At 67.6% G+C, this 115,343-nt stretch carries 101 protein-coding genes and 3 pseudogenes (1 of these 104 running past the window's edge); 43 read left to right on the top strand and 61 right to left on the bottom strand.

All coding sequences use genetic code 11. The annotated features are described in order from the left end of the window. The 7 genes from carB to A5784_RS33405 all read right to left on the bottom strand — a co-directional run. Positions 1 to 2,013, bottom strand: partial view of a carbamoyl-phosphate synthase large subunit gene (gene carB, locus A5784_RS33435; RefSeq protein WP_064949154.1) — the 5' portion only. 1,329 nt of this gene lie to the left of the window's left edge; 2,013 of the gene's 3,342 nt are visible here — the first part of the coding sequence; its start codon is at positions 2,011 to 2,013; the stop codon falls past the left edge of the window. A gap of 97 nt (positions 2,014 to 2,110) precedes the next feature. Next, positions 2,111 to 3,265, bottom strand: coding sequence for a glutamine-hydrolyzing carbamoyl-phosphate synthase small subunit (carA, locus tag A5784_RS33430; protein WP_064949153.1), 1,155 nt, complete (start codon positions 3,263 to 3,265; stop codon positions 2,111 to 2,113). Beyond that, entirely contained in the window at positions 3,262 to 3,762 is a 501-nt protein-coding gene (locus A5784_RS33425; RefSeq protein ID WP_064949152.1) for a PH-like domain-containing protein, read from the bottom strand. The genes carA and A5784_RS33425 overlap by 4 nt, the downstream gene beginning before the upstream one ends. Beyond that, entirely contained in the window at positions 3,759 to 5,111 is a 1,353-nt protein-coding gene (locus A5784_RS33420) for a dihydroorotase (RefSeq protein WP_064949151.1), read from the bottom strand. The genes A5784_RS33425 and A5784_RS33420 overlap by 4 nt, the downstream gene beginning before the upstream one ends. Beyond that, positions 5,108 to 6,064, bottom strand: coding sequence for an aspartate carbamoyltransferase catalytic subunit (locus tag A5784_RS33415; protein WP_064949150.1), 957 nt, complete (start codon positions 6,062 to 6,064; stop codon positions 5,108 to 5,110). The genes A5784_RS33420 and A5784_RS33415 overlap by 4 nt, the downstream gene beginning before the upstream one ends. 28 nt (positions 6,065 to 6,092) lie before the next feature. Continuing rightward, positions 6,093 to 6,650 carry a bifunctional pyr operon transcriptional regulator/uracil phosphoribosyltransferase PyrR gene (pyrR, locus tag A5784_RS33410; RefSeq protein WP_064949149.1) on the bottom strand — a complete coding sequence of 186 codons (558 nt, stop codon included), beginning with the start codon at positions 6,648 to 6,650 and terminating at the stop codon, positions 6,093 to 6,095. 94 nt (positions 6,651 to 6,744) lie between these two features. Beyond that, positions 6,745 to 8,088: an MFS transporter gene (locus A5784_RS33405; protein ID WP_064949148.1), complete on the bottom strand. Its 1,344-nt coding sequence runs from the start codon at positions 8,086 to 8,088 to the stop codon at positions 6,745 to 6,747. Between the two features lie 110 nt (positions 8,089 to 8,198). On the opposite strand from A5784_RS33405, the gene A5784_RS33400 reads away from it, so the two are divergent. Then, positions 8,199 to 9,413, top strand: a complete 1,215-nt coding sequence (locus A5784_RS33400) for a serine hydrolase domain-containing protein (protein WP_064949147.1) — start codon at positions 8,199 to 8,201, stop codon at positions 9,411 to 9,413. A gap of 75 nt (positions 9,414 to 9,488) precedes the next feature. Here A5784_RS33400 and A5784_RS33395 read toward each other — a convergent pair whose 3' ends face one another. From A5784_RS33395 to A5784_RS33370, 6 genes and pseudogenes are all read right to left on the bottom strand, one after another. After that, positions 9,489 to 12,188 (bottom strand): fumarate reductase/succinate dehydrogenase flavoprotein subunit, encoded by a 2,700-nt coding sequence (locus tag A5784_RS33395; RefSeq protein WP_064949146.1) that lies wholly within the window; start codon positions 12,186 to 12,188, stop codon positions 9,489 to 9,491. Next, positions 12,185 to 12,928 (bottom strand): ABC transporter ATP-binding protein, encoded by a 744-nt coding sequence (locus A5784_RS33390; protein ID WP_064949145.1) that lies wholly within the window; start codon positions 12,926 to 12,928, stop codon positions 12,185 to 12,187. Before A5784_RS33390 ends, A5784_RS33395 begins: the two co-directional genes overlap by 4 nt. 23 nt (positions 12,929 to 12,951) lie before the next feature. Beyond that, complete coding sequence (locus A5784_RS33385) at positions 12,952 to 13,815, bottom strand: ABC transporter permease (RefSeq protein WP_064949144.1); 864 nt, start codon at positions 13,813 to 13,815, stop codon at positions 12,952 to 12,954. Beyond that, positions 13,812 to 15,229, bottom strand: a pseudogene (locus A5784_RS33380) (ABC transporter substrate-binding protein). Before A5784_RS33380 ends, A5784_RS33385 begins: the two are co-directional and overlap by 4 nt. A gap of 10 nt (positions 15,230 to 15,239) precedes the next feature. Next, positions 15,240 to 15,467, bottom strand: coding sequence for a 4Fe-4S dicluster domain-containing protein (locus A5784_RS33375; protein ID WP_029372888.1), 228 nt, complete (start codon positions 15,465 to 15,467; stop codon positions 15,240 to 15,242). Then, positions 15,464 to 16,219 (bottom strand): GntR family transcriptional regulator, encoded by a 756-nt coding sequence (locus A5784_RS33370; RefSeq protein WP_064949179.1) that lies wholly within the window; start codon positions 16,217 to 16,219, stop codon positions 15,464 to 15,466. The genes A5784_RS33375 and A5784_RS33370 overlap by 4 nt, the downstream gene beginning before the upstream one ends. A gap of 282 nt (positions 16,220 to 16,501) precedes the next feature. Between A5784_RS33370 and A5784_RS33365 the strand changes: the two genes are divergently transcribed. Further along, positions 16,502 to 16,747 (top strand): hypothetical protein, encoded by a 246-nt coding sequence (locus tag A5784_RS33365; RefSeq protein WP_197514971.1) that lies wholly within the window; start codon positions 16,502 to 16,504, stop codon positions 16,745 to 16,747. 210 nt (positions 16,748 to 16,957) lie between these two features. Here A5784_RS33365 and nusB read toward each other — a convergent pair whose 3' ends face one another. From nusB to A5784_RS33350, 3 genes are read right to left on the bottom strand one after another with little or no spacing between them, the layout of a single operon-like run. After that, entirely contained in the window at positions 16,958 to 17,437 is a 480-nt protein-coding gene (nusB, locus tag A5784_RS33360; protein WP_064949142.1) for a transcription antitermination factor NusB, read from the bottom strand. Between the two features lie 53 nt (positions 17,438 to 17,490). Further along, a complete protein-coding gene (gene efp, locus A5784_RS33355; protein WP_064949141.1) occupies positions 17,491 to 18,054 on the bottom strand; it encodes an elongation factor P in 564 nt (187 codons plus the stop codon). Between the two features lie 26 nt (positions 18,055 to 18,080). After that, on the bottom strand, positions 18,081 to 19,166 hold the full coding sequence (locus tag A5784_RS33350; protein ID WP_064949140.1) for a M24 family metallopeptidase: 1,086 nt from the start codon (positions 19,164 to 19,166) through the stop codon (positions 18,081 to 18,083). Positions 19,167 to 19,199: 33 nt separating this feature from the next. Between A5784_RS33350 and A5784_RS33345 the strand changes: the two genes are divergently transcribed. Continuing rightward, positions 19,200 to 19,757: a B-4DMT family transporter gene (locus A5784_RS33345; protein WP_064949139.1), complete on the top strand. Its 558-nt coding sequence runs from the start codon at positions 19,200 to 19,202 to the stop codon at positions 19,755 to 19,757. A gap of 27 nt (positions 19,758 to 19,784) precedes the next feature. Here the strand turns inward: A5784_RS33345 and aroB are convergent, their stop codons facing one another. The 3 genes and pseudogenes from aroB to aroC all read right to left on the bottom strand — a co-directional run bounded on the left by aroB (position 19,785) and on the right by aroC (position 22,781). Then, complete coding sequence (gene aroB, locus A5784_RS33340) at positions 19,785 to 20,873, bottom strand: 3-dehydroquinate synthase (RefSeq protein ID WP_064949138.1); 1,089 nt, start codon at positions 20,871 to 20,873, stop codon at positions 19,785 to 19,787. Between the two features lie 157 nt (positions 20,874 to 21,030). Next, a pseudogene (locus A5784_RS33335) lies at positions 21,031 to 21,555 on the bottom strand (shikimate kinase); the annotation flags it as partial. After that, positions 21,555 to 22,781 carry a chorismate synthase gene (gene aroC, locus A5784_RS33330; RefSeq protein ID WP_064949136.1) on the bottom strand — a complete coding sequence of 409 codons (1,227 nt, stop codon included), beginning with the start codon at positions 22,779 to 22,781 and terminating at the stop codon, positions 21,555 to 21,557. The pseudogene A5784_RS33335 and the gene aroC, both read right to left, overlap by 1 nt. A 125-nt stretch (positions 22,782 to 22,906) precedes the next feature. On the opposite strand from aroC, the gene A5784_RS39490 reads away from it, so the two are divergent. The 4 genes from A5784_RS39490 to A5784_RS33310 are packed head-to-tail and all read left to right on the top strand — an operon-like array spanning position 22,907 to position 25,357. Continuing rightward, the gene (locus A5784_RS39490; protein ID WP_064949135.1) at positions 22,907 to 23,257 is read left to right on the top strand and encodes a YciI family protein; all 351 of its coding nucleotides are present in this window, start codon (positions 22,907 to 22,909) and stop codon (positions 23,255 to 23,257) included. After that, a complete protein-coding gene (locus tag A5784_RS33320) occupies positions 23,254 to 24,468 on the top strand; it encodes an RNA polymerase sigma factor (RefSeq protein WP_064949134.1) in 1,215 nt (404 codons plus the stop codon). Before A5784_RS39490 ends, A5784_RS33320 begins: the two co-directional genes overlap by 4 nt. Continuing rightward, positions 24,465 to 24,785 carry a carboxymuconolactone decarboxylase family protein gene (locus A5784_RS33315; RefSeq protein WP_064949133.1) on the top strand — a complete coding sequence of 107 codons (321 nt, stop codon included), beginning with the start codon at positions 24,465 to 24,467 and terminating at the stop codon, positions 24,783 to 24,785. Before A5784_RS33320 ends, A5784_RS33315 begins: the two co-directional genes overlap by 4 nt. Further along, positions 24,782 to 25,357: a carboxymuconolactone decarboxylase family protein gene (locus tag A5784_RS33310; protein WP_064949132.1), complete on the top strand. Its 576-nt coding sequence runs from the start codon at positions 24,782 to 24,784 to the stop codon at positions 25,355 to 25,357. Before A5784_RS33315 ends, A5784_RS33310 begins: the two co-directional genes overlap by 4 nt. 75 nt (positions 25,358 to 25,432) lie before the next feature. Here the strand turns inward: A5784_RS33310 and A5784_RS33305 are convergent, their stop codons facing one another. Continuing rightward, positions 25,433 to 25,849 (bottom strand): A24 family peptidase, encoded by a 417-nt coding sequence (locus A5784_RS33305; RefSeq protein WP_502687561.1) that lies wholly within the window; start codon positions 25,847 to 25,849, stop codon positions 25,433 to 25,435. Between the two features lie 103 nt (positions 25,850 to 25,952). On the opposite strand from A5784_RS33305, the gene A5784_RS33300 reads away from it, so the two are divergent. Then, positions 25,953 to 26,933 carry an NAD-dependent epimerase/dehydratase family protein gene (locus A5784_RS33300; protein WP_064949130.1) on the top strand — a complete coding sequence of 327 codons (981 nt, stop codon included), beginning with the start codon at positions 25,953 to 25,955 and terminating at the stop codon, positions 26,931 to 26,933. Positions 26,934 to 26,935: 2 nt separating this feature from the next. Here the strand turns inward: A5784_RS33300 and A5784_RS33295 are convergent, their stop codons facing one another. The 5 genes from A5784_RS33295 to A5784_RS33275 form a co-directional block, all read right to left on the bottom strand. Further along, positions 26,936 to 27,775 (bottom strand): shikimate dehydrogenase, encoded by an 840-nt coding sequence (locus tag A5784_RS33295; protein WP_064949178.1) that lies wholly within the window; start codon positions 27,773 to 27,775, stop codon positions 26,936 to 26,938. 13 nt (positions 27,776 to 27,788) lie between these two features. Beyond that, positions 27,789 to 29,036 carry an endolytic transglycosylase MltG gene (locus tag A5784_RS33290; protein ID WP_064949129.1) on the bottom strand — a complete coding sequence of 416 codons (1,248 nt, stop codon included), beginning with the start codon at positions 29,034 to 29,036 and terminating at the stop codon, positions 27,789 to 27,791. Then, on the bottom strand, positions 29,029 to 29,559 hold the full coding sequence (gene ruvX, locus A5784_RS33285; RefSeq protein WP_064949128.1) for a Holliday junction resolvase RuvX: 531 nt from the start codon (positions 29,557 to 29,559) through the stop codon (positions 29,029 to 29,031). The genes A5784_RS33290 and ruvX overlap by 8 nt, the downstream gene beginning before the upstream one ends. Positions 29,560 to 29,563: 4 nt before the next feature. Next, entirely contained in the window at positions 29,564 to 32,254 is a 2,691-nt protein-coding gene (gene alaS / locus A5784_RS33280) for an alanine--tRNA ligase (RefSeq protein WP_064949127.1), read from the bottom strand. Between the two features lie 115 nt (positions 32,255 to 32,369). Beyond that, on the bottom strand, positions 32,370 to 32,759 hold the full coding sequence (locus tag A5784_RS33275; RefSeq protein WP_197514970.1) for a secondary thiamine-phosphate synthase enzyme YjbQ: 390 nt from the start codon (positions 32,757 to 32,759) through the stop codon (positions 32,370 to 32,372). Between the two features lie 128 nt (positions 32,760 to 32,887). Between A5784_RS33275 and A5784_RS33270 the strand changes: the two genes are divergently transcribed. Further along, entirely contained in the window at positions 32,888 to 33,508 is a 621-nt protein-coding gene (locus A5784_RS33270; RefSeq protein WP_064949177.1) for an antibiotic biosynthesis monooxygenase, read from the top strand. 81 nt (positions 33,509 to 33,589) lie between these two features. Continuing rightward, entirely contained in the window at positions 33,590 to 33,895 is a 306-nt protein-coding gene (locus tag A5784_RS33265) for a GlsB/YeaQ/YmgE family stress response membrane protein (protein WP_064949125.1), read from the top strand. An 8-nt stretch (positions 33,896 to 33,903) separates the two neighbouring features. Here A5784_RS33265 and A5784_RS33260 read toward each other — a convergent pair whose 3' ends face one another. The 8 genes from A5784_RS33260 to A5784_RS33225 all read right to left on the bottom strand — a co-directional run bounded on the left by A5784_RS33260 (position 33,904) and on the right by A5784_RS33225 (position 45,188). Continuing rightward, positions 33,904 to 34,377: an SRPBCC family protein gene (locus tag A5784_RS33260; RefSeq protein ID WP_064949124.1), complete on the bottom strand. Its 474-nt coding sequence runs from the start codon at positions 34,375 to 34,377 to the stop codon at positions 33,904 to 33,906. Further along, entirely contained in the window at positions 34,374 to 34,724 is a 351-nt protein-coding gene (locus A5784_RS33255) for an ArsR/SmtB family transcription factor (RefSeq protein ID WP_064949123.1), read from the bottom strand. The genes A5784_RS33260 and A5784_RS33255 overlap by 4 nt, the downstream gene beginning before the upstream one ends. 76 nt (positions 34,725 to 34,800) lie before the next feature. After that, positions 34,801 to 36,111, bottom strand: a complete 1,311-nt coding sequence (locus tag A5784_RS33250) for a replication-associated recombination protein A (RefSeq protein ID WP_232006346.1) — start codon at positions 36,109 to 36,111, stop codon at positions 34,801 to 34,803. A 103-nt stretch (positions 36,112 to 36,214) separates the two neighbouring features. Continuing rightward, positions 36,215 to 37,054: a DUF3097 domain-containing protein gene (locus A5784_RS33245; RefSeq protein ID WP_064949121.1), complete on the bottom strand. Its 840-nt coding sequence runs from the start codon at positions 37,052 to 37,054 to the stop codon at positions 36,215 to 36,217. A 167-nt stretch (positions 37,055 to 37,221) separates the two neighbouring features. Further along, entirely contained in the window at positions 37,222 to 38,244 is a 1,023-nt protein-coding gene (locus A5784_RS33240) for a zinc-binding metallopeptidase family protein (RefSeq protein ID WP_064949120.1), read from the bottom strand. Then, on the bottom strand, positions 38,237 to 39,151 hold the full coding sequence (locus A5784_RS33235) for a transglutaminase family protein (protein ID WP_064949119.1): 915 nt from the start codon (positions 39,149 to 39,151) through the stop codon (positions 38,237 to 38,239). The genes A5784_RS33240 and A5784_RS33235 overlap by 8 nt, the downstream gene beginning before the upstream one ends. Continuing rightward, positions 39,148 to 41,826 carry a circularly permuted type 2 ATP-grasp protein gene (locus A5784_RS33230; RefSeq protein WP_064949118.1) on the bottom strand — a complete coding sequence of 893 codons (2,679 nt, stop codon included), beginning with the start codon at positions 41,824 to 41,826 and terminating at the stop codon, positions 39,148 to 39,150. Before A5784_RS33230 ends, A5784_RS33235 begins: the two co-directional genes overlap by 4 nt. After that, entirely contained in the window at positions 41,826 to 45,188 is a 3,363-nt protein-coding gene (locus A5784_RS33225) for a transglutaminase family protein (protein ID WP_064949176.1), read from the bottom strand. Before A5784_RS33225 ends, A5784_RS33230 begins: the two co-directional genes overlap by 1 nt. 160 nt (positions 45,189 to 45,348) lie before the next feature. On the opposite strand from A5784_RS33225, the gene A5784_RS33220 reads away from it, so the two are divergent. Continuing rightward, entirely contained in the window at positions 45,349 to 46,113 is a 765-nt protein-coding gene (locus tag A5784_RS33220; RefSeq protein ID WP_064949117.1) for a GAP family protein, read from the top strand. On the opposite strand, the gene A5784_RS33215 is transcribed toward A5784_RS33220, so the two are convergent. Both A5784_RS33215 and A5784_RS33210 read right to left on the bottom strand, forming a co-directional pair. Beyond that, the gene (locus A5784_RS33215) at positions 46,114 to 47,058 is read right to left on the bottom strand and encodes a DUF389 domain-containing protein (protein ID WP_064949175.1); all 945 of its coding nucleotides are present in this window, start codon (positions 47,056 to 47,058) and stop codon (positions 46,114 to 46,116) included. 148 nt (positions 47,059 to 47,206) lie between these two features. Then, positions 47,207 to 47,680 (bottom strand): winged helix-turn-helix transcriptional regulator, encoded by a 474-nt coding sequence (locus tag A5784_RS33210; RefSeq protein WP_064949116.1) that lies wholly within the window; start codon positions 47,678 to 47,680, stop codon positions 47,207 to 47,209. A gap of 95 nt (positions 47,681 to 47,775) precedes the next feature. Here A5784_RS33210 and A5784_RS33205 point away from each other — a divergent pair, with 95 nt between their 5' ends. After that, entirely contained in the window at positions 47,776 to 48,960 is a 1,185-nt protein-coding gene (locus tag A5784_RS33205; protein WP_064949115.1) for a thiolase family protein, read from the top strand. Between the two features lie 223 nt (positions 48,961 to 49,183). Further along, a complete protein-coding gene (locus A5784_RS33200; RefSeq protein WP_064949114.1) occupies positions 49,184 to 49,822 on the top strand; it encodes an HD domain-containing protein in 639 nt (212 codons plus the stop codon). A gap of 37 nt (positions 49,823 to 49,859) precedes the next feature. On the opposite strand, the gene A5784_RS33195 is transcribed toward A5784_RS33200, so the two are convergent. The 3 genes from A5784_RS33195 to A5784_RS33185 all read right to left on the bottom strand — a co-directional run bounded on the left by A5784_RS33195 (position 49,860) and on the right by A5784_RS33185 (position 53,520). Beyond that, positions 49,860 to 50,861 carry a GlxA family transcriptional regulator gene (locus tag A5784_RS33195; RefSeq protein WP_064949113.1) on the bottom strand — a complete coding sequence of 334 codons (1,002 nt, stop codon included), beginning with the start codon at positions 50,859 to 50,861 and terminating at the stop codon, positions 49,860 to 49,862. Between the two features lie 92 nt (positions 50,862 to 50,953). Next, entirely contained in the window at positions 50,954 to 52,576 is a 1,623-nt protein-coding gene (locus A5784_RS33190; RefSeq protein WP_064949112.1) for a flavin-containing monooxygenase, read from the bottom strand. A gap of 26 nt (positions 52,577 to 52,602) precedes the next feature. Further along, positions 52,603 to 53,520, bottom strand: a complete 918-nt coding sequence (locus A5784_RS33185) for an alpha/beta hydrolase (RefSeq protein ID WP_232006342.1) — start codon at positions 53,518 to 53,520, stop codon at positions 52,603 to 52,605. A 144-nt stretch (positions 53,521 to 53,664) separates the two neighbouring features. Between A5784_RS33185 and A5784_RS33180 the strand changes: the two genes are divergently transcribed. Further along, positions 53,665 to 54,396, top strand: a complete 732-nt coding sequence (locus A5784_RS33180; protein WP_064949110.1) for an SDR family NAD(P)-dependent oxidoreductase — start codon at positions 53,665 to 53,667, stop codon at positions 54,394 to 54,396. Between the two features lie 9 nt (positions 54,397 to 54,405). Here A5784_RS33180 and A5784_RS33175 read toward each other — a convergent pair whose 3' ends face one another. Then, positions 54,406 to 56,130, bottom strand: a complete 1,725-nt coding sequence (locus tag A5784_RS33175) for a sigma-54-dependent Fis family transcriptional regulator (protein WP_064949174.1) — start codon at positions 56,128 to 56,130, stop codon at positions 54,406 to 54,408. Positions 56,131 to 56,308: 178 nt separating this feature from the next. On the opposite strand from A5784_RS33175, the gene A5784_RS33170 reads away from it, so the two are divergent. From A5784_RS33170 to A5784_RS33160, 3 genes are read left to right on the top strand one after another with little or no spacing between them, the layout of a single operon-like run. Then, positions 56,309 to 57,805, top strand: a complete 1,497-nt coding sequence (locus A5784_RS33170) for an NAD-dependent succinate-semialdehyde dehydrogenase (RefSeq protein ID WP_064949109.1) — start codon at positions 56,309 to 56,311, stop codon at positions 57,803 to 57,805. After that, positions 57,802 to 59,070, top strand: coding sequence for an iron-containing alcohol dehydrogenase (locus A5784_RS33165; protein ID WP_064949108.1), 1,269 nt, complete (start codon positions 57,802 to 57,804; stop codon positions 59,068 to 59,070). Before A5784_RS33170 ends, A5784_RS33165 begins: the two co-directional genes overlap by 4 nt. Beyond that, positions 59,070 to 60,014, top strand: coding sequence for a 3-hydroxyacyl-CoA dehydrogenase (locus A5784_RS33160; protein ID WP_156750921.1), 945 nt, complete (start codon positions 59,070 to 59,072; stop codon positions 60,012 to 60,014). Before A5784_RS33165 ends, A5784_RS33160 begins: the two co-directional genes overlap by 1 nt. On the opposite strand, the gene A5784_RS33155 is transcribed toward A5784_RS33160, so the two are convergent. Both A5784_RS33155 and aspS read right to left on the bottom strand, forming a co-directional pair. Next, on the bottom strand, positions 60,011 to 60,460 hold the full coding sequence (locus A5784_RS33155; protein ID WP_064949106.1) for a nitroreductase family deazaflavin-dependent oxidoreductase: 450 nt from the start codon (positions 60,458 to 60,460) through the stop codon (positions 60,011 to 60,013). The two genes, A5784_RS33160 and A5784_RS33155, sit on opposite strands and share 4 nt — an antisense overlap. After that, positions 60,457 to 62,232, bottom strand: a complete 1,776-nt coding sequence (aspS, locus tag A5784_RS33150; RefSeq protein WP_064949105.1) for an aspartate--tRNA ligase — start codon at positions 62,230 to 62,232, stop codon at positions 60,457 to 60,459. The genes A5784_RS33155 and aspS overlap by 4 nt, the downstream gene beginning before the upstream one ends. Positions 62,233 to 62,306: 74 nt before the next feature. On the opposite strand from aspS, the gene A5784_RS33145 reads away from it, so the two are divergent. Further along, on the top strand, positions 62,307 to 63,188 hold the full coding sequence (locus A5784_RS33145) for an oxidoreductase (RefSeq protein ID WP_064949173.1): 882 nt from the start codon (positions 62,307 to 62,309) through the stop codon (positions 63,186 to 63,188). Between the two features lie 36 nt (positions 63,189 to 63,224). Beyond that, the gene (locus A5784_RS33140; protein ID WP_064949104.1) at positions 63,225 to 63,731 is read left to right on the top strand and encodes an SRPBCC family protein; all 507 of its coding nucleotides are present in this window, start codon (positions 63,225 to 63,227) and stop codon (positions 63,729 to 63,731) included. Between the two features lie 86 nt (positions 63,732 to 63,817). On the opposite strand, the gene A5784_RS33135 is transcribed toward A5784_RS33140, so the two are convergent. Next, positions 63,818 to 65,293 (bottom strand): carboxylesterase/lipase family protein, encoded by a 1,476-nt coding sequence (locus tag A5784_RS33135; protein ID WP_064949103.1) that lies wholly within the window; start codon positions 65,291 to 65,293, stop codon positions 63,818 to 63,820. Between the two features lie 74 nt (positions 65,294 to 65,367). Between A5784_RS33135 and ypfJ the strand changes: the two genes are divergently transcribed. From ypfJ to A5784_RS33105, 6 genes and pseudogenes are all read left to right on the top strand, one after another. Continuing rightward, positions 65,368 to 66,258 carry a KPN_02809 family neutral zinc metallopeptidase gene (ypfJ, locus tag A5784_RS33130; protein ID WP_064949102.1) on the top strand — a complete coding sequence of 297 codons (891 nt, stop codon included), beginning with the start codon at positions 65,368 to 65,370 and terminating at the stop codon, positions 66,256 to 66,258. Continuing rightward, positions 66,251 to 67,894 (top strand): DUF885 domain-containing protein, encoded by a 1,644-nt coding sequence (locus A5784_RS33125; RefSeq protein WP_064949101.1) that lies wholly within the window; start codon positions 66,251 to 66,253, stop codon positions 67,892 to 67,894. Before ypfJ ends, A5784_RS33125 begins: the two co-directional genes overlap by 8 nt. Then, positions 67,891 to 68,416, top strand: a pseudogene (locus A5784_RS33120) (DinB family protein). Before A5784_RS33125 ends, A5784_RS33120 begins: the two are co-directional and overlap by 4 nt. A 32-nt stretch (positions 68,417 to 68,448) precedes the next feature. Further along, a complete protein-coding gene (locus A5784_RS33115; RefSeq protein ID WP_064949100.1) occupies positions 68,449 to 69,039 on the top strand; it encodes a TetR/AcrR family transcriptional regulator in 591 nt (196 codons plus the stop codon). Beyond that, on the top strand, positions 69,036 to 70,619 hold the full coding sequence (locus A5784_RS33110) for a flavin-containing monooxygenase (RefSeq protein ID WP_064949099.1): 1,584 nt from the start codon (positions 69,036 to 69,038) through the stop codon (positions 70,617 to 70,619). Before A5784_RS33115 ends, A5784_RS33110 begins: the two co-directional genes overlap by 4 nt. Further along, the gene (locus A5784_RS33105) at positions 70,616 to 71,437 is read left to right on the top strand and encodes a mycofactocin-coupled SDR family oxidoreductase (RefSeq protein ID WP_064949098.1); all 822 of its coding nucleotides are present in this window, start codon (positions 70,616 to 70,618) and stop codon (positions 71,435 to 71,437) included. Before A5784_RS33110 ends, A5784_RS33105 begins: the two co-directional genes overlap by 4 nt. Before the next feature lie 110 nt (positions 71,438 to 71,547). Here the strand turns inward: A5784_RS33105 and A5784_RS33100 are convergent, their stop codons facing one another. Beyond that, entirely contained in the window at positions 71,548 to 72,423 is an 876-nt protein-coding gene (locus A5784_RS33100) for an acyl-CoA thioesterase (RefSeq protein ID WP_064949097.1), read from the bottom strand. Then, positions 72,420 to 73,265 (bottom strand): LLM class flavin-dependent oxidoreductase, encoded by an 846-nt coding sequence (locus A5784_RS33095; protein ID WP_064949096.1) that lies wholly within the window; start codon positions 73,263 to 73,265, stop codon positions 72,420 to 72,422. Before A5784_RS33095 ends, A5784_RS33100 begins: the two co-directional genes overlap by 4 nt. A 256-nt stretch (positions 73,266 to 73,521) precedes the next feature. Between A5784_RS33095 and A5784_RS33090 the strand changes: the two genes are divergently transcribed. The 6 genes from A5784_RS33090 to A5784_RS33065 all read left to right on the top strand — a co-directional run bounded on the left by A5784_RS33090 (position 73,522) and on the right by A5784_RS33065 (position 79,276). After that, positions 73,522 to 74,751 (top strand): amidohydrolase family protein, encoded by a 1,230-nt coding sequence (locus A5784_RS33090; RefSeq protein WP_064949095.1) that lies wholly within the window; start codon positions 73,522 to 73,524, stop codon positions 74,749 to 74,751. Next, positions 74,751 to 75,866, top strand: coding sequence for an acyl-CoA dehydrogenase family protein (locus tag A5784_RS33085; protein ID WP_064949094.1), 1,116 nt, complete (start codon positions 74,751 to 74,753; stop codon positions 75,864 to 75,866). Before A5784_RS33090 ends, A5784_RS33085 begins: the two co-directional genes overlap by 1 nt. A 25-nt stretch (positions 75,867 to 75,891) precedes the next feature. Further along, positions 75,892 to 77,145 (top strand): acyl-CoA dehydrogenase family protein, encoded by a 1,254-nt coding sequence (locus tag A5784_RS33080; protein ID WP_064949093.1) that lies wholly within the window; start codon positions 75,892 to 75,894, stop codon positions 77,143 to 77,145. Positions 77,146 to 77,285: 140 nt separating this feature from the next. After that, entirely contained in the window at positions 77,286 to 77,720 is a 435-nt protein-coding gene (locus A5784_RS33075; protein ID WP_064949092.1) for an SRPBCC family protein, read from the top strand. 58 nt (positions 77,721 to 77,778) lie between these two features. After that, entirely contained in the window at positions 77,779 to 78,396 is a 618-nt protein-coding gene (locus A5784_RS33070) for a TetR/AcrR family transcriptional regulator (RefSeq protein ID WP_197514965.1), read from the top strand. Further along, positions 78,383 to 79,276, top strand: coding sequence for a haloalkane dehalogenase (locus A5784_RS33065; protein WP_064949090.1), 894 nt, complete (start codon positions 78,383 to 78,385; stop codon positions 79,274 to 79,276). The genes A5784_RS33070 and A5784_RS33065 overlap by 14 nt, the downstream gene beginning before the upstream one ends. On the opposite strand, the gene A5784_RS33060 is transcribed toward A5784_RS33065, so the two are convergent. After that, entirely contained in the window at positions 79,273 to 80,286 is a 1,014-nt protein-coding gene (locus tag A5784_RS33060; protein WP_064949172.1) for an Rv2578c family radical SAM protein, read from the bottom strand. The genes A5784_RS33065 and A5784_RS33060 overlap by 4 nt on opposite strands. 54 nt (positions 80,287 to 80,340) lie before the next feature. Further along, on the bottom strand, positions 80,341 to 81,375 hold the full coding sequence (locus A5784_RS33055) for a LacI family DNA-binding transcriptional regulator (RefSeq protein ID WP_064949089.1): 1,035 nt from the start codon (positions 81,373 to 81,375) through the stop codon (positions 80,341 to 80,343). 167 nt (positions 81,376 to 81,542) lie between these two features. On the opposite strand from A5784_RS33055, the gene A5784_RS33050 reads away from it, so the two are divergent. Genes A5784_RS33050 through A5784_RS33030 form a run of 5 tightly spaced genes read left to right on the top strand, consistent with a single transcriptional unit; the run spans position 81,543 to position 87,394 of the window. Further along, a complete protein-coding gene (locus A5784_RS33050) occupies positions 81,543 to 82,454 on the top strand; it encodes a nitrilase family protein (RefSeq protein ID WP_064949088.1) in 912 nt (303 codons plus the stop codon). Positions 82,455 to 82,463: 9 nt separating this feature from the next. Further along, positions 82,464 to 83,594 (top strand): hypothetical protein, encoded by a 1,131-nt coding sequence (locus A5784_RS33045; protein WP_064949087.1) that lies wholly within the window; start codon positions 82,464 to 82,466, stop codon positions 83,592 to 83,594. Between the two features lies 1 nt (position 83,595). Then, on the top strand, positions 83,596 to 84,942 hold the full coding sequence (locus A5784_RS33040) for an amidase (RefSeq protein WP_064949086.1): 1,347 nt from the start codon (positions 83,596 to 83,598) through the stop codon (positions 84,940 to 84,942). Further along, positions 84,939 to 86,579: a fumarate hydratase gene (locus A5784_RS33035; protein ID WP_064949085.1), complete on the top strand. Its 1,641-nt coding sequence runs from the start codon at positions 84,939 to 84,941 to the stop codon at positions 86,577 to 86,579. Before A5784_RS33040 ends, A5784_RS33035 begins: the two co-directional genes overlap by 4 nt. After that, positions 86,576 to 87,394 carry an alpha/beta fold hydrolase gene (locus tag A5784_RS33030; protein ID WP_064949084.1) on the top strand — a complete coding sequence of 273 codons (819 nt, stop codon included), beginning with the start codon at positions 86,576 to 86,578 and terminating at the stop codon, positions 87,392 to 87,394. Before A5784_RS33035 ends, A5784_RS33030 begins: the two co-directional genes overlap by 4 nt. A gap of 201 nt (positions 87,395 to 87,595) precedes the next feature. Here the strand turns inward: A5784_RS33030 and A5784_RS33025 are convergent, their stop codons facing one another. Then, positions 87,596 to 88,648 carry a class I SAM-dependent methyltransferase gene (locus tag A5784_RS33025; protein ID WP_064949083.1) on the bottom strand — a complete coding sequence of 351 codons (1,053 nt, stop codon included), beginning with the start codon at positions 88,646 to 88,648 and terminating at the stop codon, positions 87,596 to 87,598. A gap of 84 nt (positions 88,649 to 88,732) precedes the next feature. Next, positions 88,733 to 89,167, bottom strand: a complete 435-nt coding sequence (locus A5784_RS33020; protein ID WP_197514969.1) for an Rv2576c family protein — start codon at positions 89,165 to 89,167, stop codon at positions 88,733 to 88,735. Positions 89,168 to 89,303: 136 nt separating this feature from the next. On the opposite strand from A5784_RS33020, the gene A5784_RS33015 reads away from it, so the two are divergent. Next, positions 89,304 to 90,968 carry a purine-cytosine permease family protein gene (locus A5784_RS33015; RefSeq protein WP_064949081.1) on the top strand — a complete coding sequence of 555 codons (1,665 nt, stop codon included), beginning with the start codon at positions 89,304 to 89,306 and terminating at the stop codon, positions 90,966 to 90,968. Between the two features lie 273 nt (positions 90,969 to 91,241). Here A5784_RS33015 and hisS read toward each other — a convergent pair whose 3' ends face one another. Continuing rightward, positions 91,242 to 92,516, bottom strand: a complete 1,275-nt coding sequence (gene hisS, locus A5784_RS33010) for a histidine--tRNA ligase (RefSeq protein WP_197514968.1) — start codon at positions 92,514 to 92,516, stop codon at positions 91,242 to 91,244. 5 nt (positions 92,517 to 92,521) lie between these two features. Continuing rightward, on the bottom strand, positions 92,522 to 93,187 hold the full coding sequence (locus A5784_RS33005; protein ID WP_064949171.1) for an MBL fold metallo-hydrolase: 666 nt from the start codon (positions 93,185 to 93,187) through the stop codon (positions 92,522 to 92,524). A gap of 132 nt (positions 93,188 to 93,319) precedes the next feature. Here A5784_RS33005 and A5784_RS33000 point away from each other — a divergent pair, with 132 nt between their 5' ends. Genes A5784_RS33000 through A5784_RS32990 form a run of 3 tightly spaced genes read left to right on the top strand, consistent with a single transcriptional unit; the run spans position 93,320 to position 96,266 of the window. Continuing rightward, the gene (locus tag A5784_RS33000) at positions 93,320 to 94,186 is read left to right on the top strand and encodes a peptidylprolyl isomerase (RefSeq protein ID WP_064949079.1); all 867 of its coding nucleotides are present in this window, start codon (positions 93,320 to 93,322) and stop codon (positions 94,184 to 94,186) included. Positions 94,187 to 94,189: 3 nt separating this feature from the next. Continuing rightward, positions 94,190 to 95,206, top strand: a complete 1,017-nt coding sequence (locus A5784_RS32995) for a peptidylprolyl isomerase (protein WP_064949078.1) — start codon at positions 94,190 to 94,192, stop codon at positions 95,204 to 95,206. Positions 95,207 to 95,210: 4 nt separating this feature from the next. Further along, on the top strand, positions 95,211 to 96,266 hold the full coding sequence (locus tag A5784_RS32990; RefSeq protein WP_064949077.1) for a SecDF P1 head subdomain-containing protein: 1,056 nt from the start codon (positions 95,211 to 95,213) through the stop codon (positions 96,264 to 96,266). Here the strand turns inward: A5784_RS32990 and A5784_RS32985 are convergent. Then, on the bottom strand, positions 96,250 to 97,680 hold the full coding sequence (locus A5784_RS32985) for a cytosine permease (RefSeq protein ID WP_064949076.1): 1,431 nt from the start codon (positions 97,678 to 97,680) through the stop codon (positions 96,250 to 96,252). The genes A5784_RS32990 and A5784_RS32985 overlap by 17 nt on opposite strands. 108 nt (positions 97,681 to 97,788) lie before the next feature. Between A5784_RS32985 and A5784_RS32980 the strand changes: the two genes are divergently transcribed. Continuing rightward, positions 97,789 to 99,342 (top strand): PucR family transcriptional regulator, encoded by a 1,554-nt coding sequence (locus A5784_RS32980; protein ID WP_064949075.1) that lies wholly within the window; start codon positions 97,789 to 97,791, stop codon positions 99,340 to 99,342. Positions 99,343 to 99,346: 4 nt separating this feature from the next. On the opposite strand, the gene A5784_RS32975 is transcribed toward A5784_RS32980, so the two are convergent. The 9 genes from A5784_RS32975 to yajC all read right to left on the bottom strand — a co-directional run bounded on the left by A5784_RS32975 (position 99,347) and on the right by yajC (position 110,360). Beyond that, positions 99,347 to 100,213, bottom strand: coding sequence for a polysaccharide deacetylase family protein (locus A5784_RS32975; protein ID WP_064949074.1), 867 nt, complete (start codon positions 100,211 to 100,213; stop codon positions 99,347 to 99,349). Next, on the bottom strand, positions 100,210 to 101,337 hold the full coding sequence (locus A5784_RS32970) for an oxidoreductase (protein WP_064949073.1): 1,128 nt from the start codon (positions 101,335 to 101,337) through the stop codon (positions 100,210 to 100,212). Before A5784_RS32970 ends, A5784_RS32975 begins: the two co-directional genes overlap by 4 nt. Next, positions 101,334 to 101,918 carry a DUF1989 domain-containing protein gene (locus tag A5784_RS32965; RefSeq protein ID WP_232006340.1) on the bottom strand — a complete coding sequence of 195 codons (585 nt, stop codon included), beginning with the start codon at positions 101,916 to 101,918 and terminating at the stop codon, positions 101,334 to 101,336. Before A5784_RS32965 ends, A5784_RS32970 begins: the two co-directional genes overlap by 4 nt. A 274-nt stretch (positions 101,919 to 102,192) precedes the next feature. Then, complete coding sequence (locus tag A5784_RS32960; protein WP_064949170.1) at positions 102,193 to 104,532, bottom strand: RelA/SpoT family protein; 2,340 nt, start codon at positions 104,530 to 104,532, stop codon at positions 102,193 to 102,195. Between the two features lie 57 nt (positions 104,533 to 104,589). Continuing rightward, positions 104,590 to 105,156 (bottom strand): adenine phosphoribosyltransferase, encoded by a 567-nt coding sequence (locus tag A5784_RS32955; RefSeq protein ID WP_502687560.1) that lies wholly within the window; start codon positions 105,154 to 105,156, stop codon positions 104,590 to 104,592. Then, positions 105,138 to 106,808 carry an ABC transporter substrate-binding protein gene (locus A5784_RS32950; RefSeq protein ID WP_064949071.1) on the bottom strand — a complete coding sequence of 557 codons (1,671 nt, stop codon included), beginning with the start codon at positions 106,806 to 106,808 and terminating at the stop codon, positions 105,138 to 105,140. The genes A5784_RS32955 and A5784_RS32950 overlap by 19 nt, the downstream gene beginning before the upstream one ends. A gap of 5 nt (positions 106,809 to 106,813) precedes the next feature. Further along, positions 106,814 to 108,124: a protein translocase subunit SecF gene (secF, locus tag A5784_RS32945; protein ID WP_064949070.1), complete on the bottom strand. Its 1,311-nt coding sequence runs from the start codon at positions 108,122 to 108,124 to the stop codon at positions 106,814 to 106,816. A 4-nt stretch (positions 108,125 to 108,128) separates the two neighbouring features. Further along, the gene (gene secD / locus A5784_RS32940) at positions 108,129 to 109,922 is read right to left on the bottom strand and encodes a protein translocase subunit SecD (protein WP_064949069.1); all 1,794 of its coding nucleotides are present in this window, start codon (positions 109,920 to 109,922) and stop codon (positions 108,129 to 108,131) included. Between the two features lie 72 nt (positions 109,923 to 109,994). Beyond that, on the bottom strand, positions 109,995 to 110,360 hold the full coding sequence (gene yajC, locus A5784_RS32935; protein ID WP_064949068.1) for a preprotein translocase subunit YajC: 366 nt from the start codon (positions 110,358 to 110,360) through the stop codon (positions 109,995 to 109,997). Between the two features lie 274 nt (positions 110,361 to 110,634). Between yajC and gabT the strand changes: the two genes are divergently transcribed. Further along, positions 110,635 to 111,975, top strand: coding sequence for a 4-aminobutyrate--2-oxoglutarate transaminase (gabT, locus tag A5784_RS32930; RefSeq protein ID WP_064949168.1), 1,341 nt, complete (start codon positions 110,635 to 110,637; stop codon positions 111,973 to 111,975). Here gabT and A5784_RS32925 read toward each other — a convergent pair. Beyond that, positions 111,972 to 112,610, bottom strand: coding sequence for a hypothetical protein (locus A5784_RS32925; RefSeq protein ID WP_064949067.1), 639 nt, complete (start codon positions 112,608 to 112,610; stop codon positions 111,972 to 111,974). The two genes, gabT and A5784_RS32925, sit on opposite strands and share 4 nt — an antisense overlap. Before the next feature lie 313 nt (positions 112,611 to 112,923). Here A5784_RS32925 and car point away from each other — a divergent pair. Continuing rightward, positions 112,924 to 115,343: carboxylic acid reductase (car, locus tag A5784_RS32920; RefSeq protein WP_064949167.1), on the top strand; the 2,420-nt coding region annotated here is incomplete at its 3' end.

Genomic DNA, 115,343 nt, shown 5'->3' with positions numbered 1-115,343 from the left:
GGCCTTCTCCAGCCGTTCGGCCAACCCGAGCGGGGTCTGCCCGCCGAGCTGCACGATGACGCCGACGACGCCGGGTCCGCCTGCGCCGGAAGCCTGTTCGGCGTAGTAGACCTCCAGGACGTCCTCGAACGTGAGCGGTTCGAAGTACAGCCGGTCGGCGGTGTCGTAGTCGGTGGACACCGTCTCGGGGTTGCAGTTGACCATCACGGTCTCGAATCCGGCCGCGCTCAGCGTCGTCGCGGCATGCACACAGCTGTAGTCGAATTCGATACCCTGCCCGATCCGGTTGGGCCCCGAACCGAGGATCAGCACCTTGGGCTTGTCGGTCTGTGGCGCCACCTCGGTCTCGGCGGCGGGGTCGAGCTCATAGCTGCTGTAGTGGTACGGCGTCTTGGCGTCGAACTCGGCCGCACACGTGTCGACGGTCTTGTACACCGGGTGGATGCCGAGGCGTTCGCGCAGTGCCCGAACTCCGCTCTCGCCGGCCAATTCCGGTCGCAGCGCGGCGATCTGACGGTCCGAGAGTCCGCTGTGCTTGGCGCGCCGCAGCAGCGTCTCGTCCAGGACCGGAGCGTCGACGAGCTCGGCACGCAGCGCGACCAGCGTGGCGATCTGATCGACGAACCACGGGTCGACGCCGGAGGCCTCGGCGACGGCCTCGACACTGGCCCCCAGCCGCAACGCCTGCTCGATGTCGTAGAGCCGGCCATCGGTCGGCGTGCGCAGGTTGGTGAGCAGCTCCTCGACTGTCAGATCCGAGTCCGGTGCTGTCCAGAATCCGGCGCGGCTGGTCTCCAGTGAGCGCATCACCTTGCCGAGCGCTTCGATGAAGTTGCGGCCCAACGACATTGCCTCGCCCACCGACTTCATGGTGGTCGTCAGCGTCTGGTCGGCCCCCGGGAACTTCTCGAACGCGAACCGCGGCGCCTTGACGACGACATAATCCAGGGTGGGCTCGAAGCAGGCCGGGGTTTCCTTGGTGATGTCGTTGAGGATCTCGTCGAGGGTGTACCCGATGGCCAGCTTGGCGGCGATCTTGGCGATCGGGAAGCCCGTGGCCTTGGAAGCCAGAGCGCTGGACCGCGATACGCGCGGGTTCATCTCGATGACGATGAGCCTGCCGTCGGAAGGGTCGACCGCGAACTGGATGTTGCAGCCGCCGGTGTCGACGCCGACCTCACGCAGGATCGCGATGCCAAGATCACGCATCACCTGGTATTCGCGGTCGGTGAGCGTCATCGCCGGGGCCACGGTCACCGAGTCGCCGGTGTGCACACCCATCGGGTCGAAGTTCTCGATCGAGCACACCACCACGACGTTGTCGTGGCCGTCGCGCATCAGCTCGAGCTCGTATTCCTTCCACCCGTAGATGGATTCCTCGATCAGCACGTTGGCGCTGGGCGAGGCGGCCAGGCCGTCACCGGCCATCCGCTCGACGTCCTCGACCGTCGCGGCCATGCCCGAACCGAGGCCGCCCATCGTGAACGACGGACGCACCACGACCGGCAGGCCGAGTTCGGCGACGGTCTCGCGAACCTCGTCCATGGTGAAACACACCCGGCTGCGGGCGGATTCGCCACCGACCTTGGCGACGATGTCCTTGAACCGCTGGCGGTCCTCACCACGCTGGATCGCCTCGAAGTCCGCACCGATCAACTCGACGCCGTACTTCTCCAGCACTCCGTTCTCGTGCAGGGCGACCGCGGTGTTCAGCGCGGTCTGCCCGCCGAGAGTGGCCAGCAGCGCGTCGATCTTGTTGCCGCGCTCGGCCTGCTGGGCGATCACCTTCTCGACGAACGCCGGCGTGATCGGCTCGACGTAGGTGTGGTCGGCGTACTCGGGATCGGTCATGATCGTCGCCGGGTTCGAGTTGACCAGGCTGACCTGAAGACCCTCGGCGCGCAGCACGCGGCACGCCTGGGTTCCCGAGTAGTCGAACTCGCAGGCCTGACCGATGACGATGGGGCCGGAGCCGATCACCAGGACATGGTTGAGATCAGAGCGACGTGGCATTGAATGCACCTCCGGTCGGGCGCGACGGTGCGCATTTGCAGGTGGAAATGCGGCGTGTCGAGGGACAGACACGCACGCTCGCGGTGCAGGGGAACATTTACTTCTCCCCCGACATCAGATCGATGAACTGGTCGAACAGGTAGTTGGCATCGTGGGGGCCCGCCGCGGCCTCGGGGTGGTACTGCACCGAGAACGCCCGGCCGTTGGCGAGCCGGATGCCTTCCACCACACCGTCGTTGGCGCAGGTGTGGCTGACCTCGGCTTTGCCGAAGGGCGTGTCGAACGTCTCGCCGGCTTCGCCTTCCAATGCGAAGCCGTGGTTCTGCGCGGTGATCGCGACCCGGCCGGTCCGGTGATCGATCACCGGCACGTTGATGCCACGGTGGCCGAACACCATCTTGTAGGTGGCCCGGCCAAGTGCCCGGCCCAGGATCTGGTTGCCGAAGCAGATGCCGAACAACGGGATTCCGGCGCCGAGCACCTCACGGGTGACCCCGACGATGTGGTCGGCGGTCGCCGGGTCACCGGGTCCGTTGGACAGGAAGACGCCGTCGGGTTTGAGGTCGGCGATCGCATCGAAGGTGACCGACGACGGCAGCACATGGCTGCGGATACCGCGGCGGGCGAAGTTGCGCGGGGTGTTGGTCTTGATGCCGAGATCGACGGCCGCGACCGTGAAGCGTTGTCCGCCTTCAGGTTCCACAACATACGTCGCATCGGTGCTGACCTCGCCGGCCAGGTCGGCGCCCAGCATCGACGGCTGGCTGCGGACCCGGTCGAGCAGTTCGTCGGCGCCGGCCAGGGCATCACCGGAGAACACCCCGGCCTTCATCGATCCGCGGGTTCGCAGGTGCCGCACCACGGCGCGCGTGTCGATGCCTGCGATACCGACGATGCCCTGGCGCACCAGCTCATCGTCGAGCGTCCCGCTGGCACGCCAGTTCGACGCTCGCGGCGACGGGTCGCGCACCGCGTACCCGGCCACCCAGATCTTGTCCCCGCGGCTTTCGCCGTCCTCGGTGTTCCAGCCGGTGTTGCCGATCTGCGGCGCCGTGGCGACCACGATCTGCCCGTGGTAGCTGGGGTCGGTCAGCGTCTCCTGATAGCCGGACATGCCAGTGGAGAACACGGCCTCCCCGAGCGTCTGGCCGACGGCCCCGAACCGGGTTCCCGTGAAGACGCGCCCATCCTCCAGCACCAATACCGCGGTGCCGCCGGCTGATCCGCTGCCCTGTCCATATGTGTTCGTCATGCCTTCTCCTCAAGCCAGCGGTCCAACTCTGCGCGGTTGTCGGCGCGGAATCCGGTGTCGATCTCGGTGCCCGAAGGCAACTCCCACCGGATGGCCAGAATTCCGTCGTGGGTGAGCGCCTTGCCCGCGATGCCGCGCTCGGTGCGGATCGCGGTGATGGACTCCTGCGGGATCCAGATCGGCCCGGCGCCGACGCGCTGCAACATGATTCCCTCGGGATAGCGGGTCAGCACCGCCTTGGCCCGGAATCCCAGATCACCGGCGGCGACTTTGTCGTTCCAGTGCGGAACCAGCGTGGTGCCCACATAGAGCCCTTTGGTGGCGGCGACCGATGCCGCGCTGACCGTGTCCGGCAGCGGCGGCAGGGCTCCGATCATCTCGGCCTGCCGCTGCACCCGGTGCAGCCAGCCGCGCAACATCTGCCTGATCAGGAAAGCGATCAGCAGGACGACCAGGACCGCCATGATCAGCGAGGCGATGAGCGTGGGGGTGTTCACCGTGTTGATCCCCGGGTCGCTTCGCTCCAGCCCGCCGGCCTCGACTTCCCGTCGAGCGCCGTGATCCGGCCGCGCAGCAGGGTCGCGGTCACCGTGGCGGGCAGCTCCATCTGTTCGAACGGCGTGTTGTCCGAACGGCTGGCCAAATCGGCTCCGGCCACGGTCCACGTGGCGTCGGGGTCGACCACCGTGAGGTTCGCCGGCTCGCCGACCTCCAGCGGCCGGCCCTGATCCGGCAGGCCGACGATGGCCGCCGGCGCCTCGCTCATCACCTTGGCCACGCCGCGCCAGGTCAGCAGACCCGGGCGCAGCATGGTCTCGACCACCACCGACAGCGCGGTCTGCAGTCCGAGCATGCCGGGCCGGGCCACCGAGAATTCACAACACTTTTCGTGCTCGGCGTGCGGGGCGTGATCGGTGGCCACGCAGTCGATGACACCGTCGGCCAGGGCCTGCCGCAACGCCTGGGCGTCGGCGGCCTCCCGCAGCGGCGGGTTCACCCGGTTGCGGCCGTCGTAGCTGGCCAGCCGGGAATCGTCGAGCAGCAGGTGATGCGGCGTCACCTCGGCGGTGATCGAAATCCCCTGCGCCTTGGCCCATTTCAGCAATTCCACGGTGCCCGCCGTGGAGGCGTGGCAGATGTGCACGCGGGCCTTGGCGTCGCGGGCCAGGATGGCGTCGCGGGCCACGATGGACTCTTCGGCCGATCGCGGCCAGCCCGCCAGCCCGAGCTGGGCGGCGTTGGGCCCCTCGTGCGCGACGGCACCGACCGTCAGCCGCGGCTCCTCGGCGTGCTGGGCGATGAGCACACCAAGGCCCGACGCGTACTCCAGCGCGCGGCGCATCACCAACGGATCGTGCACGCACAGACCGTCGTCGGAGAACATCCGCACCTGGCCCGCACCCGCGGACATCAGTCCCATCTCGGTGAGTTGCTTGCCGTCCAGGCCCACCGTGACCGCCCCGACGGGGTGCACGTCGACGAGGCCGACCTGCTGCCCGCGGGCCCACACATGATCGGTGACCACCGCGGTGTCGGCCACCGGATCGGTGTTGGCCATCGCGAACACCGCGGTGTAGCCACCCAGTGCCGCTGCCGCAGAACCTGTTTCGATGTCCTCGGCGTACTCCCGGCCCGGTTCGCGCAGATGGGTGTGTAGGTCGACGAATCCGGGCAGCAGCACCTGACCGGCCGCCTCGATCACCTCGGCGTCCTCGGGAGCCTGCACCGAGGAACCAATCTCGGCGATCTGCCCGTCGGCGATCAGGACGTCGACGGGCTCGCCCTCGCCGTAGAGCCGCACGCCGCGGATCAGCACCTGCGGGTTGGCCTGCACGCTCTTGCTCATACGCTGATCGCCTCCTGGTCCGCGCCAACCAGCAGATGGAACAGCACCGCCATCCGCACGTGGACACCGTTGGAAACCTGTTGCAGGACAGCCGATTGCGACGAGTCGGCCACGGGGAAGGCGATCTCCATGCCGCGCAGCATCGGGCCCGGGTGCAGCACCACCGCGTGGCCGGGCAGCATGGCCTGACGTTTCTCGGACAGCCCGTAGCGCACCGAATACTCCCGCGCGGACGGGAAGAACCCGCCGTTCATCCGCTCGGCCTGCACGCGCAGCATCAGTACGGCGTCGGCGGCCGGCAGTTCGGCGTCCAGATCGTGCGACACCGTGACGGGCCATCCGGACACGCCGACCGGCAGCAGCGTGGGCGGTGCGACGAGCACGACCTCGGCACCGAGGGTGGCCAAGAGCGACACATTCGACCGGGCCACCCGGCTGTGCAGCACGTCGCCGACGATCACCACGCGCTTGCCCTCGATCGAGCCGAGCCGCTGGCGGATGGTCAGGGCGTCCAGCAGCGCCTGGGTTGGGTGTTCGTGGGTGCCGTCACCGGCATTGATGACGCTGGGTCCTCCCCCGCCCTCCTCGGCGGTCCACTCGGCGAGCTGCTGGGCCGCGCCGGAGGCGGGATGGCGGATGATCAACGCGTCGGCACCGGCGGCCCGCAGTGTCAGCGCGGTGTCGCGCAGCGACTCCCCTTTGGCCACAGACGATCCCGAGGAGCTGACATTGATCACGTCGGCGCTCATCCACTTGCCCGCCACCTCGAAGGAGACGCGGGTGCGGGTCGAGTTCTCGTAGAACATCGTGATGACGGTGCGGCCGCGCAGCGTCGGCAGCTTCTTGACCTCTCGGCCCAGCAGTGCCTCTCGGAACCGGTCGGCATCGTCGAGGATCGCTGTCGCGTCCTCTCGGGTCAGCTCCGCCGCTGACAGGAGGTGACGTGTCGTCATAGTCGTCGGTTCCTCACGCAAGCGTTCGTCACTTCGAAATCACTACCCCATCACGGTCGTCATGCTCGGCCAGCAGCACGTGCACGCTCTCGTTGCGTGCGGTCGGCACGTTCTTGCCGACGTAGTCGGCGCGGATGGGCAACTCGCGGTGTCCACGGTCGACCAGCACGGCGAGCTGGACCGTGCGTGGCCGGCCGATGTCGCGCAGCGCGTCGAGCGCCGAGCGCACCGAACGCCCGGAGAACAGCACGTCGTCGACGAGGATCACGACGGCGCCGTCGATGCCGCCGGCGGGGATCGACGTCGAGGCCAGGGGGCGCGGCGGTTTGAAGTTGAGGTCGTCGCGGTAGAGCGTGATGTCCAGTGCGCCGTGCGGCAGCGTCACGCCGGCGAACTCCTCGATCTTGGCGGCCAGCCGGGTGGCCAACGTCACACCGCGGGTGGGGATTCCGAGAAGTACGACGCGGCCCCGCTCAGCGGGATCGTCCAGCGCGGTCTTTTCGATGATCTGATGAGCGATCCGGGAAATGGTTCGGCCGACGTCCGCCGCAGACATCAATTCCCGGTCGGCACTTGAAGAGCCCATAAGGTGACCCTGACCTCCTTCTCCGCCTCTCGGGACGGATCGTTAAAGGACGTCGAACTGCCGTGCAGCTTAGCAGGCGACAGCGGCGGGGCCGCTATCCGGCAGCAGCACTGTCCTTTTCCAGCGCGGCCCCCTTCGTCTCGGGCAGCAGGGCCGTGCAGACGATGCTGACCACGACGAAGAAGGCGATCATCAGGCCCACCGCCCAGCTGCCGAGGCTGGCCACCAGCGCGCCCGCCACCAGCGGTGGGATGGCGCCACCGACGATGCCCGCGAGATTGAACGCCATCCCGGCGCCGGTGTAGCGGTAGCGAGTGGCGAAGATCTCAGGCAGGAAGGACCCGATGGGCCCGTAGGACAACCCGAAGATGCAGAAGATGCCCGCGATGGCGACCGCGAAGCCCACCGGGGAGTGGGAATCGATCAGCGGCATCACGACGAACGCCCACGGCAGGGCGAGCGCGAATCCCGTGAGGATGATGCGGCGGCGACCGTACCGGTCGCACAGCACCGCCGAGAGCGCCGAGAAGGCCATCAGCGCCACGCCGGCGAGCACACCGACGCCGAGGATGAGACTGCGTGGGTGCCCGATGCGGGTGCTGGCGTAACTCATCAGATAGGTGCCGCCGAGGAAGCTCATGGTGAAGATGCCGACCATGCAGCCCGCGGCGAGTGCCACCTGTCTGCTCTGCGTGCGGAACAGCTCGGTGAACGGGGCTTTCGGCACGCCGCCGGCGACCTGCTCGCGGGCGAAGACCGGTGTCTCGTCGATGCTCAGCCGCACGTAGAGCGCCACGATGAGCAGTACCGCACTGAACAGGAAGGGCAATCGCCAGCCCCAGTCGAGGAACACCGCGCTCTTCTCCCCGACCGTCACGCTGACGATGAAGACCACCAGGTTGCTCACGGCCAGGCCGGCGCCCGCGCCGAGCTGCGTGAACATCCCGTAGGTGCCCCGCTTGCCCGCGGGCGCGTATTCGGCGCTCAGCAGCGCCGAGCCCGCCCACTCCCCGCCGACGGCGAACCCCTGCAGCAGCCGCAACGTCAGCAGGATGATCGGCGCGGCGATGCCGATGCTTGCTGCGCTGGGCACCAGCCCGACGCACACCGTCGACAAGCCCATGATCAACAGCGTGGCGACGAGAGTCTTCTTGCGGCCCAGGCGATCTCCGAAATGCCCGAACACCGCGGCCCCGACCGGGCGGGACAGGAAGGCCACCGCGAAGGTGCCCAGTGACGAGATGGTCGCCATCGTGGACCCCATGTTCGGGAAGAACACGTGCGGAAAGATCAGTGCGGCGGCAGTGCCGTAGATGTAGAAGTCGTAGAACTCGATGGCCGTGCCGATGAAGCTGGCGAAGGCCACCTTGTTCATCGGGCTCGGTGTGGGGCTGGCGACGGAGTTCGGTTCGCCGCCGATCTGGTCCTGCTGGGTCATCTGCCTCTTCTTACGCCATGGTGTCCGCAAGGAAGTATCGCGCAGTCCCGCCGGGTTCTTGTCGCGAATGCCTGGCGCCCTGCCGCCCGAGTGGCGGCTAACGTGGCGGGGTGAACCTCGACGGCAATCAAGCATCCATCCGGGAGGCCATCGACGCCGGGCTGCTCGCGGGTGCGGTCACGCTGGTATGGCAGGCGGGCGAAGTCCTGCAGGTCAACGAGCTGGGCTACCGCGACGTCGACGCCCGGCTCCCGATGCAGCGCGACACCATTTTCCGGATCGCTTCGATGTCCAAGCCCGTGACCATCGCCGCCGCGATGGCTCTGGTGGAAGAGGGCAAGCTGCGCCTCGACGAGCCCGTCACCGGTTGGCTGCCCGAACTGGCCGACATGCGGGTGCTGACCGAACCGCGCGGGCCGCTGGACCGGACCGAACCGGCTCGCAGACCCATCACGTTCGACGACCTGATGACCCACCGCAGCGGCCTGGCCTATGTGTTCTCGGTGCTCGGCCCGCTCAGCCGCGAGTACGGCAAGCTGCCGATGCGTCAGGACCAGGACCGGTGGCTGGCCGCGTTGGCCGAGTTGCCGCTCGCCCATCAGCCCGGTGCTCGGCTCACCTACAGCCATGGGACCGACGTGCTGGGCATCGCCCTGTCGCGGATCGAGGGCAAGCCGCTGGCGCAGGTGCTGGCCGAGCGCATCTTCGGGCCGCTGGGCATGACCGACACCGCGTTCTCGGTGACCCCCGCCGGGCGGCGCCGGGCTGCCACGATGTATCAGCTCGACAGCACGGCCGCCGAGGGCACGTTGCTGCGCGATGACGTGATGGGGCCGCCGCCGATCATGGATCCGCCGTTCTGCACCGGCGGCTCGGGCCTGTTCTCCACCGTCGACGACTATCTGACCTTCGCCCGGATGCTGCTGGCCGGCGGGACCGTCGACGGGGTACGGGTGCTCTCCGAGCAGTCGGTCGCGGAGATGCGCACCGACCGGCTCACCGCCGAGCAGAAGCAGTACCCCTTTCTGGGATACCCGTTCTGGGTGGGCCGCGGATTCGGGCTGAACCTGTCGGTGGTGACCGATCCGGCGAAGTCCCGGCAGCTGTACGGGCCCGGCGGGCTGGGGACGTTCAGCTGGCCGGGCGCGTACGGCACGTGGTGGCAGGCGGATCCGTCGGCCGATCTGATCCTGCTGTACCTGATCCAGAATCATCCGGAGATGTCGGTCGACGCGGCCGCGGTCGCGGGCAACACGTCACTGGCCCGGCTGCAGTCCGCGCAACCCCGGTTCGTCCGACGCACCTACCAGGCCCTCGAACGGTGACGCTGATCCTGCGCTGAGGGCGACAAAGTTCGAGTAGCCATCGCCCGCAGCGCAGAGTCAACGCCCGTGAGCCGGTCAGCCTGCGCGCGAGAGGGCGTGCCGGGCATATGCCCGGACGTCGGCGTCACCGTCGTCGAGGGCACCGGTGAGCGCCTCGCGCGCTGCGTCCTCGGTACTCACCCACCGGCTCAGGCTCAGCACGGCGGCCTTGCGGACGTCAAGGTGCTGGTCGGTCAGCGCCTGCGACAGCGAGGGCACTGCGACGGCGGGCGCGGCACCGGCCAGGGCGCGCGCCGCGCCCTGACGGATCTGCCAGGCCGACTCCCCCAGTGCACGTTGCACATTGGGCACATCGACATCGTCGCAGCCGACCGCGCCCAGCGACGCCAGCGCGGCCGCGCGCACCAACGGATCCGGGTCGGCGAGCAATTCGCGCACCGCGGCCGCGCCAGACCGCAGCGTCGCCAACCCGTTGGCGGCGGCGATCCGCACTTCCCGGTTGGTGTCGCGAGTCGCCTCGGCCACCCCCGCATCGTCGTCGACGGACACCAGCGCCCGCACCGCCTCGATGCGCACCCGGTGGTCGGAATCGGCGAGCGCCGCTCGGTAGGCGCCCGCGGTACCGACGCGCCGCGCACTGAGCAGGTACACGGTGACCGCGCGCACCACCGGATCCGGGGACTGCAGCCGGTCGGCGAACTCTTCGGGCCGGGGCAGCACCTCGACGAGTTCCCTGACACCGTCGGCGGTTTCCTGCCGCACCGCGGCGTCCTGATCGGCCAGCGCGTCGACCAGTGCCGCCTGGTAGCCGTCGGGCAACTGCTCGATCAACGTCGCGACCGCGGTGCGTCGGACGCCCGAATCCTCGTCGGCCAGATAGTCTTTCAGCTCGGTCAGCGACGGTTCCTGCAACGCCAGCACCGCAGCGATTCGCGGTGAGGGCGGCTGCACCGGAGCGTCGGTGCGCACCCGTGAGCGCGGTTCGGCGGGCGCTCGTCCACCGTGCAGTTCGGGCTGTTCGACCGGGGTGACGGGATGATCGGACGGCAGATGCTCCAGCCCGGGCACCGGGACGAAATACGGTGCCACCGGCCGCTTGATGAACCGCATCGCGCCGTCGGCGTCCTTGTACAGGTTCAGGTGGTAACGCCATCCCTGGTCGTCACGCTCGGGCAGGTCAGCACGCTCGTGGTAGAGCCCCCACCGCGATTCGGTGCGGGTCAGCGACGAACGGGCCGCCATCTCCGCGCAATCGCGGATGAACGACACCTCGGCGGCACGCATCAGTTCGTGCGGGGTGCGGGCGCCGATGCCTGCCACCTCACCCGACATCCGCTCGAAGGTCTGCACCGCGATCGACAGCTTGGTCGCGGTCTTGGGCGGTGCCACATAGTCGTTGACGAACCGCCGCAGCTTGTATTCGACCTGCGGCTGGGGCGGGCCGTCAGGTTGGCGCAGCGGCCGGTAGATGAGCTCGTGCGCCTCGGCCAGCTGGTCTTGCGGAAGCTGTTGCGGCAGTTCGATATCAGCGCGGGTCGAGGCCGCGTGCTCGCCGGCCAGGTCACCGTAGACGAAGGCCCCGATCATGTAGTTGTGCGGTACGCAGGCCAGGTCGCCCGCCGCGTACAGCCCGGGCACCGTGGTGCGGGCATGCTCGTCGACCCACACCCCCGACGCGGAATGACCACTGCACAAACCGATCTCGGAGATGTGCATCTCGATGTCGTGGCTGCGGTAGTCGTGCCCGCGGTTGGCGTGGAAGGTGCCGCGAGTCGGGCGTTCGGTGGTGTGCAGGATGTTCTCGATGGCCGTCAGCGTCTCGTCGGGCAGATGACTGAGCTTGAGATAGATCGGGCCGCGTGCCGATTCGATCTCCTGCTTCACCTCGGCCATCATCTGGCCCGACCAGTAGTCGGAGTCGACGAAGCGCTCGCCGAACGCGTTGACCTGGTAGCCGCCGAACGGGTTGGCCACATATGCGCAGGCCGGCCCGTTGTAGTCCTTGATCAGCGGATTGACCTGGAAACACTCGATACCGGAGAGCTCGGCCCCGGCGTGGTAGGCCATCGCGTAGCCGTCGCCGGCATTCGTGGGGTTCTCGTAGGTGCCGTACAGGTAGCCCGACGCGGGCAGCCCCAGCCGCCCGCAGGCCCCGGTCGCCAGGATCACGGCCTTGGCCGCGACGGTGACGAATTCACCTGTGCGCGTGTTGAACGCGGCAGCGCCGATGGCGCGGCCGGTGTCCGGATCGGTCAGCACCCGCACCGGCATGAACCGGTTCTCGATGCGGATCTTCTCGCGCATCGACCGTTGCCGCAGGACGCGGTACAGCGCCTTCTTGACGTCCTTGCCCTCGGGCATCGGCAGCACGTAGGAACCCGAGCGGTGCACCCGGCGCACCGCGTACTCGCCGTGCTCGTCCTTCTCGAACTTGACCCCGTAGCGCTCGAGCCGTTGCACCATGGCGAAACCGCGTGTGGCGGTTTGATACACCGTGCGCTGGTTGACGATTCCGTCGTTGGCCCGGGTGATCTCGGCGACGTAGTCCTCAGGGACGGCCTTGCCGGGGATGACGGCGTTGTTCACCCCGTCCATGCCCATCGCCAGCGCGCCGGAGTGCCGCACGTGCGCCTTTTCCAGCAGGAGCACCTGCGCGCCGTTCTCGGCCGCCGTGAGCGCCGCCATCGTTCCGGCGGTTCCGCCACCGATCACCAGCACGTCGCACTCGAGGCGCAACGCGTCGGCGATGTCGGGGATGACGGTCGGTTCGCTCATGATTGCTCCAGTGCGGCGATGATCTCGGCGCGCAACGCCGATCGTTGAGTGTCGGTGCGGGGTTCTGGCACCTCGAGCAACGCGCGCAGCGGTTGGCCGGCGCGGCCGAGCACGGCGACCCGGTCCCCCAGCGTCAAGGCCTCGTCGACGTCGTGGGTGACGAAGACGATCGTGGTCGGGTGGGCCCGCCAGGTGTCGATCAGCAACCGCTGCATGGCGGCCCGGGTCTGGGTGTCCAGCGCGGCGAACGGTTCGTCCATCATCACCGCGCGAGGCGCGCCGGCCAGGCCGCGTGCCAGCTGGACCCGTTGGCGCATGCCGCCGGACAGGCTCTTGGGCAGGAAGTCGGCGAACCCGCCCAGCCCCACCTCGTCGATCCACCGCTCGGCGCGGGCGCGCCGCCCGGCCTTGGGCTCACCGCGGCGGCCATTGCGCGGCTCGCCGCGGAGTTGCAGCGCGAGTTCGATGTTGGACCGCACGGTGCGCCACGGCAGCAGGGCGCTGTCCTGAAACACCATGCCGCGATCCCGCGAGGTGGTGGTGACCGGCACGTCGTCGGCCAGCACCCGGCCCGCGTCGGGACGCAGCAGCCCGGTCAACGCGCGCAGCAGCGTCGACTTGCCGCAGCCCGACGGCCCGGTGAGCACCAGGATCTCGCCGGGCCGCACGGTCAGGCTCAGCCCGTCGATCACCGGGGTTCCGGTGTAGGACAACGTGATCGCGTCGAGCTCCAGGCGCATACCGGCAGTCACCGCTGGAGCACTCACCGGTTTGCCTCCTCAGCGCGGGGCAGCCAGCGGGTGGCGCGGCGACCGATCAGCTCCACCGCGGCTGCGGTACCGAAACCCAGCACGCCGATGGTGATGATGCCGACGAACACGTCGGGATAGTTCAGCACGGTGTACGCCTGCCACGTGCGGTAGCCGACACCGAGCCGGCCCGAGATCATTTCAGCCGAGATCACGCAGATCCACGCGACACCCATGCCCACCGAGAGCCCGCCGAACAGGCCGGGCAGGATGCCCGGCAGCACGACGAGACGCAGCACGTCGAGGCGCCCACCTCCGAGGGTGCGCACCGAGTCCTCCCAGATCGTCGGCAGTGCACGCACCGCGTGCCGCACGCTGACCATGATCGGGAAGTACGCCGCCAGAAACGTGATGAACACGATTCCGGCCTCGTCGCTGGGGAACAGCAGGATGGCCACCGGGACCATCGCGATGGCCGGAATCGGCCGGGCCAGTTCGGTCAGCGGGCCCAGGACATCAGCGAACAGCGTCGAGCGGCCCAGCAGGATGCCGGTGATCACCCCGACGACCGCGGCCAGCCCGAACCCGGTGAGGATCCGGATCAGCGATTGGCCGAGGTCCAGCCAGTACTCGTGGGCCGCCACCCGGTGCGCCAACGCAGCCGCGATCTCGGTGACGGTCGGCAGGGTGTCGAACCGTAGCCCGGCACGCACGTGGTTGGCCGTGAGCACCTGCCATAGCCCGATGGCGGCGAGCACCGATGCCACCCGCACCAGGCGGTGTGGCCACGGGGAAGCGGTGCGGCGAGTGGTTGCCGCGGGGCTAGCGCCCGCGGGTGCCGAAACGCCCGAGACGGGAACGGCGTCGGTGGTGGTCATACCGCACCTGCCAACGCCTGTTGGTAGTCGACGACGGTGCTGCCTGGGTGCGCATGGGCGTAACGCTGTGCGCCCGAAGCGGTCCCGAACGGCAGGTAGTTGGCGCCGTCATGGATCCACACTGCCTTGTCGGCGAACCAGCGGGTGCCCAGTTCGGCGTCCGGGACATACGCGGCGCGGACCTTCGCGCCGCGCGCCTGGGCGTCGCGGATCGCCTTGAGCAGGCAGGTCGGGCTGGCCGACGCCGTCGTGCTGTCTGCACCGTCCAGCCACAGCTCACTGGCCGTCGCCGGGTTGTCGACGGCGGTCTGGCACAGGGTGTCGGTGCCACGCAACAGCGACGGGTTCGCCGTCGACTTCACCGCAGCGTCGTAGTCCTTGCCGCGGGCGGCGTACGCGGCCCGCAGCGGTGCATCCTGTACGAAACCGGCGACGTCGAGGTCGGCGAACGTGCCGATCGATTTCAGGTACGGCACATCGCCTTTGAGCGCTTCCACGAGTGACGGTTTGAGCGTGGTGTCGAACGACGTGCCGCCCGGCCCGTTGTAGAGGTAGACCACCTCCTGCGGCAATCCGCTGCCGTCGGCCACGATCTTGGCCGCCTCCAACGGTTTTGAGTTGACGAAGTCGGTCGCGTCGAGCTGGGCTTGCAGAAACGCGTCGAGCACCTCCGGATGCTCGGTGGCGTACGCGCGTCGCACCACCACGCCGTGCAGGGTCGGGTAGTTCAACTCCGCGCCGTCGTAGAGCAATCGCGCCTTGCCCTGCTGCACCAGCAGGCCGGGCCATGCGACGAACTGCGAAAGAGCTTGGACCTGACCGGATTCCAGCGACGACGCGCCGACTTGCGGCTGCTGGTTGAGCACCTCGACCCCGGTCCGGGGATCGATACCGTCCTTGCCGAGCGCCTGCACCAGCATGCCGTGCCCGGCGGAGCCGACGCTGGCCGACACCTTCTTGCCTGCCAGGTCGGCCAGCGTCTGCGCCGGTGAATTCGGCGCCACCACAACCATGTTCAGCCCGCCCTTCGGGTTGTACCCGTGACGGAGACGATCTCGGTCTTGGCGCGTTCGTTGGCCTGCGTCTTCGAGCCGTTGATCAGCATCGGGTAGTCGCCCATCGAACCGATGTCGATCTTCTCGGCCACCATCTGCGCGGTGATGGGTGCGCCGGTGTCGTAATCCTGCCAGGTCACGTTGTACTTGGTGCCGGTGCGGGTGGTGATGTCGGCCAGTCGTCGTTCCAGGTAGCCCTGGGCGCGCAGCAGCGTTCCGGCCGTGACGGTGTTGATGGTCTTGGACTGGTAGCCGACGACGACGTCGACGGTGTTGGCCGACTTCGTCGCCGAATCCAGCGAGCAACCGGCCGAGGCGAGCGTGACGCCGACGGCAAGGGCGATCAGGGCTGTTTTCACGGGGGTCCCTCTAACGGATCAGGTAGGGCATGTTGATGTGGACGGCGCCGGTGGGACAGCGGGCGGCGCACGGCCCGCAGTACCAGCACTCGTCGACGTGCATGTACGCCTTGCCGTTGGCGGGGTTGATGGCCAGTGCGTCAAGAGGACAGACGTCGACGCACAAAGTGCAGCCCTCGATACACAGCGACTCGTCGATCGTCACCGGGACATCGGCGCGCTGATTGACCAGCGTCATGTATCGCTCCTCATAAGGTTGCCGCGCATGGTGATTCGGTCACCGCGCATCCGGATGTATTCGAGGTCGACGGGCCTGCCGTCGTCCAGGCTGGTGAGCCGTTCGGCCATGAGCAACGCCGACCCGGCAGGCACCTGCAGGGTGGCCGCCGAGTGCGGATCGGCCGAAACCGCTTCCAGCGCAAAGGTTGCCCCGCCCAGCCGCTGCCCGCTGACCTGCTCGATGAGGGAGAACACGTCGTTGGTCTCCAGCGGATAGCCGATCACCTGCTCCCCGATATCGGGGACCAGGTATGTCAGATCCAGGGATACGGGCAGTTCGCCGAGGTACCGCAGTCGTTCGATATAGACCACTTGCGCGCCGGGTTCCAATGCCAGCTTGCGCGCGACGGCGGGCGGGGCCGCCAGGTTCAGCACCGCCCGGACCTCGTTGCGGACCTCGCCGTAGTCCTTGAACGTCTCTTTGAGTCCGACGAGTGCGTCGAGGCCGTGGTCGTACTTGCGGACCGCCACATGGGTGCCGACCTTGGTGCCGCGGTCGATCAACCCCTCGTTCTTGAGCACGGAGAGCGCTTCGCGCACCGTGTTGCGGGACACGAAGAACTCCCCCGCCAGTTCCGCCTCGGTGGGCAGGCCGCCCGCGTAGGCCCCGTCGTAGATCTGATGGCGCAGCACGTCGGCCACCTGACGCGCCTGGTCGGCGCGGGGACGCCGGATGGGCACCGGGCCGGGATGTGCTTCGGGCTGCGACACGCAAACACGGTAAGGGCGCTCATCAGGCCTGTGCAGCGCGACGAATCCGGTGCTGACGCAGGTTAACTGATTGCGCCGCTGCAACGACTCCCACACCTGGTCAAACCGCGTGCGGGGACGGTATTGCGCCACCTGTCGCAAGTCGAGAATTTACAATCGCGCTGATCGAAACGCGGATGCACCGCTTATGGTGACAACAGATGCACTGAACAACGGTCCAGGGAGGGCACCGTGAAGACACTGCAGCGCGCGGCCGTGATCGCCGTGGCGGCGTTCGTTCCGATGGCATTCACCGCGGCGGTCACGCCGGCCGTAAGCCGAGCAGACTGCGACAACGGCTCGTGGTGGGATCCTGTGTCCAACAGTTGCCAGGCGCCGCTAGTGCCGAACTGCCCGGACGGCTGGTGGGATCCCGTGGCCAACACGTGCCGGCCCGCGATCGGCACCACGCCACTGGGGTGTGACAACGGCTGGTGGTGGGATCCGGTCGCGAATGTGTGCCGACCTCCGGTGTTGCCTCCGGGATAGCGTCACGCCGGATCAGACGGTTACGACGGCGTTCTCACGATCGAGGTGCGGGGCGACACTGTCCCAGTTCGCGAAAACCATTGTCCGAGAACTGGAAAGACCCGAGCAACGGCGACGCGAGCGTGCGCGGAATGCCGACGATCAACGGCGCGTTGGCCGGCAGACACGCACGCTCGCGGTGCTGGGGTGCGGTTACTCGGGAACCCCGCCCTAACCGTCCTGGGTGCCGCCACGGACAGCCTGTGCGGCGGCCCGGATCTGCGGAGTCACCAACATCACCTGGCCGAGCACGCCGTTGACGAACCCGGGTGACTCGTCGGTGGAGAGCTCCTTGGCCAGCTCCACGGCCTCGTCGACGGCGACCGGTTCCGGCACATCCTCGGCGTGGAGCAGCTCCCATACCGCCACCCGCAGGATCGAACGGTCCACGGCGGGCAGCCGTTCCAGCGTCCACCCCTGCAGGTGCGCAGAGATCAAGTCGTCGATGTGAGCCGCGTGTTCGGTCACGCCGCGCGCGACGGTCACGGTGTAGGGGTTGAGCGCCGACACCTCGGGGTCGTCCTCGGCCAGCGCGATGCGGCCGTCGGCCACCGCCTCCGGCGTCAGCCCCCGGGCCTCCGCCTCGAACAGCACGTCCACGGCGCGCTTGCGGGCCTGGTGACGGCCGCGGTCACCACGACGGTCAGCCATTCCCCGCGCTCCGCTCGCCCCGGCTAGCCATTCCCGTCGCTCCGCTCGCCGAGCTAGGCATTCACCCGGCCGAGGTAGCTGCCGTCACGGGTGTCGACCTTGAGCTTGTCGCCGGTGTTGATGAACAGCGGCACCTGGATCTCGGCGCCGGTCTCCATGGTGGCGGGCTTGGTGCCTGCGCTGGAGCGGTCGCCCTGCAGACCGGGCTCGGTGTGCGCGACGACGAGCTCGACCGACACCGGAAGCTCCAGGTACAGCGGAGCGCCGTCGTGGAAGGCGATCTGCACGGGCATGCTCTCGAGCAGGAAGCCGGCGGCACGGTCGACCAGAGCCTCGGGCAGCGGATGCTGCTCGAAATCCTCGGCGTCCATGAACACGAAGTCGTTGCCGTCGCGGTACAGATAGGTGGCGTCGCGACGGTCGACGGTGGCGGTCTCCACCTTCACGCCGGCGTTGTAGGTCTTGTCGACCACCTTGCCGGACACCACGTTCTTCAGCTTCGTCCGCACGAAGGCCGGGCCCTTACCCGGCTTGACGTGCTGGAATTCGACGATCTGCCACAGCTGGCCGTCGATCTGCAGGACGAGCCCATTCTTGAAGTCGGCAGTCGATGCCATGGTTCGGGTAGCTCCTAGCTTTCAGTTCACAGGATGGCCAGTTCTTTGGGGAACCGGCTAAGCAGTTCGGGTGCCGTTTCTCCGACGACCAGGGTGTCCTCGATACGGACCCCGCCGCGATCGGGAAGGTAGACACCTGGCTCAACGGTCACCGCAGCGCCAGCAAGCAGTGTACCGGCGGCCGTGGCGTTGATTCCGGGCGCTTCGTGGATCTGCAATCCGACGCCATGCCCGAGGCCGTGGCCGAAGTTCTCGGCGTACCCGGCGTCGGCGATCACCTGCCGCGAAGCCGCGTCGACCGCGCTGAGCGACACCCCCGGTGCCAGCGCATCACAACCGGCCTCCTGGGCGGTCGCCACCAGCTCGTAGATGTCGCGCTGCCACTGGGCGGCCTGGCCGAGCACGAAGGTGCGGGTGGTGTCGGAGTGGTAGCCCGCGACCAGCGCACCGAAGTCGATCTTGACGAAGTCACCGGAGGCCAGCACGGCGTCGGTCGGCCGGTGATGCGGTATCGCCGAATTGGCCCCGGTCGCGACGATCGTCTCGAACGACGGGCCGTCGGCGCCGTGCTCGAGCATCAGCGACTCCAGGTCGTTGCGCACCTGACGCTCGGTGCGACCGGGCCGAAGCCCGCCGCGGGTCACCAGATCGGTCAGTGCCGCGTCGGCCGCCTCGCAGGCCAGTCGCAGGATGGCGATCTCACCGGCGTCCTTGATCTCCCGCAAGGCTTCGACCGTGCCGGGCGCCCGAACCAACTCGATGCCGTCGCCGGCGGCCTTGCTCAGCGCGGTGTACGCGTCGACGGTCACCACGTGGCTCTCGAAGCCGAGTCTGCGCACGCCGTCGGAGGCCGCCCGCCGGGCCAGGCACGGCGCACACGCCCGTTCGATGATCACCTCTGCGTCCGGGCACTGCGCAGCGGCTTGCGTGCGGTAGCGGCCATCGGTGGCCAGCACCGGCGTTTCGTCGTCGACGCGCACCAGCAGAGCCGCATTGGACCCGGTGAACCCGGACAGATAATGCACATTGACCAGGTCTGTCACCAGCATGGCGGGTAGATCGGCTGCTTCCAGCCGGCGCCGCAGCCGCTCCCTGCGCTGGGAAATAGTCACGGTCTGTGACGCTACTCGCTACGCTGTGCCCTCATGAGTAAGTGGTTACTGCGCGGAGTGGTGTTCGCAACGGCGATGGTGATCGTGCGCTTGCTGCAGGGTGTACTGATCAACGCGTCGCCTCAGAACGCCATGTGGTTCAGTATCACGCTGGTCGCGGTGTTCACGATTGCTGTGTTCATCTGGGGGTATTTCGACGGCGGTGCCGACGCCCGGCGCAATCCCGACCCGGACCGTCGCGCCGATCTGGCGATGACCTGGCTGCTGGCAGGGTTGTTCGCCGGCGTCGTCAGCGGTGCCGTGGCGTGGATCATCGGCGTGTTCTACAAGAGCATCTACGTCGAAGCCCTGCTCAACGAGCTCACCACGTTCGCCGCGTTCACCGCGCTGTTGATGTTCCTGGCCGCGGTCGCCGGTGTGACGCTGGGCCGCTGGCTGGTCGACCGCAAGGCGCCGCCGGTCACCAAGCATGACCACGTCGGGGATGAGCGGGCCGACACCGACGTGTTCGCCGCGGTCAACGCCGGGGCTCCGGCGGAGGACACCGAGAAGACCGGCCCGGTCGAGATCCCCGACCAGCACAACAAGTAAAAGCCTGTGCGCCAGTGGCGCGGAGCCTCAGTTCTGGGGGTTCCGCGCCACTTCTGCGTACGCCGCCGCCAGCAGTGACGGATCCGGCCCTTCCAACCGGCCGGGCTTGCCGAGCCCGTCGAGCACGACGAACCGCAGCACACCCGAGCGGTTCTTCTTGTCGCCCGCCATGTACTCCAGCAGTTCCGGTAGCGCGTCGCCGTCGTAGCTGACCGGCAGCCCGAGCGCCGTCAGCACCGCGCGGTGCCGCTCGGCGGTCTTGTCGTCGAGCCGGCCGGCCAGCCGGCCGAGTTCGGCCGCGAACACCAGGCCAACCGACACCGCCGCGCCGTGGCGCCACTTGTACCGCTCGCGCCGTTCGATGGCATGCGCAAGCGTGTGGCCGTAGTTGAGGATCTCGCGCAGCTGCGATTCCTTTTCATCGGCCGCGACCACCTCGGCCTTGACGGCGATGGCGCGCCGGATCAATTCCGGCAGCACGCTGCCGGTCGGATCCAGTGCCGCCTCCGGATCGGCCTCGATCAGGTCGAGGATCACCGGATCGGCGATGAAGCCGGCCTTCACGATCTCGGCCATGCCAGCCACGATCTCGTTGCGGGGCAACGTTTCCAGTGTCGCCAGATCGACGAGGACGGCTGCAGGCTGATGGAACGAACCCACCAGGTTCTTGCCGGCGTCGGTGTTGATACCGGTCTTGCCGCCGACCGCGGCATCGACCATGCCGAGCAGGGTGGTGGGCACGTGCACGATGTCCACACCGCGCAACCACGTGGCCGCAGCGAAGCCCGCGACGTCGGTGGCAGCTCCCCCGCCAAGGCTGACGATGGCGTCCTTGCGGCCTATTCCGATGCGGCCCAACACTTCCCAGATGAACCCGACAACCGGCAGTTCCTTGCCGCCTTCGGCGTCCGGGATTTCGATGCGGTGCGCGTCGATTCCCTTGTCCGCGAGGTGACTTCGAATGGCTTCAGCAGTCTCGGTGAGCGTCGGCTGGTGCAGAATGGCGACCTTGTGCCGCCCCTCCAGGGTGCGGGCCAGCTCGCCGAGCAACCCGGTGCCGATGATCACCGGGTAGGGCGGGTCGGTCAGAACGTCGACGGTCACAGGCTCAGTCATGGTGTCGCTCCGCGTTGCGCGCGGCCAAAGCCGCGGGTGTGGGTATGGCAGTCGAGTCGGCGTGAACGGTGGTGGGGCCGGCCGAGTCCTTGTCGGCGCCCGAGGTGGCCGGGCCCCGCCGCCAGCGTGGACGGCGCCGGCGGCGCGGCTTGACGGGTGCCGGCTTGGCCGGCTGAGTGTTCTCCAGGCGTGCGACGACGGTGCGCACCACGGCACCGGGGTTGCGCCGATTGGTGTTGATCCGCATGGTCGACACACGCCGGTAGATGGGTACGCGCTGCGACATCAGGGCGCGGTATTTGTCGGCCCGATCACCGCCGGCCAGCAGCGGTCGGCTGCTGTTGCCGCCGGTCCGGCGGATCCCTTCAGAGGCGCTGATCTCCAAATAGATCACGGTGTGACCGGCCAGCGCGTCGCGCACCCCGGCGGTGGTGATCGCGCCACCACCCAGCGACAGCACGCCGTCATGGGTGTTCAGGGCCTCGCGGACCACTTCTTCCTCAATCCGGCGGAACTCCTGTTCGCCGTCGTTGGCGAAGATGTCGGCGATGGTGCGGCCGGTGGTCTCCTCGATCACCGCATCGGTGTCGAGCATGGTGACGCCGAGCGCCTTGGCCAATCGGCGCCCGATGGTCGATTTCCCTGAACCCGGTAGGCCGATCAGTACCGCTCGGGGCGCCATCAGCCCAGGGCCTGCGCCGCCGGTTCGCGCTCAGCGTCGTCCGGGCTTGCTCCTCGCGTGCTCACCGCACGCAGGTAGGCGTCGATGTTGGCGCGGGTCTCCGCCAGTGAATCCCCGCCGAACTTCTCCAGGGCGGCGCGGGCCAGCACCAGCGCCACCATGGTCTCCACGACCACACCGGCGGCGGGGACCGCGCACACATCGGAGCGCTGGTGGATGGCCACGGCTTCCTCGCCGGTGGCCATGTCGACGGTGGCCAGGGCCCGCGGGACCGTCGAGATGGGTTTCATCGCGGCGCGCACCCGCAGCGCCTGACCGTTGGTCATGCCGCCTTCGAGGCCACCGGCCCGGTTGGTCGACCTCAGCACCCCGTCCGGGCCCGGGTACATCTCGTCGTGGGCGACGCTGCCGCGGCGGCGCGCCGTCTCGAAGCCGTCGCCGATCTCGACGCCCTTGATCGCCTGGATGCCCATCACCGCGCCGGCCAGTTGGCTGTCGAGCCGGTTCTCCCCGCTGGTGAACGAGCCGAGGCCGATCGGCAAGCCGGTGACGACCACCTCGACGATCCCGCCGAGGGTGTCACCGTCCTTCTTGGCGGCCTCGATCTCGGCGATCATGGCCGCCTCGGCGTCCTTGTCGAACGCCCGGACCGGGCTGTCGTCGATGGCGTCGAGGTCCTGGGGCTGCGGCGGCGGGCCTGCGTACGGCGCCGATGCGCCGATGGAGATGACGTGCGAGATGACCTCGACGCCGAGCGCTTCCCGCAGGAACGCGCGGGCGATGGTGCCTGCGGCCACCCGGGCGGCGGTTTCGCGGGCACTGGCGCGTTCGAGCACCGGGCGGGCATCGTCGAAGCCGTACTTGAGCATGCCTGCGTAATCGGCATGGCCCGGCCGCGGGCGGGTCAGCGGTGCGTTGCGCGCGACGTCGAGCTGGGCTTCGTCGACCGGGTCGGGGGCCATCACGGTCTCCCACTTGGGCCACTCGGTGTTACCGATCTCGACGGCGATCGGGCCGCCCAAGGTCAACCCGTGCCGGACCCCGGCCAGCATGGTGACCTGGTCCTGCTCGAACTTCATCCGGGCGCCCCGGCCGTAGCCGAGACGACGGCGCTTGAGCTGCGCCCCGATGTCCTCGGAGGTGACCGGCACACCGGCCACCATGCCCTCGACCATGGCCACCAGGGCGCGGCCATGCGATTCACCAGCTGTGGTCCAACGCAACACGCTTGTCATTCTCCCACGTCGGGTTTTGCCCGCGGAAATCCCTGGTCGAGCGGCGACGGTGTCGTATCGCGGGCGCTGCCGATCGTCTTGATTGTAGAAACCGCAAATACCATGGAGAAGGGTTCATGAAATACGTACTGATGTTCGTCGAAACCGAGCAGTTCACCCGCGATATGGCGGCCATGAGCGACGCCGAGCGGCAACGCGCCTACGGGCGGGTCAACGCATGGTTCGCCGACAACGCCGACAAATTGCGCGGCGGCAGCAAGCTCAAGGCCGCGGAGACCGCGACGACAGTGCGTCTCGACCGCGGCGAGCCGGTCGTCGTCGACGGTCCTTTCGTCGAGGGCAAAGAGGTGGTGAGCGGTTACGTCGAGATCGAGGTAGCCGATCTCGACGAGGCGCTGCAGGCCGCCAAGACCTGGCCGGGCTGTCCCGTTGTGGAGATCCGTCCCATCGACTTCGAGCCGATGTGAGCGACGCGGTCAATGACGAGTTGGCCCACGTGGTGCGCGAGCACGCAGGCCGGCTGGCTGCGTCGCTGATCCATGTGACCGGCGATTTCGCCACCGCCGAAGATCTGGTTCAGGACGCCGTGCTGGCCGCGCTGCGGCACTGGCCCGAGAAGGGGATCCCGTCGCGTCCGGACGCCTGGTTGTTCACCGTCGCCCGCCGCCGCGCCCTCGACACGCTGCGGCGCGAGCAGAACTACCTCGCCAAGCTGGCGCAACTGCAGTGGCCCGTGCAGCCCGAGCCCGACGAGCGGCTGCAGCTGATCTTCACCTGCTGTCACCCGGCGCTGCCGCGGCAGGCGCAGATCGCGCTGACGCTGAGGGTGGTGTGCGGGCTGACGACGGCGCAGATCGCCCGGGCGTTTCTGGTGCACGAGACGACGATGGCGCAGCGGATCACCCGCGCCAAGCAGAAGATCACGCAGGCCGCGATCCCCTACCGGGTTCCCGCCGACGACGAACTGGGGCCGCGGCTGTCGGAGGTCCTCGCCGTGATCTACCTGCTGTTCAACGAGGGCTACCTCTCGACGGCCGAGCGGGCACAGGCCCATGACCTGGTCGACGACGCCGAGTGGTTGGCGTCGCTGCTGGACCAGTTGATGCCGACCGAGCCGGAGGCCGGCGGGCTGCTCGCGTTGATCCGCCTTCATCGCGCGCGGGCCGCCGCCCGCTTCGATGCCGACGGCAACCTTGTCCAGCTGCAACACCAGGACCGGTCGCTCTGGGACGCCGAGGCCATCGAGCAGGCCATCCGGGTGCTGACTCGCGCGGCCGGGCAGCGACGACCCGGCCCGTACCAGTTACAAGCGGCCATCGTGGCCTGCCATGCCGAAGCTGAACGCTGGGAGGACACCGACTGGGAGCAGATCGTCCTGCTCTACGACATGCTGCTGCACCTCGAGCCGTCTCCGGTCACGCGGCTGCACCGCACGATCGCCCTGCGGTACCGCTGCGGGCCCGAGCCGGCGATGGCCGAATTGGACTTGCTGGCAGGCGATCTCGATCACTATCACCTTTACCATGCCACGCGCGCTGATCTGTTGCGCGATCTCGGCGACACCGAGGCCGCGTGCACGGCCGATCGACGTGCCCTCGAACTCACCGACAATCCCGCCGAACAGGCGGTCCTGCAAGCGCGCATCGCCCGTGCCCAGCGAAAGGAATCTGCCCGATGACCGACATCACCCGACTACGTGGCGAGCTCATCGCCCGCATCCTCGGCAGCACCGGCACCGCATCAAAGGACTTGCGGCAGAGCGCATTCGACAACACTGGCCTCGACGAACCGGTACGGACCCTGGTCGACAAGGTCGCCCACCGTTCCGACGCGGTGACCGACGACGACGTCGCCGCAGCCCGGTCGGCGGGCCTGAGCGAAGACGAGATCTTCGAGATCGTGGTCTGCGCTGCGGTGGGCCAGGCCGACCGTCAGTACACCGGCGCACTCGATGCGCTGGCGCGCGTGAGCGGCGACGGAGGCGTGCGGCGATGAGGCTCGACATCCTGGACCACGGGCATGGGTTGGGCACCAAGGCCCTGCTGGGGATGATCCGCGTCGTGTCACGCCAACCGGTGGTCGACGCCGTCAAGCTCGCGCTGCACCGCAAGGACTTCTACGGCGCGGGCGATCTCACTCACGAAGCCATGCGCGGCCCGTCGCAGTGGTCGGTCGGCGATCGCGAACTCATGGCGGCCTACATCGCCCATGCCGATGCATCGCCGTTCTGCGTCGCCGCGCACACCGCGACGGCAGGCCAGTGGTACGGCGATCCGGACAAGGTCACCGCCGCCCTGAACGATCTCGACACCGCACCGATCGAGGAGCCACTGCGGGCCACACTTCGCTTGCTGGGCAAGCTGTCCCGGGCCGATGCCGTCAACGATGACGATATCCGCGACGTGCTGTCCGCGGGTGTCTCCCCCGCCCAGATCGAGGACGCCCTGGCCGTGGGGTTCGCGTTCAACATCACCGCGCGGCTGGCCAATGCGTTCGATTTCGACCTGGCCACTCCCGCCGCGATGGAGGCCGGCGCCCAGCACCTGCTCAAGCGCGGCTACCGCTGACCGGCGAACCACCGAATGTGAAGTTGTTGGCGAGAATTCGGCGAATCTTCGAGAACATGTTCACGTTCGGTAGGGTCACAACAGCACCAACCCGATGGCTGCCGCACTGGCCACACACATCGAGGGTCCATGCGGCACAGTCGGTATGCCACGAATCGCCGCACCACATGCCACTGCCGCGGTGAGCAGTGGCGCACCCAACGCCGCCAGCACCCAGACATCGGGCCCGAACATTCCGGTGAGTGCGCCCGCACCGACGGCGAGCTTGACGTCACCACCGCCGAGTGCAGCCGGCGCAGCCAGATGCACCAGCAGATATACCGCCACCAAGGCGGCAGCGCCCGTGACGGCGGCCGCACCATGGCCGGAAAGCACTGCAGCACAGAAAATTACGGCAGCACCGGGCAAGGTCAACCAGTTCGGCAGCCGCCGGTACCTGATGTCGTAGGTGCACAGCACCACCAGCCAGACGAGCACCACGCCGACAGCCAACACCCCCACCCACCGAGCCTAACCAGCCCTGCGGCGCACAAAATACGCCAATTGCTCGTCGCCGGTTGAAAACCAGTTGCGCTTGCGTGACAAAGTCGAAGCCATGCGAGTTCTGGTCACCGGCAGCTCCGGACATCTCGGTGAAGCGCTCGTCCGGACCCTACGGTCGCGCCATGACGACGTTGTCGGCCTGGATGCGCGGCCATCCGAGTGGACAGACATCGTCGGCTCGATCACCGACGCCGCGCGCGTCCGTGACGCCGTCGCGGGCGCTGACGTGGTGTTACACACGGCCGGTCTGCACAAACCTCAGCTCGCGTTCGTACCTGCGCACGCCTTCGTCGACACCAATATCGGTGGGACACTGACGCTGTTGGAGGCGGCCGTCGCCGCACACGTCAAGGCTTTCGTCATGTCTTCGTCCACAACGGTTTTCGGGGATGCCCTGGTGCCTGCCACAACCTCTCCGGCAGCCTGGATCGACGAATCCGTCACGCCTGTCCCCAAGAACATGTACGGCGTCACCAAGGCCGCCGCCGAGGATCTATGCCACCTGGCGCACCGCAACCAAGGCCTGTCCTGTGTGGTGCTACGGGTGGCCCGGTTCTTTCCAGAATCCGACGACACACCTGGTGCGCACGAGGGCCGGATCGATGACAACGTGAAAGCCGACGAGTACGCGTCTCGACGCGTCGCCCTCGAGGACGCTGTCGACGCACATCTGCTCGCCGCGCACGCCGCCGAACGCATCGGCTTCGGTCGTTACGTCATCTCGGCGACCACACCGTTCCGCCGCGAAGACCTGTCTGAGTTGCGCACCGACGCTGCCTCGGTATTCGCCCGACGAGCACCTCGGGCCGCGGCGGTGTGGGCTGAACGCGGTTGGCGCTTCCCCAACAGGCTCGACCGGGTCTACGACAACAACCGCGCCCGCCGGGAACTCGGCTGGCAACCGCGATTCGATCTCACTGCCATCGCAGAAGTGGTGTCGAACGACGGCACCGCACGTACACCGATGGCGCGGCTCGTCGGCTCCAAGGACTACGCGTACAGCACCTACCACCTCGGTGAGTTCCAGCCGTAGCGTCAGCCGAACAACGCAGCCCGCATCACGTCCTTGGGTGCGGTCAGCCCGGTGAACAGTTCCACCTGGGTGACGGCCTGATTCAGCAGCATGTGCAGTCCGCTGATCACCTCGCCGCCGGCAGCGTGCACCGCCGCAGCCAGTGGGGTCGGCCATGGGTCGTAGATGGCATCGAGCAGCCGCGGCACCCCGGCGAGCACCGAGGCGTAGGGCGCGGCGGCATCGGCCGGGATGGTGCTGACCGCGACGGCACCGCCGGCGACCACGTCGGCGAGTTCGGTGCCGTCGATAGCGCACCACGTGCTCTCGACGCCACGTCCCGTCGCCAGTTCGACGAGCGGTGCGGCCTTGTCGGCGTTGCGGGCCACCACGGTGATCTGCTTGGCGCCGAGCTCGGCGAGAGCGAGCACCGCGGCAGGGGCGGTGCCGCCGGAGCCGACGACGATCGCCGCGCCGGCGACCGTGCCGAGCGCGCCCGTCACCCCGTCGATGTCGGTGTTGTCCGCCCGCCAGCCACCGGGAACTCGCACCAGGGTGTTCGCCGAACCGACGAGCTGGGCGCGTTCGGTGTGTTCGTCGGCGAATCGCAGTGCGGCGAACTTGCCGGGCATGGTGACCGACAGGCCGACCCATTCGGGGCCGAGCCCGGACACCAGTGTGGGCAGTTGCTCGGCCGTGCACTCGATGCGCTCATAGGTCCAGGCGGGCAGACCCAGCGCCCGGTAGGCAGCCAGGTGCAGCTGCGGAGACCGGGAGTGGGCGATCGGCGAACCGAGGACGGCGGCCTTGCGTGCCGGGTCGGGCCGCCTATCGGGCACGGCGGCGGGCCGCCTATCGGGCACGGCGGCGGGCCGCCTATCGGGCACTGTCGAGGACACCGTTGTGTCGTGCCAGTTCGATGTTGGCCAGGTGCTGGTTGTAGTCCCGGGTGAACAGGGTGGTGCCCTGCATGTCGATGGTCACGAAGTACAGCCAGTCCCCCGGCGCGGGATGCTCGGCGGCGTCCAGCGCCTCGGTGCCCGGCGAGCAGATCGGGGTCTGCGGAAGCCCTTCGCGGACATAGGAGTTCCACGGAGTCGGCTTGGCCCGGTCAGCGTCGGTGGTCGCCACCTCCTGACGGTCCAGGGAGTAGTTGACCGTGGAGTCGAATTCCAGCTTGCGGTGCTCGGCCAGCCGGTTGTAGATCACGCGGGCGACCTTGGAGAAATCCTGCGGTTTGGCTTCCCGTTGCACCAGCGAGCCGACGGTGAGGATCTGGTAGGGCGACATGTTCATGGCCGCAGCGGTGTCCAGCAGACCGCCCTGGGTGTACACCGTGGCGCTCGACGTGATCAGTGTCGAGAGGATGGACTGCGCGGGCGCTGCCGGGTCGATGTTCCAGGTGCCCGGCGCGATGAGACCTTCGATCCGGCGGTGGTCGGCGCCCATCGCTCCCACGGGCCCGGCGGCCCACTGCGGAATCGACAGCGCGGCCAACGGAGCCGATCCGGCGGCGGTGCGCAGGTCGTCGACGGACACGCAGCGCTGGGCGCCGTCGAGGTTCACGCATGACGCCTTCGAGATCAGGCTGAAGATGCCGTCTGTGACGGCGTTGGTCTTGACGTCGGCGATGTCGTCGAGCTGACGTCCTTCGGGAATGGTGAGCTTGCCCACCCGGTTGCTCGGATCCACCAGCCGCGCAACGGCATTGGAAGCCGGAATCTCGGTCCGCACTTTGTAGTAGCCCGGCTGGATCTCCGACATGGCGGAGTTGCCGTGGGCAGCGTCGACGAACGCCTTGACCGTGGCCACCACCTTGTGGTCGTGCAATGTCTTTGCGATTGCGGTGGTGGAGTCGCCGTCGTGGACCTGGATGACCAGATCGGACACACCGTCGCCGGCGTAGTCGTTGCTGTTGCTCCCGGAGAAGCTGTGCCACAGCTTCGAGCCGAGGAACACCGCGGCGATCGCCACGACGATGAGCAGCGCCAGCGATGCGGCGCGGGCCATGCGCCGACGGCGGTTGCTGCGGGCCTGACGCAACCGCTCAGCGCGGCTCATTCCCCTGCGCGGTGGTCCCACCGCGACGGGCTGCGCCCGATCGGCACCCCACTTGTCAGACATCCGTGCCCTCTCCGCGGCCGTCGTCGCGCGCGGCCAGGACCGCCCGCCGCTGATCCAGCCAGCTCTGCAGAATGCCCACTGCAGCCACCTGGTCGATCACCGCTTTCTGTCCCTTCGCGCGGACCCCCGCGTCGCGCAGCGATCGTTGTGCGGAGACGGTGGTGAGGCGTTCGTCGGCCAACCGCACCGGCGTCGGCGTGATGCGACGCGCCAGCTGATCGGCGAGGTCGATGGCGTCGAGCGCCGACGTGCCCGCCCGGTCAGCGAGGGTGCGCGGCAGTCCGACGATCACCTCGACGGCCTCGTACTCGCCGACGATGCCCACCAACCGGCGTAGGTGCTTCCCGCCGGCCCGGTCCCGCCGATCCCGCAATACCGTCTCCACCGGCGTCGCCAGAATACCGTCCGGGTCGCTGCTGGCCACGCCGATGCGAACCGTGCCCACGTCGATGCCGATCCGTCGGCCGCGGCCGGGGTCGTCGTCCCCCGGGCGGTCCGGCAGCCTCTCCCCGCTGCTCGGCACCGGGCTAGCTCCGGCCGATCTCGGTACGCAATGCGGCCAACGCCGCGTCGATACCCGCCGCCCCCTTACCGGAACCCTGCGCCAGATCGGCCTTGCCACCACCACGACCGTTCACCGGTGCGGCGAATTGCTTCACGAGATCGTTGGCCCGCAATCCGAGGTCCTGCGCGGCCGGGTTGACCGCCACCACGAACGGGACCGAGTCGCCCTCGCCTTCGGCGATCAGTGCCACCACGGCCGGGTCGCTGCCGAGCTTGCCCTTGATGTCGCCGACCAGGCTGCGCAGATCGCCACCCGACATGCCTGCGGCCATCCGCTGCGCCACCAGCCGTACCTTGCCGATGAGCTCCGCGCCGGCAGCGGCGTTGGCGGCCGCGGCCCTGGCGTTGGCCAGGCGGGCCTTGTCGAGTTCCTTCTCGGCCGCCTTGAGCCGCTCCACGAGCGTGGCCACGCGGGCGGGGACCTCTTCGGAGGGCACCTTCAGCGATGACGCCAGCCCGGCCATCAGGGCTCGTTCCTTGGCCAGGTGCCGGAACGACTCCAGGCCGACATAGGCCTCGACCCGGCGCACGCCAGACCCGACCGACGACTCGCCGAGAATCGTCACGGGGCCGATCTGTGCCGAGTTGCGCACATGCGTGCCACCGCACAGTTCGAGCGAGAACGGGCCGCCGATCTCGACCACCCGTACCTCGTCGGGGTAGTTCTCGCCGAACAGTGCCATGGCGCCCATGGCCTTGGCCTTGTCCAGCTCGGTGTTGAAGGTGTGTACCTCGAAGTCGGCTTCGACGGCCTGATTCGTGACTTCTTCGATCTGGGAGCGCTGGTCTTCGGAGAGTGCGCCCTGCCAGTTGAAGTCGAACCGCAGATAGCCGGGCCGGTTCAACGAGCCGGCCTGGACAGCGTTGGGCCCCAGTACCTGTCGCAGCGCCGCGTGCACCATGTGGGTGCCGGAGTGCCCCTGCGTCGCGCCGTGGCGCCACCTGGGATCGACCGCGGCGGCGACCGTGTCGCCTTCGACGAACTCGCCCGATTCGACGTTGACGCGATGCGCCCACAGCGTCTTGGCGATCTTCTGCACATCGGTGACCGCGGCCCGAGCCGTCTCGGAGCTTCCGGTTCCGGTGATGGCGCCCTCGTCGGCGATCTGCCCACCGGATTCGGCATAGAACGGCGTGCGGTCGAGGATCAGCTCGACCCGGTCGGCCTCGAGGCCCTCATGGCCGACGACGGGAACCCGTTTGCCGTCCACGAAGATGCCGAGAATCCTTGCCTCAGAAGTCAATTCGTCGAAGCCGGTGAACTCGGTCGGCCCGGCGTCGACCAGTTCGCGGTAGGCGGTGAGGTCGGTGTGGGCCTGTTTGCGGGCCGCCGCATCGGCTTTGGCGCGTGCCCGCTGCTCGGCCATGAGCGTGCGGAACCCGGCTTCGTCGACCGTCAACCCCGCCTCCGCGGCCATCTCCAGGGTGAGGTCGATGGGGAAACCGTAGGTGTCGTGCAGCGTGAACGCGTCGCTGCCGGAGAGCACCGTGGCACCCGAGCGCTTGGTGGCCGCCGCGGCGTCGTCGAACAGCCGCGAACCCGAGACCAGGGTGCGGTTGAAGGCGGTCTCCTCGGCGACGGCGATCCGGTTGATGCGTTCGAAGTCGGTGACCAGTTCCGGGTAGGACGGGCCCATCTCGTCGCGCACGGTGGCCATCAGCCGGCCCATGATGGGATCCTCGACACCGAGCAGCTTGGCGGCGCGGATGATGCGGCGCAGCAGCCGGCGCAGCACGTAACCGCGGCCTTCGTTGCCGGGGCTGACCCCGTCGCCGATGATGATGGCCGCGGTGCGGCTGTGGTCGGCGATGATGCGGTACCGCACATCGTCTTCGTGGTTGCCGACGCCGTAGCCGCGCGGCGCGATCGACGCCACCAGGTCGATGACGGGCCGCACCAGATCGGTCTCGTAGACGTTGTCCACGCCCTGCAGCAGGCACGCGATGCGCTCGACGCCCATGCCCGTGTCGATGTTCTTGCGCGGCAGCGGGCCGAGTATCTCGAAGTCGTTCTTGGAGGTGCCCTCGCCGCGCTCGTTCTGCATGAACACGAGATTCCAGATCTCGATGTAGCGGTCCTCGTTGGCCTCGGGCCCGCCGTCGATGCCGTATTCAGGACCGCGGTCGTAGTAGATCTCCGAACACGGTCCGCACGGCCCCGGAATGCCCATCGACCAGTAGTTGTCGGCCATGCCGCGGCGCTGGATGCGCTCGAGCGGCAGCCCCGCCACTTCCTGCCACAGGCCGATGGCCTCGTCGTCATCGAGATAGACGGTGGCCCAGAGCCTTTCCGGGTCGAATCCGTAACCACCCTCGGAGACCGGGTTGGTCAGCAGGGTCCAGGCCAGCTCGATGGCGCCCTTCTTGAAGTAGTCGCCGAACGAGAAGTTGCCTGCCATCTGGAAGAACGTGTTGTGCCGGGTGGTGATGCCGACCTCGTCGATGTCGGGCGTCCGGATGCACTTCTGCACGCTGGTCGCCTTGTCGTACGGCGGGGTGCGAGCTCCGAGGAAGTAGGGCACGAACTGCACCATGCCCGCGTTGACGAACAGCAGGTTGGGGTCGTCGAGGATGACCGATGCGCTCGGCACCTCGGTATGGCCCGCCTTCACGAAATGATCGAGGAAGCGCTTCCTGATCTCGTGTGTCTGCACGTCGCCTCTGCCCTCGTCTTAGTAGATGGTCGCTGTGGGTACCGGTCGGCGTTCACTGCGAATAATTCGACCGCCTTACATTACCGGTCAGCGCGGTCGCCCCGAACAGCGCTGGTCAGGCCGCGAGAAAACTCAGGCGTACCGACCGTTGCGGGTTGTCCCGGTTCAGATCGACCAGCACGACGCTTTGCCAAGTCCCCAGAAGCGGCCGTCCGGCCTGCACCGGCACCGTGACCGACGGAGATACCAGGGCGGGCAGGACATGGTCGGCGCCGTGGCCGAAAGATCCGTGCGCGTGCCGGTAGCGATCGTCACGCGGCAGGAGTCGCTCCAGCGTGTCGATCAGGTCGTCGTCGGAGCCGGCACCGGTCTCGATGATCGCCACCCCGGCGGTGGCGTGCGGCACGAAGACGTTGCACAGCCCGTCGCCGCGTCCGTCGCAGAAGCCCTCCACCGCGTCGGTGAGGTCGACGATGCGGCGTCGTGCGGTGTCGACGTCGATCACATCAGTGTCCATTTGTCCCAGCCTACGAGTCGCCCTGTGGGCCATTGCACGTCGTGATCCCGCGGAGGATGGTGGTGATGGAACCGGTGGCGCCACCGGGGCGCTGCCCCGACAAGAGGGGGTGGATCGTGTTCGCACGCTCTACCACGATCACGGCGCACCGCGAGGCCATCGACGCGGGCATCGCGCACATTCGCGACGAGGTCATGCCCGCCGTCGATGCGGTCGACGGGTGCGTCGGCCTGTCGCTGATGGTGGACCGGGAATCCGGACGCTGCATCGCCACCACGGCCTGGCGTTCCCTTGACGCGATGCAGGCCAGCGCGCCGATCCTGGCACCGATCCGGCATCGGGCCGTCGAGGCTTTCGCCGGCAGCGCGACGATCGACGAGTGGGAGATCGCGGTGGTGCACCGCGAGCAGTACTCCGCGCCGGGCGCTTGGGTGCGGGCCACCTGGTTGCAGACGCGTCCGGAACTCTTCGACCGGGCCATCGACTACTACCGGTCCGCGGTGCTGCCGGCGTTCGACGATCTCGCGGGGTTCTGCAGCGCCAGCCTGATGCTCGACCGCACGACGGGGCGGGCGGTGTCGTCGACGACGTTCCGCAGCCAAGAGGCGCTGGACCAAAACCGGGACCAGGCACGCTCGCTGCGCACGGCCCGGTTGCGGGATCTCGGAGCCGATCAGCTCGACGTCGGCGAGTTCGAGTTGGTCCTGGCCCATCTGCGGGTTCCGGAACTGGCTTGATGCAGAGCTGAATTGACGCAGCCGTTTGTGTTGTTGTCTGCCGGGGTATCTCCCTCCCAGTCCGCAAGCCTTGGAGGAGAAATGACCATCACCGGCATCTTCAGCGCAATCCTGATCGGCATCGTCATCGGCGTCATCGGCCGTCTGCTGGTGCCCGGTCGGCAGCCCATCGGGTTCCTGGTGACGATCCTTGTCGGCATCGTCTCGGCGTTCATCGGCACCGCCATCGCGCGGGCGCTCGGGATCCCGACCGACACCAACGGAGTCGACTGGCTCGAACTGCTCGTCCAGGTGATCGTCGCTGCCCTTGGCGTGGCCCTGGTGGCGTCGTTGATGGGCCGTCGACGGGGCTTGTTCGGTGGTCGACGCTCAGGGTTGATGCGATAACTCGTCGGCTACAGCGTCGGCAGCAGCGCGTCCAGCCGTTCGTAGCCCTCGACCATGCCCGTTTCCATGCCCGAGGACAGCAACGCGTCCCGGGCTTGGGTATTCGGGCAGATCGATCGGCCGCGCAACCTGCTGCGGCCGGCGCCAAGGTCGTCGAACCACATGAATTCGATGTTCACCATGTCCGGTGCACCCTCGAATTCGAAGGTCTGGATGATGAGTTCGTCCGGGCGGACGGTGTGGAACACGCCGTTGAACCGGTACTGCTCACCGGCACGGGAGTGCACGTAGCGGTAGCCGCCTCCGGCGCGGAAGTCCCAGTGTTCGATCGTCATCGCGATGTCGTGCGGGCCCAGCCATCGGGTGACCAGGTCCGGCTCGGCGTGGGCCCGGAACAGCGCCGCGACCGGCGCGTCGAATTCCCTGGTGAACTCCATGGCGAGGGTGTCGACAGGGACGGTGAGATCGAGTGCCTTGGTCATTTCGAATCCTCCTCTTCGATGTCGGCCAGCAGCGCGTCCAGCCGCCGGTAGCTGCGTTCGGCATTCAGTCGGTAGCCGTCGATCCACGCGGTCAGCCGCTCCAGAGCGGCCGCGTCGAGGTGCACGGGCCTGCGCTGCGCGTCGCGGGTCCGGGTCACCAGGCCGGCCTGTTCGAGAACCTGAATGTGTTTGGACACAGCCTGTTTCGTGATATCGAACGGCTCGGCCAACTCGTTGACGGTCGCCGGGCCGCGGGACAGCCGCGCCACGATCGCCCGCCGCACCGGGTCGGCCAGTGCCAGGAAGGCACGGTCCAACCTGACCTCACCATCGTCATCACTGACCAATAATCAATCTTCCTGTTGATCAATCAATTGGTTGATTAACAAGGTAGAAGTACTCCTGTGGCGATGTCAAGAGTTTTCAGCGCTTGCGGCGGACGATGGCGCGCAGCTTGTCCAGCCGGGTTGCGATCTCCCGTTCGACGCCACGGCCGGTTGGCTGGTAGTAGTCCGCCAGGACCAGATCGTCGGGTGGATACTGTTGCGGCACAACACCATCGGGATGGTCATGGGGATACCGGTAGCCGACGGCGTGGCCGAGCTTGGCGGCGCCGGAGTAGTGGCCGTCGCGCAGATGCGCTGGTACCGGCCCCGCCTTACCGGCCCGGATGTCGCCCATCGCCGCGGCCAGTGCGGTCGTCACAGCGTTGGACTTGGGCGCGGTCGCGAGATGCACGGTCGCGTGCGCGAGCGTCAACTGCGCCTCGGGCATACCGATCAGCTGCACGGTCTGGGCAGCGGCCACCGCGATCTGCAGGGCGCTGGGATCGGCCATCCCGATGTCTTCGCTGGCCAGGATCATCAACCGCCGGGCGATGAACCGCGGATCCTCCCCCGCCACCAGCATCCGGGCCAGGTAGTGCAGCGCCGCGTCGACGTCAGAACCGCGCATCGACTTGATGAACGCGCTGACCACGTCATAGTGCTGGTCGCCGTCGCGGTCATAGCGCACCGCGGCCTTGTCCAGCGACTGCTCGATGATCTCGACAGTGACCCGTTCCCCCGGCTCCGATGCCACCTCGAGCGCGGTCAGGGCACGCCGAGCATCACCGGCCGAGAGCTGCACCAGCAGATCGACCGCCTCGTCGGTGACCTCGACCGCACCGCCGAGGCCCCGCGGATCGGTGATGGCGCGACGCAGCACGCTCTCGATGTCCTGCGGGGTCAACGGCTGCAGCTGCAGGATCAGCGACCGCGACAGCAGCGGGGCCACCACGGAGAACGACGGGTTCTCGGTCGTCGCCGCCACCAGAAGCACCACGCGGTTCTCGACTGCCGCCAGCAGCGCATCCTGCTGGGTCTTGGAGAACCGGTGCACCTCGTCGATGAACAGCACGGTCTGGCCGCCGTGCACGGCCGAGCGCCGAGCGGTGTCGATCACCGCACGGACCTCTTTGACCCCGGCCGACAATGCCGAGAGCGCCTCGAACCGGCGTCCGGTGGCCTGCGAGATCAACGAGGCCAGCGTGGTCTTACCCGTTCCCGGCGGGCCGTAGAGGATCACCGACGCCGCGCCGGAACCCTCCACCAGCCGGCGCAGCGGTGAACCGGCCCGCAGCAGATGCTGCTGCCCGACGACCTCGTCGAGGCTGGCCGGACGCATCCGCACCGCAAGCGGGGCCGACGAGCGCTCGCGCGAGGAGTCGACCAATCCCGTGCCGGGCGGGACCAACCCCGTGCCGGGCGGGGCCAGCGCGCCGGGATCACCGGGCGCCGCGTCGCCGGGCACATCGAACAAACTGTCGGACACGTGTTCTGCTTACCACGCCGCGTCGTCAGGCGGCTCCTGGCGCCGTCACGAAATCGATCAGCTCCTCCACCCGGCCGATCAGCGCGGGTTCCAGGTCGTTCCAATCGCGCACCTGGGCACGGATCCGCTGCCAGGCCCGCGCGGTGTCCGCCTGGGTGGCGTACGGCCAGCGCAGCGCCTGGCAGATGCCCTTCTTCCAGTCCGTGCCGCGGGGAATCTCCGGCCACGCGGTGAGGCCGAGCCGGGCCGGTTTGACGGCCTGCCAGATGTCGATGAACGGATGCCCGACCACCAACGTGTGCTCGCCGCCGGGGCCGCGCCGCACCGCTTCGGCGATCCGGGCCTCCTTCGAGCCGGTCACCAGGTGATCGACCAGCACACCCAAGCGGCGGCCGGGCCCGGGTGCGAACTCCTCGACGATGCCTGCCAGATCGTCGACACCGCCGAGATACTCGACCACCACGCCCTCAATGCGCAGGTCGGCGCCCCACACCTGCTCGACGAGCTCGGCGTCGTGGCGCCCTTCGACATAGATGCGGCTGGCGAGCGCCACGCGCGCCTTGGCGCCCGCCACGGCCACCGAACCCGACGCCGTGCGGGCCGGCGCGGTTGTCCGTTTCGGCACCGTGAGAATCACCGGCTTGCCGTCGATCAAGAACCCGGGGCCCAACGGAAACGCCCGCACCTTGCCTCTGCGGTCCTCGAGCTCGACGCGGCCACCCTCGATGCGCACCACGGCGCCCACATAACCGCTCTGCGCGTCCTCGACCACCAGGCCCTTTTCCGCGGGCTGTTCGGTGGACCGGGTCAGCTTGGGGGTGTGCGGGTTTCGGGACAGGATGTCGGAACCGTAGCGATCAGTCACGCGGGCGATCCTAGGAACGTCGGCAGCAGGAACGCCGTTGCGACATGCCATCGTGACCGTGCTGTTGTGCTGTTAGACCGGGCGGCTCCCCTTTTCCTGCCGAGCAGGCAGTGGGGTACCGCAAACCCGGCGTGTCGCGGACTTTGATGTCTGCTCGGCGGGAAAAGTCAGGCGGTGACCTCGTCGATGACGGTGTGCACGAACCGCATCTTCTCCAGCACCGCAGGCGGCAGCACGAACGGGTACAGATCGGCGTGTCCCATCGACCGGTTGACCATGTTCAGCGCCCACGACAGCGGCAGCCACATCTCGATGATGGTGTCAAAACCACTGGGGCCCAACACCCGTCGATCGAAGGTCGCACCCGCGGGAGCGAAACCGAACGCCGCGGCGGTGTCCAGGGTGTCGCGGATGTGGAGGTAGTGGGCGAAGGTCTCGGCCCAGTCCTCGGCGGGGTGCATGGTGGCGTAGGACGATACGTAGGTGTCCTCCCAGCCCGCCGGCGCACCGTCGGCGTAGTGGCGGTCCAACGCCTCCTGGTAATCCGCGTCCGGGTCGCCGAACAACTCGCGGAACCGCTCGTCGTAGGCGGCCGACGGGGCGATGAGCCGGTAGAAGTAGTAGTGCCCGATCTCGTGGCGGAAATGCCCGAGCAGCGTGCGGTACGGCTCGTCCATCGCGATGCGCAACTGCTCGCGGTGCACATCGTCGCCTTCCGCGAGATCGATGGTGACGACCCCGTTCTGGTGTCCTGTCATCACCTGTTCGGAGGCGCTTGAGAGCAGATCGAACGCGAGCCCGAACTGCGGATCCTCGCTGCGGCTGACGATCGGCAGCCGCAGCTCGTGCAGTTCGGCGATCAGCCGACGCTTTGCCATCTCGGCTTCCGCGAACGCCGCCAGGGCCGAAGCGTCGGTGTCAGCCGGCCGGGTGCGGGTCAATGCACACGACGCGCACAACGGCCCACCGCCAACCCGTACCAGCCAATTGCATTGAGCCACATGCAGGTTCGCGCACAGTTGATACTTGTCCTCGTCGACGGAGCCCGCATGGTCGGCTTGATCGGTGTCGGCGATCACCAGCAAGGCCATGTCCGGCAGCGAGAAGCCCAGCGCGCTGCCGCACGACAGGCACAGTGAATTCTCGAACGCCAGCCGCTGGCCGCATGTGGGGCAGTTGAAGTCACGCACTGAGCACACCTCCCGTGTACGGTGCCACGTCGACCGAAACATCGATCACACTGCTCTCCGAATCCGTGTAGATGATGCCGCGCAGCGGCGGCACGTCGGCGTAGTCGCGGCCGAAACCCGCGACGATGTAACGCTCGTCGACCATCTGGTCGTTGGTGGGATCCAGCCCGAGCCAGACGTTCTGCGGGGTCCATACCGATGCCCAGGCATGCGTGGCGTCGACGCCGATCATGCGTTCCTTGCCGGGCGGCGGGTCCGTCGCGAGGTATCCGGAGACGTAGCTGGCGGCCAGCCCGTTGGCCCGCAGGCAGGCGATGGCCAGTCGCGCGAAGTCCTGGCATACGCCTTCGCGCGCCTGGAGCACCTCGGCGACCTGGGTGGACACGGTGGTGGACCCCGACCGGTAGGTGAAGTCGGTGAAGATCCGCGAGTTGAGGTCGCGCAGGACGTCGATCAGCGCCCGGCCCGGGGTGAAACTCGGTGCGGCATAGTCGCGTACCGCGTCGGTGATCTCCGGCGGCTGCAGGTCCAGGGTGAATTCGGTGGCCAGGGCGCCGTCTCCGCCGACCGGCCGGGCGATCTCCCACGGCGCCCGTGCCGAACCCTCGGCGTAACGCCCGGGCTCGGGCGGGTCCACCTCCACCACCGATCGGGCGGTGATGCTCAGCGTGCGGTGCGGCTGCAGGACATGAAAGTAGGAACTGATGTTGCCGTAGGCGTCGCGGCTGGTCGAGCTGTCGGCGGCGTCGGGTTCGATGGTCAGCTCGTGGTAAAGCCTGCGCTGCCAGGGCAGTTCACGCGGGGTCAGGAAGGCCCGACCATAGGAACTCGTGACGTCGTCTGAGTAGCGGTAGACGGTGCGGTGGGTGATGTCGTAGCGACGGGTCCCGGTATCGGGCTCGGTCATGATGGCACCAAACGTCTTTCGTCGGGCCCCCACAGCGGCTGCATACCGCCGGGCAGCGAGAGGTGCGCGGCCGTGATGACGCCCGAGAGGTCCCGCAGATCGCTGTGCATCCCGTCGAGCAGTTCGGCGAGTTCGGATCGCACGCCATCAGCTGTTGCGATCGCCAGATCCGCCGGATCGACCCGGCGCAGCCGCACGGCGATCTCATCGACCATGCGCTCGGATCGCGACGAACCCGACGCTCCAGGAAGGGCTTTGAGGTCGGCCCTCAGCCGGTCCAACTGATAGATCATCGAGCGCGGATTCTGCGGGTCGAACAGCATGAGCTCGGCAAGCGCCGCGACGCTGACGAGCCCGGGGTTGCGCCGCCGATAGATCACCGACGATTCGCAAGCCACCAGAGTCGATTCCATCACCGTGCGTTCGGCTCCCGGGCTGCGCACCTCGGTCAGGGTGGCTCGCAGCAGCGCCGTCAGACCCAGCCCGCGTTCGATGCGTTTGCCGACATCCATCAGGCTCCAGCCGATGTCCTGCACCATGGACTCGGCGGCCACTCCGGACAGCGCGAGCATGCCCGACAACGTGCGACTGTGCGCCGCCGCGAGGTACGTCTCACCTGCGGTCTGCGAATCCGGCGGGGATGCCGACGCACGCAACACCGCGCGTTCGACACCGGCCAGCACCATCCAGGTGTCGTTGGACATCTGGTCGCGCACCGAGCGGGCTGCCAGACCCAACCTCTCGACCGACTGGGCCAGCGAACCGGGCCGGTGCCGGTCGGCGGTGACCGCCCACAGCGTGGTCGGCGCGACGGCGATGGTCTCGTGGTCGTCGCCGCCCGCCCCGGTGTCGGAACCGGTGATGGCGCCGACGGCCGCGAGCAGCACTGGCACACAGCGGCTTTCCGGGGTGTCCTGCCGGTAGCGGTATTCGTGGTACCGCTCGCGCGTGACGGTGAGCAACCGCGCCATCTGTTCGGCGCGTTCGGCATAGCGGCCCATCCAGAACAGGTCGGAGAGCACACGCGGTGAGCTGACAGCCCCGGTCCGGCTCGGTGTCATCGTCGGCACGGCAAGTTCGGCGGGTGTGGTCGGGATCTTCTCGGCAGTTACCCGTGTCGGGGTTCGCACCCAGATATCCTTGGCTGCAACGGTATTCATCCGGTACGCGGCGGCACCCGGTGCCATCAGGTACCCGAGGCCACCGATCATCGGCGTGTAACCGGCGCGCTGCGCGACGGTGAAAAGCCGCATCCCCACGCTGCCCGCGGACAACCCGCTGGCCCGGTAATCGGCTGGGGCCGAAGAGAACTGCGGTAGCTCCTGCCCCACCCAACGCCACGGTGCGGCATCGATGCGGGCGGCCAGGGTGTCTCGCTGGGTGGTCGACAGCGTCGGCCCCACGATCGACTCGGCGCCGTCGACAGAGCGGATCATCAGCGACGTCGTCTTGCTGAGCAGCTGCGAGCGTTCCAGGTCGATACCGCCCCAGTACACCGGGGCCGTCTGCAGCTGCGGGGTCTCGCCGAGCAGCAACTGGCCCAGCTGCGGCAGAAACCGCAGTAGCCCGGGGCTTTCCAGCACACCACTGCCCAGGCTGTTCACCACGCTCACCGCGCCGCGCCGCAGCACTTCGACCAGCCCCACCACGCCCAGGCGCGAACCGGGTCGCAGGTCCAGCGGGTCGACGTAGTCGGCATCGATGCGGCGCAGCACGACGTCCACCCGTTTGAGGGTGCCCAGCGACCGCATCCACAGCTTGCCGTCGCGCACCACCAGGTCGGCGCTCTCCACCAGGGGAAAACCCAGCATGCTCGCCAGATACGCCTGATCGAATGCCGTCTCGGAATGAATACCTGGGCTGAGCACCACGACCACCGGTTCCTCGGCCGCCTCGGGTGCGACGTCGATCAGGGCCAGTCGCAACGCCTGCGCCCAGGGCGAGGCCGGTCGCGGCCCGATACGCTCGTAGAGGTCCGGGACGGCGTGGGCGATCACCCGCCGGTCGGCCAGCGCATAACCCGCACCCGACGGTGCCTGCGTCCAGTCGGCGTTGACCAGGAACGAGCCGTCTGCGCTGCGGCTGACATCGCAGCCGTGCAGGAACAACTGGTGGCGACCGGGCACTTCGATACCGCGCGCGGCACGCACGTAGCCGGGGTGGGCGAACAGCAGTTGGGCGGGCAGCGTGCCGCTGGTGATCGACCGCCGGGGTCCGTAGAGGTCGGCGAGCACTGCGTCGAGCAGCCGGGACCGCTGCACCAGACCCGATTCCAGCGTGTCCCAGTCGGCCGACGAGATCACCAGGGGCAGCGAGTCGAGATGCCAGGGGCCGGGCATCGTGGTGCCGTCGGAGTCGGTGACCACCTCGCCGTGGGGGTCCACCTGGATGTAGGTGATGCCGTCGTTGTCGACCAGGCCACGCACCTCGCTGCGCAACCTGTCGAGCCCGTCGCGGCCCCGTTCGCCGACGCATTCGGCAAGCTCCTGCCAGGCCGGGCGGATGTTGCCCGCGGCGTCGAGGAACTCGTCGTAGCCGGTCGGAGGCCGCGTCCCGCGGACCTCGAACAGCGCCTGCTGCGCCCGGGTACGGCGGTACCGCGCGAGGACACCGTCGACGTCGGTGCTCACACCACCGGTAGCGGCGTCCGGCGAGCCGTTTGCGCGAAGAACCATTACTGCAGAACGGTACGCACCCGCCGCAGGTCCAGGATGCCCGGCGCGCCCACGTCGGTGGACTGGCGCGCCTGCTTCTCCCGGATATCGGACATATCGAGTGCGCCCGGGGTGAAGCCGGTGGCCTCGAATCGCCTGCCGCGGCGCGATTCCGCCTCGACCGCATTGACCGGCGGGGTGTCGTAGGACCGTCCGCCCGGATGCGCGACGTGGTACGTGCAGCCGCCGCGTGAGGTGCCGGTGGCGGTGTCGACGAGCTCGAAGCGCAGTGGGGTGTCGACGGTGATGGTCGGATGCAGAGCGCTGGGCGGCTGCCAGGCCCGGTAGCGGACCCCGCCCACTTGGACATCGGGCGTGTCGGTGGCCAGCAGCGGGATCGGGTGGCCGTTGGCGGTGACTATGTAACGGTGCCGGTCGGCGCCGACCACGCGGACCTGCACGCGTTCCACCGACGAGTCGACGTAGCGGGCGGTACCGGTTCCGGTTGACTCCTCCCCCAGCACGTTCCACGGTTCGATGGCGCCGCGCAACTCGATCTCCACACCGCCGAACACCGCGGTGCCGATGCGCGGGAACCGGAACTCGGTGAACGGATCCAGCCAGCTGGTCTCGAAGTCGATACCGTGGGCCCGCAGATCGGCAGCCACCTCGGCGATGTCCTGAATCAGGAAGTGCGGCAACAGGTATCGGCCGTGCAGGTTGGCTCCGTGCCTGATCAGCGGGGCGCGCAGCGGCTCATCCCAGAACCAGGCCACCAGCGCGCGCACCAGCAGCGACTGCACCATCGCCATCTGGACGTGCGGGGGCATCTCGAAGCCGCGCAGTTCGAGCAGTCCGAGCCGGCCGCGGGCGCTGTCGGGACTGTAGAGCTTGTCGATGCAGAACTCGGAGCGGTGGGTGTTGCCGGTGATGTCGGTGAGTAGGTGCCGGAGGGCCCTATCCGTGACCCACGGAGCGGCGCTTGCGGAGCGACCATGATCGCGAGCGGCGCTTGCGGAGCGACCATGTTGGAGTTGGGCGCCCCCGGCGCAAAGCCTGGCAATTTCCGCGAAGGCGATCTCCAGTTCGTAGAGCGCCTCGGAGCGGCCCTCGTCAACTCGAGGTGCCTGGGACGTGGTGCCGACGAACCTCCCGGCGAACAGGTACGACAACGACGGGTGCCGTTGCCAGTAGGTCAGCAGCGACACCAGCAGATCCGGACGACGCAGCAGCGGCGAGTCGGCCGGTGTCACCCCGCCGAGGGTGATGTGGTTGCCGCCGCCGGTGCCGCCGTGACCCCCGTCGACGTCGAAGGACTCGGTGGAGAGCCGGGCCTGGCGCGCCTCGTCGTACAGGGTCTGCAGCTGGCTCAACTGGTCGCTGAAGCTCGCGGTGGGCGGCACGTTGACCTCGATGACGCCGGGGTCCGGGGTGAGCGTCATCGAGGTGATCCGCGGGTCCGCCGGCGGACCGTAGCCCTCGATCACCACCGGTGTGCCGGTCTTGGCGGCGGCGGCTTCGAGCCGCTTCACCAGGTCGACGAAATCGTCGAGGGTCTCGGTGGGCGGCAGGTACACGTACAGGTGGCCGGACCGGATCTCGGCCACCAGCGCCGTGGTCGGCACGTCGTCGGCGTCCTCGACCTCGGCGGGCTCCTGCGGTTGGGCTCCTAGCACCGCGCGGCGCGGCAACGGGTCGGCGTCGTAGGCCGGGCGGGGTGGCTTCCAGCTGATCGAGCCCAGCGGTAGCCGCAGCCCCGCCGGCGAGTCGCCGTCCAGCAGCACGATGCGGCCGCGACGCAGTTTCCAGTCGGCGCTGGCCCAGCCCGAGTCGTCGTCACGGCGATGCAGCGGCAGCACGTAGGCGGCCGGTTCGTCGACGGAGGCATCCAGCCTGGCCAGCAAGGCCGCCCGGGCGTCGGCGCCGTCGGCAGCGAGGTCGTCCTGCTCTGCCACCGGATCGCCCGCGGGCTGGCGGACCACGTCCGCCAACCGGCTCAGCGGATCCTCGAACGCCGGCCGCACCTGGGTGAGCGGCAGTTGGAGGTCCTCGGCCACTGCGGCGAGCAGGCGATGGCCGGCGTCGTCGGCGGTCTCGCCGGCGCCGCCGGCCCACGGGTCGGCCAACAGCGCCGGGTCGGTCCACAGCGGTTCGCCGTCGGTGCGCCAGAGCAATCCGATCTGCCAGCGCGGCAACGGTTCTCCGGGATACCACTTGCCCTGGCTGCGCTGCACCAGCCCGGCGGGCGCCCACAGCCGCTTGAGCCGCGCGGCCAGCGCCGAGGCGCGTTCGCGTTTGTGCGGACCGTCGGCTGCCGTCGTCCATTCGGGATCGGTCTGGTTGTCGATCGAGACGAATGTGGGCTCGCCGCCCATGGTGAGACGCACGTCGCCGTCGGCCAGGCGCTGATCCACCTTCGCGCCCAGCGCCGTGATCGCCGCCCACGCCGTGTCGGTGTACGGCAGCGTGACCCGGGGGTCTTCGTGCACGCGGGTCACCACGTTGGAGAAGTCCAGGGTGGATTCACACGGCCCGACCGCCCCGGTGATCGGCGCCGCCGACTCGGGGTGAGGCGTCGCGGACAAGGGGATGTGGCCCTCGCCCGCGAACAACCCCGATGTAGGGTCCAGCCCGATCCAGCCCGCGCCCGGCACGTAGACCTCGGCCCAGGCATGCAGATCGGTGAAATCGGCGGCCGGTCCGGAGGGTCCGTCGAGTGCCTCCACATCGGAGGTCAGCTGCACCAGGTAGCCGGAGACGAAGCGTGCGGCCAGGCCGAGTTGGCGCAGGATCGACACCAGCAGCCACGCTGAGTCACGACATGAGCCGATGCCGGTGCGAAGTGTCACGTCGGGCGGCTGCACCCCGGGTTCCATCCGCACGCTGTACCCGACGTCGGCATTGACGGCCCGGTTGAGCGCGACGAGGTAATCGATGGTGCGGGTCCCCGGCGGCAGCGTGAAATTGCTCACCCAAGCCTGGGCCAACGCGCCCGGCCCGGAACCCTCGCCGGACTCGTCGACCGGCCTCAGGTACGGCTTGAGATCTTCGAGCAGCGCCCTCGGGTACTCGAACGGGAACGTCTCGGCGTAGTCCTCGATGAAGAAGTCGAACGGGTTGATCACCTTGAGGTCGGCGATCAGCCCCACGGTGATGGTCAAGCTACGAGACCGATTCGGAAAGACCAGGCGCGCAACGAAATTGCCGAACGCATCCTGTTGCCAGTTGATGAAGTGGTCGGCCGGTTCGACGGTCAACGAGTAGGCCTCGACGGGGGTGCGCGAATGCGGTGCCGGGCGCAGCCGCACGACGTGCGGATGGACCTCGACCAGCCGGTCGAAGGTATAGCTGGTGCGGTGCTCCAGCGCCACTTTGATCCCCATCCGCAGATCCCACCACAAGGTGAACGGCGCCGCACGGCGTGCAATATCGGGCGTCCGAACCGCGTTGGACGGGCCGCTCGAACCATGCCGCACGGGCCGTATCCGGCGCACGCTGGTTCAATCAGCAGGAGATAGCTGAGGAAAGGATGGGCCCGCCCGCATGTGGAGCACGGTGCTGGTGATGGCTCTCGTGGCCGCAACCGACCCGTTGCGCATCGGGGTCATCGCTTACATGGTGTCGCGCGCGCGACCCGTCCGGTTGTTGCTGCCGTTCTTCCTCGCCGGTTTCACCTCGAACGTTGCCGTCGCCGTGGCCGTGGTGTTCGTGTTCCGGGAGAGCGCGCTCGGTGACCGCACAGTGCACCCCGGAATCGAGATCACGATCGGCGTCGTGGCGGGCCTCATCGCCGTGTTGTCGGCCACCGGCCTGCTGGAACGGCTGTTCCACCGGGTCCGCAACAAGCGCGTGGCCGTGCCTGCCGGCGTCGGCGACCACTCGGGTGATCCGACGACGGAGCCCTCGCCCGCCGGGCCGGTGCAACCGCCGACGCTGGACTCCCTGCCCGTGGTCTCGAAACTGCCCGAGAGCATCAAGGCCGCGCTGCGCGGCGAGGCCGCGTGGGCGGCGGGGCTGCTGGGCCTGAGCAACGGCATTCCCTCGCCGTACTACCTGGGCGCCATCGCGGCGGTACTCACCTCGGGCACGGCGGTCGGCCAGCAGTTGAGTGCACTGGTGACCTTCAACCTGGTCGCGTTCTCCGGGGCGCTGATCCCGATCCTGAGTTTCTGGATCGCGCCCGACGCCACCCGCTCGGGCGTCGAGCGGCTGTACGCCTGGATGAAGATCCACCACCGGCTGGTGGTCGCGGTGATCGCCGGCGCTGTCGGCGTGTTCTTCGTCGGCTTGGGCATCAGCCACTTGTGATCACACGTTGGCGGTACGCCGTCCGCCCGACTCTTTTGCCGTTTGCAGCCGGCGGTACACCGCCAGCACCAGCACGCCGGCGATCGTGATGCCGACGAGGTTGACAGCAAGCTGCGCGACCGACTGGGCAGCGATGTCCCAGTCCCCCATCGTGGCGGCCACCACCGCGAAGCCGGCCGCGGGCACCGTCGTGACCGAGATGAACACACCGACCAACGCCGCTGATTTCGCCGACACCAACGACAGCATTCCCGCGGCACCCGCCAGCAGCGCCACGACGAACGAGAACGGCCCGACCTGGAAGATGAAATCGACGTCGTGCAGCTCGCGCGTGCTGGTCAGTTCCACCCAGCCCAGGGCCTCGAACCCCAGCGTGGCGCCTGCGGTGACGGCCATGGCCACCGGGAAGCCGATCAGCAGTGCCGCCGAAGCGCGCCGCGCCAGCGACATGCGGCGGCGCACCAGCGCGACCGCCAATGCGGCGAGGGGCCCGAATTCGGGGCCGACGACCATCGCCCCGACGACGGTGACCGGCGAGTCGGTGAGCACGCCCACCGCGGCGAGCAGGCACGCGATGCACAGGAACAGCAGGAACGTGATGTTCAACTGGGATTCGTCGCGCGTACGGGCCACGAGTTCATCCCAGACGACCGCGTCGGCGGCATCGCCGTCAGCGGCATCCTCGGCGTGGTAGGCCGCACTGGACAACACGGTGTCGAGCACTTCCAGCGTGATCGCGCCGAGATTCTGCACATCGAGCGACTTGAGCCGTTCCACAACGTCATTGGCGGCTTCCCGGGCGATGTCGGCGGTGATCTCGTCACCGGCGGGCTCCACGGCCGCGTTGGGATGCAGCACGATGTGGGTGACACCGGGTTCTCGCTGCAGGACGTTGAGGATCGGATTGCGCAGTTCGGCGGGTGCGATCACGCGGAGGTGCAACACGGCCCGAGAGTAGCGTTCGGCTACATGGCGGCTGTCGGCAATTGACGTGCCGGAGCTGACCGAGCCGATCACCGAATCATGGCTGGCCCAGACACCCAAGACTCGGGTGCGGACTTTCCTGGCCGGCGGACAACCGTAGCCCGGCCGGCTACTTCGACTTGCCGATTCGGACGACGAGTTCGTCAGGCGGCACGAGATGCCCTTCGTCGCAACGTATCTCGACCGTGGCCTCGGCGCCGCATCCGGCGTGAGCCAGTCGCAGCGGTGAGTCAGTGGGTAGGTGGCGGCGTCCCCACTCGAACAGCGCCCATACCACGGGCATGAAATCCCTGCCGGCCTGCGTGAGCACGTACTCGTCGCGCACCCGCTGCCCCGGCTCTTGATAGGGCCTGCGCTCCAGCAGCCCCGCCTCGACCAGGTCGCTCAACCGTGCCGACGCGGCCGCCTTGGTGACGCCGACGCGTCTCCAGAAGTCGTCGAACCGGGTGGTGCCGTAGTAGGCCTCGCGCATGATCAGCATCGCCGATTTGGTGCCGACGAGGGCCATTGTCTTCTCGATCGGGCAACGCCCCACCGCCGACCAGGCATCACGGTCGGCGAGTGCGCCCTGCAGGACTGTCATGCACATCACTCTATCGCTGGGTTGTTGGAACTGAACTCAGATGTTACATCTGAGTATAGACAGCAGTACTCAGCGCTGAGACTCAGGAGGCAACCATGTCCGGATATTCAGGCCGGGAGGCCGTGATCGTCGGTGCGGTGCGCACCCCGATCGGCAAAGGCAAGGCGAACGGCGCCCTGCACGGGGTGAAGTCGGCGGACCTGCTCGCCCACAGCCTGCGCGAGCTGGTGGATCGCACCGGCATCGATCCGGCGCAGATCGACGACGTCATCAGCGGCGCGGTTACCCAGGTGGGCGATCAGGCCGCCAATATCGCCCGCAACGCCCTGCTCGGCGCGGGCTTCCCGGAGAGCGTGCCCGGGACCACGGTGGACCGGCAGTGCGGCAGTTCGCAGCAGGCCATCAGCTTCGCCGCCCAGGGCGTGGTTGCGGGTGCCTACGACATCGTGATCGCCGCCGGCGTGGAGTCGATGGGGCGGGTTCGCATGGGCACCAACATCCTGCCGGGCAGCGACCCGTTCGGCGACGCTTTCGCCCAGCGCTACTCCGAAGGGCTTGTGCCGCAAGGAATCAGCGCCGAGCTCATCGCCGCCAAGTGGGGTTTCTCCCGCACCCAGCTCGATGACTTCTCGGCAGGCAGTCACGAGAAAGCCGCGGCCGCCACCAAAGCGGGCCTGTTCGACAACGAGCTCGTCCCGATCGCGGGTCTGACCACCGACGAAATCGTCCGGCCCGGCACCACCGTCGAGACGCTCGCAGCGCTCAAGCCGGCGTTCTACAACGAGGCCTATGCGGCACGCTTCCCGCAGATCAACTGGGAGATCACCGCAGGCAACTCCTCGCCGCTATCAGACGGCAGCGCCGCGGTCATGATCACCAGCAGCGACACCGCCAAGCGGCTGGGACTCAAGCCCTTGGCACGCATTCACACCGCCACAGTGGTCGGCTCGGATCCGCTCTACATGCTGACCGGCGTCATCCCCGCCACCGAAAAGGTGCTGGCGCGTGCGGGTCTGACGGTAGACGACATCGATCTGTTCGAGGTGAACGAGGCGTTCGCCCCGGTCGTGCTGGCCTGGGCTGCCGACGTCGGCGCTGACCTGGCGAAGACCAACGTCAACGGCGGGGCCATCGCCATCGGCCACCCACTGGGCGCCAGCGGCGCGCGGCTCATGACGACGTTGGTCAACGCGCTCGAACAGCGCGGAGGACGCTACGGCCTGCAGACCATGTGCGAGGCGGGCGGCATGGCCAACGCCACCATCATCGAGCGGCTGTAGTCCTTCGGTCCCTGCGGAACTGCATTCCCGGTCGTCGAGCGCACACCTTGACGACCGGGAATGTCGTTGCGGTCGGGGCACCGCGAGGTGTCGCAATTTGCGGCGGTGACACGTCCACATTTGAGGGTTTTCTGGCCGAACGAAGGCAGCGCCGACGAGGTGGTGAAGGTGAGCATGGATGGCATACCCACGCTGACCGTCACCAACAGAAAGCAGCGAACCCATGTCAGAAATCATTGCCGGAGTTGAGGTTCCCGACACCGCTGCCGTCACCGAAGCGACTCACCTCATCTGCGAGACCAGCAGCCCACTGATCTACCATCACTCCCGTCGGGTCTACTTTTTCGCCCAGATACATGCCCGGCGGCTAGGTGTAACACCTGATCCCGAACTGCTCTACCTGGCCGCCATGTTCCATGACACCGGTCTGCAGCGGCCGTTCTCCGACGCAGAACAGCGTTTCGAGGTCGACGGCGCCGACCACGGGCGCCAGTTCCTGCTCGAACGCGGCTTCTCCGCCGCGGCCGCCGAAACGGTCTGGACGGCTATCGCCCTGCACACGACACCGGGAATCCCCGACCGCATGGGCCCGGAGATCGCCACCATGTATCTCGGGGTGCTGACTGACGTCGTCGGTTTCGGACTAGACGGGCTCCACGATGATCAGGTGGCCGAAATCCTCGCCACCCACCCGCGAGGCGATTTCAAAAACGAGTTCCTGCAAGCCTATTTCGATGGGTTGAAGAACCGCCCGAACACGACAAACGGAACCGTCAACGTCGACGTTGTGGAGCACTTCCTTCCTGGTTTTCGGCGCACCACCACTGTCGAGCGGATGCTCGGCTCGGCCTGGCCGAGTTGACCGGAACGGGTCAAGACGGCGGGTCATCTCCTATCCGCTACTCGTCGGCCCCGGCGCGGCGTGCGGTGCTGAACCGGCGCTGGTAGGCCGCGGGGCTGATCGATAGTTTTCTCGCGAAGACCCGGCGCATGCTCTCGTAGCTGGGAAACCCCGCCAGAGCCGCAGCTTGCGTTGCGGTGTGCCCTCGGTCGAGCAGCGCCCTGGCCATGTCGAAGCGGATGTTCTCCACGTAGCGCGCCGGTGTCGTGGACAGCTCCTCGTGGAAGAGCCTGGTGAGGTGCCGGGTACTCATATGCAGGTGCTTCGCGAGCGCATCGAGCGAGTGATTGTCCTGCGGGTTCGCCGTCACCAGGTCGGTCACCGTACGCAACGCCGGAGACCGGGGCGGCGGTCCCTGCAGTGGGGCGGAGAACTGCGACTGACCGCCGGAACGCTGCATGTAGACCACCAGGGCCCGGGCGACGTCGCGGGTCACGTCCGGCCCGTGGTCTTCCTCGACGAGCGCGAGAGCCAGATCGATTCCGGCGGTCACCCCGGCCGAGGTGTATGTGCTGCCGTCACGGACGTAGATCGCGTCGGGTTCGACACGGCATGTCGGGCAGCGGGCGGCGAGCTGACCGGTCGCCCGCCAGTGTGTCGTCGCACGCTTCCCGGCCAGCAGGCCCGCAGCGGCCAGGATGAACGCGCCGGTACAAATCGACGCGACCCGACGCGCTCCAGCCGCCGGCATCCGCGCGGCTTCCGCGAGGTGTCGCGGCACAGGTGTGCGCGGATAGCGGTCGGAACCGGGCACCAGGTAGGTGTCGGGGGCGGGCTCGGCGGAAACGGCGCCGTCGACCGCGACCCTGAATCCGAGGTTCGACGTGACGTCATCGCCTGTCGGGGAAAGCAATACGATCCGGTAGTCGGCCCCGTACTCGTTGGCCTCCTTGAACACCTCGGCCGGGCCCGCGACGTCGAGCAGGGTGACACCGTCGTAGACGAGAATCGCGACGCGGCGCGGGACCGTGTGGGGTGCGACGGACGAACGCGCAGACATCAGCCGATTATCGCCGCCTCCGTCACTCGCCCGGCGGGTCCTACCCGCGTAATTGAGGTGAGTCAGGGCCAAGCCCCGCTCTCGCCCCGCGGCTAGACCACCACGCAGGCGTCGACCCGGAACGACTCGTAGCCGTTGTCCTCGACGTCACGGCAGAACCGTTGGTACACCTGACCTCCGCCCATGTAGACCTGGAACTCCTCGGGCTTGCCCGGCACGTTTTCGCCGAGGAACCATGCCTTGGCCTTCTTGCCCTCGGTGTACATGACGGTGGCCTTGCCGGCCCGCTCGGTTTCGGTCGCCCACCACTCCTCCGATTCGGGGGTGGCCTCGAGGCGTTCGATGCCGTTGTCCTGGGCCCACCGCAGTGCCCGCTGCAACCATTGCGCGCCGAGCTGAATCGGGACGACCAGGTTGGAATACGGTGTCTGCGGCCCGAGGGACATGAAGAAGTTCGGGAAACCGTGCGCGCCGATACCGAGGTTGGACCGCAGGCCGTCACGTGCCCACTTGTCCCGCAAGGTGATTCCATCCCGGCCGATGATGTCGATGTTGGTCAGCGTCCCGGTCATGGCGTCGAACCCGGTGGCGAAGATCAGCACGTCGAGTTCGTACTCACGCTCCCCCACCACCACGCCCCGTGGGGTGATCGCGGTGATCGGCTCCGACGCGGTGTCGATGAGGTGAACGTGGTCGAGGTTGAAGGCGTTGTAGTAACCGTGCCCGGTCGGCACGCGTTTGCCGTTGAACGAATACGTGGTGGGGCACAGCAGTTCGGCGGTCGCAGGATCTTTGACGATCTCCCGGATCTTGGACCGGATGAACTCCGACGCCAGCTCGCTGGCCTCGTGATTGGTGGCCAGATCGTTGAAGCACTCGTTGGCGAAGTGGAAACCGCCCTCGTTCCACTTGCTTTCGAAGATCCGGCGTCGTTCCTCGGCACTGACCTCCAGCGCACCGAATTCGGCCGGCTCCATTGCGACACCGAACGGATGATTGGCGGCCTTCTCGTAGATGGCGTCGTAATTGGCCCGCACCCAGTCCATCTGCTCGGGCGTCACCGGGTCGTTCGTGGTCTCCACCACGAAGTTCGGGGTGCGCTGGAACACGTAGAACTCGCCGACCTCGGGGGCGATCGTCGGCACCACCTGGATGCCGGACGCGCCGAGGCCGATCAACCCGACCCGTTTGCCGGCCAGGTCGACGCCCTCCCGCGGCCAGTACGCGGTGTGGTACTTGTGCCCGGCGAAGGACTCGATGCCCGCGATGTCGGGGTAGATCGCCTGCGACAGCACACCCATACCGCTGACCAGATACTTCGCGGCCAGGGTCTGGCCATCCGCCGTGGTGACCACCCAGACGTTGGCGTCCTCGTCGTAGCGGGCCGACTCCACCCGTGTGTTGAGCCGGATGTCGCGGCGCAGGTCCAGCCGATCGGCCACGAAGTTGAGGTACTCCAGCACTTCCTGGCCGGCCGGGTAGCGCTGCGTCCACGACCACTCCTCGCGCACCTCCTTGGAGAAGGAGAACGAGTAGTAACTGAACTCGCTGTCGGTGCGCACCCCCGGATACCGGTTGCCCCACCAGGTTCCGCCGATGCCGTCCTGTGCGTCGAGCACGACGGTCCGCAGACCGATCTCGCGGAGATGATGCAGGATCGCCAGCCCGGAGAAGCCGGCACCGATGACGATGGCGTCGAAGTCGTTGTTGTTCATGGGAAGTCCTTCGTTGTCGGGGCGGATCAGACGGTCAGAGGCTTGACGGCGCGATGCCAGGCGGCCATGGCGGTGATGGACGCGTCGGCGGCCGGCAGCACACCGGCCTGCAGCGGGAACACGTGCTGCTCACCGGACGCGACGTCGAATGTGACGTCGACTCCCGCCGCCCGGGCCCGCTCCGCCAATCGGGTGGCATCGGCGTACAGCGACTCGCTGTCGGATGCGGTGATGTAGAGCCGGGGGAAACCGGTGAAATCCGCGTACAGCGGATTGACCAGCGGGTCGGTCGGGCTCGCGCCACCGGAGAGATACCGGTCGATGTTGCCCTGCAAGCCTTCCCGGGTGATCAGAAAATCAGAATCGTCGTTGGTTTCGATGGTGCTGCCACCGTTCTCCATGTCGAGCCACGGTGAGATCACCATGACCTGGCCCGGTGTGGTGGCGCCGTCGCGCAGCAGTCGCAGGGTGGTGGCGATCGCGATGTTCGCCCCGGCACTGTCCCCGACGAAGGTGATGGCGCCCGGCGCGGTGCCCGCGGCGACCAGGGCGTCGTACACCGCGATGGTGTCCTCGATCTGGGCGGGGTATGGGTGCTCGGGGGCCAGCCGGAAATCCGCGACGAACGCATAGGCGCCGCAGGCCCGGGCCAGGTGCCCGGCCAGCTTGCGATGGCTCGCCGACGAGCCCAGCGCGAACCCGCCGCCGTGCAGCGCCACCAGCATCTGGCGGGGATCGGCGTCCAGGGGTTTGACCAGAATGCCTGGCACTCCACCGATCTCGGTCGACGCGTACGTCACGTCCTCCGGTTCGGCTGTGACGCGCTGCCAGTCCTCGAACACCCAGCGCATCAAGCGCAACGACATATCGGGATGAGCGACGAACTCCTGCGTCCACTCCGCGTAGATGGCACCCAACGGGTCATTCGGCTGATTGATCGACATGGCCGAAAGTGTGGGCGCGATCACGGCGCTCCCGATGAGGTGTCGCAAAATGACGCACCGCTGTATCAGCGTGACGCACCCCGGATCAGCTGGGCCCGGCGGCGGTTGGCTTCAGCGCAGTCGGATACCGCAGAAGGGAACAACATGAACCGTCTGGACGGCAAAGTCGCCATCGTCACCGGGTCGTGCCGGGGCATCGGATATGCGATCGCCGAGGCGTTCGCGCGGGAGGGTGCGGTGACCGTGGCCACCGGCCGGTCGAAGACCGACGAGTCGTTCGGGCCACGTTCGGACTCGATCTCCTACCGGCAACTCGACGTGTCCTGCGAGGACGACTGGGCCTCGGTGGTAGCGGAAACCGTTGCCCAGCATGGCCGTATCGACGTGCTGGTGAACAATGCCGGAATCATCGCCTATCAGGCGCTGCACGAGCTCACCGTCGCCGATTGGGAACGGGTGGTGGCCACCAACCAGACCGGGACCTGGCTGGGCATGCGCGAGGTGATCCCGCACATGGTGGACCGGCACTACGGGTCGATCATCAACATCTCCTCGATCTGGGGATCTGCCGCAGTGTCCGGTGCACACGCCTACCACGCGACGAAAGGCGCGATCCGCAACATGTCCAAGAGTGCCGCCGTCAGCTACGCCAAAGACAATGTGCGGGTCAACTCGGTCCACCCGGGTTTCATCCGCACACCGCTCACCGAGGCCCAGGAGTCGGAGATCAACGAGTATGTGATCGGGCAGACGCCGATGGGCCGGGCGGGCACACCCGACGAGATCGCCAACGGCGTCGTGTTTCTGGCCTCCGATGAGGCGAGTTTCGTGACGGGTTCGGAGCTGGTGATCGACGGCGGCTACCTCGCTCAGTAGCCGTCGGGTTCAGCCGGAGATGTGGTAGCTCTTCATCTTTCGGTGAATCGTCGCCCGCGAGACCCCGAGCAGTTCCGCCGCGCGTGACCGGTTTCCGTCGGCTTCCCGCAGCGCGCGGCGGATGGCCTCCATCTCGGTGCGCTCCATCATCGACCACGCGCGGCGGCTGCGCAGCGCGTCGGGCAGGTCGTCGACCTCCACGATGCCCCGTTTTCCGGATGCGGCGACCGCATCGACCACCCCGCGCAGCTCGGCGAGGTTGGCCGGCCAGCCGGCCGCTTCGAGCGCCAGGCGCGCTCCGTCGCTCAGTGTCAGCCTCAACCCGGGAACCCTTTGCGTGACAAGGGCATTCCACAGCACTCCGATATCGGAGGTACGTTCGCGCAGCGGTGGCACCCAGACCATCGGCACGCCGAGCCGGGTCGCCATCGCGTCGGCCTCCCGGTCGCCGGCGGCGGTCATGGTGAGCAAGATCGGGACCCGGCCCTGCTGGGCGTCGATCACCGCGTGCACCACCGCAAGCGTCTGACCGTCGAGCTGTTCGACACCGCGGATGATGACCGATCCGTCGGCCTGCACCGCGTCCCCGAGACGCTGAAGCCAGGCCTGATCCCCGGTGATCTGCCGTTCGGCGGCGTGCAGCACGACAGCACCGTCGGTGGGTGCGCCGGGTACGAAGGGCCTGCCCAACGCCAATGATGTTTTACCGGTGCCGGATTCACCGGCGATCAGCAATGTCCGGCGCGCGACGATCTGTCTGCTGACATGGTGGGCGACGGCACGCCAGGATTTGGACTGTCCGACCAGCCCGGTCGCTTTCACCGCCACCCCACCGTGTGTCGAGCGCGGTGCCGGGCGCAGCGCGGCCACCACCCCGGCGCCGGCGTCGAGCGCGCTGACGTCGATCATGGTGGGACCGATCGACAACTCCGCAGCCACACTGGTATCCCGGCGAATGCCGGTGCACAGATGATTGATCATGTCGACGTCGGTCTGGGTGAGTTCACCGGCACGGCGGCTGCGCATGGCCAACCCGTCGGGCCCGAATGCCACCACAGGACCGGCGTGCCGCGACGAAGATTCCAGGAACGCCGCCAGCATCGCGCGGGCAGCCGGCTGGGCGACATCGAGCACATGTTGCTCGAGCTGCGCGGCAACGGAATTCGTCAACGGCAGCAGCAAGCCGCTGCGTTCGCTGACCGCGGTCGAAACCGTCACCACGGCAAGGAGTTTGCCCGAGATCGGATGCCACACCGGCGCACCGGTACACAGCGCGGTGCGGTACAACTCAGCGAAATGCTCGGCGCCGGAAATCTGGACGCTCTTACCTGCCGCGATCACCGTGCCGACACCGTTGGTCCCGACGATGTCCTCGGCGAGCACCGCGCCCCGCACAGTGCCGAGGCGGTCGAGGTAGTTCATCGCCGACGCGTCGTGCGACCAGCGCTGCAGGATGCGCCCTTCCGCGTCGGCCAGCAGCAACCCCATTCCCGAGTCGCCCAGATCCTCGGCGACCCGCGAGAGCGGGGCCTGGAACATCTCCAGCAGGTGGTTGTCGAGCAGATCCTCGTCCACGTGGGGCACATCGCGGACGTTCGTCGGCGTGCCGAGCGCGGCTTTCGACCGTCGCCACGAGTCGAGCAACTCGGCCGGGACCGCACGGCCTGGTTCGGCGGCGGCCAGGAACTGGGCGCGGATGTCCTCGATGCGGGCGTCGCTGCGCTGTCCGGACACCGGCACTCCTCGCATCACGCGGACTCCCGGCACGCCGGTGCGGGTCGAACCGGCACCTGGTGCCGCAGGGAGATCTGGATCACACAACCTACGGTAATCCGCGCTGCGCCACCGACCGCTACTGTCTCAAAAAGAGTCAGTGCCAGGATTCCTGGCGGGGCGCCCCTACGTTGACCGCATGACGACAACCCTGGCCAGCTCTCCCACCGTCGCAGCCGTACGCGACCAGCGCATACCCACCGGCCTGTTCATCGGCGGGCATTGGCACACAACAGATTCGACCTTCGACGTCATCGACCCCGCCACCGGCGCCACGATCGCGCGGGTCTGCGAGGGCGGGCCCGCCGATGCCCTCGCGGCGCTCGATGCCGCCCACGAGGCCCGCACGACATGGCGTCAGATGTCGCCACGAGCCCGCGCCGATCTGTTCGGCGCCGCCCACCGCCTGCTGCTGACCAAGGCGGAGACCTTCGCCGAGGTGATGACCGCCGAAAGCGGTAAACCCCTGGCGGAGTCTCGGGCCGAGTTCAAGCTGTCGGCCGAGTTCTTCCTCTGGTACACCGAGCAGATCGCCCATGTGCACGGCACGTACGCACCGGCCTCCCACGGCGGCTACCGCGTCGTCACCACCCACCAACCGGTCGGACCCGCATTACTGATCACACCGTGGAATTTCCCGATGCTGATGATCGCCCGCAAGGCCGGCGCGGCCCTGGCTGCGGGCTGCCCGGTGGTGGTGAAATCCGCCAAGGAGACCCCGCTGACCTGCGCGTTATTCGTCGAGACACTGCATGAGGCCGGATTCCCCGACGGCGTGATCAACCTCGTGCACACCACATCGTCGGGTGCGGTGTCGGCAGCCCTGATGGCCGACCCGCGGCTGCGCAAGATCAGCTTCACCGGTTCCACCGGCGTCGGCTCCACGTTGCTGGCTCAGGCGGCGCCGGGCATCGTCAACGCGTCGATGGAGCTCGGCGGCGACGGACCGTTCATCGTGCTCGACGACGCCGATGTCGAGCTCGCCGCGCAGCAGGCGGTGGTGTGCAAGTTCCGTAACGCCGGGCAGGCCTGCGTGGCGGCCAACCGGATCATCGTGCACAGCGCCGTCGCCGAGCAGTTCACCGCCCGGTTCGTCGAGCTCACCGAACAACTCAAGGTGGGCAACGGCTTCGACGACGGCGTCGACGTCGGCCCCATCATCTCCGCCCAGCAGCTCGACGGGGTGACCGATCTGGTGGCCACCTTGCTGGGCCTGGACACCGAGCTGCTGACCGGCGGGGCGGCCCTGCCGGGCGACGGATACTTCTTCGCGCCCACCGTCTTCCGCGTTTCCGGCCGGCCGGCCGAGCTGTGCGACCGCGAGCTGTTCGCCCCGGTGGCCACCATCTATCAGGTCGGTTCCACCGCCGAGGCCGTCGAGTTCGCCAACGCCACGCGCTACGGGCTGGCCGCCTACGTGTTCACCGCAGACCTGTCGCGGGCCCTGACCGTCGGTGAGCACCTCGACTTCGGCATGGTCGGCATCAACCGCGGCATCATGGCCGACCCGGCAGCGGCGTTCGGCGGCAGCAAAGCCTCCGGCCTGGGCCGCGAAGGCGGCCACGACGCGATCTACGACTACCTGGAACCCAAGTACCTGGCCGTCACCGTCAACGAGGAAGCAGGGCTGAAATGAGCACACCGATGACCGCGGTCGCGCCGCGACGCACCGTGAACGAGCTCGGGCTCGGCCTGCTACGCCAGCCGACCACGGTGCTCTTCGGACCCGGGCAACGCAGGCAGATCCCCCAGTTGGTGGCGGGCATCGCCGAGCACGTGCTGATGGTCACCGATGCCCGGATGGCCGAGAGCCCCGAGTTCATTGCCATCGTCGACGGCCTCACCGAGTGTGGGGTCACCGCGGTGGTCTACGCCGGGACCGAACCGGATCTGCCCCGCCGCAACGTCATCGACATCGTCGAGCGGTTCGGCGCTGCCGACATCGACGCGATCGTCGGCATCGGCGGCGGTTCGTGCATGGACCTGGCGAAGGTGGCCTCGATCGTGCTCGCCCACGGCGGCGATGTTCGGGATTACTACGGCGAATTTGTGGTGCCTGGGCCTGGATGTCCCGTCATCACCGTCCCCACCACCGGTGGTACCGGTGCCGAAGTCACCTGCATCTCGGTGGTCTACGACGAGGACAAGGCGATGAAGGTGGGTGTCGCCAGTCCCCATCTGGAGGCCTATGCCGCCGTGATCGATCCCGAGTTGACATTGACCTGCCCGCCCGGGCTGACCGCGGCCGCCGGCGCCGACGCGCTGTCCCATCTCGTCGAATCGTTCACCGGCCGGGCCAAGAACCCGTCCGCCGACGATCTCGCGACCAAGCTCTACGCCGGAAAGAACCTGCTCGCCGACACCTACGCGCGCACAGGTCTGGCGTTGCTCAACACATCGCTGCCCGCCGTGGCGGCCGCACCCGGGGATCTGCAAGCGCGATCGGACACATTGTTCGGTGCCTACTGCGCAGGCATGGCGATCAACACCGCGGGAACCGCAGGCGCGCATGCCATCCAGTCGCCGATAGGCAACCTCACACATACGCCGCACGGATTCGGCATCAGCGCCCTGCTGCCATACGTGATGCGCTACAACCTGCCCACCCGGATACCGGAGTTCGCCGAGATCGGGCGCCTCCTCGGCGTCGCATCACCGACGGATCCCGAACTGACACAAGCACATCGGGCGATCGAACGGATCGAGGCGATACTGACCTCGCTCGGCGCCCCACTGGATCTGCGCACCCTGGGTCTGCAACGGCACGATTTCGACTTCGTCGCCGAGCAGGCCATGCTGGCCACCCGGCTGACCGCCAACAATCCGCGGGAGCTGACTGTGGATTCCGTCGTCGGCATCCTCGAACGCGGCTACGACGGCGACCTCTCCTGGTGGCACTGATGAGCCCGCACACCCCAGACGTTGCGGTGTTGGGTGCCGGATCGATCGGCGTTTCGTTCGCAATCCTGTTCGCCGGCAAAGGTTCTCAGGTCCGGGTCTACGACCCGGTGGCAACGGCCCAGCAGCGCTTCGAGGCCGAACTGGCGCGTCGCCTCGAACAGCTGCACGCGTTCGGCCGCATCGCCCAACCACCGCGAGCAGTGGCTGACCGCATCCGGTTCACCACCGATCTGCCGGATGCCCTGTCGGATGTCGGCTTCGTTCAGGAGTGTGCCCCGGAACGCACCGACATCAAACGGCCCTTGCTGCACCAGGCCGCGTCATACACGGCCGGCGACATTCCGATCGTCAGCTCCACATCGGCGATCGTTCCCACCGAACTCGGGGCAGGACTGCCGGACGACGTCACACAACGGATCCTGGTCGGTCATCCGGGCAACCCGCCGTACCTGCTGCCGGTCATCGAGATCGTGCCGTCGGCGGTGACGGCGCCCGCCATCGTCGACCGCGTCGTGGCCGTCTACCGGTCCGTGGGCCTGCGCCCGGTGCTGGTCCGGCGGGAGGTCGAGGGGTTCATCTTCAACCGGCTGCAGGGCGCGCTGCTACGGGAGGCGTACTGCCTGCTGCGCGACGGGGTGGCCACGGTCGACGACATCGACGAGGTGGTGCGCGCCGGGCTCGGCCGCCGCTGGAGCGTCATCGGCCCGTTCGAAACCGCGGACCTGAACACCCGTGGCGGCCTGCAATCTCATGCCGAGAAGATGGGTCCGGCCTACCAGCGGATGGGTGCCGAACGTGGACAGCACGATCCCTGGACCCCGGACCTGGTCGCCGGGGCCACGGCACAGCGCAGGCAGATCCTCGACCTCGCCGACTGGGATGAGCGAGTCCAGTGGCGTGACGAGCAGTTGATGCGGCTGCAGGCTGTCTGGGACGACGCTTAGGCCCGGACGAGCTCGAACAGCGGGATCGCCCGGCTGGTCTTGGCCTGGTACTCGGCGAACGCCGGTGCCAGCTCGGTCAGCTTCGGGTACGTCGCGTCGCGCTCGTCGGCGGGCAGCTCACGGGCGGTCGCGTCGTAGGTCTCGGCACCGAGTTCGATGCGCACCTGCGGGTTGGCCCGCAGGTTGTGCACCCACGCCGGATCTTTGGGCGCACCCGCATACGACCCGACGATGAGCATCTTGCCCTCGACGGTGATGTAGGCCAGCGGAGTCAGCCGCGGCTTGCCGGACTTGGCGCCCGTGGTGTGCAGCAACAGCAGGTCGCCACCCTCGAACTGTCCACCGACCTTGCCGCCGTTGGCGCGGAATTCCTCGACCACGCCACGGTTGAACGCGTCGAGCGCGGCCTGGTCGGTGAACAGCTTCTCCTGGTCTGTTTCGGTCATGCTTTGTCCAGCTTCTCCGGCTTGGCATCTATTCCGGATTCCTTACGCTGCTGCGCGCTGATCGGCGCAGGCGCATCGGTCAGCGGGTCTACGCCGCCGCCCGACTTCGGGAAGGCGATGACCTCGCGGATCGAGTCGACACCCGCGAGCAACGCGGTGATGCGGTCCCAGCCGAAGGCGATACCGCCGTGCGGTGGTGCCCCAAACATGAACGCGTCCAACAGGAATCCGAACTGGGCCTGAGCCTCGTCGTGGCTGATGCCCATCATCGCGAACACCCGCTCCTGCAGGTCGCGGCGATGGATACGGATCGACCCGCCACCGATCTCGTTACCGTTGCAGACGATGTCGTAGGCGTCGGACAGCGCGTTGCCGGGGTCGGTGTCGAAGGTGCCCTCCGACTCGGGCTTCGGCGCGGTGAAGGCATGGTGCACGGCCGTCCATGCGCCCGAACCCACCGCGACGTCACCGGAAGCAGTCGCCTCGTCGGTGGACTCGAACATCGGGAAGTCCACCACCCAGGTGAATGCCCACGCGTTCGGGTCGATGAGGTCGAGCCGCTTGGCGATCTCGATGCGGGTGGCACCGAGCAGTGCCCGGGCCCCCTTGGCCGGTCCCGCGGCGAAGAAGATGCAGTCACCGGGCTTGGCGCCGACGTGTGCGGTCAGCCCGTCGCGTTCGGCGTCGGTGAGGTTCTTGGCCACCGGGCCGCCGAGGGTGCCGTCCTCGCCCACGAGCACGTATGCCAGACCCTTGTGGCCGCGCTGCTTGGCGAACTCCTGCCAGCCATCCAGTGTGCGGCGCGGCTGCGACGCTCCGCCGGGCATCACGACGGCACCGACGTAGGGCGCCTGGAACACCCGGAACGTGGTGTCCTTGAAGTACTCCGTGCACTCGACGAGTTCGACCTCGAACCGCAGGTCGGGCTTGTCGGACCCGAACCGGCGCATGGCCTCGGCGTAGCTGATCCGCGGCAGCGGCAGCGGCAGGTCGTAGCCGATCGTCGCCCACACGGCCCGCAGCACCTCTTCGGCGATGGCGATGACGTCATCGGCCTCGACGAAGCTGAGCTCCATGTCGAGCTGGGTGAACTCGGGCTGCCGGTCGGCCCGGAAATCCTCGTCGCGGTAGCAGCGCGCGATCTGGTAGTACCGCTCCATCCCGGCGACCATGAGCAGCTGCTTGAACAGCTGCGGGCTCTGCGGCAATGCGTAGAACGAGCCGGGCTGCAGGCGCGCGGGCACCACGAAGTCCCGGGCGCCTTCCGGCGTCGACCGCGTCAGGGTCGGGGTCTCGATCTCCACGAAGTCGTGGTCGGCCAGCACGCCGCGCGCGGCCGCGTTGACCTTCGAGCGCAAGCGAATTGCGTGGCCCGGGCCCTCACGACGCAGGTCCAGGTAGCGATACTTGAGGCGCGCTTCCTCTCCGGCGGTCTCGTCGAGCTGGAAGGGCAGCGGTGCGCTCTCCCCCAGCACGGTCAGCGACGTGGCATTGACCTCGATCTGACCGGTCGGGATCTCGGCGTTCTCGTTGCCCTCCGGGCGGACCTCGACCACTCCGGTGACGGCGATGCAGAACTCGGCGCGCAGCCGGTGCGCGGCGGCCAGCACGTCACCCTCGCGGAACACCACCTGCGACACACCGGACGCGTCGCGCAGGTCGATGAAGATGACGCCGCCGTGGTCACGGCGACGCGCCACCCAACCCGCCAACGTCACCGTCTGACCGGCATCGGTGGCCCGCAACGAACCGGCGGCATGACTGCGCAGCACAAATACTCCTCATTAAGACGGGTGGGACGAGTGACCAGTCTAGAGAGTGGGTCGGCACCGGTAACTTGGCGATCGTGAACTCCCCTATCGCGGTCGTCGGCCCCGGCGCCATCGGCTCGGCAGTTGCGGCGTATCTGCACGCTGCCGGGCATCAGGTCGAGGTGTACGGACGGACGCCGCGCGAGTCGATCGACGTGCGCCCGGACGACGGCGAGGCGATCGTCGTGCCGGGTCCGGTGCGCACCGACCCGGACGCTGTCGCAGGCCCTGCCGCGGTGGTGTTCCTCGCGGTCAAGGACACCCAGAACGCCACAGCGGCGACATGGCTGGCCCGGCTGTGCGACTCCGACACCGTGGTGTGCGCACTGCAGAACGGCGTCGAGCAGGTCGAGCGGGTGGGCCGATACTGCCCGGCCGCCACAGTGGTGCCCGCGGCGATCTGGATCTCCGCCGAGACGATGCCGCAGGGCTGGGTGCGGCTGCGCAATCCGCTGCGTCTCGTGCTGCCCGACAACGCCGCCGCCCGCGCGGTGGCCGAATTGTTCGCTCCCGACACCGTGGAATTGGATCCCGACTTCCTCAGCGCGGCGTGGCGCAAACTGCTGGTCAACGCCGTCGTCGGACTGATGGTGCTGTCCGGCCGTCGCTCGGGGATGTTCCGGCGCGACGACGTCGCCGCCCTGGCCCGCGAGTACCTGGCCGAATGCCTTGCCGTCGCCCGGGCCGAGGGAGCCACGCTGGGCGATTCCGTGATCGATGAGATCGTCGACATGCTCGCGCGGTATCCCGCGGACCTGACCACGTCCATGCTGACCGACCGCGAAGCCGGCAGGCCGCTGGAGTGGGATATCCGCAACGGCGTGATCCGGCGCAAGGGCGCCGCTCACGGACTGCCGACGCCGATCAGTGACGTGGTTGTGCCGCTGCTGGCCGCGGCCGGCGACGGGCCGGGCTGACCGATCAGTAGACACCTTGCCCTAAGGTGTCTACCCATGGCCCGGACCTATGACTGCGAGCGCGTAGACCTCGACTTCATCGACTCCGCGCCGTTCCGCTTCGTCAGCACGGTCGACCTGGCGATCACGCCCGAGCAGCTCTTCGAGGTGCTCGCCGACGAGACCTCCTGGCCGCACTGGGCGACGGTGATCACCAACGTCGAGTGGACCAGCCCCGAACCCCGCGGCGTCGGCACCACCCGCACCGTCTCGATGCGCGGCCACATCACCGGCAACGAAGAGTTCCTCGCTTGGGAACCGTTCTCCCACATGGCGTTCCGCTTCAACACCAGCACCTCGGATGCGATCTCGGCGTTCGCGGAGGACTACCGCGTCGTGGAAACCGCTGACGGCTGTCACCTGACCTGGGTGATGGCGATGAAGCCCAGCGGCATCGCGGGCCGGCTCGGCATGACGCTGGCCGGGCCGGTCATGGCCTGGTTGTTCCAGCGGTTTCTGCACAATCTGCGGCGCTACACCGACAAGCGGTTCGCGATCGTCTAGCGTCGCCGAGATCGACGCAAACGCAGTGCGCACGGCCGCTCAGCGACGTTTTCGTCTGTTTCGCGGACCGTGCCACACGCCACGAGCTAGTACAGGCCTTCCCACACCTTTCGCCTGACCGCGTCGGGATCGGCGACGGTTTCATCGCGCGTCGAGCGGATGACCCGGGTCAACCGCCGGGCGGTGTTGTATTGCGGCCAATCAGCAACTTCAGCAGTCGCGAAATCCAGCCACGTGCGCTGCATACGCCGGCCCACCGACGGCTGCACCCGGCGACCGAGCGGGTGCAGTTTGCGGCCGAGGTACGAGGCGTAGCTGTGCTGGATGTGCACGATCTCGCTGCCGTGGGTCGCGCCCAGCCCCAGCACTTTCAGCGTCCAGGTGGTGTGGTCGAACCGGTAGGCATGAGTCGGCGCATGCGCGCTGTAGGCGTCGGCGAAGGCCCACGTCGGGGCGCCGAACATGACATCGGAGCCGATGGCGATCAACGCACTGCGGCGCGGAAAATCCGGGTAGGCGGCCAGCACCCGAGACTCCGCGGACGGATCGGTGCGCGCGAAGAAGGCGTGGATGCCCGCCCGGGTGGTCGGCAGCATCGGAGGCTTGCCCCACGCGAACATCGAGGCCTCGTGACTGTTGGTCCCGATGATCAACGGCACCTGGCCGACCGCACCGGTCCGGGCGGCCTCGATGGGATGCGCAGGCAGCAGGTCGACGCCATAGGTCAGCCCGTACGCCAATGTCGGTGTGCGCTGCGCACTTTCCAGCTGCAACTGTCCGGCCGCGCGACGTAGTTGCCGCTGCGGCAAGGTCTTGACTACTTCGGCTCCGACACCGAGCTCGGCCAGGAAGCGCCGCGCCTGGCGGGCGCGCGTATCGCGGTCGGCGATCAACGGCAGCGCCGGGCTCTGCGCGATCGCGCGGGCAAACAGTCCGCTCGCGGCCGGGCTGGCCAGCAGCGCCAGCACCGAGGTGGCACCGGCGGATTCGCCGAACACCGTGACCTGGTCAGGGTCCCCGCCGAACGCGGCGATGTTGTCGCGCACCCAGCGCAGCGCCGCGAGCTGATCACGCAGACAGAGGTTGTCGTCGAAGCCGGGGCCAAGATCGCTGAGCTCGAAGCCACCGAACACCCCGAGCCGGTAGGTGACGTTGACCACCACCACATTGCCGTTGGCGGCCAGTCGCGACCCGTTGTAGAGCTGCAATTGACCCGCGCCGTACACGAACGCGCCACCGGGAATCCACACCATGACCGGCAACGACCCTGTCGTATCGGGCGACCACACGGTGACGGTCAGGCAGGCTTCGTCACGAATCTTGGGGTCGTCGCGACCGCCGCCGACGAACGAACGGCCCTGCGGCGGCAACGGCCCGTGCTCGATGGCATCGCGCACACCGGTCCATGCGGACAGTGGTTGCGGGGCCAGAAACCGGCGCAGCCCGATGGGTTGCTGGGCGTAGTCGACACCTCGCCACACCCCGACACCGCCCTCGACGGTGCCGCGGAGCCGCCCCAGCGAGGTGTGGGCGATGGTCGGATGTTCCGCGACGACGGACACGCCTGAATCTTAGTGTGGCAAGCTGGACACGCTGTCGAGTACGACCTACCGGCGAATTGCGATGGAGCGACGCGATGACCTTCAACGAGGGTATGCAGATCGACACGAGCACCACATCGACCGGCGGCGGAGGCCGTGGTCCCGGTCGTGGTTTGGCGATCGGCGGTGGTCTCGGCGGCTTGCTGGTGGTCGTGGTGGCCATGTTCCTCGGCATCGACCCCGGCACGATCCTGCCGCAGCAACAGCAAATCGACACGGGCGGCGCCCAAACCCAAGGCATCGACCTGAGCCACTGCAAGACCGGCGCCGACGCCAACAAGTATGTGGAGTGCCGCGTGGTGGCCACCGGCAACTCGGTCGACGGCGTGTGGTCGCAACTGCTCCAGGGCTACACGCGGCCGCACATGAAGCTGTTCACGAATCAGGTGAACACCGGCTGCGGCCCCGCGACCACCGAGGTCGGCCCGTTCTACTGCCCGGCGGACAAGACCGCCTACTTCGATACCGGCTTCTTCCAGGTGCTGGTCGACCAATTCGGTTCCAGCGGCGGGCCATTGGCGCAGGAATACGTCGTAGCCCACGAGTACGGGCACCACGTGCAGGACCTGCTGGGTGTGCTGGGTCGGGCCCAGCAAGACCCGGAGGGCGCGACCGGCGCAGGCGTACGCACGGAACTGCAGGCCGACTGCTACGCCGGGGTGTGGGCGCACTACGCGTCGATCACCAAACAGGAGAGCACCGGGGTACCGTACCTGGAGCCGTTGAGCGACAAGGACATCGCCGACGCACTGTCGGCGGCGCAGTCGGTCGGCGACGACCGGATCCAGAAGGCGGCGACGGGCCGGGTCAACCCCGAAACATGGACGCACGGGTCGTCCGCGCAGCGGCAGAAGTGGTTCACCGTGGGCTATCAGACCGGTGACCCCAAGAAGTGCGATACGTTCGCTGCGGCCAACCTTGGTTAGGGCACAGACCGCGGCCGATGCCGTCGCGGAACGCTACCTGCAGACGTACGCAGAGTTGGACCCTTGTGCGGCAACCGAACTGGGCATCAAGAGTCCGGACGCCGAGTACGACGCACAGATCACCGACTACTCTCCCGACGGCGTGACCGCACGCGCCGAGGCGGCCCGTGCCACGTTGCGCGAGCTCGCCGCAGCCACGCCGGTCGACGACGTCGACGTGGTGACCATCGCGGCGTTGACCGAGCGGCTCGGTGTGATCGTCGAACTCAACGACGCCGGGCTGGATCTCGGTGAGCTGAACGTGATCGCCTCACCCCTGCAGTCGATGCGCGATGTGTTCGACCTCATGGCCACCGACACCGAGGAGGATTGGGCACTCATCTCGCGGCGCCTGTCGCAGGTTCCCGACCGCGCCGACGGGTACGCCCGCGCCCTGCGGACCGCGGCAGCCGACGGGCACGCTCCAGCAGGCCGCCAGATCACCCGCGGTATCGAACAAGCCGCACGGATCGGACAGCTGTTCGTCGGCATGGCGGCGCGGGCACCTCTGGGAAACCCCGTGCTGCACCAGGAATTGCAGGACGGGGCGGAGGCAGCCGCCGCGGCCTACCTGCGACTGGCGGCGACCCTGCGTGACGATGTGGCCCCGCATGCCCGCCCGCACGATTCCTGTGGCCGCGACGCCTACCGGCTGTTCTCTCGGTCATTCCTCGGCGCGCAGGTCGACCTCGACGAAACCTACGCCTGGGGTATCGAGCTGCTGGAAGCGGTTGTGGCCGAACAGGTGTCGATCGCCCAGGAACTCTATCCGGGCGCCACGGTCGCCGAGACGCTGCACCGCCTCGATGACGAACCGCGCTACGTGCTCACCGGGACCGATGCGCTGCAGGCATGGATGCAGGAGCTGTCGGACCGCGCGGTGGACGCGCTTGCGGGCACGCATTTCGATATCGCCGAGCCGCTGCGCCGCCTGGAATGCCGCATCGCGCCGACTCAGACCGGCGGCATCTACTACACGGGTCCGTCGGAAGATTTCAGCCGCCCGGGCCGGATGTGGTGGTCGGTGCCGCCTGGTGTCGAGCGGTTCCACACGTGGCAGGAGACCACCACCGTTTTCCACGAGGGTGTTCCCGGGCACCATCTGCAGATCGGTCGCGCCGTGGCATTGGCCGATCAGCTCAACCGCTGGCGCCGGCTGGGCTGCTGGGTGTCCGGGCACGGCGAGGGCTGGGCGCTGTACGCCGAGCGGCTGATGGCCGAGCTGGGATGGCTCGACGACGCCGGCAACCGCATGGGCATGCTTGACGCGCAACGGTTCCGGGCCGCCCGCGTCGTCATCGACATCGGTGTGCACTGCGGCCTACCCGCACCCGACGGCGCGGTCTGGGACGCCGAGCGGGCCTGGAACTTCCTCACCTCACATTCGGCCATGGCCCCGGAGAATCTGCAGTTCGAACTCGACCGGTACCTCGGCTGGCCCGGCCAGGCACCGTCGTACGCGATCGGTCAACGCATCTGGCAGCAGCTGCGCGATGAGGCACTGCGAGCCGGCTCGTCGCTCAAGCAGTTCCACAGCCGCGCCCTGGATCTCGGCGGTCTTCCGCTCGACGTGCTCCGATCGGCGCTGTCGACATGACAGAGCCGATCGAGCCTGACAGCAAGGACTGGACCTGGGTGCTGAACCGGCCGTGTCCGGAGTGCGGATTCGACGCCTCTGCGGTGCCGCCCACCGAGGTGGCCGCCCGCATCCGTGACGACGCCGCGGCCTGGGTGCCTCGTCTCCAACGGCCCGGGGTCGCCACTCGGAGCCGAGCGGACCGATGGTCGACGCTGGAGTACGGCTGCCACGTGCGCGACGTGCACCGCATCTTCGCCCACCGCGTCGAACTCATGCTCACCGAGGACGATCCGCAGTTTCCCAACTGGGATCAGGACGCCACCGCCGTCGCCGACGACTACGCGTCGCAGGACCCGAGCCGCGTGGGCCGGTGAGCTGTTCGAGGCGGCCGGCGTGGTGGCCGACCTGTATGCCCGGGTACCCGACGGCTCATGGCAGCGGCGCGGCCTGCGCAGCAACGGCAGCACGTTCACCGTCTCCACGATTGCGCTGTATCACCTGCACGACATCGTGCACCACGCCCACGACGTCAGCCATTGACCACATTGAACACATATCGTTAATGTGTTCAAATGCCCGCAGCAAACCGGTCGGTGTCCCCCACCCTGCTGCAAGCCACCGCTGACACGCTACGGCGTTATGGTCCACGACAATTCAGCCTCACCGCGGTGGCGGAGGCAGCCGGCGTCTCCCGCGGCACCGTGTACAACGCGCTCGGCAGCCGCGACAACGCCATCAAGGTGGCGCTCGACCACCTCGCGTCGGCGTTCATCGAGACCATGGCCGCCGCTCTGGACCGCGAGGACTCCCTGACAGATCAGGTGGCCTCCGCGGCCGCACTCATCTGCGCCCACCGACAGCTGTCCGACTCTGTGGCCACCGTCGGCTTCAACGAGAGCATCCTCGTCCTGCTGCTGCGCAACACCGGCGACGACCTCATGCGGCGCTCCGTCGAGCTGTGGAAACCCCGTATCCGCGCCGCCCAGCAGCGCGGCGAGGTGGCCGCCGGTGTCGCACCCGCCCGGGCCGCCGAGTGGATCGTGCGGCTACTGCTGAGCTTCGAACTGCTCCCGCCGATCGGGGTCAACCTCGACAGTGCGCGTGCGGTCAGGCGTTTCGTGTCCGACCATATCGTCGTCGGCCTCACCGGAGGACAGCCATGAGCCCTTCGCCGTTTGCTCCTCGCGTGCCCGCCCCGGACTACGAGGTCGCCATCATCGGCGCAGGCCCGGGCGGGATCGCTGCGGCACACCTGCTGCGTCAGAAGGGTATTCACGATTTCGTCATCATCGAGCGCGGCGACGACTTCGGCGGCACCTGGCGCGACAACCACTATCCAGGCCTCGCCGTCGACATCCCGACGCTGTGGTACCAGCTCTCGTTCGCCCCTAACCCGCACTGGAGCAGATTCTTCGCGCCGGGCCCCGAGATCTACCGCTACCTGCGTGACACCGCCACCGAACTCGGTCTCTACGAGCACCTGCACGCCGACGCCGAGGTGACGCGGCAGCAGTGGGACGACGAGCAAGGCTTGTGGCACTTGCAGATCCGCGGCCGCCCGCCCGTCACGGCACGCTTCGTGATCAGTTCCGTCGGCGGCTACATCAACGCCAAGGACACCGTCGGCCTCACCGGGATCGGTGATTTCACCGGCCGGATTCTGCGGCCGAACGCCTGGGACGATTCGTACGACACCCGCGGCAAGCGGATCGCGGTGATCGGGACGGGTTCGTCCGGCGTGCAGATCACCGGCGCACTGTCCGCCGAGGCGGCCAATCTCGATGTCTATCAACGCACCCCGGCGTGGGTACTGCCCAAGATCGACTTTGCCATCACCCCGTGGATGCGGCGGCTGTTCCGGGTGCCCGGCGTGGTTCCGGCGGTGAACGCAGCCGGCCGGCTCGCGATGGACGTGTTGATGGTGGCGCCGATTGTGCACGTGTTCTCCCGGCTGCCCGACGCGATGCTGCGTCGCCTGATGCCGCTCTACGACGGCTGGTCGCGGCTGCTCTACCGGTTGCTGTTGCGGGCCGTCGTCACCGACCCGGCCACCCGGCGAAAACTGGTGCCGCGCTACGGCATTCTGGCCAAGCGACCGGTGATCTCCAGTGCGTTCCTACCGGCGTTGAACAATCCGAGCACCCACTTGATCACCACGCCGATCGACCGGGTCACCGCCACCGGCGTGCGCACCGTCGACGGTGTCGACCACCCGGCCGACCTGCTGGTGCTCGCCACCGGGTACGAGCTGTGGATCGACCCGGAGACCTACCGGCCCGATACTGTGTTGGGTCCCAACGGCTTCGACCTTGCCCACTATTACCGCGCACACGGCCTCCACAGTTACGCCGGAACGGCGCACCCCCGACTGCCCAACCGCTGGGAGATCGTCGGCCCGCTCGGCTTCGTCGGATTCGCCTGGCCGGACTACGTCGAGACGATGGCCGCACACGCCGTACGGATCATCGACGAGACCCGGCACCGCGGCGCCGAGGTCGCCACGGTCAGCCAGGATGCGTTCAACCGGTGGAACGCCCGGATGAACCGTGACGGCCGGGTCGCCCATCTCTACTACACCGCAACCTCCGGCTTGAACACCTACTTCGTCAACTCGCAGCGTGAAACCCCGTACTACCGCCCGCAGACCATCATCGGGTCCCGCCAATTCGCCCGGCACTCGCCGCTGTCCGATTATCAATTCACCAAAGTCCACACCGCGATATCCGAGGAGCAACCGGCATGACCGATACGTCTCTGGCAGGCCGGGTCGCCTACGTCACGGGTGCCGCACGCGGGCAAGGGCGTTCACACTGCGTGCGGCTGGCCCGTGCCGGCGCCGACATCGTCGCGCTCGACGCCTGCGCACCGGTGGCAGAGGCCAACGGCTATGCCCCTGCCACGCCGGGCGACCTCGCCGAGACCGTGTCGCTCATCGAAGCGGAGGGCCGCAAGGCACTGGCCCGAGAGGTCGACGTGCGTGATGCCGAGGGGCAGCGCCGGCTGGTGGCCGATGCGGTCGAGCAATTCGGCAGGCTCGACATCGTGGTCGCCAATGCGGGGGTACTCAATTGGGGCCGGCTGTGGGAGATCTCAGCTCAGCAGTGGCAGGACGTCGTCGACATCAACCTCACCGGGGTGTTCCACACTATGCAGGCCGTCGTGCCTGCGATGATCGCGGCGGGTAACGGCGGGTCCATCATCACCGTCAGCTCGGCAGCCGGGGTCAAGGCCGTGCCGGGCTGCGCCCACTACTGTGCCAGCAAGTTCGGCGTCGTGGGCCTCACCAACGCGTTGGCAGTCGAATTGGGCGAGTTCGGCATTCGGGTGAATTCTATCCACCCGTACGGCACCGACACCCCGATGGGCAATGACCTGTCGATGTACCAACTGCTGCAGGACCATCCGCACTACATCCACAGCTTCTCCCCCGGCGCGCTGCCGACGGAGTCACTGATCGCGCCGGACAACATATCCGACATTGTCGTGTGGCTCGCCGGCGATGCATCGTCGTTGATCACCGCAGCCCAGATCCCCGCCGAGAAGGGGTATCTCAAGATCTGATCCCTGCCGCATTTCCCCCGCGAGCAGACACGCGCGTACGCGACACGCCGGTTTTCGGGTACCGCGCTGTCTGCTCGGCCGGAAGAACTCGCGGCACAGGAACTCTGGAACTACAGCCGGGAATGCGCCGCGATGCTGGTATCGGTGGTCCGCAGCGGGCGGATCATGCCGTCCTGGCTGAACGATGCGATCAGCTCGCCCCCTTCGGTATGCACGGCCCCACGCACGTAGGACATGCCTGCGCCGGCCTGCGTGCTCTCATGGCTGTAGAGAAGCCAGCCGTCCCAGCGGACCGGTTCGTGGAAGCTCACCGTGACGGTCATGGGTGCAGTCGACACCGTGAGATGCGCCTGCGCGGTACCGATCCCTGCGTGGGCTCGCATCGTCGTCGAAATACCAAGGTGGCCGGTGAAATACGCGATCAGCGCCTTCGCCATATCGTCGCGGGCCGGGATCGGCTCGTAGCGCAGCCACGCGTAGATCTCCGGTGGCCCGACCTCGTCTGGACTGTTGACGTCGACAACATCGACCAGCCGCAGCTCCCGGCCCGCCATCGGCATATGCGACACGTTCGCCTCCGCCGGAGCCGCGACCACGGGCTTGGGCAGGTTATGGCGGACCACATCGGCCGACGGCACATCGGTGAAGGCGGTGATGGTGATGCAGCGTTTGCCGTTCTGCGATGCGGTGACCACAGCGGTGGCGGTGGAGCGTCCCTCGCTGATGACGTCGATGTCGAGTTCGACCGGCGGCCCGGCCAGCACGGCCCGGGCGAACACGGCGTGCACCGACCGCACCGACTTGTCCGGAAACCGTTTGGCGACAGCGACGATGGCTGCCGCCAGGATCTGCGTACCCTCCACCACCTGACGTTCGTCGGCCTCGGCGAGCCCGGTCTGGGCGACGAAGCGATTCTCGCCTGCCGGTTCGGCTTCGAACAGGTCCAGCAGCATCTGCACGGTCCACTGGGTCGTTTCGGTGGTCACAGTGTTCCCTCTCTGATCACAGTCTCGGCGAATTCGGAAAGTGTCTGCGGCGCAGCGAAATCGCTGAACCACACGTAGAAGCGTTCGATGCCCTGGGCGGCCAGGCCTGCGAAATGCTCGATGAGTTCAGCGGCGTCCCCACACACCAAGCCCGATCCCAGGTGCCCGAACAGCCGGGTGCTGCGTTCGGTGACCGCCTGCCGGTCAGCACCGCGGCCGGCGAAGCCGACCATCTGCTGCAACGACGCCCGCACGGAGCCGACAGTGGGCAGCAGCGTGGGCAGCCGGTCGAGTTGGTGCGAGGGGATGTTCCACCAGTCGGCGTGCGCGCGTACGAGTTCCATCGTGCGACGGCCGGTTCCGCCCAGCAGCAACGGAATTGGGTGCGGCGGCCGGGGTAACGCGGCATCCTCGCCGTCACCCCAGTACTGGCCGAGCAGATCCAGCGTGCGGCCGAGTCGGGCTACCCGCGTCACCGCGTCGTCGGCGCCGTCGATCCCGAATCTGGTGAACTCCTGCGGCCAGGAGCCCGAGCCCAGCCCGAGCTCGAACCTGCCGTCGCAGGCCGCCGACAGCGTGACCGCCTGTTTCGCCAGCACCGCAGGATGCCGGAAGGCGTCGCACAGCACCAAGTGCCCGATCCGCAGACGTTCGGTGCGCGCCGCCACCCAGGTCGCCACGGTCATGGCCTCCCAGATGTCCTGGTGCGTCGCACCGGGAGCCTCCAGATGGTCGATGAAGGCGATGCCGTCGAATCCGACGGCATCAGCCACGCGAGCACGTTCGACGATGTCTGGAAGGCCCAGCCGCACCTGGGGCAGGAAGAGAAACCACTCGATCATCGCTGCAGCACAGTAATCACACGACGCCTATCGCTTCTGCAGAATCGGTAATGCCATTCTCGCAAGTGCAGCATGCCGAAGGCGATCCCGCAATGGCCCCACATCTGCGTATTCCGCGCGCGGGGTCTCCGGAGTCCGGTCTGACCTGGAGGTTTCAGCGAATATCGCGGGCCGTTCCCAGTGTCTCGTACGTGACACTTAGACGTGGTAACGTCATTACCGCTTTAGACGAATATGACTCTTGCAGGAGGCGAACATGCCGTCGCGCATCCTCGATTACCCGGTGTTCGACGCCGACAATCACTTCTACGAACCCAAGGAAGCGCTCACCAAGTTCCTGCCGGACAAGCGCAAGGGCGTCATCGACTACATCGACGTGCGCGGCCGGACCAAGATCATGGTCCGTAACCACATCAGCGACTACATCCCGAACCCGACCTTCGAGGTGGTGGCCCGGCCCGGCGCGCAAGAGGAGTACTTCCGGCACGGTAGTGGCGGCAAGAGCTACCGCGAGGTGATGGGCAAGCCGATGAAGGCCATCCCCGCATTCCGCAATCCGCAAGCGCGCCTTGAGGTCATGGACAGCCTCGGCCTCGACTACACGCTGATGTTCCCCACTCTGGCCAGCCTCGTCGAGGAACGGCTCAAGGATGATCCCGAGCTCATCCACGACATCATCCACGCTCTCAACGAATGGATGTACGAGACGTGGCAATTCGACTACGAGGGCCGCATCTTCTCCACCCCGGTGATCACGTTGCCCATCGTCGACCGCGCGCTGGAGGAGTTGCAGTGGTGCCTGGAGCGCGGCGCCAAGACGGTACTGGTGCGGCCCGCCCCGGTGCCCAGCTTCCGCGGAACCCGCAGCTTCGGCACCGAAGAGTTCGACCCGTTCTGGCAAGCCTGCGTCGAAGCCGGCATCCCCGTGGCGATGCACGCCTCCGACAGCGGATATGCGCAGTACCTCAACGACTGGGAGCCCGCTGACGAATTCCTGCCGTTCAAGCCGACGTCGTTCCGGATGGTGGCGATGGGTAAGCGGCCCATCGAGGACACCATGGCCGCACTGGTCTGCCACGGTGCGTTCACCCGCAATCCGGAGCTGCGCGTGCTGTCGATCGAGAACGGCGCGTCCTGGGTGCCCTACCTCTTCTACCAATTCAAAGACGTGTATTCGAAGATGCCGCAGGAGTTTCCGGAGGATCCGATCGAGGCGTTCCGGCGCTGTGTGTACGTCGCGCCCTTCTGGGAAGACGACTTCAAGCAGATGTCCGAACTGCTCGGCATCGACCGGGTGATCTTCGGTTCGGACTGGCCCCATCCGGAGGGGCTGGCCGATCCGATCAACCTGGTCTCCGACCTCGAAGCCCATGGGCTCGACGCGGAAGGTGTTCGAAAGGTGATGGGCCGCAACATGGTCGAGTTGTTCAACGTGGAGAACAAGGTGGTCTACCAACCCGACGTGCCCGCACTGGTCCTCACCTGATGACGGCCATTCCCGAACAGCTGCTGTTCGCCTCGACGGCCCGGGCCTTCCTGGACAAGGAAGCGTCCCTGGGCACGGTGCGCGAACTGCATGCCCGCGCCGCCTCGTTCCACTCGACCTGGTGGCGGCGGGCCGCCGAGCTGGGCTGGGCCAGTCTGCTGGTACCCGAAGAGCTCGGCGGGGGAAGCGTTTCCGGTGACGGACTGGCCGACCTCGCATTGGTCGCCGAGCAGGCCGGTCGCACCGTCGCGCCTGGGCCGTTGCATGCGGTGAGTGTGGTGCTCGCGGCGCTCTGTGAAGCGCCTGAGGGCCACGAGGACCTGATCGAGGCCCTGGTCTCCGGTGAGTCGATCGCCTCCTGGGCCGTCTACGAGCCACGGCGACCGTTCGATCCGGCGGCGGCAGGCACCACCGCGACGCGCACCGCGAACGGCTTCCGGATCGACGGTGTCAAGGACCGGGTCGAGGCCGGGACCCAGGCTGACGTGTTCCTGGTGGTCGCCGAATGCGACGGTGTGCTGCGCCAATTCGTCGTACCTGCCGGCTCCGCAGGTGTGAGCGTCACAGTGCAGAAGTCTGTCGACCTCGTGAAGACCTATGCCCGAACGCAGTTCGAGGGCGTCGACGTGGCCGCATCCGCGGTCCTCGGCACGGCCGAGCAGACCGCGGCGATCATCGAACGGCAGCGTCAGGTAGCCCTCGTGCTGCAGTGCGCCGAGACGGTCGGCATCCTGGACGCCGTGCTGGCGCTGACCAACCAGTGGCTGCTCGATCGGCACAGCTTCGGCCGGCCACTGGCGTCCTACCAGGCTCTCAAACACCGCTTCGCCGACATGAAGATGTGGTTCGAGGCCTGCCGCGCCACCACGACCGCAGCCGTGGCGGCCGTCGGATCCCGCTCACCCGAGGCGCCGAAGCTGGTCAGTGTCGCGAAAGCCTATGTCGCCGAACGTGCTCCGGTGATGCTGCAGGACTGTGTGCAGCTGCACGGCGGCATCGGCGTGACGTGGGAACACGATCTGCACCTGTATCTGCGACGGGTCGCGCTGAACCGGGCGATGTTCGGTTCCCCCGAAGACCACCATCGCGCTGTGTACGCGTTGAGCCGCAAATGACCGGGAGCTATGGAGAGGTACCAGCATGACCCAGACTGCGGTCGCCACGGAGTCTCTCGCCGATTTCACGGCCCGGGCGCGGGCCTGGCTGGCCGAGAACATGCCGCCCATCGATCCGGACAATCCGCCGTTTTCGGTGCGCGCCGAAGCCGCATCGTGGGAGCGCGCGAAGGAACTGCAGAAGCGTCTTCACGATGGCGGCTTCGCAGGCATCTGCTTCCCCCGCGAGTACGGCGGTCTCGGCTTGGACTACGCCTACCAGAAGGCGTTCAACACCGAATGCCGCAGCTACGAAATGCCCTTGATCCTCAACACCCCGTCGTTCACGATCTGCGCGGCAACGATTCTCGACATGGGTAGCGAACAGCAGAAACGCGACCGCATTTCAGCAGCCATCCGCGGCGACGAGATCCTGGTGCAGCTGCTCAGCGAGCCCAACGGCGGTTCCGACCTGGCAGGGGTCATCACGCGGGCCGACCGCGTCGGCGACAAGTGGATCATCAACGGCGCCAAGACCTGGAGCACCAGCGCGTTTGCCGGCGATTACGGGCTGATGCTGGCCCGCACCGACTGGACGGTGCCCAAGCACGAGGGTCTGACGATGTTTCTGGTACCGCTCGACGCGCCGGGCATCACGATGCGCCGGATCAAAGAGGTCAACGGCAACGAGGAGTTCTGCGAAGAGTTTTTCGACGGCCTCGAACTGGGCGACGACGCCGTGGTCGGCGCGGTCAACGACGGCTGGACCGTCGCGTCGCGTCAGTTGCATCACGAGCGACGCGCGGTCGGCGGCGGTTCGGAATTCGCCAGCGGGACCGGTGCCGAGAACGCCAACGAGATGCCGCCGGATTACATCGGTATCGCCGAGGCCACCGGGCAGGGTGACGACCCGCGAGTGCAGGATCTCGCAGGCCGGGCACTCGTCCGGCGCGCGGTGAAACAGCAACTCATCGACCATGTTTCGGCGTCGATCGCCAACGGGTCGCTGCCTCCGAACGCGGGAACCCTGATTCGCCTGTTCCACGCCGAGACCACCGAGCTCGAGGTCGACACCGCGCTGGCCATCGCGGGCACCGCGGGCGTGGTGGATGAAGGCGGCGACCTCGAGCGCTTGCTCGATATCGGCGTGCGTTTCCTCTCGCGACAGACCGGATCGCTGGGCGGCGGTAGCTCCGAGATGGCCCGCAACGTGATCGCCGAACGCGTGCTGGGTTTTCCGCGGGAGTACGCCGCCGACCGTGGGGTGCCGTTCAATCAGGTCAAGCGCAACAAAGGCTGATTTTCCTCGCGAGCAGACGCGGACTTGTGCTTTTCGCACCAGTTTTGGGCGATTCCGCGTCTGCTCGCGGGTGACGGCCCGGTGGCATCGACAGGTGCGCCGCGTACGGTGGGGACCACACGACCCAGGGGGAATGTCTCATGCCCACCATTCACGTGGAACGAGTGATCGCCGCACCACTGGACCAGGTCTTCGACTGGATGGCCGATCCGGCCGCTATCGGCACCGCCCCGCTGGTGCTCAAGGCGGGCTGGGCGAACGGTTCGCCGGGCCCCGCGGTCGGTGCGGTGCGAGCGGTGACCGGAGCCGGTATGTGGTTTCGCGAGGAGATCACGGCCTTCGACCGCCCGAACAGCTACTCGTACTTGATCATCGGCTCGTTTCCGCCGTTCGATCATGACGGCGGCACATTGACTTTCACGCCACGCGGTGAAGGCACCCACGTCGACTGGCTCACCACCTACACCCACACCGCCCGCAGCGGCGGCAAGGTGATGGAGGCCGTGAGCTCTCGACTGCTGCCGTGGAACTTTCGGGCCATCCTCGCCAACTGCGCCAAGGCGCTGGAGCGCTAGAGCTGCTGCACAAAACACTTCACATGATGCCCATCATGTGATTAGCATGATGAGCATCATGCGAAATGCACCGACGAAGCGTGCCGAGAGCAAGCGCGAGTCGCAAGACCGGATCCTCGATGCCGCCGCGCGCCGACTCCGCGAAGAAGGACTGAGCGGGGCCGGGATCGCCGCGGTCATGCGCGATGCCGGACTGACCCACGGCGCCTTCTACTCGCACTTCAGCACCAAGGACGAGTTGGCGAGCGCGGCCTTCGGCCACGCCATCGGCACCGGTCGCCCGCACTGGATCAAGCCCTCGCACGGCGAATCTTGGCGGGCCCGCCTGACCACGTTGGCCAAGCGCTATCTCACCCCGGCGCACCGCGACGATCTGGCCACCAGCTGCGCGTTCGCCGCCGTCGGCTCGGAAGCTGCCCGCGGCTCCGAGGAGTTCCGCGGCAGCTACGAACGCGAACTACGGATATCGCTGAGGGCGATCTGCGGTGACGACGCCGATGACCAGCGGTTCGACGAGGCCATCGCCCTGATGGCGCTCTGCGTCGGCGGGATGACTCTGTCGCGCGCCGTCGCCGACCCGCAGTTCTCCGCGCGCATCTTGCGGAGCACCCAGGCCGCTGCCGCCAAAATCGCGGAGGACCAACCACATCGAGGAGGATCACATGGCCGGCACTGAGCCGTACGGGCAGCTGCAGTACCGCGAGATCAACGGCCGCCGCATGGCCTATATCGATGAGGGCGACGGCACCGCCGCCTCGGCCATCGTGTTCCAGCACGGCAACCCCACCTCGTCGTACCTGTGGCGCAACGTGATGCCGCATCTGGAAGGGCTTGGCCGGCTGGTGGCGTGCGATCTCATCGGCATGGGCGGATCGGACAAACTCGACGATTCCGGGCCCGGCAGTTATCACTATGCGGAGCAACGCGATTACCTGTTCAAGCTCTGGGACTCCCTCGACCTCGGCGACCGCGTGGTGCTGGTGTTGCACGACTGGGGATCGGCACTCGGATTCGACTGGGCCAACCAGCATCGCGACCGCGTGGCCGGCATCGCCTACATGGAAGCCATCGCCACACCGATGACCTGGGCGGACTGGCCCGACCAGGTGCGGGAGGTGTTCCAAGGCTTCCGCTCCCCCAACGGCGAGTCAATGGTGCTGGAGCACAACATGTTTGTCGAAGCGGTACTGCCGGGCGCGATCCGACGCACCCTCACCGACGCGGAGATGGACCACTACCGCGCGCCCTACCGCGAACCGGGTGAAGGCCGCCGTCCCACACTGTCGTGGCCGCGCAACATCCCGGTCGAGGGCGAACCGGCCGATGTGGTGGCCATCGTCGAGGACTACAGCACCTGGCTTGCGGCCAGTGACACCCCGAAGCTGTTCATCAACGCCGAGCCCGGCGCCATCATGCGCGGACGCATCCGCGACTTCGCCCGGACATGGCCCAACCAGACCGAAGTGACCGTTGCCGGTTCCCATTTCATCCAGGAGGACAGTCCCGACGAGATCGGTTCCGCCATCGCCGAATTCGTGCGCACGCTGGCCCCCTAGAACAAGGTCGGCTGCGCCGGCGTCGGCGCCTCGGATATGGCCGCGGCCGGAGCCGTGGGCGCCCTGCCTGTCAGCCCGTAGCGCGTGAGCAGCGGCGCGATCCGGGCACGCAGCGCGGTGCGGTAGTCCTGCGGCAGGTAGGCCCTGCGCCCGTACAACCGCTCGTATTCGGGTACGAGTTCGGGGTGCGACTGTTGCAGCCACTGCATGAACCAACCGCGGTTCGATCCGCGCAGATGAAGGCCGAACACCGTCGCCCCGGTCGCGCCTGCCGCCGCGATCTGGCTGAGCAACGCGTCGAGCTGGTCTGCGGAGTCCGTCAGGTACGGCAGTACCGGCGCCACCATCACGTGGCAGCCCAGCCCCGCGTCGCGCACGGCCGAGATCAGGGCCAGCCGCGCCTGCGGCGACGGCGTGCCGGGTTCGACGTCACGATGCAGGTCCGGATCCCCCACCGCCAGCGAGATGGCCACACTGGCTCCCGGGCCGTTGTGGGCCGCGTCGGCGACCAGCGACAGGTCCCGCCGCAGCAACGTGCCCTTGGTCAGTATCGAGAAGGGTGTCCCGGAATCCGCCAGTGCACCAATAATTCCCGGCATCAACGCGTACCGTCCTTCGGCCCGCTGATACGGATCGGTGTTGGTGCCGAGCGCGACGGCCTCGCGCGTCCACGAACGGCGGCGGAGCTCACGGCGCAACACCTCGACCACGTTGGTCTTGACCACGACCTGGGTGTCGAAATCCAGGCCGCAGTCGAAGTCGAGGTACTCGTGCGTCGGGCGCGCGAAACAGTACCGGCAGGCGTGCGAGCACCCCCGGTAACCGTTGACGGTGTAGCGAAACGGCAGCGCCGAGGCCGCGGGAATCTTGTTCAGCGCTGATTTGCACAACACCTCGTGGAAGGTGATGCCGTCGAACTGCGGGGTGCGTACGCTACGCACGAACCCCAGCCGTTGCAGGCCGGGTAGCGCGCCGTCGTCGACGCGCACCCCCTGCCCGTCCCAACGCATCCGCCCATCGAACATCCGTTCGACTCGAATGTCAAGGACCGCGGACGGACCGTGTCACGCCAGGCTGGAACACCTCACGTCGGCCGTCGACTTCCGCACCACCAGAACGGGTTTCGTGCGCCGCTGACCCGCCGGCCGGCCGGCGAGCGCGTCGGCCAGCAGTTGTACGGCATCGCACCCCATGTCGAACGCATGTGACTCGACCGAGGTCAACGGGACGTGCATCTCGGCGGTGAGCGCGATGTTGTTGAAGCCGATCAGGGACACGTCCTCGCCGACGCGCAGTCCGTGAGCCCGGACCGCGCCGGCGGCGCCGATGGCAGCGAAATCGTTGACCGCGAAGAGCGCGGTCGGCGGCGACGCGGTGGCGAGCATGCGGTCGGCAGCGGCATGGCCGCCCTGACTGTCCAGGCCCGAAAACACGATATTGTCCGCAGGGACGTCGATGCCCGCCTCGCGGAAGCGATCGACAAAGCCTGCGGGCCGGTCGATTCCGGTGCTTGCGTGCGCCAGGCCGGCGATGACACCCACTCGTCGGTGCCCCAGCTCGAGGAGGTGTTCGGCCGCCAACCGGCCGCCGAGGTAGTTGTCACAGGTTGCCGCAGGGTAGTCGGCGACGCTGCGGTTCACCAACACGAAGGGGACCTCACGGGTGGTCAGCTCTTCGAGGACGGCGTGGTCGTCGGCCCGCGCGTCGCCGAGGATCAGCCCATCGACCCGGCGGTCCAGCATCATCTCGATCCGCATGCGCTGGCGGTCGGGTTCGTCCTGAGTGTTTGCGACGAACGCCGTCAACCCCCGCTCGGCCGCAGCGGATTCGATGCCCTCGTAGACCGTGGCGAGCACGACGTCGCTGAGCCTCGGGACCAGCACGCCCACCAGGTTGGTGCGCTTGGTCCGCAGGCTGGCCGCGTGCGGATTCGAGCGGTAGTTCACCTCGGCCGCACGTTGACGGATCCGTTCGGCGGTGGCGCCCGATGCTGCACGCTCGCCTGCCCGCATGCCGTTGAGCACTCGCGCAACCGTCGAAACATGCAGGCCGAGGTCATCGGCGATCGACTGCAGCGTGGCCTGTTTCGACTTCCCCACGTCACTCTTTCTCGTTTGCTGAAACAAAGTCGTGCGGCCGGCCCTTGACAGTGGCAGGCAACACGGAGCAGTATAGCCCGAACGTTCGGCCCGAACGTTCGGGCAAATGGGCCGGACGTGTCGAGTTTCTCGACTCGACTCCGTCAACAATGGGACAAGGACGCGTAATGCCTGATCAGAACGCCTCATCCACCGATCACCGGTACAGCCCCGTGCGGGTGGCCGTCGTGCAGTTCAACCCCCAGGTCGGGGTGGACAACCTGAAGGCCAACTCCGAAGCCGTCTACGAACGCCTCAACGCAGCGGTAGCTGAGGGCGCCGACCTCATCGTGCTGCCCGAACTGGCGACGACCGGCTACACCTTCGAATCCCGGGAAGAGGCCTACGCCCACGCAGAGCCGGTGCCCTCGGGTGCGACGGTCGCCGGCTGGGTGGAGTTCGCCGCCGCCCACGACGTGTACATCGTCGGGTGTCTGCCCGAAATCGACGGGGTCGAGCTCTTCGACACCGCGGTCCTGGTCGGACCGGACGGCTACGTCGGCAAGTACCGCAAGACTCATCTGTGGAACGAGGAGAAGCTGTTCTTCTCCCCCGGCGACCTCGGGTTCCCGGTGTTTCCGACCCGCATCGGCAGGATCGGCCTGCTGGTCTGCTGGGACATCTGGTTCCCGGAGACCGCCCGGATCGTCGCACAACAGGGCGCCGACATCATCTGCATCCCGACCGGCTGGGTCTGGACACCGCCACCCCTCTACGACGCGAGCGGCACCTGCATGGCCGCCTACCTGACCATGACGGCCGCACACGTCAACAACGTCTTCATCGCGACCGCAGACCGGATCGGCACCGAACGAACGTCAGGCTTCATGGGCAACTCCCTCATTGCTGGGACCAACGGCTGGCCGATCGACCGCATCGCCGGGCCGGACGAAGACACGATCCTCTACGCAGACATCGATGTCACGGCCTCGCGCGGCGCCCCGATCTGGAATCAGTTCAACGACCTGCACCGCGACCGGCGCACCGATCTCTACGATCAGCTCCTCGGTTACCGCGGCGGCTCGGCGCTGCCCCGGTAAGGCTGCGCCATGACATCTGCGCCGTCCACACAGTCCCGAAGCGGCTCACTTCCCCTGTGGCCGCTCATCGCCGCCGTCTGCCTCGTCGCCGTTCTGCTGTGGAGCGGCAGCCTGCGGGCCGCAGCCCCGCTGCTCAACGTAATCGCCTCTGCAGCAAGCGAACCCAACTTCTACAGCAGCGCACTCTCAGGTCTGGGCCTGCTCGCCGGCGGTGCACTCGCACATCGGTTGCAGAGCCGACGGCGGCATGCACAAGGTTTCGCCCAGGCCTGCGGCTCGGGGATTTGGGTCCCGATGCTGGCCAGCGCCCTGCTCGGCGTAGCCGTCAGTGTGCTCGTGTGGGGCTGGACCCTGTCACCGGGCACCTGGCAGCCGCTGTTCGCGCCGTTCGTGTCGGTCTCCCCGACGATCGTGTTGATGTTCGGCCCTGACATCCCGACGGTGCTCACCGGCGGGGTACTCGGCGGGCTCATCACACCGGGGCTGTCGGTGCTCGGTGCGAGCGTCATCTGCCCGAGACTTGGGGTCGCTCCGGTGGTGGGTGTGACGGCAGGCATGGCGTTGGCGGCGGTGATCGCCTTCACGGTGTGCCGCCACCTGCCTTGGCTGCCCGCGCCGCTGCACCTGCGCCGCCCCGTCGAACCGCCGCCGACCCCGTCGACCGAAAAGCGGGGTCCCGTCTGGGTTTTGCGTCGCAGCCTCGCCGACTTCTCCGAAGCGCAGTTCTTCGGCAGCGAGTGGGCGAGCCTGGGGTTGATAGCAGGTGCGCTCGTCGCCTACCTGCTGAGCCCAGGCGCCCCGGCCTATGGATCCGGGCTGCTGCCACAGATTCTGGCCGCCCAGGCGGTCACTGCCTTGGTCGCGGTGACGGTGTGGCGCGGGTGTTGGGCCCGTCGGCCGTTCTATCCGACCTTCGTGCCGGTCGTATCCGTCGCCCCGGCCTGCGTGCTGGCGTACGGCGGCAGCGTGGTTTCGGTGCTGGCCGGTGCCGTACTCGGCGCGGTGCTCAGCCCGCCGCTGGCCGCGGCCATCTCGGCACGACTGCCCGCCGACTTTCATCCCTTCATCGGGAACGTGGCCGCCATGGCGGTCGCCACCGCATCGATCGTCCCTGCCCTGCAACTACTTCCAGGAATCTGACATGACCGATATAGCCGACCCAGCCGTGTTCGACGGCTACTTCCGTGACCGCGACATCCGCTCATTGGCGGCGGACCTCCGCGCCGGTCGCACCACGAGCGCGGAACTCGTCGAGCAGAGCCTGGCGGCGATCGCCCGGCTCAACCCGATTCTCAACGCCTTTACCGCGGTTGACGCCGAAGGGGCCCGCACTGCGGCGCGCGACGCCGATCGTGAGCGCGGCGAAGGATGCGACCGCGGTGCGCTGCACGGCATCCCGGTGTCGGTCAAAGATCTCGTCGACGTGGCCGGTCAGGCCACCACATCGGGTTCTCTGGTGCGCCCCCGCCTCGCGGAAGCCGATGCCGAATGCGTCCGCAGGCTACGCGCCGCCGGTGCGGTGATCGTCGGCAAGAACGTGCTGCACGAGTTCGCCTACGGGGCCACCGGTGACCGCTCCGCGCATGGACCTTCCCGAAACCCATGGGATGTCAACAAAATCAGTGGCGGCTCGAGTGGCGGCAGCGCCGTCGCCACCGCCGCGGGCATGGTGCCGCTCGCCGTCGGCACCGACACCGCAGGCTCGGTACGCGTCCCCGCCGCGCTGTGCGGCGTGATCGGCTTCAAACCCGCGTACCGTGCGATCCCCACCGCGGGGGTCCGCCCGCTGGCGGCATCCCTGGACCATGTCGGGGTTTTCGCGACCACAGTGTTCGGCGCGGCGGAGGCCTACGCCGTCATGGCCGGTCACCGGGTGCCGCCGAACGACGACGCGGTGCGCGTCGGTTGGCTCGATCCGGAGTGCTTCGGCCCGTGTGACCCTGCGATCGTCGCCTGCGTGCGCGACGCCCTCGAGCGGGCAGGCATCATGGTCGACGGCACCGCCGGGCTGCCGTTCTCGGCGGGCGAGGTGTTCTCGGTGCTGAGCGTCCTGCAGTCCAGCGAGGCCTATGCCGAACATGTCGACGATCTGGCCGGGCAGGAGCACGCCATCGACGCCGAAGTGGTCGAGCGCCTGACGCGCGGACGCGACACCCCGGCCTGGCAATACGTGCGGGCCGGCCGGCAGCGCGACACGTTGCGGGCTGCGGCCGCGAAGCTGTTCGACAGATTCGACGTGCTCGCGATGCCGACCGCCCCGACGGTGGCCACCGACCTCGATCAGCGGGCGCACGAAATCGACGGCCGCGCAGTCGAAGTGCGCTCGGCACTGTTGTCCTTGACCTGCCCGTGGAATCTCACCGGCCATCCCGCACTGAGCGTGCCCGCGGGCACTGTCACGGGCCTTCCGGTAGGCGTGCAGCTCATCGCCACGCCCGGCAACGAAAATCTGCTGTTCGAGCTGGCCTCCCGAATCGAACGGTCATGAGCATCGATTACACGCCACTGCTGCCCACCGGGCCCGACGACACCGACTACCGCAGACTCGACACCGAACCCCTCGACGTCGTGGGTGCGGCCAGCCGAGAATTTCTGTACGTCTCCCCCGCCGCCCTGGAACAATTGGCGTTCGAGGCGTACCGCGACGTGTCACATCTGTTGCGTACCAGCCATCTTCGTCAGGTCGCGGCGATCCTCGACGATCCGGAGTCCTCGCCCAACGATCGCTACGTCGCCGCCGAGCTGCTGCGCAACGCGAACATCGCCGCCGCGGGGGTGTTGCCGATGTGCCAAGACACCGGAACCGCCATCGTGCATGCTTGGCGCGGACGACACGTCCTGACCGACGGGCGCGACGCCGAGCATCTGTCGCGGGGCATCGCCCGTGCGTACACGACGCTGAACCTGCGTTACTCGCAGCTCGCGCCGCTGTCGATGTTCGACGAGCGCAACACCGGGTCCAATCTGCCGGCCCAGATCGAGATCCACGCCGACGGTGACGACGCCTACCGCTTCCTGTTCATGGCGAAAGGCTGTGGCAGCGCCAACAAGAGCTTCCTGTTCCAGCAGACCCCGGCACTGCTCAACCCGGCGGACCTGCTGGAGTTCATCGTCGCCCGCGCTGCGGAGATCGGCACCTCGGCGTGCCCGCCCTACCACCTGGCAGTCGTGATCGGAGGCACCAGCGCCGAATTCGCGCTCAAGACCGCGAAACTCGCCTCCGCGCAGTACCTCGACGCCCTGCCTACCTCAGGATCATTGGCAGGTAACGGTTTTCGCGATCTCGACTTCGAACAGCAGATCCTCACAGCCACCCGGCATCTGGGAATCGGTGCGCAATTCGGCGGCAAGTACTTCTGCCACGACGTCCGGGTGGTCCGGCTGCCCCGCCACGGTGGTTCCCTGCCCATCGCACTGGCCGTTTCGTGTGCGGCGGACCGGCATATCCTCGGAAAAATCACGCGTGACGGCGTTTTCCTCGAACAGCTCGAAACCGACCCGGCGCAGTTCCTGCCGGACGCCACACTGGAATCCGGTGGCGACGTCATCCGGATCGACCTCGACCAATCCCTGGACCACACCCGCGCCCAGTTGTCCGGTCATCCGGTCGGCACCCGGCTATCACTGAGCGGAACCATGGTGGTCGCACGCGATCTGGCACATGCCAAGATCCGCGAGCGCCTCGACGCGGGTGAACCGTTGCCGGAGTATCTGCGTCGTCACCCCGTGTACTACGCAGGGCCCGCCAAGAGACCGGAGGGCTACCCATCCGGTTCGTTCGGGCCGACGACCGCCGGGCGCATGGATTCCTACGTCGAGCAGTTCCAGGCCGCAGGCGGATCGCTGGTGATGCTCGCCAAGGGGAACCGCTCCGACGCGGTGCGGCGGTCCTGCCAGGTATACGGCGGCTTCTACCTGGGGTCGATCGGTGGGCCCGCCGCCCGCCTCGCCCACGACTGCATCACCTCGATCGAGACGCTCGAATACGGTGAACTGGGCATGGAGGCCGTGCTGAAGATCCGCGTCGAAAATTTCCCGGCATTCATCGTCATCGACGACAAAGGCAACGACTTCTACCAGCGAGACAACCGCACCCTACTGACGATCGGACCTGCGCCACAATGACTTTCGTTGAACCGGACACCCGGCCATTCACCATGGAGCGCGGCGGAACCACGCTGGCCGCCGAGATCCGTCCCGGCCGGGGCACACCACTACTCGTCGTGCCCGGCGTCATGGCCGACGCGGCCAGCTGGCGCCCCGTCGTCGCCGCGATCGACCTGCCGAATCCCGTGGTCACGCTCAACCGGCGCGGCCGGTACCCGAGCGGCGGACTGGGAGCGGACTATTCGGTGCAGGTCGAGATCGACGATCTGTGGCACACGATCGACTCGCTCGGCGCGGTGCATCTCGTGGGCTGGAGTTACGGCGCGCTCATCGCTTTGGAAGCAGCGCTCGGGTACCCGGCGGTCCGATCGGTGACGGCCTACGAGCCGGTCGGCGCGCCGTTTGCCCCGGACGCGGTCGAACCCATCCTGGCCGCCACAGCCGCCGGTGATCTGGACCGCGCCGTCGAACTGGTCAACACCGACGTCTCCGGATTCTCCGAGGGCTACGTGGCAGAACTGCGACAAACCCCGGCATGGCCGGTACTACGGCAACTCGCCGAGCCGTTGGGTGCGGAACTGGCCGCGATCAACACCTACCAGCCGTCATTGAAAGACTATGGCCACCTGGACATCCCGGTCGCGCTGATCCTCGGGGCACGCAACGAGAACGCGGCTCCATACGGGACGGCGTTCGCACCCTTTGCCGACGCACTACCGCAGGCCCGCGTCATCCGATTGCCCGGACAGGGGCATCTGGCGCATGTGGAAGCCCCAGCGGAACTCGCCGGCGCCATCGCGGCGGCGGTCAGGGAAGCAGAGGGCGACAGCTAACGCTGGGTGCGCCGGTGCCGCGGTTTCGGGTACGGCACCGGCGCCCGCCGTGGGCGGCTCGCCCAGTCGATCCGTACCGAGCCACCGAAGGGTGATGCGACGGTACGAAGCAGGCCGCGACAGCCGGTGAAACCCGTTCTGTCGCATGCCTTCTATCGAACAACTGTTCGAGCCATTTGTCAAACCGCTACGGGCGTGCCGCTACGGGCGCGCCTCGAAAACCAGATTGAACGGCGTCTGCGCAGCACGGCGGAATCGCGTGAACCCGCCGTCGTTCACCATCACCTCGGCCAATCGGCGCTCGCCGGCCTGCGCACCCAAGGCGGGGCCCTTTTGCGCGAGTGACACGGGCACGCAGACCAGTGAGGACGCCCCGTAGAACACCCTGCCGACCGGATTGAGATTCTCCGCCAGGCTGTCCCCCGCGAACGGTTCGACCAGCAGGCAGTGACCGTCGGGCTTGAGCGCCTGCCGCGCGTGCCGCGCGGCACCGGATGGGTCGGCCATGTCGTGCAGGCAGTCGAAGAACGCGATCAGGTCGTAGTCGTCGCCCAGATACGTGGTCGCATCAGCCACTTCGAAGCTCACATTGCCGACGCCGGCCTCGTCAGCGCGCTTCCGCGCGGTCGCGACGGAGGGACCGTGGTAGTCGATGCCGACAAACTGCGAACTCGGAAATGCCTGTGCCATAAGGATTGTGGTGACGCCGTGCCCGCACCCCACGTCGGCGGCCCGACCACCGGATTCGAGCTTCTCGACAACGCCGTCGAGCGCAGGGAGCCACGATGCCAGCAGATTCGCCTTGTACCCGGCCCGGAAGAACCGTTCGGTGCCGCGGAACAGGCAGGGATGGTGTTCACCCCACTCCATGCCGCCGCCGGTTCGAAAGTTCTCGATGGCCCGATCCTTGATGTGGAACAAGTCCTCGATGACCGAGTAGCCGCCGGGCAGATCGACCGGGCCGTCAGGATTGGCCAGGCACAACGCCTGCTCGTCGTTGAGGTGGTACGTGTCGGTGTCGCCGTCGTAATCGACGTATCCGCCCGCGCACTGATTGCCCAGCCACTCCCGAATGTAGCGTTCGCTGGTCCCGGTGCGCTCGGCCAGTTGGCCGGACGTGAGCCGTTCCCGGGCGAGCGCCGCATACAGTCCGAGCTCGTCACCGATCAGTACCAGAATGGCGCTCATCGCGGCGCCGAGATCGCCGACCGCCTGACCCAGAAATGCGTTGAGTTTGCCCTCGTCGACGGCCATCGTAAGCTCCTTCGCCTGCGGCCGCGCACCAACTGCGTGCAGGTTGAAAGTACCCCCGCAGGCGACCCAGGAGCTAGTGGCGAACTACCACTGGCCGAGCTGGCAACGCGGGCTGTAGGGATGATCGTTCTGGGTGGCGATCTGGCCGTCGACGGAGATTTCGCAGTGCGCGTTGGGAGCCTCACGGCCGCCGTGCGTGGTGCTGCTGATCGTGAAGATCGCCCACTGTGGGTCGGCCAGCGTGGTGTCGAACACCCAGGGGTTGTCCGGCCCGACGTTCACCGAAGCCTTCTGCAGGTACTTGTACGGATCGGCGTTGTAGACGTCTTTGTTCGGCGGCTGGGTCGCCAGGTAGTAGAGGTCGAAATCGTAGGGAGCACCCGACGTGAGCGTGTAACGGACCTGGTGACCGGCTGCCGGATCGGCGTTCGCCACCGAAGTTCCGACTGTCTGCCCCACCGCAATAGATGCTGCCGCGACCGCCAACGCGGCTCCGACCCTGCTCGTCACGTTTCGCATGTTCCTCATATCGAGGCACGCTACCGGGTTGTTACAGATGTGACAGCTTCACAGGAGATGGACGGGTTCACAAAACTGTTCACGCCGGGAACATGACCGTCATCGCCGGGTAACAAGCCGCTCCTAATTTCGCCGCATGACACAAGAGCTTGGGAGCAAGCCGCCGGACGAGCTGGTCGAGGCCGACCTCGACACGATGACCGCCACCAGGGAAACCCTGGAGGACTACACCCTGCGGTTCGCGCCCCGCAGCTACCGGAAGTGGTCGACCCGCGTCGTCGGTATCTCCGCACTGGGCGGCATCGCTTATCTGGCCGACTTCGCGATCGGCGCCAACATCGGCATCTCGTACGGCACCACCAATGCGCTGTGGGGCATCCTGATCTTCGCGGTCGTCATCTTCCTGACGGGTTTCCCGGTGGCCTACTACTCGGCGCGCTACAACATCGACCTCGACCTGGTCACGCGCGGCAGCGGGTTCGGCTATTACGGCTCGGTGGTCACGAACGTCATCTTCGCGACGTTCACCTTCATCTTCTTCGCGCTCGAAGGGTCGATCATGGCCCAGGGCCTCAAGCTGGGCCTGCACATCCCGTTGTCGCTCGGGTACGCGGTGTCGACGCTGATCATCTTCCCGTTGGTCATCTACGGCATGAAAGTGCTTTCCACACTGCAGGTTTGGACGACACCGCTGTGGCTGATCCTGATGGTGGCGCCGTTCGTGTACCTCGTCGTCACCCATCCCGAGTCGGTCGGCCAGTTCTTCGCCTACCAAGGTGAGAACGGCAAGGGCGGGTTCGACCTCGGTTCGACACTGTTGGCCGCGGGGGTCTGCCTGTCGCTCATCGCCCAGATCGCCGAGCAGAACGACTACCTGCGCTTCATGCCGCCGCAGACCCCCGAGAACAAGCGCAGTTGGTGGACCTGGCTGATCCTGGCCGGCCCGGGCTGGGTGTTCTTCGGCGCCATCAAGCAGATCGTCGGCCTGTTCCTGGCGGTGTACCTCATCGCCAACGTCGCCGACAGCGCCGGGATCGCGAACCAGCCCGTGCACCAGTTCCTGGAGATCTACCAGAACTTCCTGCCCGGCTGGCTGGCGATGACCCTGGCCGTGGCCTTGGTGGTCATCAGCCAGATCAAGATCAATGTGACCAACGCGTACTCCGGCTCGCTGGCGTGGACCAACTCGTTCACCCGCGTCACCAAGCACTACCCCGGGCGCATCGTGTTCCTCGGCGTAAACCTGCTGATCGCGCTGATCCTCATGGAAGCCGACATGTTCAGCTTCCTCAACACGATCCTGGGCTTCTACGCCAACTGCGGCATGGCCTGGGTGGTGGTCGTGGCGAGCGACATCGTCTTCAACAAGTACCTGCTCAAACTGTCGCCGAAAGAGCCGGAGTTCCGCCGCGGCATGCTCTACGCCTTCAACCCGGTGGGCTTCGGGTCGATGCTGCTGGCGGCGGGACTGTCGGTGCTGGCGTTCTTCGGTGGGCTCGGCGAGACCGTGCGGCCGTATTCACCACTGGTGGCGATCGGGCTCGGCGTCGTGCTCCCGCCGATATTCGCCATCGCCACGAAAGGCAAGTACTACCTGCGCCGCACCGACGACGGTATCGACCTGCCGATGTTCGACGAGTTCGGCAATCCGTCCGGCGAGCATCTCAAATGCCATGTGTGCCACCACGATTACGAGAGGCCGGACATGATGAGGTGCGAGACCCACGACGCGTTCGTGTGCTCGTTGTGCCTGAGCACAGACAAGGTCGCCGACCACGTGCTGCCCGCGTCAGCCGGTTAGCGTCCTAGCACCGCGAGTTGCACCGCGAGCGTGCGCGTCTGCTGCCCGACACGCCGTAAAACCTCAGCAGTTCACGCACGTTCGCGGTCTGCGAGCGTGCGTGCACTGTCGAGACGGTTGCTGGCCTACGGTGCCAGCCGGCCGGCCGGTTCACGACGAGCGTGCGCAAAGCGCTGCCCGCGACCGGCGTGTCTAGGGGCAGACACGCACTCTCGCGGTGCTGGGGTGATGCTCGCGGTGCTGGGGTGACGCTCGCGGTGCTGGGGTGACGCGCTAGGCGAGGCGGGAAAGCAGGTCCGCGACAACGGCATCGGCGGCGACGTCGACCTGCTCGCCGGTCGAGAGGTCCTTCACCCCGATGGTGCCTGCCTCGATGTCGCGGTCGCCGGCCACCAGGGCGTACTTGGCCCCGGACCGGTCGGCCGCCTTCATCGCACCTTTGAGACCGCGGTCGCCGTAGGCGAGGTCGACGCGCACTCCGGCGGCCCGCAACCGGGCGGCCAACTTGACCAGCTCCAGCTTGGCGGCCTCCCCGAGCGGCACCCCGAACACCTGGACGCCGAGCTGCGCTCCGGCAGCCGTCTTCCCTTCAGCCTGCAGTGCCAGCAGGGTGCGGTCGACGCCGAGCCCGAAACCGATGCCCGAGACGTCCTGCCCACCGAGCCGACGCATCAGCCCGTCGTAACGGCCGCCGCCGCCGATACCCGATTGCGCCCCCAGCCCGTCGTGGACGAACTCGAATGTCGTCTTGGTGTAGTAGTCGAGGCCACGCACCATGCGTGGATTGATGACGTACGGAATCCCGAGCGCGTCCAGGTTCGCCTGCACGCTCTCGAAGTGCTGCTTGGCGGTATCGGACAGGTGGTCGAGCATCAACGGCGCGTCGGCGGTCATCGCGCGCACCTCGGGCCGCTTGTCGTCCAGCACGCGCAGCGGATTGATCTCCGCGCGCCGCCGGGTCTCCTCGTCGAGGTCGAGCTTGAACAGGAACGCCTGCAGCAACTCGCGGTACGCGGGGCGGCAGGTGTCGTCGCCCAGTGAGGTGAGCTCCAGCCGGAAGCCGTCGAGCCCCAGCGACCGGAATCCGAAGTCGGCGACCGCGATCACCTCGGCGTCCAGCGCAGGATCGTCGACGCCGATGGCCTCGACACCCACCTGCTGCAGCTGGCGATAGCGTCCCGCCTGGGGCCGCTCGTACCGGAAGAACGGCCCGGAGTAGCACAGCTTGACCGGCAGTGCCCCGCGGTCGAGCCGGTGCTGGATCACCGCGCGGATCACCCCGGCGGTGCCCTCGGGACGCAGCGTCACCGAGCGCTCGCCGCGGTCGGCGAAGGTGTACATCTCCTTGGACACCACGTCCGTGGACTCCCCCACGCCGCGCGCGAACAACGCGGTGTCCTCGAAGATCGGCAGCTCGATATCGCCGTACCCGGCGCGGCGTGCCGCGCCCAGCAGACCCTCGCGCACCGCGACGAACTGCGCCGAGTCCGGCGGCAGGTAGTCGGGGATGCCCTTGGGAGCCTGGAACGCGACAGGCGAAGCGGAAATCTCAGTCACAGAGTCAAACCTTCGAGAAATGGATTGGTACGGCGTTCGTGCCCGATCGTCGAGCGCGGACCGTGTCCTGGTAGTACCACGGTGTCGTCGTCGAGCACCAACAGTTTTGTCACGATCGACCCGAGCAGGTCCCGGCCACTGCCGCCGGGCAGGTCGGTGCGTCCGACCGACGACCGGAACAGCGTATCGCCAGTGAACACCACGTCCCCCTGGCCACCGGCAAGTCGGAAAACCACCGAGCCGCGGGTATGCCCGGGCGTGTGGTCGACTGCGACGGTGAGGTCGCCGAGTTCCACGGTGTCGCCGTCGCGGTCCAGCTCCACGAGCTGGCGAGGCTCGGTGAACAACACCCCCAGCGCCCGCTGCGCCAGCCGGGGCCCGAACCCCTTGATCGGGTCGGTGAGCATGAACCGGTCTTCGGGATGGATGTAGGCCGGGCAGCCGTAGGTGTCGGCCACCTTCTGCGCGGACCAGATGTGGTCGATGTGACCGTGGGTGAGCAGAACCGCCGCGGGAGTGAGCCGGTTTTCGTCGAGGATCCGCCGCAGCGGCCCTATCGCCCGCTGACCTGGGTCGACGATGATCGCGTCAGCCCCGGGTCGGGGCGCCACCACGTAGCAGTTGCACGCCAGCAGCCCTGCCGGAAATCCGGTGATCAACACGTTGCCAGTTTCCCACGCCGGAATCACACCTCCTGTTCACGCGGGTCGACAGGCCCGTGGCAGGCATCACCTGGCACACTCGATGCCAATCGGACATCCCCTGACGTGCACACGAGGAAGAGGACGAACGCGGTGCCCACCAACGAACAACGACGAGCGACGGCCAAGCGCAAGCTCGAACGCCAGCTGGAGCGTCGCGCAGCCCAGGAGCGCAAACGCCGCCTGCTGACCATCGTCGGCGCCGTCGTGGCCGCCATCGTGGTGATCGGCGCGGGCGTCGGCATCTACGTCGCCAACCGGGATTCGGGCAGCACCACGGCCTCGGCCGCCACCACCACGCCGTCCCCAGCGGCTGAGCCCGCCGCCAACGGCCAGCTGCCGGCGTTCGTGGCCCCGGCCAACCTCGGTGCGGACTGCCAGTACCCGGCGGCCGGCGAGGCCAGCAAGAAGGTCAACCCGCCGCGCACCGGCAAGGTGCCCACCGACCCGGCCACCGTCAGCGCCAGCGTCACCACCAACCAGGGCAACATCGGCCTGCAGCTCGACAACGCCAAGGCGCCGTGCACGGTCAACAGCTTCGCGAGCCTGGCCCAGCAGGGCTACTTCAACGACACGCCGTGCCATCGACTGACAACCGGCGGCCTGTCGGTGCTGCAGTGCGGCGACCCGACCGGCAAGGGCACCGGCGGACCGGGCTACCAGTTCGCCGACGAATACCCGGCCAACCAGTACCAGCCCGACAACCCTGCGCTGCAACAGCCGGTGCTCTACCCCCGCGGCACCCTGGCCATGGCCAATGCCGGACCCGGCACCAACGGCAGCCAGTTCTTCCTGGTCTACAAGGATTCGCAGCTGCCGCCCAACTACACCGTGTTCGGCAAGATCGACGCGACCGGCCTGGCCACGCTCGACAAGATCGCTGCGGCCGGTGTGGCCGGGGGCGGTCAGGACGGCAAGCCGGCGACCGACGTCGAGCTGAAGTCCGTCCTGCTGGACTAGCCCGTGACGATCCCACCGCCGGAGGGCGGATACCAGCCCGGATATCCGCCCCCGCCGGTCGGGTACCCCCAGCCGACGCGGCCGACCAATGGCATGGCGATCGCCGCCCTGATATGTGGGCTGCTGTTCGCTCCCCTCGGCATCATCTTCGGGCACATCTCGCTGTCGCAGATCCGCCGCACCGGGGAGCAGGGCCGCGGCCTGGCGATTGCCGGCCTCGTGCTCGGCTACCTCCTGACGGCACTGACCGTGCTCGCGGTGGTCCTCGTGGTGGTGGCCAGCGTGTTCACCGCAGGCTTCCTCGGGGAGCTCAAAGGGGCCATCGACAGCAGCGCCACCGCGTACCCATCCCCGACCGCGCAACCCACGGGCCCGCCGCCCCCCACCGGGACATTGCCGCCGTCGCCCTCACCACGGGCCAGCGCCGGCTCCAATTGCCAATACCCGGCGTCGGGTGCGGCGGACAAGCCGAATACGCCGCCGCGCGCCGGCACGGTTCCCACCGTCCCGGCCACCGTCAGCGCGAGCATCACCACCAATCAGGGCAACATCGGCCTGCAGCTCGACAACGGCAAGGCGCCGTGCACGGTCAACAACTTCGCGAGCCTGGCCCAGCAGGGCTTCTACGACAACACCCCCTGCCACCGGCTGACCTCGGGATCCCTGTCGGTCCTGCAATGCGGTGACCCCACGGGCAAGGGCACCGGCGGGCCAGGTTACGAGTTCGCCGACGAATACCCCGTCGATCAGTACCCGCCGGGCGACCCCGCATTGCAGACACCGATCCTCTATCCGCGCGGCACTTTGGCGATGGCCAACGCCGGTCCCGGCACCAACGGCAGCCAGTTCTTCCTCGTGTACCAGGACTCGCAGCTGCCGCCCAACTACACCAAGTTCGGCACCATCGACGCCACCGGGCTGGCCACCCTCGACAAGATCGCCGCGGGCGGGATTGCCGGTGGCGGGCCAGACGGGCAGCCGGCCACGCCGGTGACCATCACCTCGGCTCGGCTGGACTGATCCGATGCACCCGCAGCAACCGACCGCAAGCCCCACCGCGGTACCCCGCTTTCTCGTGGTGCTGGCTCTCGTCCTCGCCGTCCTCGGCTACGGGCTGGCCGTGTTCGCGAGCAGGAGCATCTGGCAGAGCCGGGACGCCACCCGGCTGACGTTCGCCACCCGCACCCCGGACGGTTCACCGCCGACCCCCGACGCATTGTCCGCTGCGGTCAACGTCGTCCAACGGCGGCTGGACGGGCTCAAGGTCTCCGGTGCCGCAGTGACCGCCGACGGCACCAACGTGGTTGCCACCGTGCCTGCCGGCGGGCCCGATGTGGTCCCGGACATCACCAGGATGGGCCAGCTCACCGTCCGGCCGGTGATCCACGCGATGCCCGCGCAGTCCGGCAGTGCGCCCGCAAACCCGACCACGCCACCGAAACCCGCCGACCCGGCACGCAGCGCCGACGAGAAACAGTTGCGGCAGAGCACCAATCCGTCGATCCAGATTCTGGCGCTGCAGTTCCAGGCCACCCGATGCGGCGACGAGGACCAGCTCGCCGGGCATGACGATCCGAAGCTGCCGCTCGTCACCTGCTCCACCGACGGCAAGACCGTCTATCTGCTCGACAAGTCGATTCTGACCGGGGCGAATGTCCGACGCGCGACGTCGCATTGGGACGACCGCAACGGTCAGCAGGTTGTCGACCTGGAGTTCGACGACTCCGGGGCGCGCACCTGGGCGGAGTTCACCGCCGCCAACATCGGCACGCAGACGGCCTTCACCCTCGACACCAGGGTGGTCAGCGCCCCTGAGATTCGCGAGGCCATCCCGGGTGGCCGCACCCAGATCAGCGGCGGCTTCACCGCCGACGCCGCGCGCGAGCTCGCCGGGACGCTGCAGGCCGGCATGTTGCCGGTGGTGCTCACCCTCGACTCGTCGCAGCCTGCGACGCTCACGGCGACACGGTTTTCCACGTTGATGCGCGTGCCCATCATCATCGCGGGTGTCGACCTGCTGGCGGTCATCGTCGTGGCCACAGTGTGGCTGACCCGGAGCCGGGCTACGCCGCAATTGTGACGGTGCGACGGCTCAGCCCCCAGTACAACCCACCGGCCACCACACTGCCGGACAGCCAGGAGAAATCGGTGTTCCCCAGCGCGGTGGCCACCGGGCCCTGCATTGCCGGAACCAACCCGTATTGCCAGGCCCAACCGGCCACGATCCCAGCGGCCAAGCTGATCAACCCGGCCATATTCCAACGGGCATAAGCGGATTCGCGTACAGGCAGATAAAGGCCCGCAACGTCGAGGACACCGCGCCGCACACCCGCGTAGTCCACCACCATGATCGCCGCCCACGGGCTGATCCACACCAGGATGGACACCATCCAGTTGTCGAAGGCCTGCGCGAAGCTGTCCGCCTCGACGAACACGGCCAACACGATCGACGCCACCAGCCCGGCGCCCAATGTCACCTTCCAGCGGGCCGCCCGCACGCCGATGGACAGCGCCGCCAGCGAGCAGGAATACAGGTTGAGGATGTTCGTCGCGATGGGACCGTGCACGAGCAAGAGCAGCACCGGCACCGCCATCACACCGAACGTCGAGACCACCAGCGCCGACGGATCACTGCCGCCACCGGCACTGGCCAGGCAGGCCCCCAGGGCGGCCAGCCACACGGTCGGCACGTACATACCCAACGACGACGACCAGAACACCGAGCGTGCCGAGGCGGACGCGCGCACGAAACGGCTGTAGTCCGACGCGTACGGAATCCACGTCAAGCCCCAGCCGATGCCGATCGCCGTGAGCAACTGGGTAACTGCGGTGAACTTCTCCCCCGAGGTCATCGCCTGCCCCGCCAACGACCAGTGCACGTCCGTGGTCACCAGCGCCAGTGCCGTCATCACCGCCATCACCAGCGCCGTCGCAGGCACGGTGTACTTCTCGAAGCTGCGGATGGCATAGAAGCCGTACAGCGCGAGCCCCAGCTGAGCTACCATGATCACGGTTGCCACAACCACTTTCAACCAGATGCCACCGGTCAGTCCGAATTCGCCGAGCATCGCCATCACGAGGTCGAGCACCACCCAGGTGTTGACGCCCACCCAGCCCATCGTCAGCACGAACTGCACCAGGCCCGGCACTACGGCCCCCGACAAGCCGAACGCGGCACGGCCGAGCACCATCTGGTTCACGGCCGTACGATGCCCGATCACGTTGAACACACCGAACACCGCGCAGCCGATGACATTGCCGACAGCCACCACGATCAGCGTTTCGACGAGGCTCAGGCCCAGGGTGATGCCCAACGCGCCCAGCACCCAGTTGATCGGTGCGATGTTGGCGCCGCACCAGATCCAGAACAGCTCCCAGGGCGAACAGTCACGGCTTTCGGTGCCGATCGGCTCGATCCCGTGGGCGTCGAACGGCACCCCCGTCGTCGGCGGTGGCGTAGAGGTGGTCAGCGGTTCGGTCGGTCGAGTCGGCATGCGGGGCTCCTCAGGTAGCGGATTCCGCTCATCGAAACACCGCCGACACGGCTCAACGAGTGTATAAACATCCATGATCTACCAACACGATTGGATGTATGCACACCAATGTTGAGCCTGGGCGCGCTGATCGACGACAGGACACTGGAGTTGACGCTGCTGGTGTCCGGCCCGCCGGGCGCCCTCGATCGCGAGGTGCTGTGGCTGCACAACACCGAGCTGCCCGACCCCTCGCCGTACATCCGCGCGACGGAACTGGTTCTGACCAACGGCCTTTGGCACAGCACGGTCAGGTCCGTTGACTTCGTCGCCGCCCTGCAACGAGCCCGGGCATCGGGCCTGATCTACGGCCTGACAGAGCAGACACCAAGGGCCCCACAAGATCTCGTCGATGCCTGCGCGGCCGCCGAGTTGCCGCTGGCGACGGTGTCCATCGCCGTGCCGTTCACGGCCATCACCCAGGCCGCCGCCCGGATGCAGACCGAGGCCCGCCAGTCAGCCCTGTCCCGGCTGGTGCGTCGAGGCAACGCGCTGGCGAGTTCGATCTCCAGAGGCGGCGGCGCCCAAGGCATCCTCGACGTGCTCCGCCGCGATCATGATCTGCCGCTCCTGGTGGTCGACCGCATGGGTCGGCATCTGGCGGGCACCGTAGTCGACGACGCCCAGATCCACGTCGCCGCCGACGCCCTGAACCGGCACCCACCGCCGCTGGAACTCGACGTGCCCGGAATCGGCACCGCTGCGGTCTATCTCGTCGAGGGCGCGATGGGCGATATCGACGCCGGCTTGTTCTGTCTGCGGCCGCTGGCGGCGCTGCGGCCGGCCGAACGAGACGCACTCGAGCAGGCGGCGCGTTACCTCAGCCTCGAAGTCACCCGCCAGCAGGCGCTGCAGGCGATCGAATCACGCTTTTCCAGTGAACTGCTCGAGATGGTGCTGTCCGGCACGGCGCGCGCTCGTGAGGTCTCGGAACGATTGCGCGCGTTCGGCATTGACCCGTCGGCGCCGTTGGCTGTCTACACCGTGGTGGTCGGCAACGACGAACTGCGGCCGCCAGGCTCGACCGACGAGATCGAGGCGTTCTTCAGCCAACGCGGCATTGCGGCCGTGGTGGTACCCGGCAGCCAGGACACCGTCGTGGTGTTCGGCTGGCACCAGGACTCCGCAAGCCTGGTGCCTCTGGCCGAACACTTGATCCAGGCCCTGGCCGCGCGGTTCCCCGCCGACCGCACCGTGGTGGGCATCGGAGACCTGGCGGCCGACGCCACCGGGCTGCGCGACCCGTTGATCCGGGCCAGAGAGGTCTGCCACGTAATGTGGCGCCGCTCAACCGAATCCCGCGTCGGCACCTACGCCGACGTGGGCACCCACCGCATGCTGCTTGGCCTGCACGACCGATCGGTGCTGCGCCGTTTCGCCGACGACATCCTGGGTCCCCTGCGCATACATGACGAACAGCACGGCACCGAGCTGCTACGAACGCTGCGGACGTTTCTCGGCAACGACGGGCACTGGGCCAAGACAGCCGCGGCGCTCTACGTCCACGTCAACACGCTGCGCAACCGCGTCGCCCGCATCAACGAGCTGACGGGCCGCGACGTCACCCGCCTGGAGGACCGCGTCGACCTGTTCCTGGCGTTGGAGGCCGACGCGCTGAGTTGACGGGCTACGCCGGATAGACGGCAGGGTCGACGAACGGCGGTGTCACCGTGCGCGGTTCGATCGTCGGGTCCGCGCACACCGCGTCGGCGACCTCGCGGCAGCGGGCAAACTGCACGTCACCACACTGCAGCGCGTACTCGATGAATCCGCGTAGTGCCAGCATCCGACCCGGGCGACCCGAAAGGAACGGGTGGACACAGAGATTGAACAGGCATCGATAGTGCCGCATGCCGTCCAGCTCCGCGCGCCACATCTCGGCGACCTTCACCGGAGATTCGATCACCGAACCGATGTGCGGTTCGGGCAGGTAGGCGTACTGCTCCCAGTCGTCCAGCGACCAGTGAACCGGCAGCTCCACGATGGGCCCGGCATCGGTCGCGAGCCGGTATGGCCGGTCGTCACCCATGAGCGACGAGTCGTAGCGCAGGCCGTGTTCGGCGATGAGCCCCGGCGTCTGCCAACTGGCGCCCCACATCGCGGCACGGTGACCGGCGATGTCGATGCCCTGAGCCGCGAACACCGCCAGCGCCCGTTCGAAATCGGCACGCTCCTCAGCGGCGGTCATCGCCACCGGCGACCGGTGGCTGTAGGAGTGGTGGGCAACCTCGTGCCCGCGATCGACGATCGACGCCGCCAGCTCAGGCCGGTGTTCGGCAACCCAGCCCGGAACGAAAAAGGTTGCGGGAACAGCTAATTCGTCGAGCAGATCCAGTATACGGGGCACGCCGACATCCGGCCCGTAGGACTGGTGCGACATCGCCATCATGTGCGTGCCGTAGCGATGCCCTTCCGCGAGGATCGGCGTCTCCGCGTCGACGTCGAAGGTCAACGTGGCCACCGCACGCGCGCCGCGGTGCCATGGGGCCGTCACCGGCCGGCCCGCCAGGCATGGGCGTTGGCGATCGTCGCCATCGGCGCGAGCATGCCGTGATCGAACGGGTTCAGCGGCTCGCCTGCCGAGAGGCGCTGCGGGAGATCAGGGTTGGACAACGCCCCGCGGCCGACCGACACCAGGTCGGCATGCCCGCCCTCGAGCACGTCGGCCGCCTGCCCGTGGTCGTGCATCCCGCCGTTGGCCATCACCGGCAGCCCGGTCACCTCTCGCGCCACCGCGGTGATGGTGCGCCCGTCGCCCAACCGCGCGGTCTCGATGAAATCGCGGCCCTCGCTGGCGATGTGCAGATAATCCGCACCGGCGTCACGCAGGGCAGAGAAGATCACCTCGGCGTCCGCGGCCCTTCCCGGCCAGCGATACCCGAAATCGTTGACCTTGGTCTGCGACAGCCGCACCCCGATCAGGAAATCCGTCCCGACCCGAGCCCTGACCGCCGCCAGAACCTCTGCAGTCAACCGAATCCGGTTCTGCACACCGCCGCCGTAGCCGTCGGTTCGGCAGTTCGTGTAGGTCGTGAGGAACTGATCGAGCAGATACCCGTTCGCCGCATGGATTTCGACGCCATCGAAGCCGGCGGCTCGGGCGCGTTCCGCGGCAGCGACGAACCCGGCGACCACTGCCACGAGGTCACCGGAGTCCATCTCGCGCGGCGTGGGCCACGGGCCCGAACCGCCATATTCCTCGAGCATCGCGCCGCGCGGGCGCACGGCTGACGGCGCGATGGTGCCAGCACCGTAGGAGTTGCCCTGCGACAACGCTCCGGCGTGCATGAGTTGGGCCACGATCGGGGCACCTGCGGCATGCACCGCACCCGTTACGCGGCGCCAACCCGCCACGTGGCTCTCGGCGGCAAGGCCGGGCTGGTTGAGATAGCCCTGACTGTGGCTGCTGTCGGTGTAGACACCCTCGGTGATCACCAAACCGAAACTGCCACGCGCGAACTCGGTGTAGTAGTCGGCCATCGCCCCGGTCGGGGTACCGTCCGGCGCGGCCGACACTCTGGTCATCGGCGCGACGGCAAGCCGATTCGTCAGACTCAGAGCGCCGATCTGCACCGCGCTCAGCGCGGGATGGCCCGTCTGCGTGGGATGGGTGGTCATGCGTTGTTCTCCTTGATCAGTTCGATGACGAGCGGCGTGGGGCGATGCCCGTTGATGCCGTTGAGATCCATGGGGCACGCCGACACGACCACCACACAGTCCATGACCGCTTCGAACTCGACGGCGTCGCCCGGCCGGCTCACGGCGGGCAACCACGACAGCGCACCGCCGTCGGCAACCGGGATGTTCATGAACACGTTCACCGGCTGGGGGACATCATCGGTGCGCAAACCCAGCCGTCCCAGGGCATTTCGTAGATTCACCGCGCAGGACGGATGATCTGTCACCCCGAGGGCACGATAGCGTTCGGGGTCACATGCGGCGATCAGCATGTCGTGGATGCCCGGCGAGGTATCGCCCGCCAATGCCAGGATCGGCCTGCGCCGGTTGGTGACGAAGTGCTCCCCCACCTCGGGAAACAACCGTCCGGTTGTCGTGCGGGTATGTGACGCGCTCAGATACTCGGTGAAATCTCCAGCCGCATAGGCGAATACGTCGCCGACCTGGCCGCCTTCGACATCGATCACCCGCACCCGATCCCCCTGCCGCAGGGACACCGCCCGGCCGGAACCCGCGGGCACCGTGGTTCTGCTTGTCGTGTTCATCAAGTCCATAGCTCGCCATTCAAGCGACGCAGACGCCCCCGCCCAATGGTTGTTTCTCCATTGTCGCAGCACATCCGATGGATGTTTCTCCATATCGCCACGTCTGCCGAGCTACCTAGTGTTCACGGTCACAGCTCCGGTGGCCCAGTGCCGCGGCCAAGCGAAGGAGACGCGGCCGCGCGCTGTCCGACACCTCAGCGGCGGTCACCGGTCACGTCGACGCCTGACCGCCAGGCGCATACCTTCTCGATCAGGCCGCGCTGGTGACCCGGTACACGTCGTAGACGCCCTCGACGTTGCGCACCACGCTCAGCAGATGACCCAGGTGCTTCGGATCGCCCATCTCGAACGTGAACCGGCTGATGGCCACCCGGTCGTTGGAGGTGGTGACCGAGGCCGACAGGATGTTGACCTTCTCGTCGGCCAACACCCGGGTGACATCGGAGAGCAGGCGGTGCCGGTCGAGTGCCTCCACCTGGATCGCCACCAGGAAGACCGACGACGGTGACGGCGCCCACTGCACATCGATGATGCGCTCCGACTGTTCTTGCAGCGACGCCGCATTCGTGCAGTCGGTGCGGTGCACGCTGACTCCGCCGCCGCGGGTCACGAAACCCATGATGGTGTCACCGGGTACCGGCGTGCAGCATTTGGCGAGCTTGGTCAGCGTGCCGGGAGCACCCGGGACAGCCACACCGGTGTCGTCGGTGGTGCGCTGCCGCACCGGCATATTGGCAGGCGTGGACCGCTCGGCGAGCTCATCCTCGGCCGCGTCGTCACCGCCGAACTGCGCCAGCAGCCGTTGCACGACGTGGCGCGCCGAGACGTGACCCTCACCGACCGCGGTGTAGAGCGCCGACACGTCGGTGTAGCGCAGCTCCCGGGCCAGCGCACCCATGGTCTCGCCGGTCATCAAGCGCTGCAACGGAAGTCCACCACGCCGGACTTCTCGCACAATGGCGTCCTTGCCGGACTCCAGAGCTTCCTCGCGGCGTTCCTTGGCGAACCACTGGCGGATCTTGGCTTTGGCGCGGGGCGACACCACGAAGCTCTGCCAGTCCCGCGAGGGCCCGGCGTTGGGTGCCTTCGAAGTGAAAACCTCGACCACTTCCCCGTTTTCGAGCTTGCGTTCCAGCGCCACCAGCCGGCCGTTGACCCGCGCGCCGATGCAGCGGTGCCCCACCTCCGTGTGCACGGCGTAGGCGAAGTCCACCGGGGTGGACCCGGTCGGCAGGGTGATCACGTCGCCCTTGGGGGTGAACACGAAGAGCTCTTGCGCCGCAAGGTCGTAACGCAGCGACTCCAGGAACTCGCCCGGGTCGGCGGCCTCCCGCTGCCAGTCGAGAAGTTGGCGCATCCAGGCCATGTCGTCGATCTCGGTCGAGGCGTGCGGATGCGGAACCCCGTTGCGGCCCTTGGCTTCCTTGTACCGCCAGTGCGCGGCGATGCCGTACTCGGCGGTGCGGTGCATGTCGCGGGTGCGGATCTGCACCTCCAGCGGCTTGCCCTCCGGCCCGACGACGGTGGTGTGCAGCGACTGGTAGACGCCATAGCGCGGTTGGGCGATGTAGTCCTTGAAGCGCCCCGCCATCGGCTGCCACAGAGAGTGCACCACACCGACCGCGGCATAACAGTCCCGGATCTCGTCACAGAGAATCCGCACCCCGACCAGGTCATGGATGTCGTCGAAGTCACGCCCCTTGACGATCATCTTCTGGTAGATCGACCAGTAGTGCTTGGGCCTGCCCTCGACGACCGCATTGATCTTCATGGCAGAAAGCGCCACGCCGATCTCGGCCCGCACCTTGGCGAGATAGGTGTCCCGCGACGGCGCCCGGTCGGCGACCAGACGCACGATCTCCTCGTACTTCTTGGGGTGCAGAATCGCGAACGACAGGTCTTCCAGTTCCCACTTGACCGTCGCCATACCCAGCCGATGAGCAAGGGGGGCAATGACTTCCAGAGTCTCACGGGCCTTGCGGGCCTGCTTCTCCGGCGGCAGGAAGCGCATGGTGCGCATGTTGTGCAACCGGTCGGCGACCTTGATCACCAGCACCCGCGGATCGCGGGCCATCGCGATGATCATCTTGCGGATGGTCTCGCCCTCGGCCGCCGAGCCGAGCACCACCTTGTCGAGTTTGGTGACCCCGTCGACCAGGTGGCCGACCTCGCTGCCGAACTCGGCGGTCAACGCCTCCAGCGTGTAGCCGGTGTCCTCGACCGTATCGTGCAGCAGCGCGGCGACCAGCGTCGTGGTGTCCATCCCGAGCTCGGCCAGGATGTTGGCCACCGCCAGCGGATGGGTGATGTACGGATCGCCGGACTTGCGCATCTGATCGGCGTGCCGCTTGTCGGCGACGTCGTAGGCGCGCTGCAGCAACTGCAGGTCGGCCTTCGGGTAGATCTCGCGGTGCACCGCCACCAACGGCTCGAGCACCGGGTTCACGGCACTGCGCTGCGCCGTCATCCGTCGAGCCAACCGAGCACGCACACGACGCGACGCGCTGCTCTTGGCGACGTCGGCCGGGGTTGGCGCGGGCAGCGTGGGCGGAGACTGCACGGCTTGACCGGTACCGGGATCGTCGGCCATCGCCGTCACCTCCTACTGTTCATCCCCACCTGTTCATCCAGAGTTCGAGGATATCTCTCAGACCGTGTGCAGGCTGCTAACCGGTAGGGGTGCCACCGCGCCGCGACCACGCAATTCGGTCAACTCCAGCACCACAGCGGCCCCGGTCACCCTGGCCCCGCTCGCCGTCAGGAGTTTGACCGCCGCGCCCAGCGTCCCGCCGGTGGCCAGCACATCGTCGATGATCACAACGTCGCGCCCGGCGATATCAATCCCCTCGGCGGGGATCTCCAGGGTTGCCGTGCCGTATTCCAGCTGGTAGGTCGCGCTGTGCACCGGCGGCGGCAGTTTTCCGCCCTTGCGGACGGCGAGCACACCGATACCCAGGCGCGTCGCGACAGCCGCTCCCAGTAGGAAACCGCGCGCATCCAGGCCGGCGACCAGGTCGGCCCCGGCTGCGCTGGCGGCCAGCGCATCGGTGACCGCGCAGAGCCCGGCGGCGTCGGCGAGCAGCGGCGTCAGGTCCTTGAACTGCACGCCGGGCTCCGGGAAATCGGCGACCTCGCGGGTCATCGATGCCACGAGTCGGGAAATATCGGAGATCTGAGGCCGTTCGTGCTCGCCGGTCACTTCGACAACTTCCAACGGTCCATGTTCCAGCCGGCACCCCAGCGGGTCGGATTGCTGCTCACGGCGTACATCTTGGTCGATGTCAGCACCGTGCGCTGCTGTCGGTACAGCGGCAGCGTCGGCATGTCGCCCCACAGGATCGGCGCGCCCTCCCCGACCAGCCGCGTCAGCTCCTTCGGGTCGGTCGTGACGGCCAGCGCATCGATGATCCCGTCGACGCGCTCGTTGTTGTAGCCCGGCAGGTTGTTGCCGTTACCGCCGTGCAGGGCGTACGCGTCCATCGCCGAGGATCCCGACGAACCGCTGCCCGTCGCCCCGCCGGTGCTGGCCAGCAGCACGTCGAACTGGTTGTTGCGCAACGCCACCGGTCCGGCGGTTTCCGAGCCGGCGTCCTGCACCGTGATGCCGGCCGGTGCGCAGGCTTTGGCGATCGCACCGACCGTGGCGGCCAGCCGGGCATTCGGTGTCTGATACCCGATGCGCACGGTTAGCGGCTGGTTGTGGATCTCGGCGCGAGCGGCGTCCGGGTTGGCGACGGTGAACTGTCCCGCGTCGGCGGCGCCCTCGGCGGTCCCGAACGCGTCGTCGGCGGCCGGACTGAGCCGTGAATTGGCGATGGGCATGACGGCATTGCGGGCGATCACGTCACGCGGCGTGCACAGCGCCAACGCCCGCCGGGCCGGGGTGGCCGCCAACGGGCCTCCCGGCGCGAAGATCAACTGCTCGATGCCCGCTGACGGGGTGTCGTTGCTGACGTAGTCGTCGGGCAGGTTGAGCACACCCGACGACCCGGCCGCGATGTCGACGACGTCGAACGAGCCCTTGTTGACCCGCTCCTGGATGTCGGCGCCCCGCGGCCACACCGTGACCTTGTTCGTGATGGGCTTGGCGCCCCACCACTTGTCGTTGGCCGCCAGCGTCACGACGCCGTCCTGCGACACCGAGTCGAGCCGGTACGGCCCCGAGGACGGGAAGTGCTTGAGGTCCGCATCCGGTTTGAGGTCCCACGTGGTGTTCCACGCCTGGGCGATACGGTCGACCGTGGGTGTGTCTCCGGTCTGCAGTGCGGTGGTGACGCCGCCCTCGACGAGCCCCAGTTCATCGGCGATGACGTGCGACGGCATCAGCGAGGTCGCGGTGAACAGCTGCGCGTAGTCGACGAACGGACGGTCCTGCGCGAACGCCACCCGGGCCTTCTTCTGCCCCGGCGCACAATCCACCGTCGAGATGTCGCGGTAGCCGGCCTGGCTGGCCGCGTCGAAGCCCGCGAACCGGCCCGACTGCGCCGCCCAGGCAAGCACCAGATCGTCACAGGTGATCGGCTTGCCGTCCGAGTACACGGCCTTGTCGTCGATGACGTAGTCGAGCACCAGCGGAGCGCGGCCCACCACCGACACCGACCCGAAGTCGTGATCGGCGACGACCTGGCCGTCAGGTCCGTGGTAGGAGAAACCGGTCAGCGTGCGCGCGAAGGCCTGTGGCCCCGCCGACGCCGCACCGGCGACGGTGTTCGTGTTGTAGGTGGGCAGGGTGCCGTCGACCGCATAGTCGATGGCGTCGGCCGAGCTCCCCCCACAGGCCGACACCCCGACAGCGGCCAGCAGTGTCACCACCGCCGCCCCTGCGAGTCGCGCTCCTCGCGTCCGCAGTGCCTGCCACTGGGCCATCCGGACTACCGCCGGGTGTTCCGCTTGCCCGACGGGCGACCCGTTCTCGCCGTCGGTCGCGACGGCCGCGCTCCGGGCGCGGGTTTGGCGGGAGCCGTCGAGGTCACGGCCGCCGACACGGTCTCCTCCGAATCGTCGGCGTCGGCCGCGTCGTCAGCCGTGTTGTCCTCGGCGGCGGCCTTGGTGGCCGACTTCTTGTCGCTCTTCGTGGCGCTCTTCGCAGCGGCGGGGTTGCGGCGGTTGAGCACCTTCTTGGTGTGCCGCTGCACCAGCTCGGTGCGCTCGCGTAGCGACACCAGCAGCGGCGTGGCGAAGAAGATGGACGAGTAGGTACCGACGATCACGCCGACCAGCTGAACCAACGCCAGGTCCATCAGGGTGCCGACGCCGAGCAGCCACACCGCGATCACGATCAGCGCCACGATCGGCAGCACCGAGATCAAGCTCGTGTTGATCGAGCGCATGAACGTCTGGTTCACCGCGAGGTTGGCCTGCTCGGCGAACGTGCGCCGCGTGGTGTGTTCGAAGCCGTGGGTGTTCTCCTCGACCTTGTCGAACACGATCACGGTGTCGTAGAGCGAGAAGCCCATGATCGTGAGCAGGCCGATGACGGTCGCCGGGGTCACCTCGAACCCGACCACCGAGTACACGCCCGCGGTGACCAACAGGTCGAAGACCAGCGACGCCAGAGCCGACAGCGCCATGTACTTCTCGTAGCGCCAGGTGATGTAGATGGTCGCCAGGACCAGGAACACGATCAGCGCGATGATCGCCTTCTGGGTGATCTGGCCGCCCCAGGTCTCCGAGACCGCCGAGTCGCTGATGACCTGCTTGCTGGGCTTGCCGTCGCTGCCCTTCGGGTGGAAGGCATCGAACAGCGCGGTGCGCAGCTTTTCGGTGTCTTGGTTGGTCAGCGTCTCGGACCGGATCTGGACCGTGGCCGAAGACCCGCTGCCCACCACGACCACCGATTCAGGATTGCGGCCAAGGGTCCTGTTGAAGACGTTCTCCACCTGCTGGGTGCTGATGGTGCCGGATTCACCGGCCGACGGCATCGAGACCTTGGTTCCACCCTCGAAGTCGATACCGAAGGTGAACCCGCGCACCACGATGCTGACGATCGCGATGGCGACGATGACGCCACTGATCAGGTACCAGAACTTGCGCCGGCCGACGACCTCGAAGGCGCCGGTACCCGTGTAGAGCCGGACGAAGAATCCGTGCTTGGGCAGCGCCGCCGAGGACGCCTCGATGGTGGGCGCTTCGACGGCCGTCGTGGTGTCGTCGTCGGTATCGGTTGAGTGCTTGGCAGCCATGTCTCTATCCCCGTCCCGCTGTTGCGTGCGCGGCTTCTCGGCGTTCCCGGGCGATCTGCTGCACCGCACCGAGACCGTTGAGCGCCGGTTTGGCCATCGTCGGCGACTTCGACGCCAGGTACACCAGCGGCCAGGTCACCAGGAACACCACGACGAGGTCCAGCAGCGTGGTCAACCCGAGGGTGAACGCGAATCCCTTCACCTGCCCGATGGCCAGGACGTAGAGCACCAGCGCAGCCAGGAACGTCACCGCGTTGCCGGAAACGATCGTCTTTCTGGCCCTTGCCCAACCGCGGGGAACCGCTGACCGGAACGAACGGCCTTCTCGGATCTCATCTTTTATTCGTTCGAAGAACACCACGAACGAGTCGGCGGTGGTGCCGATACCGATGATCAAACCGGCGATGCCCGCCAGGTCGAGCGTGTATCCGATGTATCTGCCGAGCAGGACCAGGATCGCGAAAACCATTGCGCCCGAAGCGACCAGCGACAGCGCCACCAGAAGCCCCAGCACTCGGTAGTACAGCAGCGAATACAACAGCACGGCCGCCAGGCCGATCGCACCGGCGATCAGACCGGCCCGCAGTGAAGACAGACCCAGTGTCGCCGAAACGGTTTCGGCCTCAGACGATTCGAACGACAGCGGAAGCGAGCCGTACTTCAGCACGTTGGCCAGCTCGCGCGCGGAATCAGCGGTGAACTTGCCGGTGATCTGGGTGCGGCCGCCCGGGATGGCCTCGCGGATCTCCGGGGCGCTGACCACTCGGGAGTCCAGGGTGAAGGCCGTCTGGGTGCCGACGTTGGCAGCGGTGAAATCGGCCCACGTCTTGGCACCGCCGCTCTTGAATTCCACGTCGACGACGTACTGGCCCTGCTGTTGATCCAGGCCCGAGGTGGCGTTCTGGATCTCCTCGCCGCTCATGATCGACTTGTTGAGCAGGTAGACGGTAGATCCGTCGGTCGAGCAGGTGACCAGCGGCAAGTTCGGATCGTCGTTGCCCGCGAGCACGTCGTCCTCACCGCAGCGGGTGGCCTGGAACTGCAACGCCAGGATCTGCACCGACTGATTGGTGCTCTGCCGCAACTGCTTCTCATCGGCGATGCGCTGCGCGAGGTCGGCCTTCGCGTCGCCGGGTGCAGGTGCCGGAGCGGGCGCCGGGGCCGGCGGTGCCGGCGCCGGAGCAGGTGCGGGTTCTCCGGGCGTGGGCGCCGGATCCCGCGGGTACGGCCGCGGCTGGGGTGCCTGCTGGTCGCCTGCACCGGGCACAGCGGGTGCCTCGGCGGGCGGTTGGCCGGGCTGCCCGGCAGGGGCCCCACCTGGCGGCGCCTCACCGGGAAGCGCTCCCGGCGCGCCCGGGGCCCCGGGTACCGGTGGCGCACCAGGCGCCCCGGCCTGCGGCTGGGCCTGCTTGGGCTGCGCAGGCATCGCGTGGATGACCGGCCGAATGTACAGCCGGGCCGTCTGGCCCAGGTTGCGCGCCTCGTTGCCGTCGTTACCAGGCACCGTGATCACCAGGTTGTTGCCGTCGATCACCACCTCGGACCCGGACACGCCGAGACCGTTGACGCGCGCACCGATGATCTGCTGAGCCTGGATCAAGGCCTCACGGGTGGGTGCCGAACCGTCCGGTGTGCGGGCGGTCAGCGTGACGCGCGTCCCGCCCTGCAGGTCGATGCCGAGTTTGGTCTTGGCCTGCTTGTCACCGGTGAGGAACACCAGCAGGTACACGCCGATGAGCAGAACCAGGAAGAGCGTCAGGTAGCGGGCAGGGTGCACCGGCGCCGAAGACGATGCCACGTTTCTAGGGTCTCCTTGAGATCAGTCCGTCAGCACCGCAAAGGGTACGTGCTGGTCCTGGGTGGGCGGCTGTCAGTCTTTCTTGAATCCGTCGTTGTCGGTGACGGCGGTGCTCTCGGTCAGCTCGGTGGCCGCCGACGACACCTCGGGCTTCGCGACGTCATCGTCGGCGTCGTCGGCGTCGCTCTCGATGCGGTCACGCACGGCCAGCTTCATCCAGGTCGTGATGACGCCGGGGGCGATCTCCAGGTGGATGTTGTCGTCGGTGATTCCGGTGATCGTGCCCTGCAGGCCCGACGTGGTGTGGATCCGGTCGCCGATCTGCAGCGAGTTGTGCAGGTCGATGGTCTTCTGCATCGCCTTCTTCTGACGCCGCGACGCAAAGAACATGAACGCGCCCATGATGATGAGCAGGGGAAGGAAGATGGCTACATCCATGACAGCACTGTCTTTCGTATCGAATCGTGTGATCTTCGGCTCCGGACCGGCAGGTCACGGCACCTCATAGGGGACCAGTCTGCCATTGCGGCCATCCGCCGACGCGGCCCCCGTCGCCCGACGCGCGCTTAGCGGGGCTAAGTTCCGGCTCGCACGGGTCCGGTCGCAGGGCCGCCCGCACTGGCCAAAACCGATTGTCGGGCAGACCCGGGCGACTAGGCTCGGACTCGCTCTAATCCGTCCGCGCCGCCACCGTCGTTCGCAGGAGTCAGTGTTGAGCCATCCCGAGCAGAGCCGTCATCTCGCCACCACCATCCCGGGGCCCAAGTCGCAGGCCCTGATCGACCGGAAAGCTGCCGCGGTGAGCCGTGGGGTGGGCACTACGATGCCCGTCTACGCGACCCGGGCCGGCGGCGGCATCGTCGAGGACGTCGACGGCAACCGGCTCATCGACCTGGGCTCCGGCATCGCCGTCACCACCATCGGCAATGCGTCGCCGCTGGTGGTCGACGCTGTCGCTGCCCAGGCGGCGAATTTCACCCACACGTGTTTCATGGTGACCCCCTACGAGGGCTACGTCGCCGTGTGCGAACAGCTCAACCGGTTGACGCCGGTCGCGGGCGACAAGCGCTCTGCGCTCTTCAACTCCGGCTCGGAAGCCGTCGAGAACGCCGTGAAGATCGCGCGGTCCTACACCCACAAACAGGCCGTCGTGGCGTTCGACCACGCCTATCACGGACGCACCAATCTCACGATGGCGCTGACCGCCAAGGTCATGCCCTACAAGCACGGCTTCGGGCCGTTCGCCCCCGAGATCTACCGCGCGCCGCTGTCCTATCCGTTCCGCGACGCCGAGTTCGGCAAGGAGATGGCCACCGACGGCGAGCTGGCCGCCAAGCGGGCCATCGATGTGATCGACAAGCAGATCGGCGCCAACAATCTGGCGGCAGTGCTGATCGAACCGATCCAGGGTGAGGGCGGATTCATCGTTCCCGCCGACGGGTTCCTACCCGCACTTCTTGCTTGGTGCCGGGCCAACGACGTGGTGTTCATCGCCGACGAGGTGCAGACGGGCTTCGCCCGCACCGGTGCGATGTTCGCCTGCGAACACGAAGGCATCGATCCCGACCTGATCGTCACGGCGAAGGGCATCGCCGACGGCATGCCGTTGTCTGCGGTGACGGGCCGCGCCGAGATCATGGACGCCCCGCACGTATCGGGCCTGGGCGGCACCTACGGCGGCAACCCGGTGGCGTGTGCGGCCGCGCTGGCCACCATCGAGACGATCGAGGCCCAAGGCATGGTGGCCCGGGCTCGGCAGATCGAAGCGCTCATGAAAGACCGGCTGGGCCGGTGGCAGGCCGAGGACGACCGCATCGGCGATGTCCGGGGCCGCGGCGCCATGATCGCCATGGAACTGGTCAAGGCCGGCACCACCGAACCCGATGCCGACCTGACCAAGGCGCTCTGTGCGGGGGCGCACGCTGCCGGAGTGATCGTCCTGTCCTGCGGCACCTACGGCAACGTGCTGCGCTTCCTGCCCCCGCTGACGATCAGCGACGAACTGCTCGTCGAAGCTCTCGACGTACTCGAGCTGATCCTGCGCGACCTCTAGTGCGCGTGGGTGTGGCGCCTGCCGAACATGCCGCCCCACCCCCGGTGCTCACGGGTTTCCCGTTGCTCATGCGCGACGGATGTGTCGGTCGCGGGCACTTCGGCAGCCGGTGCTGCAGCGGCGACCGGTTCGGCCATGACGGGCCGCCGGGCATACGCCACGTCACGCACGCTGCGTAGCGACAGCCGGCCGAGTGCCACCGCGCCCAGGAACACGATCACCGCGCCCAGACCGGAGAAGTAGGCCAGCTCCAGCACGACACGCTTGGCGTCGGTGACCGCCACCGGAGCTCCGGCGTCGCCGATGGCCAACACACCGGTCAGCGACCGGCCGATGACAAACCAGGCCCCTGCTATGACGGCAAGCCAACCGCCGAGCATCGCCGTCGCGCGGTTACCCGACGTCAGCAGCAGCAGCCCACCGAGGGCCGTCACGGCGCCCGGCAACACTTCGAGCCAGCCTCTGGCCGTCGTCCACATCCAGCCCTGATCGGGTGTGAACGCGAAGTCGATGTACGGGCCGACGAACGGAATCAGCGCTCCCCAGGCTCCCAGTAGAACCAGCAGTAGACCACTGGCGGCGCCTCGACTACGCGGCATGCGCATCCGGCCTCCGCGGGTATCGAATTCGGTCATGATGCCTCCTTTGACGAAGCAGGGGGTACCCATCCAGCACCGGGCTGTAACGCCGTTTGGATGACGCTGCTCTCATGCGAGGTCGCAGCCGAGACGCGGGAAGCTCGACCGAAGCATTCCGGCAAATAACGTGACCCCGCTCACAGCGGTTCGGAGTTTCCGCGGCTCGCAGATGGACTTCGCGCACTCACAGCAAATTGACAGGCCCTGAGCTGGCCGTCCGGAAATAAGTTTAGTTCCACTAACGTAGTAGTTGGCGAGCGCAACGGCGCGCCGATTTTGATACGTAGCTATTTTGCAAAGAGGGATGCTGATGACGATTGATACCCGTGAGGAGCGGCTGGAGCGCCGCATCGCTGACTTGGTCAGCACTGATCCGCAGTTCGCCGCCGCAGCGCCGAGCGAGACCGTGAGCGCGGCCGCCGACGCCGAGGGCCTGCAACTGCCGCAGATCGTCCAGACCGTCTTGCAGGGCTACGCCGACCGCCCCGCGATCGGCGAGCGCGCCGTCGAGTTCGTCACCGACCCGCAGACCGGCAGGACCAGCGCACAGCTTCTCCCCCGCTTCGACACCATCACCTACGGCGAGGTGTGGGAACGGGTACGGGCATTGGCCAGCGCACTGCACGCCGCCGGTGTCGCAGTCGGGGACCGGGTGAGCATTCTCGGCTTCGCCAGTGCCGACTACACCGTCGTCGACACCGCGCTGGGCCAGCTCGGCGCCGTCTCGGTGCCGCTACAGACCAGCTCGTCCGCATCGGCCATCGCGCCGATCGTGGTGGAGACCGAACCCCGCGTGATCGCCGCGAGTGTCGACTACCTCGACGACGCCGTCGAGCTCGCCCTCACCGCCTATGCGCCGTCCAAGCTCGTGGTGTTCGACCACCACGCCGAGGTCGACGACCACCGTGACGCCGTCGCCAGAGCCACCGCCAAGCTCGCCGAAGCGGGCACCCCGATCGTTGTCGAGACGCTCGCCGACCTCATCGCGCAGGGCACGAACCTGCCGCAGGCACCGGCACCCGAGACCTCCGACGAAGACCCGCTGGCCCTGCTCATCTACACCTCGGGCAGCACCGGCGCGCCCAAAGGCGCGATCTACCTGCAGAGCGCGGTCGCCAAGTTCTGGCGCCGCAACTCCAAGGCCTGGTTCAGCCCGACCGCTGCATCGATCAACCTGTGCTTCATGCCGATGAGCCACGTGATGGGCCGCGGCATCCTGTACGCGTCGCTGGCCTCCGGCGGCACCGCCTACTTCGCCGCCCGCAGCGACCTGTCGACACTTCTGGAAGATCTGGCGCTGGTCCGACCCACCGAGCTGAACTTCGTGCCGCGCGTCTGGGAGATGATCTTCAGCGAGTTCCAGAGCCGGGTGGATCACCGGCTCGATGGCGCCGCCGACCGTGCCGCCGTCGAGGCCGAGGTGATGGCCGACATGCGCGAGAATCTGCTTGGCGGACGCTTCATTTCGGCCATGACCGGCTCGGCTCCGATCTCCGCCGAACTGAAGTCCTGGCTGGGAGACTTCCTGCAGCTCCATCTGCTTGAGGGCTACGGGTCCACCGAGGCGGGCATGGTGCTGTTCGACGGCGTGGTGCAGCGTCAGGCCGTCATCGACTACAAGCTGGTGGACGTCCCGGACCTGGGCTACTTCAGCACCGATCAGCCGCATCCGCGCGGCGAGCTGCTGGTGAAGACCGAGAACCTGTTCCCCGGCTACTACAAGCGTCCCGAGGTCACCGCGAGCGTGTTCGACGAGGACGGCTTCTACCGGACCGGCGACATCGTCGCCGAGATCGGTCCTGATCAGCTGACCTACGTCGACCGGCGCAACAACGTGCTCAAGTTGGCGCAGGGCGAGTTCGTCACAGTCGCCAAGCTCGAGGCGGTGTTCGGCAACAGCCCTCTGGTGCAGCAGATCTACATCTACGGCAACAGCGCCCGGCCCTACCTGCTGGCCGTTGTGGTGCCGACACCTGAGGCCCAGACGCGCTACCAGCCCTCCGAGCTCAAGACCGCGATCGCCGAATCGCTGCAGGAGGTGGCCAAGGTCGCCGATCTGCAGTCATACGAGATCCCGCGCGACTTCCTGGTGGAGACAACGCCTTTCACGCTGGAGAACGGTCTGCTGACCGGTATCCGCAAGCTCGCGTGGCCGAAACTGAAGGCCCACTACGGTGATCGGCTTGAGCAGCTCTACACCGACCTGGCCGACAGCCAGGCCAACGAACTGCGCGAGTTGCGCCAGAACGGAGCCCAGGCCCCGGCTCTGGAGACGGTCAGCCGTGCGGCAGGCGCCCTGCTCGGCGCGTCGTCGGCGGATCTGCAACCCGATGCCCACTTCACCGACCTCGGTGGAGATTCGTTGTCGGCGTTGACCTTCGGCAATCTGCTGCGCGAGATCTTCGAGGTCGACGTGCCTGTGGGCGTGATCGTCAGCCCGGCCAACGACCTGGCGGCCATCGCCGCCTACATCGAGGCCGAGCGCTCCCCCGGCGCCAAGCGTCCGACGTTCGCTTCGGTGCACGGTCGGCATGCCGCCGAGATCAGCGCTGCCGACCTGACGCTCGACAAGTTCATCGATGCCGAAACTCTCGCTGCCGCACCGTCATTGCCCAAGGCAGGTGCCGAGGTTCGCACGGTGTTGCTGACCGGTGCCACCGGCTTCCTGGGCCGCTACCTGGCCCTGGAATGGCTCGAACGCATGGACCTGGTCGACGGCAAGGTCATCGC

The organism is Mycobacterium sp. 852013-50091_SCH5140682 (genome assembly GCF_001665685.1).
Classification (GTDB): domain Bacteria; phylum Actinomycetota; class Actinomycetes; order Mycobacteriales; family Mycobacteriaceae; genus Mycobacterium.
Note: the sequence above shows the minus strand (reverse complement) of the source record. Positions and strands in the feature narration are given on the sequence as shown.

What these genes read in the sequence shown, in the direction of transcription:
- A5784_RS33090 (WP_064949095.1), top strand. Translation starts at nt 73,522, where the DNA reads ATGCCGTCGCGCATCCTCGATTACCCGGTGTTCGACGCCGACAATCAC.
- A5784_RS33300 (WP_064949130.1), top strand. Translation starts at nt 25,953, where the DNA reads ATGCGAGTTCTGGTCACCGGCAGCTCCGGACATCTCGGTGAAGCGCTC.
- A5784_RS33170 (WP_064949109.1), top strand. Translation starts at nt 56,309, where the DNA reads ATGACGACAACCCTGGCCAGCTCTCCCACCGTCGCAGCCGTACGCGAC.
- A5784_RS33265 (WP_064949125.1), top strand. Translation starts at nt 33,590, where the DNA reads ATGACCATCACCGGCATCTTCAGCGCAATCCTGATCGGCATCGTCATC.
- A5784_RS33110 (WP_064949099.1), top strand. Translation starts at nt 69,036, where the DNA reads ATGAGCCCTTCGCCGTTTGCTCCTCGCGTGCCCGCCCCGGACTACGAG.
- nusB (WP_064949142.1), bottom strand. Translation starts at nt 17,437, where the DNA reads ATGGCTGACCGTCGTGGTGACCGCGGCCGTCACCAGGCCCGCAAGCGC.
- A5784_RS33105 (WP_064949098.1), top strand. Translation starts at nt 70,616, where the DNA reads ATGACCGATACGTCTCTGGCAGGCCGGGTCGCCTACGTCACGGGTGCC.
- A5784_RS32925 (WP_064949067.1), bottom strand. Translation starts at nt 112,610, where the DNA reads ATGACCGAATTCGATACCCGCGGAGGCCGGATGCGCATGCCGCGTAGT.
- A5784_RS33095 (WP_064949096.1), bottom strand. Translation starts at nt 73,265, where the DNA reads ATGATCGAGTGGTTTCTCTTCCTGCCCCAGGTGCGGCTGGGCCTTCCA.
- A5784_RS33035 (WP_064949085.1), top strand. Translation starts at nt 84,939, where the DNA reads ATGAGCATCGATTACACGCCACTGCTGCCCACCGGGCCCGACGACACC.
- A5784_RS33200 (WP_064949114.1), top strand. Translation starts at nt 49,184, where the DNA reads ATGTCAGAAATCATTGCCGGAGTTGAGGTTCCCGACACCGCTGCCGTC.
- A5784_RS33210 (WP_064949116.1), bottom strand. Translation starts at nt 47,680, where the DNA reads ATGACAGTCCTGCAGGGCGCACTCGCCGACCGTGATGCCTGGTCGGCG.
- secF (WP_064949070.1), bottom strand. Translation starts at nt 108,124, where the DNA reads ATGGCTGCCAAGCACTCAACCGATACCGACGACGACACCACGACGGCC.
- A5784_RS32990 (WP_064949077.1), top strand. Translation starts at nt 95,211, where the DNA reads ATGCACCCGCAGCAACCGACCGCAAGCCCCACCGCGGTACCCCGCTTT.
- A5784_RS33165 (WP_064949108.1), top strand. Translation starts at nt 57,802, where the DNA reads ATGAGCACACCGATGACCGCGGTCGCGCCGCGACGCACCGTGAACGAG.
- A5784_RS33205 (WP_064949115.1), top strand. Translation starts at nt 47,776, where the DNA reads ATGTCCGGATATTCAGGCCGGGAGGCCGTGATCGTCGGTGCGGTGCGC.
- A5784_RS33020 (WP_197514969.1), bottom strand. Translation starts at nt 89,167, where the DNA reads ATGCGAAACGTGACGAGCAGGGTCGGAGCCGCGTTGGCGGTCGCGGCA.
- A5784_RS33385 (WP_064949144.1), bottom strand. Translation starts at nt 13,815, where the DNA reads ATGACCACCACCGACGCCGTTCCCGTCTCGGGCGTTTCGGCACCCGCG.
- A5784_RS33015 (WP_064949081.1), top strand. Translation starts at nt 89,304, where the DNA reads ATGACACAAGAGCTTGGGAGCAAGCCGCCGGACGAGCTGGTCGAGGCC.
- A5784_RS33180 (WP_064949110.1), top strand. Translation starts at nt 53,665, where the DNA reads ATGAACCGTCTGGACGGCAAAGTCGCCATCGTCACCGGGTCGTGCCGG.
- A5784_RS33075 (WP_064949092.1), top strand. Translation starts at nt 77,286, where the DNA reads ATGCCCACCATTCACGTGGAACGAGTGATCGCCGCACCACTGGACCAG.
- A5784_RS33260 (WP_064949124.1), bottom strand. Translation starts at nt 34,377, where the DNA reads ATGACCAAGGCACTCGATCTCACCGTCCCTGTCGACACCCTCGCCATG.
- efp (WP_064949141.1), bottom strand. Translation starts at nt 18,054, where the DNA reads ATGGCATCGACTGCCGACTTCAAGAATGGGCTCGTCCTGCAGATCGAC.
- A5784_RS33025 (WP_064949083.1), bottom strand. Translation starts at nt 88,648, where the DNA reads ATGGCCGTCGACGAGGGCAAACTCAACGCATTTCTGGGTCAGGCGGTC.
- A5784_RS33115 (WP_064949100.1), top strand. Translation starts at nt 68,449, where the DNA reads ATGCCCGCAGCAAACCGGTCGGTGTCCCCCACCCTGCTGCAAGCCACC.
- A5784_RS33225 (WP_064949176.1), bottom strand. Translation starts at nt 45,188, where the DNA reads ATGGGGATCAAAGTGGCGCTGGAGCACCGCACCAGCTATACCTTCGAC.
- A5784_RS33195 (WP_064949113.1), bottom strand. Translation starts at nt 50,861, where the DNA reads ATGTCTGCGCGTTCGTCCGTCGCACCCCACACGGTCCCGCGCCGCGTC.
- ypfJ (WP_064949102.1), top strand. Translation starts at nt 65,368, where the DNA reads ATGACCTTCAACGAGGGTATGCAGATCGACACGAGCACCACATCGACC.
- aroB (WP_064949138.1), bottom strand. Translation starts at nt 20,873, where the DNA reads ATGACTGAGCCTGTGACCGTCGACGTTCTGACCGACCCGCCCTACCCG.
- A5784_RS33290 (WP_064949129.1), bottom strand. Translation starts at nt 29,036, where the DNA reads ATGTCTGACAAGTGGGGTGCCGATCGGGCGCAGCCCGTCGCGGTGGGA.
- A5784_RS39490 (WP_064949135.1), top strand. Translation starts at nt 22,907, where the DNA reads ATGAAATACGTACTGATGTTCGTCGAAACCGAGCAGTTCACCCGCGAT.
- A5784_RS33040 (WP_064949086.1), top strand. Translation starts at nt 83,596, where the DNA reads ATGACCGATATAGCCGACCCAGCCGTGTTCGACGGCTACTTCCGTGAC.
- A5784_RS32980 (WP_064949075.1), top strand. Translation starts at nt 97,789, where the DNA reads ATGTTGAGCCTGGGCGCGCTGATCGACGACAGGACACTGGAGTTGACG.
- A5784_RS33235 (WP_064949119.1), bottom strand. Translation starts at nt 39,151, where the DNA reads ATGACCGAGCCCGATACCGGGACCCGTCGCTACGACATCACCCACCGC.
- A5784_RS33060 (WP_064949172.1), bottom strand. Translation starts at nt 80,286, where the DNA reads ATGCGTTGGGACGGGCAGGGGGTGCGCGTCGACGACGGCGCGCTACCC.
- A5784_RS33395 (WP_064949146.1), bottom strand. Translation starts at nt 12,188, where the DNA reads ATGAGCGAACCGACCGTCATCCCCGACATCGCCGACGCGTTGCGCCTC.
- A5784_RS33085 (WP_064949094.1), top strand. Translation starts at nt 74,751, where the DNA reads ATGACGGCCATTCCCGAACAGCTGCTGTTCGCCTCGACGGCCCGGGCC.
- A5784_RS33080 (WP_064949093.1), top strand. Translation starts at nt 75,892, where the DNA reads ATGACCCAGACTGCGGTCGCCACGGAGTCTCTCGCCGATTTCACGGCC.
- A5784_RS33070 (WP_197514965.1), top strand. Translation starts at nt 77,779, where the DNA reads ATGCGAAATGCACCGACGAAGCGTGCCGAGAGCAAGCGCGAGTCGCAA.
- A5784_RS33375 (WP_029372888.1), bottom strand. Translation starts at nt 15,467, where the DNA reads ATGACGCTGGTCAATCAGCGCGCCGATGTCCCGGTGACGATCGACGAG.
- A5784_RS33160 (WP_156750921.1), top strand. Translation starts at nt 59,070, where the DNA reads ATGAGCCCGCACACCCCAGACGTTGCGGTGTTGGGTGCCGGATCGATC.
- A5784_RS33140 (WP_064949104.1), top strand. Translation starts at nt 63,225, where the DNA reads ATGGCCCGGACCTATGACTGCGAGCGCGTAGACCTCGACTTCATCGAC.
- A5784_RS32970 (WP_064949073.1), bottom strand. Translation starts at nt 101,337, where the DNA reads ATGACCACCCATCCCACGCAGACGGGCCATCCCGCGCTGAGCGCGGTG.
- A5784_RS33065 (WP_064949090.1), top strand. Translation starts at nt 78,383, where the DNA reads ATGGCCGGCACTGAGCCGTACGGGCAGCTGCAGTACCGCGAGATCAAC.
- A5784_RS33050 (WP_064949088.1), top strand. Translation starts at nt 81,543, where the DNA reads ATGCCTGATCAGAACGCCTCATCCACCGATCACCGGTACAGCCCCGTG.
- carA (WP_064949153.1), bottom strand. Translation starts at nt 3,265, where the DNA reads ATGACGAACACATATGGACAGGGCAGCGGATCAGCCGGCGGCACCGCG.
- A5784_RS33405 (WP_064949148.1), bottom strand. Translation starts at nt 8,088, where the DNA reads ATGACCCAGCAGGACCAGATCGGCGGCGAACCGAACTCCGTCGCCAGC.
- A5784_RS33045 (WP_064949087.1), top strand. Translation starts at nt 82,464, where the DNA reads ATGACATCTGCGCCGTCCACACAGTCCCGAAGCGGCTCACTTCCCCTG.
- A5784_RS33345 (WP_064949139.1), top strand. Translation starts at nt 19,200, where the DNA reads ATGAGTAAGTGGTTACTGCGCGGAGTGGTGTTCGCAACGGCGATGGTG.
- A5784_RS33190 (WP_064949112.1), bottom strand. Translation starts at nt 52,576, where the DNA reads ATGAACAACAACGACTTCGACGCCATCGTCATCGGTGCCGGCTTCTCC.
- A5784_RS33030 (WP_064949084.1), top strand. Translation starts at nt 86,576, where the DNA reads ATGACTTTCGTTGAACCGGACACCCGGCCATTCACCATGGAGCGCGGC.
- A5784_RS33315 (WP_064949133.1), top strand. Translation starts at nt 24,465, where the DNA reads ATGACCGACATCACCCGACTACGTGGCGAGCTCATCGCCCGCATCCTC.
- A5784_RS33390 (WP_064949145.1), bottom strand. Translation starts at nt 12,928, where the DNA reads ATGCGCCTGGAGCTCGACGCGATCACGTTGTCCTACACCGGAACCCCG.
- A5784_RS32960 (WP_064949170.1), bottom strand. Translation starts at nt 104,532, where the DNA reads ATGGCCGACGATCCCGGTACCGGTCAAGCCGTGCAGTCTCCGCCCACG.
- A5784_RS33220 (WP_064949117.1), top strand. Translation starts at nt 45,349, where the DNA reads ATGTGGAGCACGGTGCTGGTGATGGCTCTCGTGGCCGCAACCGACCCG.
- A5784_RS33415 (WP_064949150.1), bottom strand. Translation starts at nt 6,064, where the DNA reads ATGACGACACGTCACCTCCTGTCAGCGGCGGAGCTGACCCGAGAGGAC.
- A5784_RS33365 (WP_197514971.1), top strand. Translation starts at nt 16,502, where the DNA reads ATGGCATTCACCGCGGCGGTCACGCCGGCCGTAAGCCGAGCAGACTGC.
- A5784_RS33420 (WP_064949151.1), bottom strand. Translation starts at nt 5,111, where the DNA reads ATGAGCAAGAGCGTGCAGGCCAACCCGCAGGTGCTGATCCGCGGCGTG.
- A5784_RS32985 (WP_064949076.1), bottom strand. Translation starts at nt 97,680, where the DNA reads ATGCCGACTCGACCGACCGAACCGCTGACCACCTCTACGCCACCGCCG.
- A5784_RS33185 (WP_232006342.1), bottom strand. Translation starts at nt 53,520, where the DNA reads ATGTCGATCAATCAGCCGAATGACCCGTTGGGTGCCATCTACGCGGAG.
- A5784_RS33155 (WP_064949106.1), bottom strand. Translation starts at nt 60,460, where the DNA reads ATGACCGAAACAGACCAGGAGAAGCTGTTCACCGACCAGGCCGCGCTC.
- A5784_RS33310 (WP_064949132.1), top strand. Translation starts at nt 24,782, where the DNA reads ATGAGGCTCGACATCCTGGACCACGGGCATGGGTTGGGCACCAAGGCC.
- pyrR (WP_064949149.1), bottom strand. Translation starts at nt 6,650, where the DNA reads ATGGGCTCTTCAAGTGCCGACCGGGAATTGATGTCTGCGGCGGACGTC.
- A5784_RS33230 (WP_064949118.1), bottom strand. Translation starts at nt 41,826, where the DNA reads ATGGTTCTTCGCGCAAACGGCTCGCCGGACGCCGCTACCGGTGGTGTG.
- A5784_RS32950 (WP_064949071.1), bottom strand. Translation starts at nt 106,808, where the DNA reads ATGGCCCAGTGGCAGGCACTGCGGACGCGAGGAGCGCGACTCGCAGGG.
- yajC (WP_064949068.1), bottom strand. Translation starts at nt 110,360, where the DNA reads ATGGATGTAGCCATCTTCCTTCCCCTGCTCATCATCATGGGCGCGTTC.